Annotated in this window: 101 protein-coding genes, 1 other RNA gene and 2 pseudogenes (2 of these 104 running past the window's edge); 69 read left to right on the top strand and 35 right to left on the bottom strand. The window is 43.0% G+C overall.

From position 1 onward, the window contains the following. The 9 genes from ablA to NSQ36_RS09650 form a co-directional block, all read left to right on the top strand. Positions 1-90, top strand: partial view of a lysine 2,3-aminomutase gene (gene ablA / locus NSQ36_RS09690; RefSeq protein ID WP_003215473.1) — the 3' portion only. 1,311 nt of this gene lie to the left of the window's left edge; the window shows 90 of its 1,401 coding nt (coding positions 1,312-1,401); its start codon lies off the left edge, out of view; its stop codon occupies positions 88-90. Positions 91-92: 2 nt separating this feature from the next. Then, positions 93-374 carry a YokU family protein gene (locus tag NSQ36_RS09685; RefSeq protein ID WP_339205600.1) on the top strand — a complete coding sequence of 94 codons (282 nt, stop codon included), beginning with the start codon at positions 93-95 and terminating at the stop codon, positions 372-374. A gap of 79 nt (positions 375-453) precedes the next feature. Further along, positions 454-678 carry a YozE family protein gene (locus NSQ36_RS09680; protein ID WP_003215834.1) on the top strand — a complete coding sequence of 75 codons (225 nt, stop codon included), beginning with the start codon at positions 454-456 and terminating at the stop codon, positions 676-678. Between the two features lie 144 nt (positions 679-822). Further along, positions 823-1,503: a hypothetical protein gene (locus NSQ36_RS09675; protein ID WP_012010279.1), complete on the top strand. Its 681-nt coding sequence runs from the start codon at positions 823-825 to the stop codon at positions 1,501-1,503. A 250-nt stretch (positions 1,504-1,753) separates the two neighbouring features. Next, positions 1,754-1,924: a YozD family protein gene (locus tag NSQ36_RS09670; RefSeq protein WP_003216084.1), complete on the top strand. Its 171-nt coding sequence runs from the start codon at positions 1,754-1,756 to the stop codon at positions 1,922-1,924. Positions 1,925-1,972: 48 nt separating this feature from the next. Next, entirely contained in the window at positions 1,973-2,581 is a 609-nt protein-coding gene (locus NSQ36_RS09665; protein ID WP_251190408.1) for a phosphatase PAP2 family protein, read from the top strand. A 54-nt stretch (positions 2,582-2,635) separates the two neighbouring features. After that, positions 2,636-2,953, top strand: a complete 318-nt coding sequence (locus tag NSQ36_RS09660; protein WP_003215750.1) for a hypothetical protein — start codon at positions 2,636-2,638, stop codon at positions 2,951-2,953. A gap of 112 nt (positions 2,954-3,065) precedes the next feature. Beyond that, positions 3,066-3,761, top strand: coding sequence for a purine-nucleoside phosphorylase (deoD, locus tag NSQ36_RS09655; RefSeq protein ID WP_012010274.1), 696 nt, complete (start codon positions 3,066-3,068; stop codon positions 3,759-3,761). Positions 3,762-3,829: 68 nt separating this feature from the next. Next, entirely contained in the window at positions 3,830-4,660 is an 831-nt protein-coding gene (locus tag NSQ36_RS09650; RefSeq protein ID WP_335365633.1) for a M15 family metallopeptidase, read from the top strand. Positions 4,661-4,710: 50 nt separating this feature from the next. Here NSQ36_RS09650 and NSQ36_RS09645 read toward each other — a convergent pair whose 3' ends face one another. Both NSQ36_RS09645 and NSQ36_RS09640 read right to left on the bottom strand, forming a co-directional pair. Beyond that, positions 4,711-4,962: a hypothetical protein gene (locus tag NSQ36_RS09645; protein WP_003216113.1), complete on the bottom strand. Its 252-nt coding sequence runs from the start codon at positions 4,960-4,962 to the stop codon at positions 4,711-4,713. 92 nt (positions 4,963-5,054) lie between these two features. Continuing rightward, positions 5,055-5,753, bottom strand: a complete 699-nt coding sequence (locus NSQ36_RS09640) for a methyltransferase domain-containing protein (protein WP_322000509.1) — start codon at positions 5,751-5,753, stop codon at positions 5,055-5,057. 151 nt (positions 5,754-5,904) lie between these two features. On the opposite strand from NSQ36_RS09640, the gene NSQ36_RS09635 reads away from it, so the two are divergent. Then, positions 5,905-7,290, top strand: coding sequence for a S41 family peptidase (locus NSQ36_RS09635; RefSeq protein ID WP_322000508.1), 1,386 nt, complete (start codon positions 5,905-5,907; stop codon positions 7,288-7,290). A gap of 40 nt (positions 7,291-7,330) precedes the next feature. On the opposite strand, the gene NSQ36_RS09630 is transcribed toward NSQ36_RS09635, so the two are convergent. The 3 genes from NSQ36_RS09630 to NSQ36_RS09620 form a co-directional block, all read right to left on the bottom strand. Next, positions 7,331-8,824 (bottom strand): sodium:solute symporter, encoded by a 1,494-nt coding sequence (locus tag NSQ36_RS09630; RefSeq protein ID WP_106035426.1) that lies wholly within the window; start codon positions 8,822-8,824, stop codon positions 7,331-7,333. Next, positions 8,824-9,027: a DUF3311 domain-containing protein gene (locus NSQ36_RS09625; protein WP_003215965.1), complete on the bottom strand. Its 204-nt coding sequence runs from the start codon at positions 9,025-9,027 to the stop codon at positions 8,824-8,826. The genes NSQ36_RS09630 and NSQ36_RS09625 overlap by 1 nt, the downstream gene beginning before the upstream one ends. Before the next feature lie 235 nt (positions 9,028-9,262). Then, on the bottom strand, positions 9,263-9,880 hold the full coding sequence (locus NSQ36_RS09620; RefSeq protein ID WP_003215532.1) for a nitroreductase family protein: 618 nt from the start codon (positions 9,878-9,880) through the stop codon (positions 9,263-9,265). Positions 9,881-10,019: 139 nt separating this feature from the next. Here NSQ36_RS09620 and NSQ36_RS09615 point away from each other — a divergent pair, with 139 nt between their 5' ends. Further along, entirely contained in the window at positions 10,020-10,352 is a 333-nt protein-coding gene (locus NSQ36_RS09615; protein WP_003215692.1) for a winged helix-turn-helix transcriptional regulator, read from the top strand. Between the two features lie 75 nt (positions 10,353-10,427). Next, a complete protein-coding gene (locus tag NSQ36_RS09610; RefSeq protein ID WP_044141204.1) occupies positions 10,428-10,643 on the top strand; it encodes a hypothetical protein in 216 nt (71 codons plus the stop codon). 40 nt (positions 10,644-10,683) lie between these two features. Here the strand turns inward: NSQ36_RS09610 and NSQ36_RS09605 are convergent, their stop codons facing one another. Then, positions 10,684-11,157: a hypothetical protein gene (locus NSQ36_RS09605; protein ID WP_003216069.1), complete on the bottom strand. Its 474-nt coding sequence runs from the start codon at positions 11,155-11,157 to the stop codon at positions 10,684-10,686. 86 nt (positions 11,158-11,243) lie between these two features. Here NSQ36_RS09605 and rarD point away from each other — a divergent pair, with 86 nt between their 5' ends. From rarD to bshB2, 4 genes are all read left to right on the top strand, one after another. Then, positions 11,244-12,158 carry an EamA family transporter RarD gene (gene rarD / locus NSQ36_RS09600; protein ID WP_049754910.1) on the top strand — a complete coding sequence of 305 codons (915 nt, stop codon included), beginning with the start codon at positions 11,244-11,246 and terminating at the stop codon, positions 12,156-12,158. 78 nt (positions 12,159-12,236) lie between these two features. Then, positions 12,237-12,518 (top strand): hypothetical protein, encoded by a 282-nt coding sequence (locus tag NSQ36_RS09595; protein WP_003215525.1) that lies wholly within the window; start codon positions 12,237-12,239, stop codon positions 12,516-12,518. Further along, on the top strand, positions 12,515-12,865 hold the full coding sequence (locus NSQ36_RS09590) for a YojF family protein (RefSeq protein ID WP_050943916.1): 351 nt from the start codon (positions 12,515-12,517) through the stop codon (positions 12,863-12,865). Before NSQ36_RS09595 ends, NSQ36_RS09590 begins: the two co-directional genes overlap by 4 nt. 18 nt (positions 12,866-12,883) lie before the next feature. Continuing rightward, positions 12,884-13,549 (top strand): bacillithiol biosynthesis deacetylase BshB2, encoded by a 666-nt coding sequence (gene bshB2 / locus NSQ36_RS09585; RefSeq protein ID WP_012010261.1) that lies wholly within the window; start codon positions 12,884-12,886, stop codon positions 13,547-13,549. A 245-nt stretch (positions 13,550-13,794) separates the two neighbouring features. Here the strand turns inward: bshB2 and NSQ36_RS09580 are convergent, their stop codons facing one another. After that, positions 13,795-15,153 (bottom strand): MATE family efflux transporter, encoded by a 1,359-nt coding sequence (locus NSQ36_RS09580; RefSeq protein ID WP_339205595.1) that lies wholly within the window; start codon positions 15,151-15,153, stop codon positions 13,795-13,797. 58 nt (positions 15,154-15,211) lie between these two features. Continuing rightward, positions 15,212-15,337 carry a hypothetical protein gene (locus NSQ36_RS09575; RefSeq protein WP_003215647.1) on the bottom strand — a complete coding sequence of 42 codons (126 nt, stop codon included), beginning with the start codon at positions 15,335-15,337 and terminating at the stop codon, positions 15,212-15,214. A 78-nt stretch (positions 15,338-15,415) separates the two neighbouring features. Here NSQ36_RS09575 and cdaS point away from each other — a divergent pair, with 78 nt between their 5' ends. From cdaS to odhB, 7 genes are all read left to right on the top strand, one after another. Further along, positions 15,416-16,042 (top strand): sporulation-specific diadenylate cyclase CdaS, encoded by a 627-nt coding sequence (cdaS, locus tag NSQ36_RS09570; protein WP_034620466.1) that lies wholly within the window; start codon positions 15,416-15,418, stop codon positions 16,040-16,042. A gap of 405 nt (positions 16,043-16,447) precedes the next feature. After that, on the top strand, positions 16,448-17,764 hold the full coding sequence (locus NSQ36_RS09565; RefSeq protein WP_339205593.1) for a LysM peptidoglycan-binding domain-containing protein: 1,317 nt from the start codon (positions 16,448-16,450) through the stop codon (positions 17,762-17,764). Between the two features lie 75 nt (positions 17,765-17,839). Beyond that, positions 17,840-18,418, top strand: coding sequence for a superoxide dismutase family protein (locus NSQ36_RS09560; RefSeq protein WP_106032559.1), 579 nt, complete (start codon positions 17,840-17,842; stop codon positions 18,416-18,418). Positions 18,419-18,507: 89 nt separating this feature from the next. Further along, positions 18,508-19,386 (top strand): MoxR family ATPase, encoded by an 879-nt coding sequence (locus NSQ36_RS09555; RefSeq protein ID WP_310024936.1) that lies wholly within the window; start codon positions 18,508-18,510, stop codon positions 19,384-19,386. Between the two features lie 11 nt (positions 19,387-19,397). Beyond that, positions 19,398-21,314, top strand: coding sequence for a VWA domain-containing protein (locus tag NSQ36_RS09550; protein WP_106065438.1), 1,917 nt, complete (start codon positions 19,398-19,400; stop codon positions 21,312-21,314). Positions 21,315-21,538: 224 nt separating this feature from the next. After that, entirely contained in the window at positions 21,539-24,373 is a 2,835-nt protein-coding gene (gene sucA / locus NSQ36_RS09545; protein WP_003215743.1) for a 2-oxoglutarate dehydrogenase E1 component, read from the top strand. 14 nt (positions 24,374-24,387) lie between these two features. After that, entirely contained in the window at positions 24,388-25,644 is a 1,257-nt protein-coding gene (gene odhB, locus NSQ36_RS09540; protein WP_137055092.1) for a 2-oxoglutarate dehydrogenase complex dihydrolipoyllysine-residue succinyltransferase, read from the top strand. Between the two features lie 35 nt (positions 25,645-25,679). On the opposite strand, the gene NSQ36_RS09535 is transcribed toward odhB, so the two are convergent. From NSQ36_RS09535 to NSQ36_RS09520, 4 genes are all read right to left on the bottom strand, one after another. After that, positions 25,680-26,630 carry a bile acid:sodium symporter family protein gene (locus tag NSQ36_RS09535; RefSeq protein WP_050943923.1) on the bottom strand — a complete coding sequence of 317 codons (951 nt, stop codon included), beginning with the start codon at positions 26,628-26,630 and terminating at the stop codon, positions 25,680-25,682. Between the two features lie 146 nt (positions 26,631-26,776). Continuing rightward, a complete protein-coding gene (locus tag NSQ36_RS09530) occupies positions 26,777-27,598 on the bottom strand; it encodes a superoxide dismutase (protein ID WP_251190415.1) in 822 nt (273 codons plus the stop codon). Then, positions 27,591-29,453, bottom strand: a complete 1,863-nt coding sequence (locus NSQ36_RS09525; RefSeq protein WP_339205589.1) for a prenyltransferase/squalene oxidase repeat-containing protein — start codon at positions 29,451-29,453, stop codon at positions 27,591-27,593. Before NSQ36_RS09525 ends, NSQ36_RS09530 begins: the two co-directional genes overlap by 8 nt. 102 nt (positions 29,454-29,555) lie before the next feature. Further along, positions 29,556-31,040 (bottom strand): aldehyde dehydrogenase family protein, encoded by a 1,485-nt coding sequence (locus NSQ36_RS09520; protein ID WP_003215950.1) that lies wholly within the window; start codon positions 31,038-31,040, stop codon positions 29,556-29,558. Positions 31,041-31,253: 213 nt separating this feature from the next. On the opposite strand from NSQ36_RS09520, the gene NSQ36_RS09515 reads away from it, so the two are divergent. From NSQ36_RS09515 to NSQ36_RS09480, 8 genes are all read left to right on the top strand, one after another. After that, positions 31,254-31,466: a DUF6501 family protein gene (locus tag NSQ36_RS09515; RefSeq protein WP_003215772.1), complete on the top strand. Its 213-nt coding sequence runs from the start codon at positions 31,254-31,256 to the stop codon at positions 31,464-31,466. A 49-nt stretch (positions 31,467-31,515) separates the two neighbouring features. Continuing rightward, positions 31,516-31,653, top strand: a complete 138-nt coding sequence (locus tag NSQ36_RS09510) for a DUF4025 domain-containing protein (protein WP_223250615.1) — start codon at positions 31,516-31,518, stop codon at positions 31,651-31,653. Positions 31,654-32,055: 402 nt separating this feature from the next. Continuing rightward, positions 32,056-32,394: a PH domain-containing protein gene (locus NSQ36_RS09505; protein WP_003215537.1), complete on the top strand. Its 339-nt coding sequence runs from the start codon at positions 32,056-32,058 to the stop codon at positions 32,392-32,394. Positions 32,395-32,571: 177 nt separating this feature from the next. Then, complete coding sequence (locus NSQ36_RS09500; RefSeq protein ID WP_339205587.1) at positions 32,572-33,219, top strand: SDR family oxidoreductase; 648 nt, start codon at positions 32,572-32,574, stop codon at positions 33,217-33,219. Between the two features lie 91 nt (positions 33,220-33,310). Next, the gene (locus NSQ36_RS09495; RefSeq protein ID WP_003215876.1) at positions 33,311-33,811 is read left to right on the top strand and encodes a TraR/DksA C4-type zinc finger protein; all 501 of its coding nucleotides are present in this window, start codon (positions 33,311-33,313) and stop codon (positions 33,809-33,811) included. Positions 33,812-33,943: 132 nt separating this feature from the next. Continuing rightward, positions 33,944-34,129: non-coding RNA, 6S RNA (ssrS, locus tag NSQ36_RS09490), on the top strand. Between the two features lie 133 nt (positions 34,130-34,262). After that, entirely contained in the window at positions 34,263-36,044 is a 1,782-nt protein-coding gene (recQ, locus tag NSQ36_RS09485) for a DNA helicase RecQ (protein ID WP_106028810.1), read from the top strand. Positions 36,045-36,300: 256 nt separating this feature from the next. Next, entirely contained in the window at positions 36,301-37,092 is a 792-nt protein-coding gene (locus tag NSQ36_RS09480) for a 3D domain-containing protein (RefSeq protein ID WP_003216022.1), read from the top strand. A gap of 152 nt (positions 37,093-37,244) precedes the next feature. Here NSQ36_RS09480 and NSQ36_RS09475 read toward each other — a convergent pair whose 3' ends face one another. Continuing rightward, on the bottom strand, positions 37,245-37,757 hold the full coding sequence (locus tag NSQ36_RS09475) for a hypothetical protein (RefSeq protein WP_050782689.1): 513 nt from the start codon (positions 37,755-37,757) through the stop codon (positions 37,245-37,247). 198 nt (positions 37,758-37,955) lie between these two features. Here NSQ36_RS09475 and NSQ36_RS09470 point away from each other — a divergent pair, with 198 nt between their 5' ends. The 4 genes from NSQ36_RS09470 (at position 37,956) to prpB (ending at position 42,177) form a co-directional block, all read left to right on the top strand. After that, positions 37,956-38,495: a DUF420 domain-containing protein gene (locus NSQ36_RS09470; protein WP_003215636.1), complete on the top strand. Its 540-nt coding sequence runs from the start codon at positions 37,956-37,958 to the stop codon at positions 38,493-38,495. 168 nt (positions 38,496-38,663) lie between these two features. Beyond that, positions 38,664-39,806 (top strand): citrate synthase, encoded by a 1,143-nt coding sequence (gene mmgD, locus NSQ36_RS09465; RefSeq protein WP_050943929.1) that lies wholly within the window; start codon positions 38,664-38,666, stop codon positions 39,804-39,806. Positions 39,807-39,808: 2 nt separating this feature from the next. Then, a complete protein-coding gene (locus NSQ36_RS09460; RefSeq protein ID WP_326849201.1) occupies positions 39,809-41,245 on the top strand; it encodes a bifunctional 2-methylcitrate dehydratase/aconitate hydratase in 1,437 nt (478 codons plus the stop codon). Between the two features lie 14 nt (positions 41,246-41,259). Further along, positions 41,260-42,177, top strand: coding sequence for a methylisocitrate lyase (prpB, locus tag NSQ36_RS09455; protein ID WP_050943931.1), 918 nt, complete (start codon positions 41,260-41,262; stop codon positions 42,175-42,177). Positions 42,178-42,211: 34 nt separating this feature from the next. Here prpB and NSQ36_RS09450 read toward each other — a convergent pair whose 3' ends face one another. Then, on the bottom strand, positions 42,212-42,874 hold the full coding sequence (locus NSQ36_RS09450) for a lysozyme family protein (protein WP_003215897.1): 663 nt from the start codon (positions 42,872-42,874) through the stop codon (positions 42,212-42,214). A gap of 97 nt (positions 42,875-42,971) precedes the next feature. After that, entirely contained in the window at positions 42,972-44,297 is a 1,326-nt protein-coding gene (locus tag NSQ36_RS09445; RefSeq protein WP_050943932.1) for an APC family permease, read from the bottom strand. Between the two features lie 186 nt (positions 44,298-44,483). On the opposite strand from NSQ36_RS09445, the gene czrA reads away from it, so the two are divergent. Continuing rightward, positions 44,484-44,813: a Zn(II)-responsive metalloregulatory transcriptional repressor CzrA gene (gene czrA, locus NSQ36_RS09440; protein ID WP_007500691.1), complete on the top strand. Its 330-nt coding sequence runs from the start codon at positions 44,484-44,486 to the stop codon at positions 44,811-44,813. 34 nt (positions 44,814-44,847) lie between these two features. Here the strand turns inward: czrA and NSQ36_RS09435 are convergent, their stop codons facing one another. Next, positions 44,848-45,372 carry a mother cell-specific membrane sporulation protein gene (locus NSQ36_RS09435; RefSeq protein ID WP_339205583.1) on the bottom strand — a complete coding sequence of 175 codons (525 nt, stop codon included), beginning with the start codon at positions 45,370-45,372 and terminating at the stop codon, positions 44,848-44,850. Positions 45,373-45,490: 118 nt separating this feature from the next. Here NSQ36_RS09435 and NSQ36_RS09430 point away from each other — a divergent pair, with 118 nt between their 5' ends. The 7 genes from NSQ36_RS09430 to NSQ36_RS09400 all read left to right on the top strand — a co-directional run bounded on the left by NSQ36_RS09430 (position 45,491) and on the right by NSQ36_RS09400 (position 51,506). Next, positions 45,491-46,423, top strand: coding sequence for a YafY family protein (locus NSQ36_RS09430; protein WP_309217856.1), 933 nt, complete (start codon positions 45,491-45,493; stop codon positions 46,421-46,423). 54 nt (positions 46,424-46,477) lie between these two features. Beyond that, positions 46,478-46,951 carry a GyrI-like domain-containing protein gene (locus NSQ36_RS09425; RefSeq protein WP_106032551.1) on the top strand — a complete coding sequence of 158 codons (474 nt, stop codon included), beginning with the start codon at positions 46,478-46,480 and terminating at the stop codon, positions 46,949-46,951. A gap of 37 nt (positions 46,952-46,988) precedes the next feature. Further along, on the top strand, positions 46,989-47,708 hold the full coding sequence (locus NSQ36_RS09420; RefSeq protein ID WP_137055102.1) for an MBL fold metallo-hydrolase: 720 nt from the start codon (positions 46,989-46,991) through the stop codon (positions 47,706-47,708). Between the two features lie 3 nt (positions 47,709-47,711). Further along, a complete protein-coding gene (locus NSQ36_RS09415) occupies positions 47,712-48,284 on the top strand; it encodes a TetR/AcrR family transcriptional regulator (RefSeq protein WP_003216130.1) in 573 nt (190 codons plus the stop codon). Between the two features lie 148 nt (positions 48,285-48,432). After that, complete coding sequence (locus tag NSQ36_RS09410; RefSeq protein WP_226803596.1) at positions 48,433-49,314, top strand: hypothetical protein; 882 nt, start codon at positions 48,433-48,435, stop codon at positions 49,312-49,314. Further along, the gene (locus NSQ36_RS09405; protein WP_339205580.1) at positions 49,277-49,882 is read left to right on the top strand and encodes a DUF4166 domain-containing protein; all 606 of its coding nucleotides are present in this window, start codon (positions 49,277-49,279) and stop codon (positions 49,880-49,882) included. Before NSQ36_RS09410 ends, NSQ36_RS09405 begins: the two co-directional genes overlap by 38 nt. Continuing rightward, on the top strand, positions 49,875-51,506 hold the full coding sequence (locus NSQ36_RS09400) for a YndJ family protein (protein WP_339205578.1): 1,632 nt from the start codon (positions 49,875-49,877) through the stop codon (positions 51,504-51,506). Before NSQ36_RS09405 ends, NSQ36_RS09400 begins: the two co-directional genes overlap by 8 nt. Here NSQ36_RS09400 and NSQ36_RS09395 read toward each other — a convergent pair. Next, on the bottom strand, positions 51,496-51,975 hold the full coding sequence (locus NSQ36_RS09395; RefSeq protein ID WP_339205576.1) for a site-2 protease family protein: 480 nt from the start codon (positions 51,973-51,975) through the stop codon (positions 51,496-51,498). The genes NSQ36_RS09400 and NSQ36_RS09395 overlap by 11 nt on opposite strands. Positions 51,976-52,206: 231 nt before the next feature. Between NSQ36_RS09395 and csaA the strand changes: the two genes are divergently transcribed. The 3 genes from csaA to NSQ36_RS09380 all read left to right on the top strand — a co-directional run bounded on the left by csaA (position 52,207) and on the right by NSQ36_RS09380 (position 56,075). Further along, positions 52,207-52,539 carry a chaperone CsaA gene (gene csaA / locus NSQ36_RS09390; RefSeq protein ID WP_003215734.1) on the top strand — a complete coding sequence of 111 codons (333 nt, stop codon included), beginning with the start codon at positions 52,207-52,209 and terminating at the stop codon, positions 52,537-52,539. 513 nt (positions 52,540-53,052) lie between these two features. Further along, positions 53,053-54,444 (top strand): MFS transporter, encoded by a 1,392-nt coding sequence (locus NSQ36_RS09385; protein ID WP_058014922.1) that lies wholly within the window; start codon positions 53,053-53,055, stop codon positions 54,442-54,444. 23 nt (positions 54,445-54,467) lie between these two features. After that, positions 54,468-56,075: a glycoside hydrolase family 43 protein gene (locus tag NSQ36_RS09380; protein ID WP_050943941.1), complete on the top strand. Its 1,608-nt coding sequence runs from the start codon at positions 54,468-54,470 to the stop codon at positions 56,073-56,075. A gap of 45 nt (positions 56,076-56,120) precedes the next feature. Here NSQ36_RS09380 and NSQ36_RS09375 read toward each other — a convergent pair whose 3' ends face one another. Next, positions 56,121-57,281 (bottom strand): ROK family transcriptional regulator, encoded by a 1,161-nt coding sequence (locus tag NSQ36_RS09375; RefSeq protein WP_339205573.1) that lies wholly within the window; start codon positions 57,279-57,281, stop codon positions 56,121-56,123. 214 nt (positions 57,282-57,495) lie between these two features. Between NSQ36_RS09375 and xylA the strand changes: the two genes are divergently transcribed. The 3 genes from xylA (at position 57,496) to NSQ36_RS09360 (ending at position 61,141) form a co-directional block, all read left to right on the top strand. Further along, a complete protein-coding gene (gene xylA / locus NSQ36_RS09370) occupies positions 57,496-58,833 on the top strand; it encodes a xylose isomerase (RefSeq protein ID WP_284907239.1) in 1,338 nt (445 codons plus the stop codon). Between the two features lie 35 nt (positions 58,834-58,868). After that, positions 58,869-60,368, top strand: a complete 1,500-nt coding sequence (xylB, locus tag NSQ36_RS09365; RefSeq protein ID WP_339205571.1) for a xylulokinase — start codon at positions 58,869-58,871, stop codon at positions 60,366-60,368. Between the two features lie 89 nt (positions 60,369-60,457). Further along, positions 60,458-61,141 (top strand): glycoside hydrolase family 11 protein, encoded by a 684-nt coding sequence (locus NSQ36_RS09360; RefSeq protein WP_050943981.1) that lies wholly within the window; start codon positions 60,458-60,460, stop codon positions 61,139-61,141. Positions 61,142-61,193: 52 nt separating this feature from the next. On the opposite strand, the gene NSQ36_RS09355 is transcribed toward NSQ36_RS09360, so the two are convergent. Then, positions 61,194-63,230: a molybdopterin oxidoreductase family protein gene (locus NSQ36_RS09355; RefSeq protein WP_322000486.1), complete on the bottom strand. Its 2,037-nt coding sequence runs from the start codon at positions 63,228-63,230 to the stop codon at positions 61,194-61,196. Positions 63,231-63,360: 130 nt separating this feature from the next. Beyond that, positions 63,361-64,557: a cytochrome P450 gene (locus NSQ36_RS09350; protein ID WP_339205569.1), complete on the bottom strand. Its 1,197-nt coding sequence runs from the start codon at positions 64,555-64,557 to the stop codon at positions 63,361-63,363. 423 nt (positions 64,558-64,980) lie between these two features. On the opposite strand from NSQ36_RS09350, the gene proC reads away from it, so the two are divergent. Genes proC through NSQ36_RS09335 form a run of 3 tightly spaced genes read left to right on the top strand, consistent with a single transcriptional unit; the run spans position 64,981 to position 68,262 of the window. Beyond that, on the top strand, positions 64,981-65,826 hold the full coding sequence (gene proC, locus NSQ36_RS09345; protein ID WP_137055111.1) for a pyrroline-5-carboxylate reductase: 846 nt from the start codon (positions 64,981-64,983) through the stop codon (positions 65,824-65,826). A gap of 30 nt (positions 65,827-65,856) precedes the next feature. Then, positions 65,857-66,975, top strand: coding sequence for a glutamate 5-kinase (proB, locus tag NSQ36_RS09340; protein ID WP_050943948.1), 1,119 nt, complete (start codon positions 65,857-65,859; stop codon positions 66,973-66,975). 18 nt (positions 66,976-66,993) lie between these two features. Further along, positions 66,994-68,262 (top strand): glutamate-5-semialdehyde dehydrogenase, encoded by a 1,269-nt coding sequence (locus tag NSQ36_RS09335; protein WP_335356119.1) that lies wholly within the window; start codon positions 66,994-66,996, stop codon positions 68,260-68,262. A gap of 60 nt (positions 68,263-68,322) precedes the next feature. Here NSQ36_RS09335 and NSQ36_RS09330 read toward each other — a convergent pair whose 3' ends face one another. Then, entirely contained in the window at positions 68,323-68,889 is a 567-nt protein-coding gene (locus NSQ36_RS09330) for a GNAT family N-acetyltransferase (protein ID WP_050943982.1), read from the bottom strand. Between the two features lie 86 nt (positions 68,890-68,975). Between NSQ36_RS09330 and NSQ36_RS09325 the strand changes: the two genes are divergently transcribed. After that, the gene (locus tag NSQ36_RS09325) at positions 68,976-69,797 is read left to right on the top strand and encodes a MerR family transcriptional regulator (RefSeq protein ID WP_212046014.1); all 822 of its coding nucleotides are present in this window, start codon (positions 68,976-68,978) and stop codon (positions 69,795-69,797) included. A gap of 47 nt (positions 69,798-69,844) precedes the next feature. Here the strand turns inward: NSQ36_RS09325 and NSQ36_RS09320 are convergent, their stop codons facing one another. The 3 genes from NSQ36_RS09320 to NSQ36_RS09310 form a co-directional block, all read right to left on the bottom strand. Next, positions 69,845-71,674 carry an ABC transporter ATP-binding protein gene (locus NSQ36_RS09320; protein ID WP_212046015.1) on the bottom strand — a complete coding sequence of 610 codons (1,830 nt, stop codon included), beginning with the start codon at positions 71,672-71,674 and terminating at the stop codon, positions 69,845-69,847. Beyond that, positions 71,671-73,404 carry an ABC transporter ATP-binding protein gene (locus NSQ36_RS09315; RefSeq protein ID WP_339205564.1) on the bottom strand — a complete coding sequence of 578 codons (1,734 nt, stop codon included), beginning with the start codon at positions 73,402-73,404 and terminating at the stop codon, positions 71,671-71,673. Before NSQ36_RS09315 ends, NSQ36_RS09320 begins: the two co-directional genes overlap by 4 nt. A gap of 94 nt (positions 73,405-73,498) precedes the next feature. After that, a complete protein-coding gene (locus NSQ36_RS09310) occupies positions 73,499-74,401 on the bottom strand; it encodes a LysR family transcriptional regulator (RefSeq protein WP_050943953.1) in 903 nt (300 codons plus the stop codon). A 153-nt stretch (positions 74,402-74,554) separates the two neighbouring features. Here NSQ36_RS09310 and gltB point away from each other — a divergent pair, with 153 nt between their 5' ends. The 8 genes and pseudogenes from gltB to NSQ36_RS09270 form a co-directional block, all read left to right on the top strand. Next, positions 74,555-79,126: a glutamate synthase large subunit gene (gltB, locus tag NSQ36_RS09305; protein WP_339205562.1), complete on the top strand. Its 4,572-nt coding sequence runs from the start codon at positions 74,555-74,557 to the stop codon at positions 79,124-79,126. A gap of 16 nt (positions 79,127-79,142) precedes the next feature. Beyond that, positions 79,143-80,627 (top strand): glutamate synthase small subunit, encoded by a 1,485-nt coding sequence (gltD, locus tag NSQ36_RS09300; RefSeq protein ID WP_106032542.1) that lies wholly within the window; start codon positions 79,143-79,145, stop codon positions 80,625-80,627. Between the two features lie 282 nt (positions 80,628-80,909). Next, positions 80,910-81,611 carry a DUF421 domain-containing protein gene (locus tag NSQ36_RS09295; protein WP_170966009.1) on the top strand — a complete coding sequence of 234 codons (702 nt, stop codon included), beginning with the start codon at positions 80,910-80,912 and terminating at the stop codon, positions 81,609-81,611. Positions 81,612-81,703: 92 nt separating this feature from the next. Continuing rightward, positions 81,704-82,684 carry a pectinesterase family protein gene (locus NSQ36_RS09290; protein ID WP_339205560.1) on the top strand — a complete coding sequence of 327 codons (981 nt, stop codon included), beginning with the start codon at positions 81,704-81,706 and terminating at the stop codon, positions 82,682-82,684. A gap of 127 nt (positions 82,685-82,811) precedes the next feature. Continuing rightward, complete coding sequence (gene dacB, locus NSQ36_RS09285; RefSeq protein WP_339205558.1) at positions 82,812-84,296, top strand: D-alanyl-D-alanine carboxypeptidase/D-alanyl-D-alanine-endopeptidase; 1,485 nt, start codon at positions 82,812-82,814, stop codon at positions 84,294-84,296. Positions 84,297-84,315: 19 nt separating this feature from the next. Beyond that, the gene (locus NSQ36_RS09280; RefSeq protein WP_003215779.1) at positions 84,316-85,683 is read left to right on the top strand and encodes an MATE family efflux transporter; all 1,368 of its coding nucleotides are present in this window, start codon (positions 84,316-84,318) and stop codon (positions 85,681-85,683) included. A 64-nt stretch (positions 85,684-85,747) separates the two neighbouring features. Next, positions 85,748-86,308 carry a CatB-related O-acetyltransferase gene (locus tag NSQ36_RS09275; protein WP_339205556.1) on the top strand — a complete coding sequence of 187 codons (561 nt, stop codon included), beginning with the start codon at positions 85,748-85,750 and terminating at the stop codon, positions 86,306-86,308. An 81-nt stretch (positions 86,309-86,389) separates the two neighbouring features. Further along, positions 86,390-86,578 (top strand): annotated as a pseudogene (locus tag NSQ36_RS09270) (transposase); the annotation flags it as partial. 103 nt (positions 86,579-86,681) lie between these two features. Here NSQ36_RS09270 and NSQ36_RS09265 read toward each other — a convergent pair. Continuing rightward, positions 86,682-90,428 (bottom strand): collagen-like protein, encoded by a 3,747-nt coding sequence (locus tag NSQ36_RS09265; protein ID WP_339205554.1) that lies wholly within the window; start codon positions 90,426-90,428, stop codon positions 86,682-86,684. 80 nt (positions 90,429-90,508) lie between these two features. Between NSQ36_RS09265 and NSQ36_RS09260 the strand changes: the two are divergent. Next, positions 90,509-90,688: pseudogene (locus tag NSQ36_RS09260) on the top strand (LLM class flavin-dependent oxidoreductase); the annotation flags it as partial. Between the two features lie 101 nt (positions 90,689-90,789). Here the strand turns inward: NSQ36_RS09260 and NSQ36_RS09255 are convergent. Continuing rightward, complete coding sequence (locus NSQ36_RS09255) at positions 90,790-99,219, bottom strand: hypothetical protein (protein ID WP_339207302.1); 8,430 nt, start codon at positions 99,217-99,219, stop codon at positions 90,790-90,792. Positions 99,220-99,393: 174 nt separating this feature from the next. Between NSQ36_RS09255 and NSQ36_RS09250 the strand changes: the two genes are divergently transcribed. After that, positions 99,394-100,413, top strand: a complete 1,020-nt coding sequence (locus NSQ36_RS09250; RefSeq protein ID WP_106028836.1) for an LLM class flavin-dependent oxidoreductase — start codon at positions 99,394-99,396, stop codon at positions 100,411-100,413. Between the two features lie 38 nt (positions 100,414-100,451). Here NSQ36_RS09250 and NSQ36_RS09245 read toward each other — a convergent pair whose 3' ends face one another. Then, positions 100,452-101,072: an acetate uptake transporter gene (locus tag NSQ36_RS09245; protein ID WP_339207299.1), complete on the bottom strand. Its 621-nt coding sequence runs from the start codon at positions 101,070-101,072 to the stop codon at positions 100,452-100,454. Between the two features lie 143 nt (positions 101,073-101,215). On the opposite strand from NSQ36_RS09245, the gene NSQ36_RS09240 reads away from it, so the two are divergent. Further along, positions 101,216-102,037 (top strand): uroporphyrinogen-III synthase, encoded by an 822-nt coding sequence (locus tag NSQ36_RS09240; RefSeq protein WP_335350055.1) that lies wholly within the window; start codon positions 101,216-101,218, stop codon positions 102,035-102,037. Between the two features lie 40 nt (positions 102,038-102,077). On the opposite strand, the gene NSQ36_RS09235 is transcribed toward NSQ36_RS09240, so the two are convergent. Continuing rightward, positions 102,078-102,680 carry a DedA family protein gene (locus NSQ36_RS09235; RefSeq protein ID WP_003211157.1) on the bottom strand — a complete coding sequence of 201 codons (603 nt, stop codon included), beginning with the start codon at positions 102,678-102,680 and terminating at the stop codon, positions 102,078-102,080. Positions 102,681-102,970: 290 nt separating this feature from the next. Between NSQ36_RS09235 and NSQ36_RS09230 the strand changes: the two genes are divergently transcribed. Next, the gene (locus NSQ36_RS09230; RefSeq protein ID WP_050944821.1) at positions 102,971-103,201 is read left to right on the top strand and encodes an excisionase family DNA-binding protein; all 231 of its coding nucleotides are present in this window, start codon (positions 102,971-102,973) and stop codon (positions 103,199-103,201) included. Between the two features lie 20 nt (positions 103,202-103,221). Further along, positions 103,222-104,202, top strand: a complete 981-nt coding sequence (locus NSQ36_RS09225) for a hypothetical protein (RefSeq protein ID WP_339207295.1) — start codon at positions 103,222-103,224, stop codon at positions 104,200-104,202. A gap of 12 nt (positions 104,203-104,214) precedes the next feature. Here the strand turns inward: NSQ36_RS09225 and NSQ36_RS09220 are convergent, their stop codons facing one another. From NSQ36_RS09220 to NSQ36_RS09195, 6 genes are all read right to left on the bottom strand, one after another. Then, complete coding sequence (locus NSQ36_RS09220) at positions 104,215-105,315, bottom strand: Ger(x)C family spore germination protein (protein WP_253622523.1); 1,101 nt, start codon at positions 105,313-105,315, stop codon at positions 104,215-104,217. Further along, the gene (locus tag NSQ36_RS09215; protein ID WP_339207292.1) at positions 105,312-106,412 is read right to left on the bottom strand and encodes a GerAB/ArcD/ProY family transporter; all 1,101 of its coding nucleotides are present in this window, start codon (positions 106,410-106,412) and stop codon (positions 105,312-105,314) included. The genes NSQ36_RS09220 and NSQ36_RS09215 overlap by 4 nt, the downstream gene beginning before the upstream one ends. 12 nt (positions 106,413-106,424) lie before the next feature. Next, positions 106,425-107,912 (bottom strand): spore germination protein, encoded by a 1,488-nt coding sequence (locus tag NSQ36_RS09210; RefSeq protein WP_095117940.1) that lies wholly within the window; start codon positions 107,910-107,912, stop codon positions 106,425-106,427. Between the two features lie 73 nt (positions 107,913-107,985). After that, positions 107,986-109,329 carry a (Fe-S)-binding protein gene (locus tag NSQ36_RS09205; RefSeq protein WP_339207289.1) on the bottom strand — a complete coding sequence of 448 codons (1,344 nt, stop codon included), beginning with the start codon at positions 109,327-109,329 and terminating at the stop codon, positions 107,986-107,988. Beyond that, positions 109,326-110,735, bottom strand: coding sequence for a glycolate oxidase subunit GlcD (glcD, locus tag NSQ36_RS09200; protein WP_339207287.1), 1,410 nt, complete (start codon positions 110,733-110,735; stop codon positions 109,326-109,328). The genes NSQ36_RS09205 and glcD overlap by 4 nt, the downstream gene beginning before the upstream one ends. Before the next feature lie 77 nt (positions 110,736-110,812). Further along, entirely contained in the window at positions 110,813-111,946 is a 1,134-nt protein-coding gene (locus NSQ36_RS09195) for a sugar diacid recognition domain-containing protein (RefSeq protein ID WP_339207285.1), read from the bottom strand. 125 nt (positions 111,947-112,071) lie between these two features. Here NSQ36_RS09195 and NSQ36_RS09190 point away from each other — a divergent pair, with 125 nt between their 5' ends. Next, entirely contained in the window at positions 112,072-112,650 is a 579-nt protein-coding gene (locus tag NSQ36_RS09190; RefSeq protein WP_106035446.1) for a branched-chain amino acid aminotransferase, read from the top strand. Between the two features lie 20 nt (positions 112,651-112,670). Here the strand turns inward: NSQ36_RS09190 and NSQ36_RS09185 are convergent, their stop codons facing one another. Continuing rightward, positions 112,671-113,432, bottom strand: coding sequence for a DeoR/GlpR family DNA-binding transcription regulator (locus NSQ36_RS09185; protein WP_137055659.1), 762 nt, complete (start codon positions 113,430-113,432; stop codon positions 112,671-112,673). A gap of 122 nt (positions 113,433-113,554) precedes the next feature. On the opposite strand from NSQ36_RS09185, the gene NSQ36_RS09180 reads away from it, so the two are divergent. Together NSQ36_RS09180 and NSQ36_RS09175 are read left to right on the top strand one after the other, a co-directional pair. Beyond that, positions 113,555-114,361: a tyrosine-protein phosphatase gene (locus tag NSQ36_RS09180; RefSeq protein WP_050944829.1), complete on the top strand. Its 807-nt coding sequence runs from the start codon at positions 113,555-113,557 to the stop codon at positions 114,359-114,361. A 24-nt stretch (positions 114,362-114,385) separates the two neighbouring features. Further along, positions 114,386-115,343: the 5' portion of a family 10 glycosylhydrolase gene (locus NSQ36_RS09175; RefSeq protein WP_339207283.1), read on the top strand. Its footprint extends 584 nt past the window's final position; the window shows 958 of its 1,542 coding nt (coding positions 1-958); it begins with the start codon at positions 114,386-114,388; its stop codon lies beyond the right edge, outside the window.

The raw sequence follows: 115,343 nt of genomic DNA, 5'->3' as shown, positions 1-115,343 counted from the left end.
AAAAACAAACGTGAAAAACGAGATGAATTAAAAGAGAAAAAATATCAAGCGCAGCTCAAAAAAGATCAAACTGTAAAGGAGGAGAAATAACCTTGCTGACATGTGATTGGTGTGAGGAAAACAAAGCAAACGCAGAGCAGACAACAGTCTATTGGGAACTGATCACTGGCACACAATCCATTGAAATCATCGAAACACCGTCCATTTCCTGCACACACTGCGGTATGACATATCAAAAGGATGAGACGGTTAAAGGGATAGAAGATCAATTAATTTTAGTGGATCAGACAACACTTCCAGAAAAAATTTCATACGAAGAATTAATGAGCATGGAGCGGTTATTAAAGCGAAATTACTTTGACTTTTCATCATAAGTTGTACCTCCGCCTATACAAGTCATCAAATTGCTGTATAATATAACAACAAAATAGAGTGTCGCGGAGGGAAAAACAGGTGAAGTCGTTTTACCATTATTTAATGAAGTACAGACATCCAAAACCGAAAGATGAAATCAGCCATTTTGCAAATGCTGCTTATGAGGATCACAGCTTTCCGAAAGCGTCCACTGATTATCATGAGCTTTGTGCCTATTTAGAATTAAATGGCGATTATTTAAGCTCAATGACAACATTTGACGAAGCGTTTGAGCAATATGAAGTAGAAGTCAAAAAAAAATAACACACAACCGCTTTTTCCAGATGGGAGAAGCGGTTTTTTGATGAGAAATAAAATGGCGTTTTGCATGGTGTGGTTGCCCATGCAGAATTCCTTGCGCCGGCATACGATACGTTAAGACCAAAAGTCGGGCAAGGGGGAGACAGAATGAAGGCGAAAGCACCAAAATATCAAGTAGGGGATATTGTCGTCGTTGTCATGTACGGCACAGTCGGAACGATTACAAAAGTCCATCAAATTGACCAGCACTATTTGTATGAGGTCAATCATAATGAGGTGCTTTATTTTGAAACATCACTTCAGCTTTACGATGAGTACGACGGGGTGATTGTGGATACAGAAAAGCTGGACATTGAATATGAGTTCCTCATTGGCGATGTTGTATATGTAAAAGATTACGGAAAAGAGCTATTTAAAATTATTGGACATCGGACTGAAATATGGCGATATCTTGATGATGGCTGGGAAGATGTCATTTATGAACTCACGAGGCTAAAGGACGGAGAGTGGCTGGAAACAGAAGAGGAAGACTTAACGCTTGTCCTAAGGAAATATGAGATGGACCAGTTCGTTCATCAGCTTCTTTTTGTGCATTACGTCGGTGAAACCTCAAAAGAAATGGAAGAAGATATGGTGCAAACAGCTCTATTACAATTAGAAGAGAAACAAGAAAGCGAAGCATCACTAGAATTTCTCGCTGTATCTATAGTGGATGAGCTTCTTGATATTTATAATGACTATAAAATTCTCTACGAATTTTTCGAAGATCCAGAATACAAAGATATGATGGATTTTATATTGGAAAGTTTACACGAGCATTTTGGTTAAAGAAAGACTTGTCCTAACACGAATAAAAAATAAGGCACACAGAAAAAAACAATCACATAAAACCATCCCCTCAAGATACGGCCCATCACCTGATCAAACATTTCTCCATCTAATATGCTGAACCATTTCATTGCCTCAAACCCCTTTTCTTTTTGTTTACTGCATTTATATGTATGGAATGAGCCATTATGACAAACTGTAATAAAAAACAGGCGTCGTTCATACATCATAAAAAAGGAGGCGGAATGTCATGAAAGAAGCAGATTTGGTGATCGATACAGAGGAAATTGCGGAATTCTTCTACATGGAGCTGGTCAAAAGAGGGTACATACCTGCTGAGCTGGAAACGTTTGAGCTGGCTGACATTACGTTTGAATATATGCTGAAAAAAACAATGATAGTTGAAGAAGAGGCGTGGTAGGCACTATACTTTGAAGTGATTCTGAAGAGAGGGAGGAGAATCTTTCGCGTGTATATCCTATTTCTTTTAATTTTATTTGGTGCCATTGCTGCGCTCATGGTATCTGGAGCGGGTCAAGCATTGGACAACCAGATCATCTTATGGTTTGAGAGCATCAGACTCCCTTTTTTAAATGATGTCATGCTGACTTTGACGGACTTTGGCATTAGTGCGCTGCTCGTGCCCATCATGCTCATTTTTAGTGTCGCTTTATTCATGTATAAGCGCTATTACTCTATCATGATGCTTTTTCTATTATATCTCACAGAAAAGACCATCAACCATGAACTAAAGGGGCTGTTTGCTAGAGAGCGTCCGGCCTTTGATCATCTTGTCAATGAAACGTATTACAGCTTTCCGAGCGGACATTCGATGAATGCAGCCACAATCTATCCTTTTATAGCTTATCTATTAGTTGAAATGATTCCATGGCTGAAAGAAAGACAAAAAATCGTCTACTTGATCACAGGGGTCTGTGTTGTTTTGATTGGGATCAGCCGAATGTATATCGGCGTTCATTTTTTGACAGATGTCGCAGGCGGTTTTGCGATAGGACTTGCTTTATTTCTCATTTGTAAAAAGATTGACGAAAAATTGTCTGCCATTCGACAAAAATAGAAGAAGGAAATTGACAGACCCCAGCCAATTTTATATAAAAGGGGAGGGATTTGAATGCAATTGACGTTGAGATTTTTTCAAAAGAAACCTTCAGCATTTCACTTAACCATTTATCAGACACCTGAATATGGCGCTGCAAGTGGGCATCAGCCTGTGTACCGGACAAAGATTGGCGGCAGAACACACCTGGATGTTCTGGAAAAAGCATTCTCGACATTTAATGTACATGATACAGTCCCTAGTGATTACAATGCACGGTTTATCACAACAGGTGATATTGTTGTGATTGATGATAAGAAAAAGGGAAAATGCTATTATCAGCTTTTTCCGGCAGGATGGAAACGCAGTGAGCGACTGTTGACGATGAGTTAAATAGAGATTTTCGATGCCAGCTCGAGCTTTAGCTGGTATTTTCTTTTTTGGGCTCAATCGTTTATACTAAATAGGACAAAACACATAGTAAACGTAAGTGGAGGCTAAAAAAATGAGTGTACATATTGGAGCAGAAAAAGGACAAATTGCAGAAACGGTATTGCTGCCAGGCGATCCGCTTCGTGCGAAATATATTGCAGATACATATTTAGAAGATGTCGAATGCTATAACGAAGTGCGTGGAATGTATGGTTATACTGGAACCTACAAAGGAAAGCGCGTTTCTGTACAAGGAACCGGAATGGGCGTACCTTCTATTTCGATTTATGTGAATGAACTCATTCAAAGCTATGATGTTCAGAACTTAATCCGCGTTGGATCTTGCGGGGCTATCAAAAGGGATGTCAACGTACGAGATGTCATTTTAGCTCAAACATCTTCAACAGATTCACAAATGAATCGTGTGGCATTTGGACCGATTGATTACGCACCTTGCGCTGATTTTGGACTGCTTAAGAAAGCATACGACACAGCAGAAGCAAAGAATGTCGCTGTACGTGTCGGTAATGTATTTACAGCAGATCAATTTTACAATGAAAAACCACTTGAGCTCATGGCTCAATACGGAATTCTAGCAATTGAAATGGAGACAACCGCTCTATATTCGCTTGCAGCAAAATTTGATCGTAAAGCGTTATCCATTCTGACAGTGAGTGATCATGTTCTCACAGGAGAAGAAACAACGGCTGAAGAGCGTCAAACGACATTTGACGAAATGATCTTAATTGCGCTAGACTCCGTTTTATAATAGTATAAAGGGTGTGCTACGATGTAGCGCATCTTTATTTTTTTAGAAGAGCAAAAGGAAGGTATGTCATGAAGAAAAGCTATAAAATACTCTCAATCGCATCGATTCTTGGTTTGACAGCCGCACTATCGGGCTGCCAGTTGCTGGATCAAAAAAGCGGTACATCTGAATCGAACAAAACAAACGAACAAAAAAGCGCAGAAAATTCATCTCCCCAGCAAAACTCAAACAATACAGCAGATTCATCGGATCAAGAGCTGACGTTAAAGAGTGAATATTTCAATGACATCAAAGTGGTAAGCGGGCTGAAAACCATTCAAAATCCTGCAAACGTGCTAGCACTTGTCAACAAAGAATACGCATTACCAGGAACCTATAAACCTTCTGATCTCGTTGTTCCAAAAGTAGAATTCTCTTTTTCAGAGGATATTGAAAAACGATATATTCGTAAAGAAGCAGCAGAAGCACTTGAGACATTATTCAAAGATGCGAAAAAGAAAAACTTTGAGCTGGCTGCCGTATCTGGCTATCGCTCCTATGAACGTCAAAAGGTCATTTTTGATAGTGAAGTCAAGTTAAAAGGCAAAGAAAAAGCGCAAGAAGCAGTAGCTTTACCAGGCGAAAGTGAACACCAAACAGGCCTTGCAATGGACATTTCCTCAAAAAGTGCCGGCTTTGACATCTCTGAAAAGTTTGGTGAAACACCTGATGGCAAATGGGTGGCTAAAAACGCCTATAAATATGGTTTTATCATTCGTTATCCAAAAGGAAAAGAAGACATGACAAAATATGAATATGAGCCGTGGCATCTGCGCTATGTTGGAAAAGAAGCAGCAAAAGCGATGCATGATCACGATTTAACATTTGAAGAGTACATGAATAAAGTGAAGAAAATTTAATCAAATAAAAAGGCCTCCCAGCTATTCGGGGGGCCTTCTTTATTCTTCTTTTAAAAAAAGAACAATCCTGCTAATGCGAAACCTGTAATGAAACCAAGCCCGATGCCATAAGCGGCACCCCAGCCGTAATACCCTCCGTAATAACCAAAGCCAAAGCCGCCGCGAGAACCGCCGACTGGACGAATATACACTTTGCGGTTTGTCACCCGCTCAATGCGTCCGACATGTACTCTGCCATTACGATCTGTGATTCTAGCGACTTTCCCCATATGCTGCTGACAAAGCTTTTGATAGCGCTCCATATTTTTCCTCCTTATGACAAACTCTTTTCCCTCTTATCCTATGCGAGAGACCTCATAGAGTTTGGACAAAACATATAGGAGATTCGCTCATTTTATACGGTACATTCAAATAGAATGTGGCTTAGCTGCTTTCGGTGCGCTTGAATCAGATCGTAGTGTGTTTGCATCGTTTCGTAAAGAGAAGGCGGGATATATTCAGATAATTCCATTTCTGTCGGCTCCTCTTGTACCATGTGATCATCGAATGAGAGAATGCGAACGTCATGAAATCCTGCTGCTTTTAGCTGCTCCTTCCATTCTTCAAGTGAAAAGAGTGCGTGAAACCCGTAAAAATCTCGAACGGCGGCAAGCTCCTTCGGTGTAAGGGGTGCTTTTAATACTGCTTCATTCGCAATCAGTTGACTTCCAGGGGCAAGCACGCGTTTAATCTCAGCAAGTGCCGCTGGAAGGTTGGTAAAGCTCAAAACAGATTCACTGATCAGAAGAGTGAACGCTTCATCTGGAAATGGCAGCTGTTCAATCGATGCTTGCAGTGCGCGGATCGGCAGTTCTTCTCGCTCAAATCGCAGATTAGCCTTTTCAATCATCAAAGGGTGTGTATCAATCGCCTCCACCTGATAACCGATATTGCCTAAATATGCCGCCGTTTGTCCAGTCCCGCATCCCGCATCCAGTATGCGCGCATCAGGCATCAATTTTATATGCTCAAGCATCGTTTTTGTTAACTCAATTCCGCCAGGATGGGCACTAGATACGCCAAAATAGGCAAGCATTTCTACATAATCACTCATAAAATCCCTTCTTTCCTTATCAAGTTCCTCTTTAAAGATTATGCAATGCAAGGTCAAATGGCTTATCTTTTCAAAGAGAACTTCGATCCTTTGGTTGACGGATGAAGCATCGTCCTTGATAATAATGAAAGGAGATAAAGGTGGTGTTTTTTTGAAAAAACAATTTAAGATCGTCATCGCTATTTTGGTGACAGCGGCACTGTCCTCAGCGATTACATTTGTGATCACAAAACAAGGGACTGTCAATGTCTCAGGAGATGAGAAGTTTAGTAAACTCATGGCTGCGTATACGAAAGTAAAAGATGAGTATTACGAAAAAACGGATGATCAAAAACTAGTAGATGGTGCGATTCAAGGAATGATCGCATCACTTGATGATCCATACTCTACATATATGGATCAGGAGGAAGCTGAAGGATTTAACAACACCATTTCTTCATCATTTGAAGGAATTGGTGCACAAGTAGAAGAGAAGGATGGACAAATTTTAATTGTCGCACCGATTAAAGGCTCTCCTGCTGAAAAAGCCGGGTTGAAACCTCATGATCGTATTTTAAAGGTGGATGGAAAAAGCACAAAAGGCATGTCGGTCAATCAAGCAGTCTCTCTAATCAGAGGGAAAAAAGGAACGGATGTCAAGCTTCACCTTAACCGCCAAGGAGTGGGAAATGTTGATGTGACCATCACAAGAGACACCATTCCAGTTGAAACAGTGTATGCAAAACTCACAAAAGACAAAATAGGAGAAATCCAAATTACGACCTTTGCTGAAACAACGTCAAAAGAGTTAGATAAAGCCATTGATGACCTCGAGAAAAAAGGGGCAAAAGGGTTTGTCATTGACTTGAGAGATAATCCAGGCGGCATTATGACAGAAGCTATTGAAATGAGTAATGACTTTATCGATAAAGGGAAAGTCATCATGCAAGTTGAAGAAAAAGGGAAGAAAGAAGAGTACAAGGCTGAAAAAGAACGCAAAGTTCATCAGCCGGCAGTTGTCCTTGTAAATGGCGGCTCAGCCAGCGCTGCAGAAATCATGGCGGCGGCTCTGCACCAATCTTCAGGTATCAAAATTATTGGTGAAAAGACATTTGGTAAAGGAACTGTTCAAAATGCGCAAAGCTATAATGATGGTTCTAGTGTCAAGTTAACCATTGCCAAGTGGCTAACGCCGGATGGTTCGTGGATTCATAAAAAAGGAATTGAACCACAGGTCAAAGCATCGCTCCCAAGTTATGCAAAGCTGCCATACTTAAGCCCGAAAAAAACGTATCAGCTGAATGACAATGGAGATGAAGTCAAAGCGGCTCAAAAAATGTTCCAAGCGCTTGACTACAAAGCAAAAGCAAATGGTGAGTACGATCAAGCCTTCCAGACGATCGTCAAAAGCTTCCAAACAGACAACGATCTGAAAGCAGACGGAATTCTGACGGGAGATACAACGACAGTACTGATGACAAAGATCCAAGATAAGCTAAAGAAAAATGATACTCAAATGAAAAAAGCCATTGAAGTCTTGAAAAAAGAAATGAAATAAAGAAAGAGCAGTCCTCTTAGGGGGACTGCTCTTTTTATATTTACGCGTTGTTTCCAATCGCTTCTGTTTTGTCTTGATCTTTTTCAAATAGTTCATTCATGACAGAATTGGATGTGACCTTCTTTTGGAAGAATGGATTCAAAATCAGGATGACCACAACGTTTGCTAGTAAACCAAGAAACCCTTCATAAAGACCGAACGTGACTTGTGAGATATTGGCTGTAAAGGTGACGATGATGCCAACAACTAACCCCGCAATCGTTGCTTCTCTCGATTGTTTTTTCCAGAACAAGCTGATCGCAATGGCTGGGAAGATTTGAACCATTCCTGAAACACCAATGAGCTGAAGCGTCACAAGTGCTGTTGGGAAGAGCATTCCGAATAATAGAGCCAGTCCGATCACGATAAACACCATTGAACGAGTGATGATGGTCAACCTTTTAGGTGATACATTCGGATGAATTAAGTCACGATATAAATTATTGGCAAATAAATTCGATGCACCAATGGCCATGATCGAGCATGGAATGAGGGAAGCCAGTGCAATCGTTGAATAAGCAAGACCCTGCATCACGCCGCCATATGACGTTTGAATTAAATGAAGAAGTGCAAATCTTGGATTCGTATCTTCTGGTAAGACCAAAAAGGCAATAAATCCAAGGAAGATGACCAAAATCAATACGATGTTATAAAGAGGCAAAAACATGCTGTTTTTACGGATAGCATCTGCACTTTTTGCTGTAAATACCCCTGTTGCCGCATGTGCCCACATAAACAAAGCAAGGGCAGAAACACCTGAAGCGGTAATGAACCATAAAATGCCTTTAGGACCGCCGTCAGGAATTGTCAGAAGCTGTGGAGCTTCCTTAGCTAACGTATTCATCATCGGAGTCCAGCCGTTAAAATGAATGATTGGCAGTGAAACCACCATAAACAGCATGATGACCCAAACGAGAATATCCTTAATAATGGCTGTATATGTAGGACCTTTAATCCCGCTGAAAAATGTATAAAGTGCGACTAAAATAAATGAAATAATAACAACTGCATTCACATTAATATAACTAGTTCCAGCGACAGTTAACGTATCTTGAATCCCGCTCAGTTGAAGACAAATATAAGGAATGAGCATAAGTACTCCAATAATTGCAATTAGACTGGATAACAGCTTGCTGTCAAAGCGCTCACGTGCATAATCAGCGAGCGTTGTGAGGTTGTGATTCTTCGCAACCGTCCATAGCTTTGGTAAGAAGAAATAAGCAATAAAATACGCTAGAACTGAATAGGGAATAGCGAAAAAAGCGACACTTCCAGCTGTATAGGCTGTACTAGTGAGCCCTAAAAAGGTATAAGCTGTGTATAAATCTGCGCCAACGAGGAACCAGACGAGCAGCCCGCCAAATTTTCTCCCGCCAACAGACCATTCCTCTACTGACTGTCTGGATGATTTATCACGGCCAGCGGCAAATCCAATGACCACGACGATGAAAATGATACTTGCTGTAATCAATAAAGCTGTTAAATTTCCTTGCATTAGTCAGTTCCTCCATTTGAATGTTGCATGCGGTAAATGATGAATGTACAGACTGGTGTGAGAACAATCCATAGTAAGAGCCAGAAGTGGAAAAAAGGCAGGCCTATCACAAATGGATGGATACGATTCGCAAAGGGCAGCAGTGCGAGCTGTCCGATGAATGGAATCGCTATAAGTAGTGCCAGTATCAATTTTTTATTCATGATTTCCTCCTGAATTTTTTGTAATTTCATAATAATAGCAGTTGTCAGATTAGATCACAAGACCATTTTCAGAAAAAACAATCATTTCGCTGAATATCATACTAATATAACGCTTTCATTCTTAAAAAGGAGAAAAAGTGGAGGTGAAAAGGGGTAAAGTGAAAAGAAAATATGGAGAAATAATATTGAAACCAAATAAAAAAACCTCAGCATGAAAGCTGAGGCCTTGCCAATTTTAAAGGAAATCAGATACTTCTTCGATGTCGAAACGATTGCTTTTATGAGCTTCTTTCGCTGCTTTACCAACTGAAATCAGCATGACTGGCTCATATCGGCCGCTTACATTGAATTCTTTGATGTAGGCGTCTTTACTGAAACCACCCATTGCGCATGTATCATAGCCCATTGCTTTTGCAGCAATCATTAATTGCATAGCAGCTAATGAAGCATTTGAATACGCAGCTTCACGTGCATACTGCTCGCTTTGGTATGCGCCATTGATTTGAGTCATCAATGTTTCTTTGATGTCTTCAGTAATGAAGCCTTGTTCTGCCAGCTCACTGTAGATTTTTTCACCATTTTGATTGGCTTCAAGATCACCTAGTACAGCAATAACAGCTGATGCTTGTGAGATTTGCTTTTGGTTGTAAGCGATTGGAAGTAACTTCGCTTTAGATTCAGCACTATGGAAGACAGTGAAATGCCAATGCTGAAGGTTCCACGCGGATGGTGCTTTTGTTGTGATATCAAGAAGCTCTGTTAACTCTTCTTTTGTCATTTCATGAGTTGTATCGTACTCTTTTACTGAAGCTCTTTGTTTTAAAATGTCAATCGTTTTTTGATCAGTCGCCATGTGGATATTTCCTCCCGTTTTTGCAAATAATATGGTACAATAACTAAAAAGTGAGAAACTTACTTATTGTAACTGAGATATATTTTAAATTGTATACCGTTAGTTTGTCAAACAATCATGAAAAGAAAGGCTGAAATTTATGGAATTTCAATTATGTCCACACATTCAGCAAGCTTTTTTACTGCTAGGCAAAAGGTGGAACGGTCTCATTATTCATGTATTGCTTGATGGTCCAAAGCGTTTTAAAGACATGACGGACATTATCCCATCCATCAGTCAAAAAATGCTCGCAGAGCGTTTAAAGGAACTTGAGCAAGAAGGGATTATAGAGCGAACTGTATTGCCTGAGACGCCTGTGAAAGTCATTTACTGTTTAACTGAAAAAGGAAATGCGCTAAATGATGTGTTTCATGAGGTATCTAGGTGGGCAGGGGAATATACAGAATCTCATGAAAAAAAGGAACAAGCCTAGTTTCAGGTTTGCCCAAACGTTTTGACTCCTGATGAATATGCTGATCTTAGGCACATGACAAAGGAGGAGAAATGCATGTACCCTCATACTCCGTATTTCCGAGGCGGCGCCCCTGGCATTCCGCCATATGAATCCAGAGTCCCTTTGTTTTTTGGTTTTGGCGCTCCTTTAGTCGGCGGACTGCTTGGCGGGTTTTTAGGAAGTGCGATTTTTAATTATCCCCGTCCATATTACCCACCACCACCGCCTGTTCCACCACCTTATGGCGGAGGATATCCACCATACTATTAAGAAAAAAGAGTAAGCCTGCTTCTATATCAAAGCAGGCTTTTTATAATGGAATATCGATTTCAGAAATCCCCGGATCATCATGCTTTAAAAACATAATCTCCAAAATACCGTCCTGATACGAAGCCTTCGTTCCTTTTCTTTTGACAGCAGCAGGGAGGACGACTTTCTTCTGCGTGCCTTCCTCAGGAAAATGATCAATAAACAGCAGGTTGGCTGTATGTTTAATTTTTACTTTTTCTGTGCTCGGCCGAGCAAGCTCAATCTTAACGAACACGTGATCAGTGGTTTCGAATACTTCCACTTCGGGTTCTTTTTCTTTTTTGACGTCTGTTTCCCTCGTTTTTTGATGTTGAGAGAGTGGGTCCTGAAAAGGGAACTGAGCAGGATAATTGGAGCCGAATACACTTTCCATCACTTGATTGACGTACTGCTCGACGTCTTTAGGGTCTGAATTCTTTAAGGCTTCTTTTGAAAATTGCTTTTGAAAAGGGAATAATCGGTTCCAGTCAAACATGCAAATCATCCTTTCTAAATGCCCTGAATTAGTATATGCCCATTCACTTGAGTGCGTGCTATAATATACGATAGGTTTAGAAAGGAATGGTTAGATTGAACGAACAACAGCAATCAAAAGGTGTTCTCTATACGGCAGCATCTTTTACATTATGGGGATTATTCCCGTTATATTGGAAACTGATGGAACATATTTCGTCAGGCGAAATTTTAGCGCACAGAATTTTATGGTCATTTGTTTTTATGTGCGGTATTCTTCTGTATTTAAAACAAGTCCGGCCGGCGATGCAGACAGTGAAGGGTCTCATGCTCGATGGCAAGGCACTTTTTTCATTACTATTATCTGCTATTTTAATATCGGTTAACTGGTATGTGTACATTTGGGCAGTCAACCATCATCTTATGCTAGAAGCTAGTTTAGGGTATTATATTAATCCGCTTGTCTCTGTTTTACTAGGCATCATTTTCTTGAAAGAGCGGCTCAATAAATTACAAACCATTGCGATTTTAATTGCCGCAGCTGGGGTGATTCTTTCTACGATTCAGTACGGTTCATTTCCTGTCGTGGCAATATTACTTGCCTTTAGCTTCGGTTTTTATGGATTGATTAAAAAAAGAATGAGCTTCACGAGTGCCATTGGTTTGACAATTGAAACGCTGCTTCTAGCCCCGGCAGCTCTTGTGTACTTATTGTTCTTCTTAAAAGAACCTGTGGTGACAATGAATCCTAACAGCTTCGGATCGCTTGGTCTCTTATTCTTTGCAGGGGTCTTTACTGCGGTACCGCTTCTTTTATTCTCTGAAGGGGCAAAAAGAATTCCTCTTTATCAAGTGGGTATTTTGCAATACATTGCACCAACGATTACGCTGTTTTTAGGGTTATTTGTGTATCACGAGCATTTATCTTCAGCTAAAATTGTGACGTTTCTTTGTATCTGGGTGGCGATTTTATTGTTTACGACCTCTCAATTACGCATGAAAAAAACAGCGAATTCTCATTAAGTCCTACGAGCAGTTTGCTTTTTTTTGAAGGCGGATCATGTCATAATAAGTTGTTACCAAAACTGTAGAGGTGATTACATGTCATCAGCCAATGAGCTTACAGCTGCTTATCAATCTTTATGGAAAAATCGTCAGCTTGATGTCGATGATATGTCTTCTTTACACGAGGCAATATGTGATGATTTAAGCGATGCGCGCACTCATCCGAGGGCGAGAAAATCATTTCATCAAAAATATGTACTCGCTGTAGAGAGAATATTAGAAAGTGGGCTTCGGCATGATCATCAGCTGCAGCTGATCAGCTTACATACAAAAAAGCTGCGCGAATTAATTCAAAATGAAGGAAGGAACCACTCATGAAACCAATTCAAACGGAAGATGTCACAGCACATCTTGAATCGTTTTTAAATCGTCCAGTCTTCGTTCATCTTGAAACGACCACTGGTTCTTATTCAGCTCATGTAAATGAACAAAATATGACGGTCGTTGCCTATATCCGCAATGCGAAAGTCGTCTATTCACAGGCGAAAATAAAAGGACAAGGTCCGTACCGTGTTGGAATGAAAACAGAAGATGGCTGGATTTACGCAGAAGGATTAACGGATTATGTGTTTGATGACCATGGCCGCCTGCTGTTAGCTGGGCACTTGCCAGACGGGAAACTAGCGATCTCATTACAAATTAGTGAAACACCATTTCAGGTGTAGAAGAAAGGGTGACGAGTCATGAATGAACATGTACTAGTGATGCTGCCTCACCCAGATGATGAATCGTTTGGGGTTGCAGGTCTCATTGCACAAAGTAGAAAACGCGGCATCCCAGTCACGTATGCATGCGGGACACTTGGGGAAATGGGCAGAAATATGGGCAGCCCAACATATGCTAACCGTGAAACACTTCCTGAATTAAGAAAACAGGAATTAATCAACGCCTGCAAAGAAATGGATATCACAGACTTACGTATGCTTGGACTTCGTGATAAAACATTGGAATTTGAAGACGACGAGTATTTAGCTGATGTGATGGAAACCATTATTGATGAAGTCAAACCTACACTGATTGTGACGTTTTATCCTGGACACGGTGTACACCCTGATCATGATGCGACAGGGGAAGCGGTGATTCGCGCTCTTTATCGTAAGAAAAAAGAAGACCGTCCTGTCACATACTGCATGGCCATTACGAAAAATAGAGAAGAAGTGCTTGGAAATGCAGATATTACGATCGACATTACAGATGTAGCAGATATCAAATTAAATGCACTGAGAGCGCATAGAACGCAAACAGAAGGCATGCTGAGAGAGCTTGAACAGAAGCTGAAAAACAAAGAACCTGTCGTCCAAAAATGGTTCGATGAAGAAATTTTCTGGACGTACCAATGGAATGACTAAATAAAAAAAGCAGCTGACATTGATCAGCTGCTCAAATTGTTTACAAAGGGCTAAAATGATCTTGATTTTAGCCCTTTGTCTTCTTTTCAGCTTGATAGAAAACCTTTGAAGTCTAGGAAGGGCGAGCACCGGAACGGAGCGAATTTGACATTCGTGAGTACCGGCGCGCAGAGCTGACAACGAATGCGAGGGTTTGTCTACACGCTGGGCAGCTGACATCGATCAGCTGTTTTTTTGTGTCGTATCTAGTGATTGGGCGCTTGTTGAAGTCGTTTTTCAATCAATCTGAGACGGATAAAGAGGACAATGGCACCAGCGGCAAGTCCGGCAATGAGACCAATCCAATACCCAAATGCCCCATACGAGGTATAGGTGCCAATCAGATAGCCGGAAGGAAGGCCGATCACCCAGTATGAAACAAATGCGGCAATGAGCGTATAGTTGACATCTTTATAGCCGCGCAGCGCCCCTTGAATGGGTGCAGCAATGGCATCTGACAGCTGGAAAAAGATCGCATAAATCAAAAATTGCTGTGTCAACTGTAAAACAGCCGATTCAGCTGTGTATAAACCAGCAATCTCTGGTCTAAATAATAAAATGAGTGCTGCCGTACACAAGGAGAATAATACCGCCGTTCCAATTCCGATATAGCTATAGCTTTGCGCGTCTTTATAACGCTTGGCACCAGCTTCAAACCCAACGACAATCGTTAAAGCCATCGAGATACTGAGCGGTAAAATATATAAGATGGAAGCAAAGTTCATCGCAGCCTGGTGACTTGCAATCGTCACAGTATCAAAGTGACCCATTAATAACGTAACTGCTGCAAAGATACTCGTTTCAAAAAAGATCGCAAACCCAATAGGAAGACCGATTTTCAGTATTTGCCCCATACGGGAGATATTGATTTGAGGCAGTTTCTGAAACAAACGAAATGAGGCAAATGGTTCTGCTTTCATGACAATACAAATACTCATGATGAAAATCGCCCAATACGTCAACGCAGAAGCAAGACCAGCTCCCGCACCGCCAAGCTTTGGAAAGCCAAAATTCCCAAAAATAAATACATAGTTTAACACAAAGTTAATCGGAAGTGCTGTTAACGTGATAAACATCGTTACACGTGTTTTCCCTAATGCATCAATAAATGACCTGAGCACCGAATAACCAAACAGCGGGATGATACCAAAAGCAAGAAAACTTAAGAAATGCCGCGCAATATCCTCTACGGATTGCTCAAGTCCAAGTCCCCCTAATACGTAAGGGATGCTAATTGTTCCAATTGCAATCACACAGATACTTAAAAGAAAGGATAAATAAATCGCCTGAAAGACAGCCTTAGGAACATCTTTTTTATGCCCTGCGCCCATCAGCTGAGCGACAATTGGCGTAACGGCCATTAATATACCAGCAAGTCCTGTATAAACGGGTGTCCAAATACTAGAACCGATCGCAACACCCGCAAGGTCTTCTGCACTCACTTTTCCAGACATCACGGTGTCTAAAAACGTAATAAGCGAAAGACCCGCTTGAGTGATTAAAATCGGAATCAAAATGGTTAAAAATAGTGTCACCTTAGCTCGAATGCTATTTGTTTCTCTCATCATAAGTTCCTCTCTGAACAGAAATAACGAGAGGATTATATCATGCTATGTAAAAAAATCAATTCTCTGTCGGATTATTTTTCTTAGATGGCTTCGTTTTTTTAAACATTTGGGCATAAATAAAGGAAAGACTGACAACACCTAAAATGCTGCAAGCATATTGAATCACTTTCTGAATGGTCATATTAAGTCACCTCCATAACAATAGAATGCACATAATTTGTTATTTTATGACAACGAAAAGGAGGAGGGAAAAGGTCAAATGATCAATCGTACGAATGAAGAAGTGCAATTTAAAGTGGGCATGAGAACACACTTGATGAAAATTATGAAGGATGCAAGTGACATTATCGATTCCCTTGATGAGATTGAGCAATGTCTACTTTGTGATCTCGAGTCATTACATGATGAGTTTAATGAAATGCATGCAGAGGCTTCCTCGTTTTATTTACAATCGTATATGGAAGAATTCACACCTGGATTTGCTCAATTTTCGTTAGCCATTGAGAGCTTATCAAAACAAAAGCACGGGGCACTGATTGTGATACAAAGGCGGGATGAGGTCGAGGATTTTATTCAAAGAGGGACAAATCTTCATGCGAAAATTAGTGCTTCATTAATTGAAAGCATTTTCTACCCAGGAAATCCACTTCATGATGGTGCGCTTTTAGTCAAAGAAAATACGCTCGTATCTGCGGCAAATGTGCTCCCGCTTACTTCAAAAAAAGTCAGTCCTTCTCTCGGGACAAGACACAGGGCTGCGATTGGACTCTCTGGTATGACCGATGCACTTGTTCTCGTCGTTTCAGAGGAAACGGGTAAAATGTCATTTGCGAAAGAAGGAGTCCTTTATCCGCTCACTGTAAAAGAACCTGAAATCAGAAAATAAAAAACCAATCGCTGCATTCTTCATTCGGAAGGATGCTTTTTTCATTTGAGGAGAAAAAACAGGCAATTAAGTAAAAAGTCATTTGATACAGAAAAATTTGTCATGTAGAATAGAACTATGAAACTAGCAGCGTGCTTGTTTTGACAAATTTCTAAACGTCAACTTAAAAATTCCTTAAAAAATGTTTATAAATACAGCAAACGGCCGATACAAACGATATGGCTTTGTTTTAGCATTTTGAGTTGACTGCTTTAGCCTATTTGTTATTGCCCAACGTCTACATGTCGAGTAATATAATAGAAATAAAGATAAAATAGTGCAAGAGAAGCAGAGTCGTTAAATGCTAAACTTAAAACTAGTACATAAGTCTTGTTGAATGAAATCATGAAAGGCGGAGATTTATCTATGAAGAAAAAAGTAGTAACCGGCCTCACAGTTTCAGCGATCGCTGGCTCAGCTGTGTTTGCTGCACCGGCAGAAGCACAGACGATCAAGGTGAAAAGCGGTGACTCACTTTGGAAGATTGCCGAACAGTACAATACAAGTATTTCGGAGCTTCAATCTCTTAATCAACTAAAAACGACGATGATTTTTGCAGGACAAAGCTTGAAAATTCCTGGCGCAAAAAGCAAAAAATCCAGTTCGTCAACTGGTTCAAAAGCAACGAAATCAAATGCTTCAACGACATCAAGCTACACAGTAAAGCTTGGAGATTCTTTATGGCTTATTGCGAAAAATCATAAAATGTCAGTGGCAAGCTTAAAAAGTCTAAACAGCTTAAACAGTGACTTAATTCGTCCTGGACAAAAGCTAAAGGTATCTGGAAGCACGAAGACAAGCGGGAGCCAGTCATCAAACTCCTCTTCAAATTCCAGCTCAAACAATAAGACAACGAACTCAAATAGTTCATCTTCATCAAGTACATACAAGGTCAAATTAGGGGATTCTATTTGGAAAATTGCGAATTCGCTCAATATGTCGATTGGTGAAATCAAAACATTGAACGGATTAAAATCTGATATGATTTATCCGAATCAAGTATTGAAAGTAAAAGGGACGGCTGCATCAAAACCAAGTCAGCCGAAACCTACTAAACCAAGCAATTCAAACAGTAACCAGTCTTCAAGCGGGAAAGCAACATCTTATACTGTAAAATCAGGCGATTCTTTATGGAAAATTGCGAATCAATTTAAAGTACAAGTCCAGTCCATCCGTACAGCCAACAGCTTAAAAAGCGATGTGCTTAGAATTGGACAAGTTCTCAAAATTAATGGTGCAGCTTCAGGCTCAACTGGGTCGAATGGTTCTACGTCTAACGGCTCGACAAAGCCGGTCAACAATAACAAACCCGATGTGCCAATGAATGCAAAAATCACGACGATGATTCAAGAAGGTAAAAAGCTGACAGGCATTCCTTACAGATGGGGCGGCAATACACCATCTGGATTTGACTGCAGCGGCTTTGTTTATTATCTCATTAACAAGGTTTCGTCTGTATCCAGATTAAGCACAGCAGGCTACTGGAGTATGATGACACCTGTGAGCACACCTCAAGTTGGCGATTTTGTTTATTTCACAACGTACAAAGCGGGTCCATCTCATATGGGACTATACCTTGGCGGAGGAGATTTCCTTCACGCAAGTGACAACGGAGTGGGGATCTCAAACTTAAGCAATCCATATTGGAAAAAAGCCTATTTAGGTGCAAAACGTTTCTTCTAAAAAAGCCGATTTTCGGCTTTTTTTGTTTGCCCATTGATCAGGTTGTCCATACTGATATTAAAAGGGGGCAATCATATGAAAAAGTCAGTGTGGTTGATCATGATGTGTCTGGTCTTTGTTGCAACAGCTTGTCATGCACCGCCGAAAAAAGAAACGACAGAAGAAACCATTGAAGTTGCAGCACCTAAGCAAGCACCAGTTACCACGTCACTCATCAATGAAAACGGGCAAAAAATAGGGAGCATCGAAGTAAGAGACTCCTCAGAAAACGGGCTGGATTTACATGTGAAAGCGAAAAATCTGCCGCCAGGTCCTCATGGCTTCCATATTCACGAAACAGGAAGATGTGAAGCGCCAGATTTTGAAACGGCAGGGGCTCACTTTAATCCAACACACCGGGAGCATGGCTTTGATAACCCAAAGGGTCATCATGCTGGAGATATGCCTAATTTAGAAGTTGGGGCAGATGGACAAATTGATGTTGTCGTGAATGTACCAGATGTGACGTTAAAGGGAGGATCGAACCAATTAATCGATCAAAATGGGCGTAGCTTTATCATTCATGCAGAAGCAGATGATTACTTAAGCAACCCTTCTGGAAACTCAGGGAAACGCATCGCATGCGGAGCGATCACAAAAGAAATGGTAAAATAACAGATGTCTAGCCTTTATGTATTGAGTGCATAAAGGTTTTTTTAGTATACTTGGTGAAGAAAATGATCGAAGAGAGGAATTAATCATACATGTTTAACGAACAATTACTCCCAGAAGAAATTCAAGCAATGATTGAAGCAAAAGCAAAAGGACTAGAAGAAGAATTCCGCCCGCTTATTGGAACAGGCGGCTATGAATCACAGGACACGTCTATCATACAAGATGCGATGATTGCACTAGCACTCGGCAAAAACGTTCTTTTAAAAGGGCCGACTGGTTCAGGTAAAACAAAATTAGCAGAAACTTTATCTGCTTTCTTTCAGCAGCCGATGCACAGTGTGAACTGCTCGGTTGATCTTGATGCAGAAAGCTTGATTGGCTATAAAACCATTCACAATGATGGTCAAATTGCTTCTATTGAATTTATTGAAGGACCTGTAACGAAAGCAATGAAAAAAGGCCATCTTTTATATATTGATGAAATCAACATGGCAAAGCCAGAAACTCTGCCTATTTTAAACGGTGTACTCGACTACAGAAAAATGATGACAAATCCATTTACAGGAGAGGTCGTTCGAGCAGATGAAGGCTTTGGCGTGATAGCGGCAATCAACGAAGGTTATGTCGGCACAGTGCCTCTAAATGAAGCATTAAAAAACCGATTTGTTGTCATTGACGTTCCATATATCGGCGGCGGCATCTTAAAGGATGTACTGCAATCTCAATCTGTATTAAAGGATGAACGTTTAATCGATCAATTCGTGCAGCTCTCATCAGACCTCATTACACAGGCACACAACGGGCAGGTGAGTGAAGAAGCAGCATCCATTCGCGCCCTTCTAGACACATGTGATCTTGCGCAATACATCCCGCCGCTTCGTGCAGTTGAACGAGGGATTGTTGAAAAGCTAGAAGATGACCGGGAAAAAGCAGCGGTAAGAAATATTGCCCAAACATTATTCGAGTGAGGTTCTGAGTTTTGAAATTCATCAAATTTAATGACAGCAGAATCGATTCATTTTTATTTATGGAATTAACGGATTTAGCCAAAACGTTAGCAAAAAGTGATGATGTCGAGCTTGAATACGGAGTGCAGTCCTACTATGATCCTTTTGAAAAGAAAATTTTCATCAGCCATTTTTGGGATGACCGTAAACAAGAAGACATGACAGCCGGACTGAAAAGTGATGTATTCCTCCGTGCAGTAGGAACCGTTTATAGTGATCTGACTGTCTTTCAGGAAATCATTCGCTATGCTCATACAATGTCCATTCCTGACCTGTGTAAACAATTGTTTATGCTCTTTGAAGATATCCGGATTGAAGAGCAGATTAAACGAGACCGCCCAGGAACAAAAAAGGTATTTAAACGAAGAAGAGAACTGTACCGGCGTCATTTTAAGACGCAATTAACGATTAACCAAGAGCGGAGCATTTTAACGGATGCACTCTATTGTGCAATGTATGTGAAGCTGACAGCGGATTCACCGCTAGAAGAAATTCCGCCTCTTCACGAGCGGATCAACCCAATGATTCCATTTATTGAATCAAGTCTTGAGCGTGTATATGAAGCGCGTTCAACCGGAGATATCGCAGTCATCGTCAAAGAATTAATGGAAGGCTTTGATGAGCTTCTTGATAAAGATATGCTGAATACGTACTTTTTCTTCCCGGAATTGGACTATGAAAAAGCGGCAAAAGAACCGCTGTTTCATGACTTAAAAAGAAAACCTAAATTAAGCGAGGACATCAAAGTCGACCGGGAAAAAGAGGGCGATGAAGACATCCACCAAGAGTATATGGAAGTGTGGCATCGAGAAACAGAAGCGCCGTCAAAAAGCTTCCTTCAATTTGATTTAGAGCACGGCGGGAAAAGTGATCTCGGGAAGGATGCAGCAAGAGAAGGCGATGACGGAGATCAAGCACTTGGCACTGTCCAAGGCTCTGCCAAGCAGACTCACCGAAAAGATTATTCAAAGCTTGAGGCGCTGGAAGAGGCTGAAGGCGAGGAAAGCGGAGCGGATGCTCATGAGAATGGAAAAGAGAACAAATATGCGTTTCCAGTCATGATTTCACCAGATCCTCCCGCGCCAGAACAAATCGATGTATACAAGCAGCACGCCAAGGAGATTGAGCCTTATCAGAAACGGTTAAAACAGATGATTCAAAAAACGCTCGAACATAAAAAAACATGGCCAAAAACGGATCTTCATGCAGGACGTCTGAGTAAAAAGCTCATTCGTTATTTTACAGAGTCGAATCCGCGTCTTTTCTATAAAAAACAGGCACCTTCTTCGGAGATTGATGCTGTTTTCACTTTATTAGTGGATTGTTCTGCTAGCATGTTTGACAAGATGGACGAGACGAAAAAAGGCATTGTTCTATTCCATGAAGCCTTAAAGTCCGTTCAAGTCCCGCATCAAATTGTGGGGTTTTGGGAAGATACAAACGACGCATCAGAAACAAGTCAGCCGAACTATTTCAACACAGTCGTGTCGTTCAAAGATTCTTTATTTGATGCAGGTCCTTCCATTATGTCTCTTGAGCCAGAAGAGGATAACCGGGATGGCTATGCGATTCGCCAAATGACAAAAATGATATTAAAACGAAGAGAAGAGCAAAAGTTTCTCATTGTTTTTTCCGACGGAGAGCCAGCTGCATTCAGCTACGAACAAAATGGGATCGTCGATACACATGAAGCAGTTCTTGAGGCGAGGAAAAAAGGCATTGAAGTAATCAATGTGTTTTTATCCAATTCACCGATCGAAGAAGCACAGATGAAAACCATTCAAGATATGTATGGCAAGTTCAGCATTTTTGTACCAGATGTCGATACATTGCCAGATGTTTTATATCCGTTACTGAAGAAATTACTGCATAAAAGCATTGGGGCATAAGGTTTTGCCCCTTTCTTCAAAATATTTTTCGGAATGATTTAAATTTTTTGTTTTTCTGTGAATTTTTTATCTTTAATTGAACAAAGAATGTAGAAAGTAATCCGAAACAGTGGTAGAATATTATTGGAAGCGTTTTATTACATAAATTTGGTCATTGTGTTCTGGAAGTTATATCGAGATAGTGTTCAATCACTTGATGATCAAAGTTGGGGGTAGTGTTCAAAATGTTTCAAAATGATGTGAAACAACCGTTGAGTTGGGAAGAATTTCATGGTCCGAACCTCGGCTATGTGCTCGAGCTCTACGATCAGTATGTCCAGGATCCTACTAGTGTTGATGAAGATCTAAGAGGCATATTTGATGAACTTGGTGCACCACCGAGTGAAATGAAGGAGGAAATTGGGAAAAAAGAAAATAGCGTAGTTACTTCTGAACAAATCCAAAAGATAGCATCAGTCGTTAAACTGGCAGAAGACATCAGAACGTATGGCCATTTAAATGCTTCCGTCAATCCTCTTCGCAAAGAAAAGGAATTACAAGAGCTGTTTCCTTTAAAGGAATACGGTTTAACAGAAGAAGACGTCAAGAATATTCCAATATCTATTATTAGTCCTGACGCACCAAAACACATTTCAAACGGCATAGAAGCCATTAACCATTTGAGAAATACGTATAAGCGTACCATTTCATTTGAGTTTGATCACGTACATGATTTCGAAGAACGGAACTGGCTCTCAAAATCAATCGAGTCTGGTGAACTATTTAAGAAAAAACCAGCCGATAAACTAGTTTCTGTATTCAAGAGATTAACAGAAGTTGAGCAGTTCGAACAGTTTCTTCATAAAACATTTGTTGGGCAAAAGCGCTTCTCAATAGAAGGATTAGACGCACTTGTCCCAGTACTTGATGAAATTATTTCAGAGTCTGTTACACAAGGGACTTCAAATATTAACATTGGAATGGCACACAGAGGCCGTTTAAATGTATTAGCACATGTGTTAGGAAAACCATATGAGATTATTTTCTCAGAATTCCAGCATGCGCCAAATAAAGAGCTTGTTCCATCAGAAGGCTCTATTGGCATCAGCTACGGGTGGACAGGTGATGTAAAGTACCATCTTGGAGCAGATCGTCAAATTAAAGACGAAGATACAAAGAGTGCGAGAGTCACGCTTGCTAATAACCCAAGTCACTTGGAATTCATTGATCCAATCATTGAAGGAAGCACACGTGCTGCTCAGGAATTACGTACTCAAAAGGGCTATCCAGTACAAGACGTTGAAAAGGCATTAGCCATCTTAATTCATGGTGATGCGGCATTTCCTGGGGAAGGAATTGTGGCAGAAACATTAAATTTAAGTCAACTTGTAGGCTATCAAGTGGGCGGAACAATCCATATCATTGCAAACAATATGATCGGATTTACGACGGAAAGCAATGAATCTCGTTCAACGAAATATGCAAGTGACCTTGCAAAAGGGTTTGAGATTCCAATTGTTCACGTCAATGCAGATGATCCAGAAGCATGTTTAGCGGCTGTTCAATTAGCTGTAGAATACCGCAAACGCTTTAAGAAGGATTTCTTAATTGACTTGATCGGTTACCGCAGATACGGTCATAACGAAATGGATGAGCCTTCTACGACTCAGCCGATGCTGTACGATGCAGTCAGAAAGCATAAAACGGTCAAGAATATCTTTGCAGATAAACTTGTCACAGAAGGTCTTCTAACGAAAGAGCAGCGTGAAGAAATCGAGCAGGCTGTAGCGACGAGAATAGAAGAGGCCTATCAAAAGGTGCCTTCAAAGAAAGAGCATACGATTCAAGAAATTGAACTGCCAGAACCAGTATCAAATGGCTTCCCAGCAGTGGATACATCCGTAGAGTTTGATGTATTACGAAAGCTGAATGAAGAATTGATCAGCTGGCCGGACGATTTCCAAGTATTTGGTAAGCTTAAACGGATCCTTGAAAAACGTGCAAAAGTGTTTACAGATGACCGTAAAGTAGAATGGTCACTTGGGGAAGCACTTGCATTTGCATCTATATTAAAAGACGGTACGCCAATTCGAATGACCGGACAGGATTCAGAGCGCGGTACTTTTGCTCAAAGAAACCTTGTTCTTCACGACAGTCAAACTGGAGATGAATTTATTGCTCTTCATGAGCTGAGTGATGCAAACGCATCATTTACTGTTCATAATAGTCCACTGTCAGAGGGCTCAGTCATCGGGTTTGAATATGGTTATAATGTCTATTCTCCTGAAACGTTAGTCATTTGGGAGGCTCAATTTGGAGACTTCGCAAATGCGGCTCAAGTGTATTTCGATCAATTTATTTCAGCTGGACGCGCAAAATGGGGACAAAAATCAGGTCTAGTGATGCTCTTGCCTCATGGATATGAAGGACAAGGTCCTGAGCATTCAAGTGGAAGAACAGAGCGATTCCTGCAATCAGCTGCTGAGAATAACTGGACAGTGGCGAACCTCACAAGTGCAGCGCAATACTTCCACATTCTTAGAAGACAGGCGAAAATGCTGCTTCGTGAAGAGATTCGTCCGCTTGTCATCATGACACCGAAGAGTCTGCTTCGTAACCCGAACACATTGTCTGAAGTCCAGGAATTAACGGATGGACAGTTCCAACCAGTTCTTGAACAACCAGGCCTTGTGCATGATCACGAAAAAGTATCGCGACTCGTGCTATCTAGCGGGAAGGTATCAATCGATATTAGTGATCGTTTTACTCAAATGGAAGAGCCGAAAGATTGGCTTCACATTGCGAGAGTCGAACAACTATATCCATTCCCAGCCAAAGATATTAAAGCGATTTTATCAAAACTAACAAACTTAGAAGAAATCGTATGGGCGCAAGAAGAACCACAAAATATGGGGGCTTGGGGATACATTGAGCCATATTTACGTGAAATTGCGTCTGAAAAAGTAAAAGTACGTTACATCGGCCGAAGAAGACGTTCAAGTACGGCTGAGGGTGATCCAACTGTGCATAAAAAAGAACAAGAACGAATTGTATCTGATAGCTTGACTCGCAAAAACTAAGGGGGAAATGAAAAATGGCGGAAATTAAAGTACCTGAATTAGCGGAATCGATCTCGGAAGGAACGATAGCTCAATGGCTAAAGCAGCCGGGCGATTATGTGGAGCAGGGAGAATACCTGTTAGAACTTGAAACAGATAAAGTCAATGTCGAACTGACAGCAGAAGAATCTGGTGTACTGAAAGAAGTGCTGAAGGATTCTGGTGACACTGTACAAGTTGGAGAAGTCATCGGAACAATTGCAGCGGGTGAAGCTGGCGGAAGCGAGTCCGCAGCTCCAGCACCTGAGCAAGAGTCTGCACCAGCTTCGAAAGAAGAACCGGCAGCTGCTCAAAAAGAAGAAGCAGTGAAAGAAGAGCCGAAAACTGGTAATGGCAGAACCATCGCTTCTCCTGCAGCTAGAAAACTAGCGAGAGAGAAGGGACTAGACTTATCTGAAATTCCAACCGTAGATCCGCTGGGCAGGGTACGAAAGCAGGATGTCGCTTCTTATCAAAAAAATGAAGCACCTGCAAGTGCACCAAAAGCCGCGCCAAAAGCAAATGCTGCGGTGCAAAATGAACAACCAGGAAAGCCAATTGAACGTGAGAGAATGTCGCGCCGCAGACAAACGATTGCAAAACGTTTAGTTGAGGTTCAGCAAACGGCTGCAATGCTGACGACATTTAATGAAGTAGATATGACGGCTGTGATGGACTTAAGAAAACGCCGTAAAGATGCCTTCCTTGAACAAAATGATGTAAAACTTGGCTTCATGTCTTTCTTCACAAAAGCAGTTGTAGCAGCACTGAAGAAATATCCGCTGCTTAACGCAGAAATTCAAGGTGATGAGCTCGTCTTGAAGAAATTTTATGACATCGGCATCGCTGTTGCTGCTAACGAAGGACTTGTCGTACCGGTTGTCCGTGATGCAGACAGATTGTCGTTTGCAGGGATTGAAAAGGAAATTGGTCATCTTGCGAAAAAAGCACGAGATAACAAATTGTCTCTAAATGAGCTGCAAGGTGGATCATTCACGATCACAAACGGCGGAACATTCGGTTCACTGCTTTCAACACCAATTTTAAACAGCCCTCAAGTTGGAATTTTAGGGATGCACAAAATTCAGCTTCGACCTGTGGCAATTGATGAAGAACGTTTTGAGAACCGTCCGATGATGTATTTAGCTCTTTCTTACGACCACCGGATTGTCGATGGTAAAGAAGCAGTTGGATTCCTTGTCACGATTAAAAACTTACTTGAAGATCCAGAGCAGCTATTACTTGAAGGATAATCTTCAATTTGAAAAGCTAGCACCCATTAAAGGTGCTAGCTTTTTTTCTTTTCATTTTCAGTATTTCCTCTCTTTGACCAATACGTCGCAAGCCAGGAACCAGATAAATTATGCCACACACTAAAAATGGCACTTGGTACGGCTGCAAGTGGCGAGAAGTGTGCTGTCGCTAGAGCTGCACCAAGTCCAGAGTTTTGCATGCCTACTTCAATCGAGATGGCTCTTCGAGAAGGGATATCCATTTTGCACCACTTTGCGATAAGGTAACCAAATAAAAGACCAAGTCCATTATGTAAGATCACAACGGCCAATATTAGCAGCCCAGATTGAAGAATCTGCTCTTTATTTGCACTGACAACCGCTGCAATGATCACTACAATTCCGGTGACAGATACAAGCGGCAATGCTTGAACTGCATAGGTCACTTGTTTTTTGAAAAACAATTTAACGATGACACCTAAGATAATTGGGATCAACACAACTTGTACAATTGACAAAAATAGCGCTTCTGGCGATACAGGTAACCATGATCTTGCAAAGAGTAAAATAAAGACAGGTGTTAAAAATGGAGCAAGAAGGGTCGATATGGTGGTGACGGCTACAGATAATGCCGTATTTCCTTTCGCCAAAAAGGTCATCACATTGGATGCTGTACCGCCTGGGCAGCAGCCCACAAGAATAACGCCTACTGCAATTTCAGAAGGAAGCTGTAATCCGTAAGCTAATAGAAAGGCGATAAGCGGCATGAGTGTGTACTGCGCCAGAACCCCAATCAGCACATAGAGAGGTTTTCGAAACAGCTCTTTAAAATCTTCAGCAGACAGGGTAAGCCCCATCCCAAACATAATAATACCGAGTAAAAAAGGAATATAAGGTCCAATCTTAGAAAATTCGGCAGGAAAGGCAAATCCAAGACACGCAAATAAAATGACCCAAATTGCAAAGGTTCTTCCTGCAAAGTGACTAATGGTTAATAAAATCTTCATTCATTGCTTCAGCTCTCTTTCTATACATATCTTTTCTATTTTAAATGAATTTTCTGAAAAAACAACCCATTCTTTTAGTGGTGATAATAATATTATGTAAACTATAAATACTCCATATAAGCACATGCCTACATGGAGTAGCGTTTTTAAAAAGGGGTCCATTTCACTTGCTGAGCTTGCTTAAGGCGTGCTTCTGGCTCACGCCAGTCAACGACATTCCACCAGCGATCTACATATGTCGCTTTTTCATTCAGATATTGCAGATAGTAGGCGTGCTCCCATACGTCAAGAGCTAGAAGAGGGATCACATCCCATTGTGATAAAAATTGATGGCGTTCTGCTTGTAAAATCTCTAATCGCTGAGATCTTGGTGCCCATACGAGAATGGCCCATCCAACACCTTCAACTTGTTTGGCTGCAGCTGAAAATTGGGATTTGAATGCATCATAGCTTTCAAACGATTGTTCAATAAGACGAAGCATTTGACCAGTGGGCTTTCGTTTGCCTGAAGGACTCATAGAAAACCAAAAAATGCAATGTAAATAGTGTCCCGCACCATTGAAGGCTAGCTCCCGTTCCCAATGCTTGATCATTTTAAAATCATTGGTTCTTCTTGCTCTTTTTAAGGCAAGCTCAGCTTGGTTCAGACCATCAACATATGATTGATGATGCTTCTGGTGATGCAAATACATCACCTCTTTTGAAATAAACGGTTCTAGTGCATCATACCGGTAAGGGAGAGGGGGTAATTGATGGCCGCCAACTGCCACATCTCGCATTGCATCTTGTGGAATTATATCCTCTGCAATACTTTCAGCCAATTCGTACCACTCTTCTTCACTGGAATGTTCATCATTCATGATGAACGATAAATGTTCTGCTTTCTGACGGGTGTTGTCATCTTGAACTGCACCTTGAATGAAGCTAAGCCAATCTTTAAGCTGCATGCGATATTCTTCCTTATTCATTTTTACGCCTCATTTCTTCTAAAAATGTGGAACAAGCCATCATTGGAAAGACAAATGGATAGCTATGATAGGTGATGTAAAATTGCTTTGGAAGACCAATACCTACTGGATAGTGCAAGGCTTCACTCGAGTGCTGATGTTGAATCAAAAATGAGATGGCTTTTAAAATCACTTTGTCATCTGGCTGCACATATTGTAAAAGTGCCTCAGCAGCCCAAGCCGTTTGAACCACTGTCCCAAATGGAAGCGGGACGTACCTTTTAACCTCTGCACTTTTACACGATTCTCCGAAGCTGCCATCTTCTAATTGAATTGTTTTTAAAAATCGACATGCTTTTTGAACAGCAGAATGCGATGAGGAGATGCCAGCAGCCTTTAGTCCTGTTAACGCAGCCCAAGTACCATAAATATAGCAAACGCCCCATCTTCCGAACCATGATCCGTTTTTCTCTTGATGATCAAGCAGCCATTTCACACAATGATCTTTTTGCCTTTGCATGAGTGGTGACATGCTATTAATAAGATGGAGCACACGACCTGTAATATCAGGCGTAGAAGGATCAATGGCCGCATCCTCAGCAGATTCGAGCGGGAGATGACGAAGCAAGAAGTGATTTTGATTTTTTTCAAAAGCTGAAAAGCCGCCATCCCGGTTTTGCATGGAAAGAAGCCAATCAAATCCTCGTTTCCACTGAACGGGAGCGTAAGTTTGAGGAATGGCTTTTAACACAATTTGCGTATCATCACAATCTGGGTTATTTGTGTTTAAATCTGAAAAACCAAAGCCTCCCGGAGCCGCATGCCGGTTATGGATCGCCCAATCTGCTTTCTTCATTTGCTGCCGGTTCAGTAAGTACGTAAAAGACTTTTTGATCACTGGATCATCTTGTGTTCTGCCTGCTCGCTGAGAAGCATAACTGACAAGCGCTGTATCCCAAACAGTGGATGTAGAATTCTCAGCATATTTCCTGCCCCGACAGTCAGTGACTAGCTGTTTCATCCCTTTGACTGCTTTTAAAATGAGATGATGTCCCGGAGAGTATCCAAGACTCATGAGTGCATAGACCATAAAAATACTGGCACTTAAATAGCTATAAAGCGTGCCATCTTTTTCAAGGCGTTCAAACATATACCGCTTCGCTGCCTCATACCCGAAAAAGTCGAGCCGGCTGTCGAGTGCAGTATACGACCGCATGTATGCTAGAAAGTGGTGAGTGGAACGTTCTTCTCTTGCCATAAACCAGTCAAAAGGATTTTTAGACATGTTTGCATCGAGATGTGCTAAGCTTGGAAACTGTTCATGAGAGGTATATCGTTTGTTGAGTGCAATCATCATTGGGACAAAATGAATTCTTGCATATGCACTAAGATGATAGAAGTGAAGCGGGAAATATGTAGGGATGAGTAAAAATGAAAGTGGTGCATAGAAGTATGGCCAAGGGTGCATGCCATTGACGGCAAGCATCCACTTTGTCATAAAATGAACGTCCTTCAAACCGCCATTTGATCGAATAAAATGTGCTGCTTTTTCCATATGCGGCTCATCTTGTTGATACCTGCCTGACACGAGCATCCCGCAGTAGCCTTGCACAGTCGCGGTTACATGTCCCGCCTGATCATGATACAAAGAAAAAGAACCATCCTCATTTTGCTTTTCACGTATAGCTTCTGCCAATTGATGAACCAAAGCCTGATCCGAATCACCGACCGCCTTTAACAGCATAATCAAAAAAGCATTTGTCATCAATGGCCCTTCAAAGCAGAAGACAAAAGCGCCATCTTCTCGTTGTCTGCGCTGCAGTTGCATGTGCAATTCATCAATATATTCGTTTACTTTTGTTTTAAAATCTTGCATATTCGGCCATGCTCCTTTCCTTTATTACTATATTCAGGAGCCTGCCTGTCACATGCAATCACAAAAAAGCCGATGACATGGTCACCGGCTTTATAGGCGTCATTAGTCTTGGAGATTAATCCACACACTTTTGACTTCTGTATAGTTGTTAAGGGCGTATGATCCCATTTCTCTGCCAAGACCTGATTGCTTGTATCCTCCAAACGGGGAGGCAGCATCAAAGACGTTATAGCAGTTGACCCAAATCGTGCCTGCTTCAAGACGTGCAGCAATGTCATGGGCATGCTTTAAGTTTTCTGTCCAAAGTCCTGCGGCTAAACCATAGTCAGACTGGTTGGCTCTTTCGACCACTTCATCAATGGAATCGTAAGGAATCGCAGATAGGACAGGTCCAAAGATTTCTTCTTTTGCGATGGTCATGTCATCTTCTACATCTTTAAAAACAGTAGGGGAGACAAAATAACCAGCCTCATAAGGGCAATCGCCACCGACAACGGCTGTTGCACCTTCTGATTTACCTTTTTCAATATAGCCTAACACGCGCTCGTGCTGTTCTTTACTTACGAGAGGTCCGATTTGCGTATCTTGATGAAGACCGGCTCCTTGTTTGAGGGATGTCGCATATTCAGCCATTTGATCGACAACCTCATCATATTGGCTTCGGTGAACAAAGACCCTAGAACCTGCACAGCATACCTGACCTTGGTTAAACATGACCCCATTTAAAGCACCTGGAATGGCTTTCTTTAAATCGGCATCTGGCAAAATAATATTTGGTGATTTTCCACCAAGTTCTAATGTGACCCTCTTAATGGATTTGGCTGCTTTCTCCATGATGAGTTTCCCAACACTTGTTGACCCCGTGAAGGCAAGCTTATTCACATCAGGGTGATCGGTTAACGCATTCCCAGCTGTTTCGCCAAATCCAGGTACGATGTTAATCACACCTTCTGGGAAGCCGGCTTTATCCACTAATTCAGCTAAATAAAGAGCAGAGAGGGGTGTTTGTTCTGCTGGTTTTAAAACGATGGTGCAGCCTGTCGCAAGTGCAGCACCCATTTTCCACATGGCCATGAGCAGCGGGAAGTTCCAAGGAATGATTTGTCCAACAACGCCAACAGGCTCATGACGGGTATAATTAAAGTATCCTTGGCTCACAGGAATGGTTTGTCCACTTATTTTGGTTGTCCAGCCCGCATAATAGCGCATATGCTCGATTGCGAGAGGGATATCTGCATTGGTTGTTTCATTAATTGGCTTTCCGTTATCTAAAGTTTCAAGCTGAGCGAGCTCTTCTTGGTTTTCTTCCATTAAATCAGCAAGCTTGAACATGAGCCGGGCGCGTTCGGCGGCAGACATGGAGCGCCAAGGACCATGAAAGGCTTTTTTGGCTGCTTTTACTGCCTCATCAATGTCTTTTGCACCTGCTTCATATACATCAATAAGGGTTTCACCTGTGGCTGGGTTAGGAGTTGAAAAGGTTTTGTTATCGTGACTTGTGACAAACTGACCATTAATGTAGAGTTTTTTCGTCCCTTGGAGAAAAGATTCGAGTTTTGAACTAATTTGAAGTGTTGTAGAGCTCATAAATAAACAAACCTCCTTAAAGATATGGATTGTTCTGCGAGTTCTAGGTGAAAAAGCGGATTGGAAGCAAATGATCTAGTATACGCACATGGATGTAAACGTATACATTCATCATATTACACCACATGTTTGAAAGCAATCCATAACACTCATTGCATTTCATGAAAAATTGGCTACAATAAATGTATAGATGAAAAAAGGAGTTTTTAAATCATGATCCATCAAAACTGGCAAACGGCTCAAACGTTAAAACAAGTAAAATGTATACATACGAATGCGAAAAAATATATGGTCGACCGTGCACTAACGGTTGGAAGCACATATGAAGTGAAAAATGAAACAGAAGAATTCCTGTTTGTCGTTGATAATACAGGTAAAGTAGGCGGGTATTATAAAGAGTATTTCGAAGACTTTTCTGCTGAATGATTTTGATCATCATCACTCATACTAAGAAAAACAGTAAAGGGTGATGATGATGAAAAAGAAGCAAACAGATGAGCAGAATCAACAAAATGCTTGGCATGATAACGAAGATGCTGATATGGCAATTACGCTTGAGCAGATTTCCGATGTATATGCCGAGGGAACCATTGAAACACCAAAAGACGAATAGTCCACTTTGTCTTCTTTTTCAGTGTGACATGAAAACCTTTGCAGCCCTAGGAAGGACGAGTACCGGCGCGGAGCGAATTTGACATTCGTGATCACCGGACTGACAAAGAATGCGAGGGTTTGTCTACACGCTGACAGTGATTTGAAAAAATCACTGTTTTTTTATTGGTCACAATTCAACCATTTTTCTCAAAAAGAACTGAAACTTTTTTCCTGCTTTAACTGTCTAAATAAGTAGAGGAAAGAGCATCGAATCAAAAAGAAAAAGTTAAATGAAATTTAATCTATTCGTAATGGAATAACGATCATTTATAGCGTATTCTATAAGTGAGAACAAAACGTACCCACAGAGCGTGTGGCCGTTTTTTCATAAAGGAATTTGATGGAGGAAGAGGGGGTTTACGTGGGTATTTTTTCTGTCAGTAAACAAAATGATAAGAAATTCGAATCCTTACTAATTGAAGGGGAAAGAATTGAAGCTGTTTACAGACTGCGTCACGACCAAATTTGTTTCACCAATAAACGACTGATCTTTGGCGATAACCGCGTATTTTCTAAGAAGAAAGTTAGGGTCTCCTTGCCATATCGATCAATTGAAAGTTTTGCCATTCAAGAAGCTGGCGTGTTTGATCAAGACACAGGTATGCTGCTTGTCACAAGCTCAAAAGTATTTGAACTCGATTTTTCAAAAGAGACGGATTTGAGTGATGTTCAAGCCATTTTGACAAAACATATTTGCTGATCAACCTTGCGATTACATAGATCACATGCACTTTTCTCATTCTACGTATTTATTTTAATAGATCGCACATTGCCTGAGCCCTTCCCCATATTTTCTTGGAAGGGCTTTTTTGTTTAGGTGTTTGAATGATAGCAAAAAAGGATAAAGATGAAACAGATACAGAAAGGAGAATGAACAATGAAAGTATTAGTTGCTGGAGCAAATGGACATACAGGTAGACTCGTCATTCGTTATTTAAAAGAAAAAGGACATGAGCCGCTTGCTCTCATTCGAGATGAAAAACAAGCGGATGCGCTAAAAGAACTAGGTGCAGCGCCTGTCATCGGTGATCTTGAAAAGGATGTGACAGATGCTGTGAAACAAGCAGATGCTGTCATCTTTGCAGCTGGTTCAGGCTCCAAAACAGGTGCAGATAAGACGATTGCAGTGGATCAAGAAGGTGCAAAACGTCTTGTCGACACAGCGAAAAAAGAAAACATTCAGCATTTTGTGATGCTGAGTTCCTTTAATGCCGATGATCCAAACCAGGGAAAAGGGCAAGGAAGTATGGAAATTTATTATGAGGCGAAAAGAAAAGCAGATGAACATCTAAAACAGTCTGGACTTTCCTATACCATTGTCCGTCCAGGTGTCTTGCTGCATGAGGAAAAGACAGGAAAGATTGAAGCTGCGGAGCATATTTCAGATAACCAAAACATTGAGATTTCAAGAGAGGACGTAGCCACTGTACTAGTGGAAAGCTTAACAGAATCCAATGTGAAAAATAAATCCTTTGACTTAATTAAAGGGGATAAACCAGTAGAAGAAGCACTTCGCACCCTGTAAGAGAAGCAAGCTGCTGCCAATAAGGCGGCGGCTTTTTTGATGTTTTCAATTCCCTTGCAGCGGGAAGGTAATAAGAAAGGAGTGATTGACCGTGGGCTTAACGAAAGAACAAAAAGCTGATTTATACGAAAGATTGAATCAATTAAAGGAAGATGTAAAAGGGTCAAAAAAGAAAGAAGAATCTATGCTAAGTGAATCGAGCGAGATTTCAAATGGTGTTGGGAACCATATCGCTGATCATGGTAGCATCTATTTAGACCGCATGACCGAACAAACGCTGGACCAAGTTGATGGCCAGCTTGAAGCTGAAATTGATGCAGCCCTGAAACGAATGGAAGACGGAACATATGGGGTCTGTGAGAAAACAGGGAAAGACATTCCATATGAACGTTTAAAAGCAGTTCCCTATACACGTTATTCAATCGATGCGAAGAAAAATGAAGAAACCACTCAAGACCCAAACGAGTTTGACCGTAATTTCTCAGATCAAATGCGTGATTTAACAAATAGACAAACAATGGATCAGATGCATTCAGATACGTATGAACGATTAGAGGAAGAGCAGGATGTTGACATAGACGAAGAAAAATAGGATAATAAATCGAAGTTACATTTTTTCAGAATAATTTTTTCTTATGTATGCAATGACAAATATCTTGTATACATGAGTATTTCATAGAAAAAAGATCTCTTGAAATTTAATAAACTTTCGTGTAATATAGTTTAAAGGCTGCGATGCGCGTAATGTTAATTAAGTTTTAACCTTTAAGCTGTAATAGGGAGTTTTATATTGAAGCCGGAATGTCATGCCTCCTTAGAGAGGAAGACAGGAACGTTTCTGCAAACACCCACTTTGAGGAGTGGTGGTTTAAAACTTTCTTACTTAGATTACGGCATCCGCAGCTTTTCCTAGGATGATTCAAGCCATTTTCCATTTCGGAAAATGGCTTTTTATTTTGTAAAAAGACGAAATTCGACTGATCGCCTGTAGAGGCAAGAATCTATGTTAAAATGGACAAAACAAATGACGGAGAGGGAATTGAATGTTAGAACAAGCAGAAGCACTCCTGAAACAATATTATGGCTTTGATGCCTTTAGAAAAGGACAGAAACAAGCCATTGAAGCGATTGTAAATAAACAAAAGGATACCGTCTGCATTATGCCGACAGGCGGAGGGAAGTCAGTTTGCTATCAGATCCCTGCGCTAATGATGGAAGGTACAACGATCGTAGTATCTCCGCTTATTTCTTTAATGAAGGATCAGGTTGATGCGTTAAATGAGATGGGCATACGTTCTTCCTTTTTAAACAGCACTCTGTCCGCAGCTGAAATGAATGAAAGGCTGAAAAAATGCGAAAATGGGGAATACGAACTGCTTTATATCACACCTGAACGCTTACAAAATGAACGTTTTTTTCAGCTGTTAGATCGGTTAACGATTCCTTTAATCGCGATTGATGAAGCGCACTGTATATCCGAGTGGGGACATGATTTTAGGCCAAGTTATCGCTTCATTCAAGAATGCTTGAACAAGCTGTCAAAAAGACCGGTGATTGTCGCATTAACAGCTACAGCGACGAAAAAGGTACACCAAGATATATGTGAACAGCTTGGCATAAACGGAGAAGAAACCGTCTTTACTGGGTTTGCTAGAGAAAATTTGTCCTTTCAAGTGATCAAAGGAGAAAACAGTGAACGTTTTATCACACAATATATGAAGAAAAACAGTCTTGAGTCTGGCATTATTTATACAGCCACTCGTAAAGAAGCGGATAATATTTATCATCGACTAAAAAAACAAAAGATCAAAGCTGGCGTTTATCATGGTGGATTGGATGATCATACGAGAGAAGAGCAGCAAAACCTCTTTTTAAATGATGATATCCAGGTGATGGTCGCCACATCAGCATTTGGCATGGGAATCAATAAGTCGAATGTCCGTTTTGTGATCCATCATCAAATTCCAAGGGATATTGAAAGCTACTATCAAGAAGCTGGGCGTGCCGGCAGAGATGGGCTTGAAAGTGAATGCATCTTACTGTTTTCACCTCAAGGTGTAAGAGTGCAGCGCTTTCTCATTGAACAGTCAATAGAAGATGAGACGCGCTACCAGCATGAGCTGCTTAAATTAAGGCAAATGGTGGATTACTGTCATACTGAGCAATGTCTGCAGCAATTTGTGATGGATTATTTTGATCAAACAGCTAGTTCGCCTTGTGGTAAATGCAGCAACTGCCTTGATGAAAGAGAGCGTGAAGAGGTCACAAGAGAAGCACAGATGGTGTTATCTTGTACAGTGAGAATGAATGAGCGCTTCGGTAAAATGATGATCGCCCAAGTATTGGCAGGCTCTAGAAACAAAAAAGTGCTAGAGCTAGGTTTCGATCGTCTCCCTACATATGCTTTAATGAAACAACATTCGGCTCAGCAAATCAGTGACTTCATTGAATTTTTAATTACAGAAGAGTATTTGCACATGTCTGAAGGAGCTTACCCAACACTGAAGGTGACCCATAAAGGGAAGAAAGTGTTAGTTGGACAAGAGGCTGTGTATAAAAAGCAGGCGATCAAAGCAGAAGCCATTCAAGAAAACGATGCATTATTTGAGCGATTGAGATCGCTAAGAATGAAGCTAGCTAGAGAGCAAGGTGTTCCGCCGTTTGTTGTCTTTTCTGATCAAACATTGAAGGAAATGTCAGCGGTAGAGCCTCAAACAGATGATGAATTACTCCAAATTAAGGGGATTGGCGCTCAAAAAAGAGAGAAATACGGAGATGTTTTTTTAGAAGAAATTCGTTTATTTATAGAAAAAGAGAAAAAATAAAGAGTTTGAAGAAGAAAAATAAATATTTTTCGCTGCACTTGGACACGTTTTCAGCAGGCCGTTTTTGATCCTTTTAAAACCTTGATATGGCGGGGAATCAAGCCGTTTTGTGGACTGATTTACCAATGGAGAGAGATGTTTCATGTAAAGGAACTGTAATCTAAAACATATCGTTTTGTTATTGAATTGACATTTACATATGTTACGATAGCACTCGTTAGCCGCCATAAAAAGCTAACAAGGGAGGATTTACTTTATGAAGAAGACTATTATGTCCTTGGTTGCTGTTGCAGCAATCTCAACAACAGCATTTGGAGCGCAGCAAGCTTCTGCAAAGGAAATCACTGTACAGAAAGGTGATACACTTTGGGGAATCTCACAAAAAAATGATGTGTCTCTAAAGGACCTAAAGGGTTGGAACAATTTATCTACTGATATGATCTATGTAGGTGATAAATTGACAATCTCTTCAAAAGAGAAAACTCAGGAGCAGTATAAAGTCCAGAAGGGGGACAGCCTCTGGAAAATCGCTCAAAAATTCAATGTGTCAATTAGCGATATTAAGTCTTGGAATAACTTAAACTCAGATATAATTATGGTTGGTTCAACACTAAGTGTTGCTGGCCAAAGCTCGGCTCCGGTAAGCTCAGAACCTGTTCAAAAACAGGAACCTGTCCAAAAAGAGCAAACAACGAAAAAAGCTGCTCCTAAAAAGGAAACAGCTAAAGCAGAATCATCTTCTGCTAGTCAGAGTGTACAAAAAGAAATGACTGTTACAGCTACGGCTTATACAGCAAATGATGGTGGCATCTCAGGTATTACTGCAACAGGGGTAAACTTAAACAAAAACCCAAATGCAAAAGTCATTGCAGTAGATCCTAATGTCATTCCATTAGGAAGTAAGGTTTATGTTGAAGGCTATGGTGAAGCCATCGCAGCAGATACTGGCGGCGCAATTAAAGGTAACAAAATTGATGTACATGTACCAAGCAAATCCCAAGCGAAAAATTGGGGCGTAAAATCAGTCAAAGTAAAAGTACTTAACTAGTAAACAATTGTTTTTTGGAAGAAAGCATCAGGTGGCGGCCTGATGCTTTTATTGTACCCTTTTTTTGGTCAAAAATACACATATTTTTCAGAAAAATTTGCATTTTCGACAAAAAGCAGCGCATATCTTATGATACACGCTGGTTTTTGTCGTTAGCTGTCCACCCAATAAATTTCTCCGCTTTGTTCTTTCCAATTGATCTGGACATCAAATTGATGCTTTTCATAAAAATGAATTAAGCGATCTACGTGATCCCAGTCTCTTTTGACGAGGTCGCCAGTAATCACGGGTATGTTCTGCTCTCTTGCGATTTCTTTTAAATGCTTCATGCAGATGGAGCCGTATCCATTATCTGGCGGGCCTTTAATATCGGCAATATGAATCTTTCCTTCTTCAGGATATTCCGCAATTAAGGAAAAATCAGATTGTCCGCGAAAAGCTTTTTCACAATCGCTGAGCATAATTTTACATGTATCTGCACTTTCAATGGCAGAGACGATCAGCCACTCATCTTCTTTCGCTTGATCGATGCCAATGATCTTTGCTTTTTTCGAAATATCTTTCATATTTTCTTGCATTCGATACATTTGGAACTGCAATTGCTGTAATTCTTGCTCTAACGTCTTCACATCGTTGGCAGTTTCCTGTAAGATTGACAAGTCCATTACTCCTTTCCTATCAGAAATGATCAAAATCACATAAATTCCAATTTTAAAGGAAGTGGATGGATCTTTCAAGCCGTTAGAACGCCTGCAACCTGCAAGTTTGTCTAAAATTCGACGAAGACAGCGAATTCATTGACTTTATAGAGAAATTTAAATAACATACTCTTAGTCGGAACTAATAAAGAGAGGTTTTCAAACATGAACGAACAGAATCAAAAACCGAAAAATTTTACTGGTATTGTGATCATTTTAACAATTGCCATCAACGGATTAATCGCTTTATTATTTTTAATGCCAAAATCAGATAAATTTAGCCATCTGGATATTACATTTTTGCCGTTACTTAATGCCGTGATGAACAGCTTTACGTTTATCTTTTTACTTTCAGCACTCATCATGATTAAACAAAAGAACATTAAAGCGCACAGACGATTTATCTTTGCTGCATTTTCAACGACACTTGTCTTTTTAATTTCGTATGTGACCTATCACTCAATGGCAGCTGATACCCATTTCGGAGGAGAAGGGATTATCCGTCCAATTTATTTCTTTATTTTAATCACACATATCGTCTTATCAGCAGTCATTGTACCGCTTGCCCTGATTACGCTGTTTAGAGGCGCACAGATGCAAGTCGAGCGTCACCGTAAAATTGCTCGCTGGACCATGCCGCTGTGGCTTTATGTTAGTCTCACTGGCGTCATTGTGTATATGATGATTTCTCCATACTACAGCTAACGTATGTCCAACTGGACATACGTTCTTTTATTTACAAGATGCAGTGCTTTGGATAAAATGGGAATTGGGTATCCGACTTGCACGGTATCTTCCCATCTATAGACTCACATCATTTTTGGCCGTTTGCTCGTTTGGAGAACAACAATTGAACGAAACGGGGGTTATATGATGACTGAACAACTGCAGTATAAACCGGGGCTTGAAGACATTGTGGCAAGCGAAACGTCTATCTCATACTTAGATGTGCAGCAAGAAGAGATTGTAATTCGCGGGTATGACCTCATCGAGTTGGCACAAAAAAAGACCTATTTAGAAACAGCCTATCTGCTTATTTATGGAAGATTACCAGATGCGATGGAATATCACCAGTTTCAGCAAGACATTTCCTCACAAACCAACTTACATCCAACCATTCAAACCATTTTAACAAAACTGCCAAAAACCACACATCCGATGGATGCCATGAGAACGTGCATATCTGCTCTTAGTGGGTACGATGATGCGTTACAAGATCGATCAGAAGCATGCCAGCAAAAGCGTGCTGTTCGATTACTCGGCCAGCTACCGGCCATTGTCGCTGGAAGCTATCATATTCTCACAAAAGACGCCGCTATTTCTCCAGATCAGACCAAATCCTACACTGAAACCTTTTTAACCATGCTAACCGGACGCACGCCAACTCAAGACGAAATCACCGCTTTTGACCAAACACTCACATTATATAGTGAACATGAGCTGCCTAATTCAACGTTTGCCGCTAGAGTCATCGCATCCACACATTCTGATATGTATGGTGCTTTTACTGGAGCAATTTCTTCATTAAAAGGTGACTTGCACGGAGGAGCGAATGAAGCTGTCATGCATATGCTTCTCGAAGGGAAAACAACGGAAGGCTTCCTTGCGCTGATTGAGCGAAAATTAGCCGCAAAGGAAAAAATGATGGGCTTTGGCCATAGGGTATACATGAGAAAAATGGACCCAAGAGCCGCTCTTTTAAAACGATCATTGAAAACGCTTACGGAATCAAAGGGAGATACAACGCTTTATGACATGTGTGTAGCAGGAGAGGCATACATGAAAGAGAAGAAAAACCTCTATCCGAACCTTGATTATTACGCCGCACCTATTTATTACGTGCTCGGGATTCCAATTTCACTTTATACACCGATTTTCTTTGCTGCAAGGGCAAGTGGATTAGCTGCTCATGTCATTGAACAGCATTTGCATAATCGCATTTTCAGACCGAGAGTCCGTTATTTAGGGCCAAGAGGATTAAAAGTTTCAGATGATGATGGAAAAATGGGGGAATGAACATGAATAAAACAGCAGTCGCCAATCAAACGGATCAGCTATTAGAAGAAATCGCAGCCTATGCAGTAGACGGGGAAATTACGAGTAAAGAAGCCATTGAAACGGCACGCTATGTGCTTATAGACACACTTGGCTGCGGAATGCTGGCGCTCAATTTTCCTGAATGTACGAAGCATCTTGGACCGATCGTCCCTGGAACCGTTGTACCTAATGGAGCAAGAGTTCCAGGTACTTCCTTTGTGCTAGATCCTGTTCAAGCGGCTTTTGATATAGGCTGTATGATTCGCTGGTTAGATTATAATGACACGTGGCTTGCAGAGGAGTGGGGACATCCGTCAGATAACTTAGGCGGGATATTAGCTGTGAGTGATTACATCAGCAGAACACGGCTTGCAAACGGGGAAGAGCCGCTTTCGATGAATGACGTACTACATGCGATTGTCAAAGCACATGAAATTCAAGGCGTACTGGCTTTAGAAAATTGTCTGAATCGCAATGGCTTGGATCATGTCCTATTTGTCAAAGTAGCAACAAGTGCTGTTGTATGTGCATTGCTTGGCGGAACAAAGGAAGACGTGCAGCATGTTTTATCGCAAGCGTTTGTTGATAATTCTCCGCTTAGGACGTATCGCCACGCCCCAAACACAGGGTCGAGGAAATCATGGGCAGCTGGGGATGCAACAAGCCGCGGGGTGAGACTTGCAATGATGACACTCAAAGGGGAAATGGGCTATCAAACGCCGCTTAGTGCAGAGAAGTGGGGCTTTGAAGATGTTCTGATGAAAGGGAAATCTCTCACACTCGCTCAGCCGCTAGGATCATACGTCATCGAAAATGTGCTTTTCAAAATTGCTTATCCTGCTGAGTTCCATGCCCAAACGGCTGCAGAGGCTGCTATGATCCTGTATGACGCTGTAAAAGGTCGATTAGATGACATTGACCGAGTAGAGATTACAACACATGAATCAGCGATTCGGATTATCGATAAGAAGGGACCGCTGTATAATCCAGCAGACCGCGATCATTGCTTGCAATATATTACTGCGATTGGATTAATCTATGGTGAGCTCACAGCTGACCATTATGAAGAAGAAACGGCGCAAAATCCGGTCATTGATCGTCTCCGGGATCAAATGGTCGTCAAAGAAGATAAACAATATACAGCGGATTATTTAGATCCGAAAAAGAGATCCATTGCAAACAGTGTGCAGATCTTCTTTAAAGACGGGACGATGACAGACCGAATCGAAATTGAATATCCACTTGGTCATCGCAGAAGAAGGCAGGAAGGCATTCCTCTGCTTGAAAAGAAATGGCTCTATCATTTGAAGACGAGATTTCCACAAAAACAAGTGGATCAAATTGTGTCACTCTGTCAAAATCCAAATCAATTAAAAACAACAACCGTACCAGCATTTATGGACTTATTCGTCATATAAGGGAGGGAATTAGTGTGTGGATCGTGAATGATGAATCAAGTCAAGTAGATTTAGCCGCAGCCTTTCAAGAACAAATGCACAAATCAGCTTTATTTCAAATTCCAGGCGTTCACGATGGAATGTCTGCGCTCTATGCAAAAAAAATGGGCTTCCAAGGGCTCTATTTATCCGGAGCCGCCTTTTGTGCCAGCAAAGGATTGCCTGATCTCGGCATGATCCATTCAACGGAAATGGCTGAAAAAGCAAAGGAAATCATTCGAGCTTCTCAGCTGCCGCTTTTGGTCGATATGGATACTGGCTATGGCGGTGTATTGAATGCTGCAAGGGCGGCAAAGGAAATGGTAGAAAGTAAGGTGGCAGCTGTTCAAATTGAAGATCAGCAAATGCCAAAAAAATGCGGACATTTAAACGGAAAATCGCTCGTTCCAGTAGAAGAGATGATCGCAAAAATCAAAGCCATCAAACAAGCGGCACCAACGCTTTTGGTGATTGCGAGAACCGATGCAAGGTCCGTAAATGGGATGGAGGATGTCATCCGCCGGGCCAATCTTTACGTAGAAGCAGGAGCTGACGCTATTTTTCCTGAGGCACTCATCACAGCAGAGGACTTCACGCATGCGTCAAACAATATTAAAGGACCGCTCCTTGCAAATATGACGGAGTTTGGCAAGACGCCTTATTATCATGCAGACGAATTTTCTGTATTTGGCTTTCAAATGGTCATTTACCCTGTGTCATCACTCAGAGTCGCTGCAAAAGCGTATGAGCGTTTATTTACAGAAATCATGGAGAAGGGGACGCAGCAAGGAATGCTAAAGGACATGCAAACGAGACAAGAGCTGTATGAAACGATTCATTATGATGAATATGAGGAAATGGATCAGCATTTAGCGAAAACGATCCTGCCGGAAATCGGGAAAGAACATCGATAAAATGAAAAGCACTTCCATTTAGGAAGTGCTTTTTTTACGATGATGGTGAGGATGACGAAGCCAATTTCATCTTTTCTTCAACTGTTTTCGTTTTTTCTTTTACTTTTTCAGCATAAGTGAAGTCACCGAAGCAATATGGGTAGCGGAAGTTATCTTTGTTGCCTCCGCACGTATAGACTTCTGGGTTTCGTTTCACTTGCTTTTTAGAGTATTGTTTTGCCAATTTCTCGGAATGTTTTCCCCCGTTTTTTGCAACAAAATCAATATAGCCAATTCCCATATTATAGCTTTGAATAATGGTTTCCAAATCAACGCCTTTTTTCTTCCCATGCTTGTACATAGTAGAAAAATGATGGACTCCTTGTCTAATGCTTTTCTGAGGGTCATTGATTTCATTTCGTTTCAAACCAAGAGATTCAGAGGACTGCATTGGATCTCCGCCTCTGCCTTTTGATTCTTGATACATCATACCGAGGATTAACGCGGTATATTGATCTAAATCTTGATCTCTTAACTCTGTTTCTACAAGCGGTTTGAAATCATCCAATCTCGACAAAACAATTGATTCCGTATCAATCGGCAGCTTTTTTAACTCCTTTTGATTAAAGGACATGACAATGGCTGCTAATACGAAAACAAACAGAAAAATCGTGAAGCAGCCTGAAATGGCAAAACATCCTGTTTTTTTCTTTTTCAAGGTCAGTTCACCCCTGTTTTGCCCCGCTTTTAAAAGGGAAGTACAGCCTTTTTATTATGCCATATCCTGCACAAGATACCAAGTGAAAACCTTATAATCAATCGTACCCAAATGTAAATTCGGGTCTTGTTTTCAGTCTGTAGCAGAAATAAACAAAACCGATAATCAGCCAAAGCAAACCAATGATTAATGCATTTGTACTGATGTTCGTTAACAGCCATATACAAAAGGCCGTCCCGCACAGAGGAATCACTGCGTATCTCAATGTATTGAGTACACCTCTTTGTTTTTGTCTAATGAAATAGTACGCAAAAACAGATAAGTTCACTAATGTGAATCCAATCAACGCGCCGAAGCTGATAAAGGAATAAATGACTTCAAGTTCGCCAACGACTGCGGTTAAGGAGAAAGCACCAATTAATAAAATATTAAAAACAGGCGTTTTTAATCTCGGATGTATATATCCGAAGAAACGCTTCGGTAACGACTCATCTCTACCCATTGCATATAATAGCCTTGCTGCACTTGCATGTGACGATAAGGAAGAAGAGATAACAGCGACCATTGTGCCAGCTAAAAAAAACGAGTGGAGAAAGGCGCCGCCCACAAAATCCGCAATTTCAAGTGAGGCAGCATCGGGATGCTTGAACTGCTGAAAATTTGGAAATACTTGCTGCAAAAAATAAGACGTCAAGGTAAACAGTACGCCTCCAATGGCGACGGTTAAGAAGATGGCAAGTGGGATCGTCTTTTTAGGCTTAATGGTTTCCTCAGACAGGGTCGAAATCGCATCAAATCCTAGAAACGAAAAACATAAAATGGTTGCTCCTGAAAAAATAAGCGCTGGATCTAAGCTCGCCGAATAAAAAGGCCGGGCGGACAATAATTCCCCGCTGCCTGCGTTTTGCGTGAGCCCATACATAATAAACCCAACAAAAGTGACGGCGACAATGACCTGAAAGGTCACAAATAGTGCCGTGATGTTGGCTGTAAGCCGTATACCGATTACATTGACAGTCGTTATGGCGATAGCAAGTATGGAGATCCAAATGTAATGAGGTACATCAGGAAAGGCTGCGGTTAAATAAGCACTTCCAATCGCAAAATTCACCATAGGCAAAAATAAATAATCCAGTAAAAGTGTCCAGCCTACAAGAAAGCCAACATGAGGATGAATACTTTTTTGCGCGTATGTATAAGCAGATCCTGCTTTTGGAAAAGCCTTCACCATATTCCCATAGCTAAGCGCTGTCAATAGTAATGCAAGTAACGTAAATATATAAGCTGTAGCGACGTGTCCTTTCGTCAGCTGAGCCACAATGCCGTATGAATCAAATACGACAAGTGGATCCATATAAGCAAGCCCGATCACAACAAGTGGAAAGACAGTCAGGCTGCGTTTTAGTCTTGGCTCTTCAGTCAATTTGCCTATCAGCTCCTCTAAAAAAATGAATAAATAATGCTCATTTTAAAAAGAATGCTACCAAGTGTCAATGCTATTTGAGTAAATCTTTTTTCTAAAGTGTGCTCTCTTTGCATGCCGGACGTTTTGGTATATGATGATACATAGAATAAGTCGTGATTTGACGGACAAGAAAGGTGAAGCAAAATGAAGGAAGAACTGAATACAAATCAAGAACAGGAACGGATGGAGCTGGATGAAGAAAGTCTATTTCTTGTCTCCCAAACCTTTAAAGCTTTATCTGATCCGACACGTATTCGAATTCTGCACCTGCTGTCTCAAGGTGAACACTCGGTAAATGATATAGCAGAAACACTGAATCTCATGCAATCAACCGTTTCTCATCAGCTGCGCTTTTTAAAAAACCTTCGTCTCGTGAAATCTAGACGAGCAGGGACCTCGATTTTTTACAGCCCTGAAGATCAGCATGTGATGGAAGTGCTTGAACAGATGATTCACCATGCACAGCACGATTGATAAAAAACCTTCCTACTTTCATATAGGAAGGTTTTTATGCATGATGCACATGTGTCGATCGTTTATTTGCTTTCATCATGTGAAAAGAAAAAACAACATAGTAAGCAGCTAAAAGAAAAAAGCTGAGCATGGTCATCGCATCATCGCTCACGATGTGCTGATACAGTTCAACGACACTGATTTTGGTCATCGAATGGTTTGTGAGCTCAACCAGCTTAAAACTAAGCCTGGATAAAAACAAACATAAAATGAAGCTTTCAATCCATTTACTCGTTTTCATATACAGCCGGCCATTTTCTTCTTTCATACGAATCGTCTGATAGGCATGAACAGCTAGGCAGCTTCCAAAAAGCATACCAATAGCGGCATAGATAAGGATATTATGATTTTGCCATCCTTCTGATAGGAGAATAAGGGCTGAAAGACCAAAGAGATACATTCTCATCAAAAGCCTGATGGGGCGTACAAGCTGAAAGCGTCTCATTCGATTCATTCGAATCATGATGCAGATCAACATAATGCTCCCAATCATGAACAATTGCCACACGTTATGTGTCATGATGCAACCTCCTCCTGCACGTGCAGGGATGTAAACGAATGCTGGCTGTTACTTATCTTTACCATTCTTTCTTTTTTTATCAAAACAAAACCTACATTTATGAAAAAGAGGAAAAGTCATGAAAATCGACCGCATTTTATCTACTGTGATGCTGCTCATTAGCAAGAAGCAAGTACAGGCGAAAGATCTTGCTGAACTTCACGAAGTGAGCACGAGGACCATTTATCGTGACATTGATACCATCAATCAAGCGGGAATCCCTGTTGTCACAACCCAAGGAGCAGGTGGAGGCATTTCACTTGTTGAGGATTATCGTTTAGAGAAAAAATTATTTACCGATGATGACATCGAGGTCATTTTAACAGCCCTCGAAAGCATGACGAGTGCCTATTCCTTTAAAGAAAGCGAACATGTACTGAAAAAAATCAAATCGCTTATTCCCACGCATACGTGTGAAAACGAAAAACAGCATCATGTCTTCATTGATTTAAGCTCCTGGGGAAAAGACAGCCAGGCAGAAAAGAAGCTCCAGCTCATTCATACAGCTGCGTCAGCGCACCAATACATTCAGTTTACTTACCGCAATGCGAAAGGTGAAACACTTCCACGCAAAGTGGAGCCTTATACGCTCGTTTTAAAAGGGAGGCATTGGTATTTGTATGCGTTCTGTTGTGTAAAAAAAGCTTTTCGTCTGTTCAAGCTGACTAGAATGACGGGTCTTGTCACCATTTCAGGGTATTTTCAACCGAAAAGAATCAAAAACGAAGAAAAGCCTTGGAATGATTCTTGGCAAGAACAACCGTCGATCAGCTCTGTCACGCTCAGGTTAACGGAAGCATCAGTGGGGAAAGTGAAGGAATGGGTAGATGAGAACGAATTGAATGTTTGTTCAGACGGCACTTACCTTGCCACCATTACCGTACCTCTTGATGATTGGTTAAATAGTTTCCTATTCCATTTAGGTCCAGATGTTGACATTCTTTCCCCGAAGCATGTCAAAGAAGCGTTTGACATTCAGTTGAAACAATTTCTCAAACGAATAGAAACTTGACACAATGTTGTCAGGTTTCTTTTTATATGATAGAAAAAAAGGAGATGAGAATGTATGTACGATATCGTGACATTAGAGAAACAATGGATGAAAGGGTTGTCTGTTCGAACAACAAACGAAATGGAGCAAACAAAAGAGCGGAAGATTGCTCCACTCTGGCAACAATTTTTTGCGCAGCAGCTTTACGGAGGGCAAGCGCCCGTCATAGGATTATATTCAGATTATGAAAAAGATGAGCATGGCTCTTATTTATTTACTGCTGGGCAATTCGTGGATCAGCAGGTAGAACATGTCATAGAGATTCCTGCATCGACCTACGCAAAATTCCGAACGAGAAAGGGACCTATTGAAGAGGTTGTGTTGGAGACATGGCAGCAGATTTGGGCGTGGGATGAGCGCCATTACCGCACATATACAGGCGACTTTGAATGGTATGATGAAAGATCTATAGATCCAAAAGAAGCGCAAATTGATATTTATATTGCGGTTGATGAAGAAATGCTTGCTAAAACTAATATCATTAGTTAATATAAAACTAACGACATTAGTTTTAGGAGGACATATGATGAGATTGACAACTTTTGATCGCCTGCACCAGCTCACATTGATGCCGCGTCTATTTCCGGTAAATTGCTATGTATTTGAGGAAGAAAATGGACTGATATTAATTGATGCTGCTTTAAAAATGGCAGCAAGCTCGATCATTGAATTTGCGCACAAAAAAGACAAGCCAATCGACAAGATTATTCTTACTCATAGTCATATGGATCATATCGGTGCACTAGATGAAGTGAAAAAGGCTTTTCCAGAGGCAGTCGTTTATTTATCAAAACGCGATGCCCTCCTTTTTGAAGGTGATTTTTCCTTGCTTCCTGGTGAACCTCAGCAAAAAATTAAAGGCAGTTTTTCAAAAGACATTCACACAAAACCAGATGTGCTTGTCGAAGAAGGGGACGAGATTGGGTCACTTAAAGTCATCTCAACACCAGGACATACACCTGGAAGCATTTCTTTATACGATGAAAGGTCAGGGATTGTCATTGCAGGAGATGCACTTGTGACAAAAGGCGGTTTATTCGTAACGGGTGAGTTTCGCTTGACCTTCCCGTTCCCGGCTTTTGCCACTTGGGATGCAGAAACAGCACTCAAAAGTGCCGAAAAATTGCTGGCACTTCCCTTATCTTGTCTTGCAGTAGGACATGGTGATCTTATCATGGAACCTCATGCCAAGCTTCAAGCTGCCATAACAAAAAGGCAGCATCAGTTAAAGAAAGGGGAGCAGTAAACCGTGTCTCCAAGAATGGGTATCACGCAAGAAAAAATCATCGATACAGCGGCCGCATTTGTTGATGAAGAGGGCTTTTCTGCATTGACCATTGCTACATTGTCTAAAAAGCTGAACATCAGACCACCTTCTCTTTATAATCATGTATCTGGTCTTCTTGAAATTCAGGCGGCACTCGCAGAAAAAGGGCTGTCCATGCTACGTGAAGAAGGTATACACGTAACAGAGGGATTGGATAAAGAAGAAGCTGTGTTAGCCTTTGCCAAACAGTATGTTCAATTTGTCCGCGAACATCCAGGCCTTTATGAAGCGGCCTTTTCACATATGGAGGAGAAAAAAGTAAGAAGTGAGGCAGAGCGCCTTGTTGAATTTGTCCAATCCATCATGGCCCGTTTTGGTGTCAAAGAAGAAGAGATGACACATGTGGTCAGAGGACTAAGAAGCTTATTGCACGGCTTCGGTGATATTTCAAATAAAAATGGATTTCAACGAAAAGAACAGCTTGAAGACAGTGTGAGCTATGCGGTCAAGCTTTATATCTCAGGTGTGTTGCAAAAAGAAGATCTGTCTCATTGACAGGTCTTTTTTTGGTAGTGAACCGATATGTTAAAGAGGCGACCATCTTGAACCAATTTTTTGACAAAAAAAGAATAAACATTTGACAGTTTTGTGAAACATGGTATGCTTGTTATGTGAAACAATTCACATAGAGGAGTAGAGGCAGATGAAAAGAAAGCCTGTTTATGTGGAAACAACCATTCATGCACCGATAGAGAAAGTATGGGAATATACGCAAAATCCAAAGCTTCATGAACAATGGGATTTGCGCTTTTCAACCATTTCATTAAATGAACCTCAAAATGAACAGCCCCAATCCTTTTTGTATGAAAAGCATCTTGGGTTTGGTTTAAGTGTCACAGGGACAGGAGCTTATCGAACAAGAATGATGGATGAACGGAATGAGCGGGCATCCTCACTTCATTTCAAATCGTCACACCCATTGTCTTTTATCAAAGAAGGCAGCGGCTACTGGAAGTATATGAAAACAAGCGACCACATTGTGTTTCAAACTCAATTTGATTACAAAACGAAAGAAGGAAAAGGATGGACATGGGCAGACCGGATTCTTTTTCGCCCAATGATCGGGTTTATGACAGCCTTTAGTTTTGGGGCATTAAAGACGTGGCTTGAAAAGGGAACACATCCCCGTTTGTTGCTAGAGAGAACACTTGCTCATTACGGGATTTGTTTGCTGTTTGCCATCGTCTGGCTATGCCAAGCGGTCATTCCTTTTTCACATTCGGCTTTTGATCATAGCACGAGTTTCCGATTGTTTTATGCGCTTTTAGGCGTATCATGGCTAATTCCCAAGCTAACAAAGAAATATCTATTCATTTTTCAAAGTATGTTTCTTCTCATCATGCTTTGTATAGGGGTCCTATCCCCGCAAACGACGCTTCATGAGCCGCTTGTGATAAGTGCATTTTTCATTTTGTCGATTGCAGGTATGATCAATCTAAAAGATTGTGTAGATGTATTTTCCATCAAACGAAAAAGGGGAGGTAGACATGGTCGTTCATCGTCATCAAGTAAAGGATTACGATAAACTGCATCCAAAGCTAAAAGAGAGATACAATCGCGCGTTTTCTGCTGAAGGCACCATGGAGGAAATAGGCGGCGGGTCAAGACTCATTCGATTTATTTTCAGAATTGGTTCTTTGTTTCGGTGCTTTTTCCCTGAAAGAGGAAAAGACATTCCTTTCCAAATTGTCAATGATCCCTTTGTGACACGTAAGGGAGAGGAAGGGATGCACTGGTATCGAACGTTTTATTTCCCAAAGAAGGAGCGGCACTTTGATGCAGATATGATCATTGATCAGAAGAGTCATACAGTACTAGACTACTTTGGAAAGCCTAGACTTCTTGTGTCAGAGCTTCATTTTACAGTAACAAAGCATGGTTTCTTGCACATCCAATCCGGCCGGCAGAAGTTTTTGATGTTCGGCAGGGAATGGCCGCTGCCTTCATGGCTTTATGGTGTGTCAGATGTAACGGAAGGCTACGATGAACATGCAGGTGAATATACCATTGATGTCCACGTGAAAAATCGCCTGTTTGGTACTCTTTTTACATATAAAGGCCGTTTTACAGAAAGGGTGTCTCATGATGAATAAGTGGCATTTGACATCCAGTCTGATCTTCATGTCTTGTTTTATCGCCACCCGTTTCATGACAGGCCGGGTAGCAGAATTTTTTGTTCTCATGGCAATTCTATTTTTTGTTCCCTCTGCCTTACACTTTTTTGAGAAAGAAGGGAAGAAACACAAGCCAGAGAGGCTGATCGGCTTTTTAATGAAAGCCTTTCCACTAGCGGCTCTTTGTGCAACCACTGCTTTTATCTATCATTCCGCTTGGTTTGCATCGGGATGGCTTTTATATACAATCTTATTGGCGTTATTTGGCTTTTCTCGTTTGCTGAAAAGAGGAATCTTTCCGCTTCATGAGCTGATGATTGATGGCGCATGGATGTATCTCGCTTTAGGCGGTCTGTGGTTTTGGCTGTACACAGCAGATATACAGGTGATGACATTTTCGCCGATCATTGTTCTTTTGACCGCTATTCATTTTCATTACTCGGCTTTTTTTATCCCGCTTTTTTATGGATTTTTAGGAAGGCAGCGAATAAAAGAGACAGCTTTATACAAAGCGGCAGGCTGGGTGATTTTGCTGTCGCCTGTGATGATTGCTGTGGGGATTAGCTTTTCCCGTCTATTTGATACGTTCAGCGTCATTCTTTATGTGATGGCCCTCTACATATATGGCATCCTTTGTATGAAAACAAGATTTCGGTCGACTTTGGCAAAAGGACTTGTTGTGTTTTCTAGCTTAGTTTTAATGGGGACGATCGTGTTATCACTTCTTTATTCCGCTGGTATGCTGATGCGTGTGACCTACATCAGCATTGATCAGATGATTTGGTTTCATGGCAGTATCAATGCTTTTTTTGTGATTTTGCCGGGGTTGATTGGCTGGCTGATTGAAGGGCCGAAGGATCAATTAAAGCAGAAGAACTTTCCGATTTCCAAAGTGTATGGCCGGTTTCAACTGATCTCTTTTCAAGAGGAAAGCGTGCATAACCATGAGAAGCTGGGTTTAGTCGATTCGCTTGATGAATTAAATGGAACGACATTTTCAGCTGACAGGGTGTCACCTGTGATTCGCAGATTTTATGAAGACCCTATGGCTTTTACATTAAAAGCAGCCGTCAGCTTTCATTGGTGGGTAAGGCCGTTTGTTTTTTTACTTCAGCCAGTGTTTAAGAAAATAGGTCAGCTTTATTTGGGGTTATCTCGTCATCCATATGAGATGAAGGGACGTCTGACTAGATTTCAACATCCGAAGGAAGAAAGGGAAAATGTTCGGGCTTGGATACGTCACAATGTAAAAGGAGAGCAAGTCTTTTTTGCTCTTTATGCTCTTCATTACGATGCAGCTGCGGGTTATATGAATATTGCGCTGCCACTTCCGTATTCTCAGCTGACAGCTATTTTAAAGCCTTTTAATGAGAAAGAAGATTTTCTATTAAAAAGCGCATGTCCAAAAGGCAGTACCGGTGACGAAGGATTGTATTTGCATACGCCTTTTATCACCATGAAACTGCCAATGGAAGAAAGCTTTCATATGAAGCCGGAGACAGATCAAAGTCTCACAGCGGTACATCAAATGAAGCTGTTCGGTATTCCTTTTTTAACGATTCATTATCATATTGACAGTGAAAGTCATCATGTTAGTCAATGATGTCGCATGGTTCACCGTGCCGAATGATGTTCACAATCGCTTGCCCATCACTCGGATGATGATCTGTATACTGGACTGGCAGCAGTGCAAAAAATACATAGTAGACTGAGAAGTAAGCAAATTGATAGAAAAATTGGTGCTCTGGCAGGAAATCATTGGCGATCATTGTGTTCAGTATGAGAACACTGAGCAGGTTGCATAATGAACCGCCTAAGTAGACAAGAATGTGCGACAATCGGTTGTTTTTCCTCATTTCTTCATAGTGGCAAAATGCATCTAGAAAATAGATTCGTCTAATTTCAACGACGCCTACTTTCAACACTTTTTTCCCTCTGCCAAGCGCAAAGGAAACCTTTGCTCCAAACATCCACGCGACCACAATATGGCCAAGCTGATGCAGGATGGCAACGATAGGAAGAATGACAAAAAACGACCAGCAAAACGTCCACATATCCGATAATGTAAACAAGTGTGAACCCTCCCCAATATATTCGGGAGGAAGCAGTAGGATTATTTGCCATTTTACTGAATTCATTTTCAGGATGCAAACATTTAATACACGACAATAAATTTATTATGTAAACTATAAAGGTGATTTTAGCGCTGTATAGGCTTTTTGAACCTCCTCTATGACAAAATGAATGTGCTACAATGGATAATCAATAGATTACGTTACCTTTTATGAAGAGGAGAGAGTCAGATGGCAGATATTGAACAGTTTTTGGCGTTAGATATTCGCGTTGGGACGATCATAGAAGCAGAATTTTTTGCAGAGGCAAGAGTGCCTGCATTGAAGCTCAAGATTGATTTTGGTGAAGAAATTGGTGTAAAGCAATCTAGTGCTCAGCTGACAAAGCGTTATACAGCGGAAAATCTTACCGGCAAACAAATCGTAGCGGTCGTTAATTTCCCGCCAAGAAGAATTGCAGGGTTCAAATCAGAAGTGCTTGTCTTAGGAGGCATGCCGTCAAAAGAAGACGTGGTGTTGTTAGCGACAGATGAACCGGTTGAGAATGGAACAAAAATAGGGTAAGAAAAAAGACATCTTCCTAAGAAGATGTCTTTTGCGTATTGAGGCGGAATAACCACACGCCACATTCGTGTGTGTCTCAAAGAGACATGTTACCCGACTTACACAATTCAGCTCATCGCTTGATTAATATAGCATGGGATGAGCTTGAATGCAACCTTTAAATGAATTCTTTCAGATTTTCTTGTCATTTCACAAGATGAATGACAAGAAATCGATTATTTGGATTATTTTTTCAAAATATATTGAAAAGTCAGATCAGATTTTATAAAATGAATTCATCTTAGTTTGTTTGGTCAATAAACTAAGATGAATTTCAAGTATTGATCCCTATATTGAAGGAGATGATTCTGTCATTCGACTGTTTTGCTGCGCATTTGGGCTAAGCTGAAAGGAAGAGATGTTCAGCTACATTTTTATAACAAATTGAAAGCGCTTTATATTCCCTGTATTGATTGCTGCTGCCCTCCGTCATCTGTTCGTTAGAAGAGGCTAAGTGAAGAAGGGAGAAAGCTCATGGTTAGTGAGAATTTAAAGAAGATTCGTATGTCTGAAAAAGTGGGATATGCTTCAGGGGATTTCGCATGTAATTTGATTTACGCAACTGTTTCTACGTATCTATTATTTTTCTATACAGATGTGTACGGTTTATCAGCGGCAGCAGCAGGGACGATGTTTTTGGTTGTTCGCGCCATCGATGCGCTTGCAGATCCATTTATTGGTGCATTGGTAGACCGGACGAACAGCCGTTTTGGTAGATTCAGACCTTATTTGTTATTCGGTGCGTTTCCTTTTGTCGTACTTGCCATTCTTTGCTTTACAACACCTGATTTTTCCGAAATGGGTAAACTCATTTATGCCTACATCACGTATGTTGGTTTATCGCTTACATACACATTCATCAACGTTCCTTATGGTGCTTTAACTTCCGCAATGACAAGAAATAACCAAGAGGTTGTCAGTATTACGTCCGTTCGTATGGTGTTTGCCAATCTAGGTGGTCTAGTTGTTGCTTTTTTTGTTCCTTTTCTTGCGACCTTTTTAAGTGATACGACAGGAAATACAGCACTTGGCTGGCAGATGACGATGGCTTTTCTCGGCGTTCTTGGCGGCGCATTACTGATTTTCTGTTTTAAAAGCACGAATGAACGTGTCACGCTTCAAAAGCCAGAGGAAAAGATTAAATTCAGTGATATCTTTGTCCAATTACGAGTGAATCGCCCGCTTGTTGTATTAAGCATTTTCTTTATTATTATTTTTGGTGTGAACTCGATCAGCAACTCTGTTGGGATCTATTATGTGACGTATAACCTTGGCAGAGAAGATTTAGTGAAATGGTACGGACTCATTGGCAGTCTGCCAGCTTTAATGGTGCTTCCGTTTATTCCGAAGCTGCACAAGCTGTTAGGAAAGAAAAAGCTGCTGAATTATTCTTTATCGCTGAATATAGTAGGTCTTCTTGCTTTACTTGTGATACCGCCGAGTCAAATCACTTTAATACTGATTTTCAGGCTTGTTGCTGCTGCGGGGAGTATTACAGCGGGTGCTTACATGTGGGCGCTCATTCCTGAGACTGTTGAATACGGCGAATATAAAACTGGAAAAAGGATGGGCGGACTGATCTACGCAGTCATTGGATTTTTCTTTAAATTTGGGATGGCATTAGGCGGGATTGTTCCGGGGCTTGTACTCGATCGATTTGGCTATGTTGCAAACCAAATACAGACGCCAGAAGCATTGCTTGGCATTTTAATCACGGTAACAGTGATTCCTGTATGCTTACTGATTTTAGCGATGATTGATATTAATTTTTATAATCTAGATGAAGAAGAACACCAAAAAGTCGTGAGGGAGCTTGAGAATAGGGATCAAGTATATATCGATCATATGGATGATTTTAAAATGTAGGTCGTGAAAGAGGAGGAAGTTGAATGAAAATCACCAATCCAGTACTCAAAGGATTTAACCCGGATCCAAGTATTTGCCGTGTAGGAGAAGATTATTACATGGCGGTCTCTACATTTGAATGGTTTCCAGGGGTACAAATTTATCATTCGAAGGATCTTGTGCATTGGCGGCTTGCCGCGCGTCCTTTGCAAAAAACGTCGCAGCTGGACATGAAAGGAAATCCTGATTCTGGCGGAGTATGGGCACCGTGCCTAAGCTATGCAGATGGTCAGTTTTGGCTCATTTATTCAGATATCAAAGTAGTGGATGGTCCATTTAAAGATGGTCATAATTATTTGGTTACGGCAAGTGAGGTTGATGGTGATTGGAGTGAGCCGGTTAAGCTTAATAGCTCTGGCTTTGATCCCTCTTTATTTCATGACCAAAGCGGGAAGAAATACGTCTTAAATATGCTGTGGGATCATAGAGAAAAGCACCATTCCTTTGCGGGTATTGCCTTGCAGGAATATAGCGTGACGGAAAAGAAACTCATTGGTCAGCGGAAGGTCATTTTTAAAGGCACACCGATTAAATTGACAGAAGCACCGCATCTTTATCACATCGGTGATTACTATTATTTATTAACAGCAGAAGGAGGCACCAGGTACGAGCATGCGGCAACAATTGCCCGTTCCCGGCAGATTGAAGGGCCTTATGAGGTTCATCCTGATAACCCAATTTTAAGTGCTTTTCACTCACCTGAACATCCGCTTCAAAAATGCGGTCATGCTTCCATTGTTCAAACGCACACAAATGAGTGGTATCTCGCTCATCTGACTGGCCGCCCTATTCAATCAAGCAAGGAATCTATTTTTCAGCAAAGAGGGTGGTGTCCTTTAGGAAGAGAAACAGCGATTCAAAAGCTTGAATGGAAGGATGGCTGGCCGTATGTTGTGGGCGGAAAAGAAGGAACGCTGGAGGTTGAAGCGCCAGCGATCAACGAAAAGGTTTTTGCTCCTACCTACCATACAGTCGATGAGTTTAAAGAATCAACGTTAAATAGACACTTTCAAACATTAAGAATTCCTTTTACTGAACAGATCGGTTCATTAACGGAAAAACCTCAGCATTTAAGGTTATATGGTCACGAATCTCTAACATCTAAGTTTACTCAAGCCTTTGTTGCAAGGCGCTGGCAAAGCTTTTATTTTGAAGCAGAGACAGCTGTGTTGTTCTATCCAGAGAATTTTCAGCAAGCCGCTGGTCTTGTGAATTATTACAATACGGAAAATTGGACAGCGCTTCAGGTGACATATGACGAGGAACTTGGCCGAATTCTTGAATTATCTGCCTGTCAAAACCTTTCCTTTTCTCAGCCATTGGCACAAAAAATCGTCATTCCAGAGGAGGTCACCTATGTGTATTTAAAAGTGACCGTTCAGAAAGAAACATATACCTATTCTTATTCATTTGATCAAAAAGACTGGAAGGAAATTGATGTGATATTTGAATCTAGCCACCTATCTGATGACTTCATTCGAGGAGGAGGATTTTTTACAGGGGCATTTGTCGGCATGCAGTGCCAGGATACAAGCGGCGAGCGTCTGCCTGCTGATTTCAACTATTTCCGTTATGAGGAAACAGATAAATAAAAAAAGACAACACGGTAAGAGCTGTCTTTTTTATCTATGAATCTGTCATGGTGAGAGGGTGGCATCTTGCAGGAAAGCTTCAATGACGAGAGATGTCATCCCTAATACTGGTGCGTTGTGTCCTAATGACGATGGAAGCAGCTCGACATGTGAACTGAATTGAGTATCCATCCTGGAGGAGACCTCCTCTTGAATCACACGTAGAACCGTTGGCTGCGCTTCAATCACCTTGTTTCGTAAAATAATCGCTTGCGGATTAAAGGTATGGAGGACGTTTGTGAGACCAACCCCAAGGTAAAAGCCAAAGTTGCGCAGGGCATTGAGGGTTTTCATGTCATTTAACGTCGCCAGCTTTTCCAATTCTTGATGAGAGATGGGCTGATCATTTGTTTGAAGGGACTGAAACAAGGCTTTCTCAGATGCATACAGCTCCCAGCAACCACGGTTTCCGCAGCTGCATGTTGGTCCATTAAAGTCGATGGTCATATGTCCCATTTCACCAGAAAAGCCATATGCACCTCTGTATAAATGATGATTGATAATGATCCCGATTCCAATGCCGGTGCCGATGCTTGCATAGATCAAATGATCATAATGTTTAGCGGAACCAAAGATTTTTTCACCATATGCACCGGCATTTGCTTCATTTTCAATGAAGACGGGTACTTGGAATGCGTCTTGGAGCGTTGTTTTCATGTCAACATTTTTCCATTTAGAATGCGGCGTAAACACGATTTGTTGATCGGCATCCACTAGCCCGGGTATACATAGGCCAATACCTATGAGCCCATATGGGGAAGAAGGGATTTGGGCCTTCAACTGCTGTATTAATTCAGTTAATATGCGTATGGTCACATCAGGAGCGCTTGATGGGAGCTTGATCTGTTCTTCTTGAAGGATGGACCCTTCAAGGTCGGTTAAAATGCCATTGACATAATCAACGCCGACATCAATCCCGATGGAGCAGCCAGCACGTTTATTAAACATGAGTAAAACCGGTCTTCTCCCGCCGCTAGACTCACCTTGACCGATCTCATAGACGAGTTGCTCTTTCATTAATGTACTCACTTGAGAGGAAACAGTCGATTTATTTAACCCAGTGCGTTCAGATAATTTAGCTCTAGAAATTGGCGCATGCTGGAGAATTTCTTTTAATAATAGCTTTTGATTTATTTTTTTCACAAAGTTCTGATCAGCGATATCCATGTTATCCACTCCATTTGTTTCGTCTTTAGATTAAGTGAAGAAAAAAGCTGCTTTTCTATGCATGTAATCTGTAAGAAGGATGATTTTAACTTTATTATAACGAAAATATTTCTAAAAAACTAAAAAATATGGAAAATTCAAAGTGAATTGATCATCAATTGAACATTAGTTTGTTGAATCAACTTACAAAGTATATTCATAGGAGGAATAAAAGATGGCCAACTCAAATATGAAAACGTTACACAGTTTAGAAGGAATCGGAAAAATACAATTTGAAGGAAAACAATCAAAAAATCCACTCGCTTTTAAACACTATGATCCAAGTGAAATGATTGGCGGAAAAACAATGAAAGATCACCTGCGCTTCTCAGTCGCTTATTGGCATACATTGACTGCTGATGGAACAGACATGTTTGGAACTGGTACGATGCAGAGAGCCTGGGACTCCTATAGCGGAATGGATTTAGCAAAAGCTAGATTGGAAGTAGCCTTTCAACTGTTTGATCTATTGGATGTTCCGTATTTTTCCTTCCATGACCGTGACATTGCACCGGAGGGAGATACGCTTCAAGAGACGAATCAGCAATTAGACATCATTTTAGAAAGAATGAAAGAATACATGCGGGATAGCGGAGTCAAGCTGCTGTGGAATACAGCCAATATGTTCAAGCATCCTAGATTTGTACACGGCGCAGCAACATCTTGTCATGCAGATGTCTTTGCCTATGCAGCCGCACAGGTGAAAAAAGGCATCGAAACAGCTAAAGAACTTGGCGCAGAAAATTACGTTTTCTGGGGAGGACGAGAAGGATACGATACTCTGCTGAATACAGATATGAAAAGAGAGCTTGATCACATGGCGTCATTTTTGCATATGGCTGTTGATTATGCAAAGGAAATTGGGTACACTGGCCAATTTTTAATTGAGCCTAAGCCAAAGGAGCCAACCACTCATCAATACGATGCAGATGCAGCAACATCTATTGCCTTTTTAAAGCAATACGGACTAGATTCACATTTTAAATTGAACATCGAGGCCAATCATGCGACGCTTGCTGGTCATACGTTTGAGCATGAATTACGCGTCTCAAGAATACATGGATTGCTCGGTTCTGTGGATGCGAACCAAGGGAATACGCTGCTTGGCTGGGACACGGATGAATTTCCAACCGATTTATATGCCACAACTCTTGCCATGTATGAAATTCTGCAAAATGGCGGACTAGGAACTGGCGGTCTCAATTTTGATGCAAAAGTGAGAAGAGCTTCTTTTGAGCTTGAAGATATTTTGTATGCCCATATTGCGGGCATGGATGCATTCGCAAAAGGACTGCGGGTGGCTCATAGACTCATAGAAGATCGTGTGTTTGAAGATGTGATCAAGCACCGATATCGCAGTTTTTCTGAAGGGATTGGCCGTGACATTTCAGAAGGAAAGGCAAACTTTCATACATTAGAAGAGTATGCGCTCAAGCACCCTTTAATCAAAAACGAATCGGGAAGAGAGGAACAGTTGAAAGCCCGGTTAAATCAATACTTGTTAGAAGATTGATTGAAGAAGCGGACCTGTTTTGAAGGAGTGAAGACATGAAGTATGTGATGGGAATTGATCTTGGAACGAGCGGAGTCAAAGCCATATTAGTAGATGAGAATGGAAAGGTGTGCGGCGAGGCCACTAAGCCTTACCGCCTCATTCAAGATAAACCTGGATATTGTGAACAGAACCCAGAGGAATGGGTTGAGCAAACAGTGGCTGCGATGAAAGAACTGATGGCAAGGCAGCCTGTCCTTTCAAAGAAAGTAGAGGGCATCAGCTTCTCTGGACAGATGCATGGTCTGGTTCTTTTAAATGAATCCCGCGAGGTGCTCCGCCCTGCGATTTTATGGAATGATACACGAACGACAGCGCAATGTACACATATTACAAAAAAACTGGGGGAACGGCTCCAACAGATTACGAAAAATCAAGCGCTAGAAGGATTCACACTGCCAAAATTATTATGGGTAAAGGAGCATGAACCAGAAATTGATCAACAAATCGACATGTTTTTACTCCCAAAAGATTATGTCAGATTTCGATTAACAGGTTCTGTTCATATCGATTATTCTGATGCGGCTGGCACCTTGTTATTAAATATTGGAGAGCAAGCGTGGAGTGAAGAAATTTGTCAGGCATTTGATATTCCTCCTCATATTTGTCCGCCACTGATCTCATCAGAGGAAGAGGTTGGTATACTATTTCCGCACATTGCACGTGAGACGGGGATCGAAGAGGGTGCAAAAGTCTTTGCTGGCGGGGCAGACAATGCTTGCGGAGCAATTGGTGCTGGTATTTTATCCTCTGGCCGCACGTTATGCAGTATTGGCACATCTGGGGTCATTCTCTCTTACGAAGAGGATCATGAAAGAGAGCTTCAAGGAAACCTGCATTTGTTCCATCATGCAAAAAAAGACGCTTACTACACAATGGGTGTGACCCTTTCAGCAGGATATAGCCTTAACTGGATAAAACATTTACTGGCTCCAGAGGAATCGTTCCAATCACTTTTAGAGGGTGCGGTTGATGTCGCGCCAGGAGCAAATGGATTGCTCTTCACGCCATATTTAGTCGGGGAAAGAACACCTCATGCGGATGCTATCATTCGTGGAAGCTTGATTGGATTAGACAGCCGGCATGAAAGGGCACATGTCGTTAGGGCTGTGCTAGAAGGGATTACTTTCTCGTTAAATGAATCGATCGCTTTATTCAGGCAAGCTGGGAAACACATAGATTCAATTGTTTCCATTGGAGGCGGTGCGAGAAGCCGGACATGGCTTCAAATGCAAGCAGACATTTTTCAGGCAGAGGTCATCCAGTTAGACAATGAACAAGGGCCTGCTTTAGGAGCAGCTATACTGGCCGCCGTTGGCTGCGGTTGGTATCCGTCGCTTGAAGCATGTGCAAATCAGTTTATTCATCAAGCTGCTGTCTATGAGCCAGAGCAGCAGCTTGCAAGTATATATGATGATCTGTTTCATCTGTATCAAAAGGTCTATACACAAACAAGAGATATCCATGCTGGGTTAGAACAATACCGTTCCGTCTAGCAAAAAGGGTGACATGAAAGGAGGTGATGAGTTCGCTTCATCTTAGAGAAGGCAGAACAATTTTAATGAAAAAAGGAGAGGGATTGAAAATGAACTTGAAAAGATTGAGGCTATTGTTTGTGATGTGTATTGGATTTGTGCTGACACTGACGGCTGTACCAGCTCATGCGGAAACGATTTATGACAATAGAATAGGCAATCACAGCGGGTACGATTTTGAATTATGGAAGGATTACGGAAATACCGCAATGACACTCAATAACGGCGGGGCATTTAGCGCGCAATGGAACAATATCGGAAATGCTTTGTTTCGAAAAGGGAAGAAGTTTGATTCCACTAAAACTCATCATCAACTTGGCAACATCTCCATCAATTACAACGCAGCCTTTAACCCAGGCGGGAATTCCTACTTATGTGTCTATGGCTGGACACAATCTCCATTAGCTGAATACTACATTGTTGAGTCATGGGGCACCTATCGCCCAACAGGAACGTATAAAGGATCATTTTATGCCGATGGAGGCACATATGACATTTATGAAACGCTACGTGTCAATCAGCCTTCTATTATTGGAGACGCTACCTTTAAGCAATATTGGAGTGTACGTCAAACAAAACGTACGAGCGGTACTGTATCCGTCAGTGAGCATTTCAGAAAATGGGAAAGCCTAGGTATGCCAATGGGGAAAATGTATGAAACAGCATTAACTGTAGAAGGCTACCGAAGCAACGGAAGTGCGAATGTAATGACCAACCAGCTGATTATTCGATAAAACCAAATGAAAAAAGCCAGCAGTTTTTTGCTGGCTTTTCTTCTGTCTATGATCATTTTTCAACTTCCACTCTGCCCGAAAAGAACGTCGCACCGCCGCCCATATCTGCCAGCCGATCAGGTGTTAGCCCGTTAACTAGATGCTTTTTGCCTTTTTGATCTGCCCATAATCCTTGGCTGACCACAACACCAGGTAATACATTGTGACCGACTGACACGACAAGCTCGCATTCTCCTCGGTCATTGAGCACACGCACCATGTCACCATCTTCAATTTTTCTTGCCTTTGCATCTTGTTCATTCATGTGAAGCTTCGGGAACTTCTCAAGCTTTTGATGCTTTTCATGAAGTGAGAAGGTCGAGTTAAGAAAATTATGATTCGGTCCCGGTATAAAGGTAAGCGGATATTCGCTTTCCTGATAAAGGGGCACGTAGGTAGGAAGCGCCGGATATCCGTCTTTTTTCATTTGTTCAGAATAAAGCTCAATTTTGCCGCTCGGGGTAGAGAGCTTTAAGTCTTGGAAAGGTCCTCGTTTTGCTTTGATCCATTTCTTTTCTTTTAATGCCTCGTATGAAATGTCCTCATAATGCGGATTTTCTGGATGATGAAGGGCTTGTTCCATGAGTTCCGCATCTGTCTCGCGGAAGGCTTCATCTTCAAAGCCCATCGCATGGGCTAACAAGCGAAACACTTCTGTATTGGATTTGCTTTCTCCATAGCGTTCAATCACTGGCTCTTGAATTTGAATATAATGGTGCCAGTATGATGTATAGAAATCCTCATTTTCAAAGGCGGATGTGGCCGGCAGGACAATATCTGCATACTTAGCTGTCTCTGTTAGAAATAGGTCGTGAACGACTGTAAATAAGTCATCTCTCAGCAAACCTTCTCTTACTTTATTCGCTTCAGGCGTCACAACAGCTGGGTTGCACGAGTAGACAAAGAGTGAATCAATGGAAGGCGCTGCATTCGTCAGCACACTGCCTAGCTGATTCATATTAAATGATCTTGGCGTGCGTTCCTTTAATAAATCCGGCCGCTGAAGAGCTGTTTCATTATAGCTGAGAAAAGAAGAGTTTGATTTCATCGCACCGCCGCCCTTGTGGAGCCACTGACCAGTCAGGGCAGGGAGGCAGGAAATGGTTCGAATACTCATTCCGCCATTATCATGGTGCTGCAAACCATTACCAATGCGAATGAGAGACGGCGATGTTTCTGCGTACATTCTTGCAAGTGTAAGGATGTCCTCTTTAGAAACCCCCGTGATGCCCTCAACAGTGTCTGGATCATACTGCTTCACATGCTCACGCAGCTCCTTATGACCGGTTGTATAAGTTTCTAAAAAGGCTTCATCTGTTAGTCCTTCTTTAAAAAGAACATGCATGATGCCAAGGGCAAGGGCACTGTCAGTACCAGGTCGAAGCGGAATGAACCAATCTGCCATCCGTCCGGTTTGGTTCTTGTGTACATCAATCACGACAATCTTTGCTCCTTGCTTTCGCGCTTTTTGTGCGAGGGTGATTTGGTGCATATTGGTCGACACGGCATTGATGCCCCAAAAGATGAATAGTTTCGTATGAATGGTCTCTTCTGGATCTGTCCCAATGCTTGCACCCATTGTATATTTATAGCCAGTCGTTCCTGCTGACTGACAGATGGTCCGGTCTAATTGACTTGAACCAAGACGATAGAAAAAGCGGCGGTCCATGCCTTCTGCATTCAGATTGCCCATATTCCCATAAAAGCTGTAAGGCAGAATACTTTCTGGACCTTTTTCTTCAATCAGTTTTGTCCATTTTTGCCGAATGGTTTCAATGGCTTCTTCCCACGTAATCGGAGCAAATTGTCCATCGCCTTTGCGGCCAACACGCTTCAAAGGAGTGGTCAGTCGCTTTTCATCATATAAACGGGCTGTGACATTCCGCACTTTATTACATATGTTGCCTTGGGTGACGGGGTGGTCTGGATCTCCCTGCACTTTTACGATCTTTCCATTTTCTTTATGTATCAAAAGACCGCACTGATCCGGGCAATCTAACGAACAAACTGATTTGAATATTCCGTCTTTCATTGCTGTATAATCGGTCATGAATTTTTGGCTCCTTTTCTGAAATCCGTTATCACTTTATATGGACTTTATTTTAGCATGTTCGGAGGTGGAAGGTAAGAAAGAGATGATGAATTGAAGAAAATGAAAAAAAGCCCCTCAAAAGGGACTTTTAAAAACGGGTGACCTGTACAGGAAATTCTTTTACCCCAAAAACAAATGTGCTTTGAATAGGTTTTAGCTGATCTGCCGCACAGGTGATGTCTTGAAACGTCTGGAGTAAAATCTCAAGGGCAATGTTGCTCTCAAGGCGGGCAAGCGGTGCACCGAGACAAAAATGGATGCCAAAGCCAAAGCTCATATGCGGGTTTGATTTCCGGTCAAGACGGAACGTATCCGGATCGTCAAATTTCTGTTCATCACGATTTGCTGAAGCAACCCAGCTAATGAGATAGTCTCCTTTTTTAATTTTCGAGCCTGCAATCTCAACATCCTCGGCCGCGATTCGCCCAATGGCTTGAACAGGCGGATAATAGCGTAGCGTTTCCTCGGTCAATTGAGGAATAAGAGAGGGGTCTTGCCGTACTGCTTCGGCGATATGCGGCTGCTCTGTTAGCAGTCTTACTGCATTTGTAATCAAATTGGTCGTTGTCTCATTACCAGCAACAAGTAATAGAATGCAAAAACCAAGTAGTTCATTCTCGGTTAAACGCTCACCATCGATTTCTGCTTGAATAAGAAGTGAGATCAGGTCATCAGCAGGGGATTCTTTTCGTTTTTGGATCAAGTGAGCAAAATAAGTGGACAGCTCTTCTTCTGCGCGTTTCTGCATATCCACTACTGCTTGAATGGCTTCTTTTGATTCATCCTTTGCACCTGCTACTAGGGCATCAGAATGTTTCTTAATGAACGCTCTATCCTTTACCTCTGCGCCGAGAAGCTCAGCAATGATCATGACAGGCAGGGGAGCTGCTAGATCTTCCACGATATCAAACGTACGCTGATCCTTGACTTGTTGCAGCAGGTCATGTGTCAGGTCTTTAATGTTATCTTCTAATTGTTTAATCGCTTTTGGCGTGAATGCTTTATTGACGAGTGCTCTCATTTTTGTATGCTTTGGCGGGTCCATCGTTAAAATACTCGTTTTCGTTGTGCTTCTTCCTCGCTGTGATGAGAACACTTTTGGCTGCTTCAGAACAGACTGGATATCCGCATATCGAAAGAGATCCCAGCACTTTCTTGTTTCATCATATCTAATATCACTCTGGGCACGTAGCTCATTGTAAATAGGGAATGGGAAAAGAAGGTCATCGGTCGAACGGATTTCTTTCATTGGAATGACATTGATATAGTTTTCTTTCACTTTCATTATGAACGCTCCTTTTTCACTTAGTTTCCCTTTCACGGTATCACCCGTAAAATATCATTTCAACGGACATGTTTTCTAAAATATGTCAATAGTCTATTCGGAAGATTCAAGCACATTCATCGTATAGGAAAATAGAAAGTCATTAAAAATGATAGCGCTTTCTAAAAAATAGAATTGAAGTCACCGAAACCAAAAATAAAATGGGGAATTCAGTCGAACGAAAGGGTACTATGATGCAAATACGAATAGTACTTTTGGTCTAAAATGTTGTTTTGCAAAAGCGCAGTCAGTATACATACAGCAAGCGGTTGAACGCGTATTCGGGACTTTTGAAAAGCGCTGGCTCTTTCTTGACACGATTTCTCATCATGTTACGATAACTAACGTGCGAAAAACACGAACAAAAAGCGAACAAGGGAGAGGATCAATATCATTGATCAAAAGAAAGTTGCTTTCATTGGAGCAGGTTCTATGGCGGAAGGAATGATTGCCGGGATTGTGCGATCAGGACAAATGCCGCTAGGCCAAATTTACGCAACAAACAGACAAAATCAAATTCGATTGAATGAACTAACGACACGTTACGGAATACAAACAGCCACAATGGATTCTTTTCCTTTTGAAGAAATGGATATGTTGATCCTGGCCATGAAGCCAAAGGATGCTGAAACAGCACTTGAATCGTTAAAACCTCATATTCGGAGAGACCAGCTGATCATGTCTGTCCTTGCAGGCGTGAAGCAATCGTATATTGAAGATATGCTGCATGAAGGACAGCCCGTGATGAGGGTCATGCCGAATACGTCAAGTACGATCGGGGCTTCAGCGACCGCTTTATGTGCGGGACGTTATGTGAAAGACGACCATATCAGCATGAGTCAGGCTCTTTTATCTGAAATGGGCGAAGTGTATACCATTCAGGAAGAGCAAATGGATATTTTCACTGGAATTGCCGGAAGCGGACCAGCCTATTTTTATTTCTTAATGGAAAGAATCGAAGAAGCAGGAGAAGAAGCCGGTTTATCTAAGGAATTGTCTCGCCAAATTGGCGCGCAGACACTTCTCGGTGCTGCGAAAATGCTGCAAGAAACAGAGGAAGACCCTTCTACTCTGAGAGAGAAAATTACGTCACCAAATGGAACAACAGCTGCAGGACTGAATGCATTAGATGATTTTGGCGGAGGAGAAGCAATCAAGCAGGCCGTCAAACATGCTGCCAATCGATCAAAAGAGATCAGCAAACAGCAAAAACAAAAAGTATCTATATAATAAATAGAGCTCAGGTACAGGAGTGATAAGGTGTACGCAGATAAAGAGAGAAAACGAATTGTTGTAAAAATCGGAAGCAGCTCTCTTACTAGCTTTCAAGGGGAGATTAGTTTGAAAAAACTAGAAAACCTCGTCAATCAAATTGTGAAACTCAAAGATGAAGGACACGAAGTCATTTTGGTTTCATCTGGTGCGGTTGCAGCTGGTTACCGAAAACTAGGATTTATCGATAGACCCAAAACACTGCCGGAAAAACAGGCATCTGCCTCAATTGGGCAAGGCCTTTTAATGGAATCATATTCTACTTTATTTTTATCACACGGTTATATTGCCTCACAGCTTTTAATCACAAGAAGTGATTTTTCAGATGAAACGCGCTATCAAAATGTGCGCAACACGATGAATGTGTTATTAGATCGAGGCATCATTCCGATTATCAATGAAAATGATACAGTGACGATTAACCGCTTGAAGTTTGGAGATAACGATACATTGTCTGCAAAAGTAGCTGGCCTCATTGACGCGGATTTCCTTGCCATTTTATCTGATATTGATGGCTTGTATGAAGAGAACCCGCATACAAATCCGAATGCGAAAAGAATTCTTGAAGTCACAGACATCACAGAAGACATCGAAGCAGCAGCTGGAGATGCAGGGAGCAGTGTGGGCACAGGCGGAATGAAATCAAAGCTCGATGCGTTTAAAATTTCAATGGCAGCTGGCATTAACGGCTTTTTAGGCAAAGCGGATACGCCTCACATTTTAGACAAAGCCATTAATGGAACAGAGGACGGCACTTATTTTACCGCTGATGAAAATTTAGCACCGCTGAATTACAAGAAGCAGTGGATTGCCTTTCATTCTGGACCAAAAGGCGAGATTGTTGTTCAAAAGAAATCGCAGGAACACCTCATGCATAGGGAGAAATGCCTTGATTCGGGTGGCATTGTCAATGTAAAGGGTTCGTTTAAAAAAGGCGATGTCGTCCGCATTTTAGATCAAGATGGAAGAGAAATCGGGCTTGGTATTGTGAATTATCCATCTGACGAACTTGCACTGAGCAGTGACTCGTTGCAGGATGAAGTGGTTCATGTCGTCGATCTTGAAGCTTTTGTTTGTCATTTAGATTTATCGATACCAGTTTGCTAACCAAAAGGGAGGAATTCCATGACACTGACAGCTGAAGTTGTCACATCGGTCAAAGAAAAAGCAAAAAAAGCAAAGCACGTTTCAAAAAAACTAGGTTTACTTCATACAGAGGATAAAAACGAGGCACTGCTGAAACTAGCAGAAGCGTTAGAACAAAATAGCACGTTCATCTTGCAAGAGAATGAAAAGGATATAGATGCCGGGAAGGAAAAGGGCTTCTCAGAGGCACTCTTGGATCGTTTAATGTTAAATGAAGAAAGAATTCATGAGTTTGCCGAAAGCTTGCGGCTTGTGACGAGATTAACAGATCCTGTTGGAGAAATATTGGATGAATGGACTCTTGAAAACGGCTTGCATGTGAAAAGCCGAAGAGTACCGCTCGGCGTGATCGGGATGATCTATGAAGCGAGACCGAACGTCACTGTCGATGCAGCAGGGCTTGCCCTTAAGGCAGGCAACGCAGTGATTTTAAAAGGCGGTTCCTCCGCTATTTCTTCCAACAAAGCCATTGTAAGTGTTATTCATGAAGCATTAGATCAAACAAAGATTCCGCGTGATGCGGTGCAATTGATAGAACAAACAGACCGTTCATCGGTTCAAGCGATGCTTCATCTAAAAGAATGGATCGATGTCTTAATTCCGCGAGGCGGAGCTTCTTTAATCAAAACCGTGGTTGAACAATCTACCATTCCTGTCCTTGAAACAGGAACAGGAAACTGTCATGTCTTTATTGATCAAACAGCCAATGTGAAAAAAGCCATTGAGATTGTCATCAATGCAAAAACGAATCGTCCGGCTGTATGTAATGCACTTGAGACGCTAATCATCCATCGCGATTGGCTGAAAGAAAATGCGGCATCGTTGAATGAAGCTCTGCTAGAGCACCATGTCACCGTACATGGCGACGAGGAAGCACTGTCTCATTTTTCAAACGCCATTCCTGCTGAGGAAGTGGACTGGACAGATGAGTATTTAAGTCTTGATCTTGCAGTAAAGGTAGTCGATTCAATCGAGGAAGCGATCCACCATATTGAAGAGTACGGTACAAAACATTCAGAAGCCATCGTGACAGAGGATGAAGAGCAGGCACTTAAGTTTTTAAACGAAGTCGATGCGGCGGCGGTTTATCATAACGCATCTACCCGTTTTACAGACGGCGGTGCACTTGGATATGGGGCTGAAATTGGCATTTCTACTCAAAAACTGCATGCAAGAGGTCCGATGGGACTTCCAGCACTCACGACAACGAAGCTGCTTCTGTCGGGTGACGGTCAGATTAGAAGCTAGATGAGATTCAAAAAACACTACCTTTTTTCATGGGGTAGTGTTTTTTGATGCTGATATTTATTAGCTAGAGCAGGTTTTCTTCATCACTTTCTCAAATTTAAAAAATTCAAATTCTTCAGGTGCTGAAGGCTTAGTTTCTTGATCAGCTGCATGAGGTGCGTTCGGATCTGGATGTTTCATATGATAAAATTCCACAATTTGAAAGCCGCACTTATTGACATAGAAATGAATGTTGCGTTTTTCAAAATACGGGGTCACAACCTCCCAAACAATCGTTTCTGGATATTGCGCCTCGATGGCTTTCCATGCTGCCTGACCAATGCCTTTTCCGTGTGAGGATGAAGAGATGTATAATAAGTCAACTGAGTTGTGGTGGGTCTCTTGGTTGATTTTAATGACAACACCGCCTGCTTTTTCGCCATTTAGCATAATATGGTAAACGATGTGTTCATTCGAATGAAAAGATTCATCAATCACTTCACCTGGAGGAGTCGGTCCATCATGCGCATCGCCAAATGCGTCAATCACACCAGCTGTAAAAGCTTTCTGTAGCTCATTTTTCATAAAAGGGAAGTCCTCTTTTTTTGCAAGTTCTAATGCCACTTCATGTTGAGTGATGTTGTTCATGTTTTTATCCTTTCCAAGCGTAGTGGTGTTCTGCATGTTATCATAAAGGGTGGAGTAACTCCATAGTCAAGAGGGGAGCCTTAGTTATGATAAATGATGTGCAAAAAACATTTTTTACTGGAGAATTTGCCAAGCTATTTGATGTAAAGAAAGACACCTTGTTTTATTACGATAAAATTGATTTATTTAAGCCAGCTGGTGTTCATGAAAATGGGTACCGATACTATACACTTGAGCAATTTGATCATTTTATAGCGATTCAATCCCTTCGAGCTGTGCAATTTCCGATAAAAGAGTTAAAACAATATTTCACTGAGCCTTCCCGAGAAAGGCTCCAAAGCCTAGCAGCTGAACAAATAGAAAAGGTCAAACAAGAGATTGAAAAACTTCAAGATATCCAGTCTTTTCTTATGCGGGTCATGGAGACGACGCAGGAACTATCATCTGTCAAAATGGGGGAGGTCTTGTTTCAAGAGCTGCCAGAAGAACCAGTTGTATTAAGTGCACCGAACCCGATTGACATGAATACATCCGTAGAAGAAATATCTCGTATTGTTGGACATTTTCTAAAGGAAATTGGCATAAAAGGGGCTGCGGCAAATGGGGCTGTCTTAAAAAAGGAGCAGTTCCTTCAGCGTCACTATCATCAGTCAGATCAGCTGTTTTGCCGAATGGAAGCGCCGGAAGCAGTTAAAAAACCTGCCGGCCTTTATGCGGTGATGTATGATCAAGGATCATACGAGGAGATTGATTCTGCTTATTCGCGCTTGTTAGATGAAATTGAAAAAGAGGACATGATGCTAGATGGAGATGTATTTGAGGAGTATTTGCTTCATTCACTCATGTCTAAAGATGAAGCAGAGTATATAACGAAACTCAGTGTAAAAGTGAAAAAGCGTTTAGATTAACCAAAAAAGGATAGACCGCATGGATGCGTGTCTATCCTTTTTTATATTTAACCCACTTGATTCTCCGTAAATTGGCTCATATATAAGTCTGCATAGAAGCCATTTTGTTTTAAGAGTTCGCTGTGCGTTCCTTTTTCAATGATGGTGCCATCTTTCATGACTAGAATAACGTCGGCATCCTTGATCGTCGAAAGTCTGTGTGCAATGACGAAGCTTGTTCTGCCTTTCATCAATTCATTCATCGCTTTTTGAATGTGCATCTCTGTCCGTGTATCCACACTGCTCGTCGCTTCATCTAATATTAAGATTTTTGGATCAGATAAAATCGCACGGGCGATGGTTAACAGCTGACGCTGACCTTGAGACAGGTTGCCGGCATCTTCTGTTAAGAGTGTGTCATATCCGTCTGGAAGCGTGCGGATGAAGTCATCAGCATAAGCATGTTTGGCGGCTTTAATGACATCCTCTTTTGAGACGTTCTGCCTGCCATAGGCAATATTGTCGTGAATCGTCCCTTCAAAAAGCCACGTATCCTGAAGAACCATCGCAAATAGGTCGCGTACTTGATGACGGCTGAGGTCAGTTGTTTTGACACCGCCGATGCGGATAGAGCCTTGATCTAATTCATAGAAACGCATTAAAAGATTGATGATGGTTGTTTTTCCTGCTCCTGTTGGCCCGACAATCGCAACCGTTTGACCTTCTTTGACATCTAAAGTCAAATCTTTAATAATCGGATGGTCTTTTTCATATCCGAATTGAACTTGTTCAAAGCTCACATCGCCTGAAAGTGATTCAAGATCAATCGCTGCATCTTCCTCGGGACTTTCTTCTTTCTCATCCAGAATTTCAAACACCCTTTCAGCAGAAGCAATCGCTGATTGAACCAAGTTGGCGACACTTGATGCTTGCACTAGCGGTTGAGACATTTGCTGCGTGTATTGAATAAACGCCTGCACATCTCCGACACGAATATTCCCGTTAATCACAAGAATACCGCCGGCTACACTGACTGCCACATAGCCGAGGTTCCCGATAAACGTCATCACTGGCATCATTAAGCCAGAAATGAACTGTGCTTTCCTTGATGATTCATACAGCTGCTCGTTTAATTGATCAAATGTATCGATCGCTTTCTTTTCGTAGCCATACGCACGAACTGTCTGATGCCCTGTGAACATTTCATTAATATGTCCATTGATCATCCCGAGCTCTTTTTGCTGCGCTTTAAAATGCTTTTGAGAAAATGACGTAATGCCGCGAATCGCAAACAGGCTGAGCGGCAGTGTTAAACAAACAAGCAAGGTTAGCAGCGGACTAATCAATAGCATCATGACGACAATCCCAATGACCGTGATGACAGATGTAATCACTTGGGTGAGTGCCTGCTGAAGCGAAGTATTAATATTATCGATATCATTCATTACACGGCTCAGCGTGTCCCCGTGGGTTGTTTTATCAAAATACCGAAGGGGGAGACGTGTGAGCTTGTCATTTGCTTCTTGCCGTAATTCAGCAATGGTCTGTTGAGAGACACCGGCCATGACATATTGCTGAACGAATGAAAAGAGAGCAGCAACGACGTATAGCACGACAAGCAGCCATAAGATTCGTGAAATGACATCAAATTGTACAGCTGTTCCTTGTGTAAAGCTGTCAAACAGGGAAGAGGTGGCATCCCCGAGTAGCTTTGGACTAATGACGTTAAAGACGGTTGAACCGACTGCTGCAATGAAGACAATGATCAATTGAATCTTCCTTGGTTTTAAATAGCCAATCAAACGAAGCAGTGTTTTCTTAAATTCCTTTGGTTTTGCGACAGGTCCTCTAGGGTGGCCGCCTTTATGGCCCATGCCGGAAGACATTTTTTTACTCATCCTCGCTCCACCTCCTGACCTTCCTGTGATGCAACAATCTCTTGATAGACAAGGTTCTCCTTCAGTAATTGTTCATGTGTTCCGATACCTGCGATTTTCCCATCATCTAGTACGATGATTTTATCACTATGCTTCACTGTGCTGATTCTTTGCGCCACAATGATGAGGGCTGCATGCGCTTTTTCAGCTTCTAATGATGCCCGAAGCTTCGCATCTGTTTTGTAATCAAGTGCTGAGAAACTATCGTCAAACAGATAGAATGACGGCTTTCTCACTAGCGCTCTTGCAATAGAAAGACGCTGCTTTTGACCGCCAGATAGATTCGATCCACCCTGGTCAATTTCCGCATCGATGCCGCCATCTTTTTGCAAAACAAATTCTTCTGCCTGCGCCGTTCGCAGCGCCTGCCAGACGTCTTCATCGCTTGCATTCTGCCTGCCGAAGCGCACATTATCGGCAATGGTTCCGCTAAATAAAACCGCTTTTTGAGAAACATAGCCCATCTGGCCTCTTAGTTTCTCCTGAGGCAGCTCTCTAATGTCTACACCATCTAGTGTAATCCGGCCTTCAGTTGCTTCGTAAAAGCGCGTCATTAGCTGGAGAAGGGTGGTTTTCCCTGAACCTGTACTTCCGATAATAGCTGTCGTTTCGCCAGTTTTGGCTTCAAATGTAATATCTTGAACAGCCGGTTTTTCAGCATTTGAGTAATAAAATGACACATCCTCAAAGCGAATGGATTGTGCTGGCGCGCGCAGGTCAGGAACCGTTCTTTCATTGTCTTGAATTTTCGGTTCCATGTTTAACACTTCATTCATCCGTTTAGCTGATGCTTGTGCTCTTGGGACCATAATAAAGCTCATTGACAGCATAATCAGTGCCATCAAAATCATCATCGCATATTGGATAAAGGCAATGAGGTTCCCTACTTCCATCTCTCCGGCATCAATTCGGTTTGCACCTAGCCAGACAATGCCGATATTCGTGAAGTTCATGATAATCAGCATAAATGGAAACAAGTAAGCCATTAAACGGTTGACTCTAAGGCCGGTATCCTTGTAGGATGTGTTGGCTTCTTGAAAACGCTCCTTTTCATCATCTACTCGGTTAAAAGCACGAATGACCCGGATGCCTGAAAGAGATTCTCGCATAATTAAATTCAGCCGGTCTGTTTTTTTCTGAAGCTGGCCAAAGAGCGGAATGGCTTTTCTCGACACCAAATAGATAAATCCGCCAAGAAGGGGAAGTGCTGCTAAAAAGATGAGAGACAGGACAGCATCGCGTGATACAGCTAAAATAATTCCGCCGACAAGCATAAGCGGGGCTCTCGTCATCATTTGTAAAATCATGATCGTGACATCTTGGACTTGTTTTACATCATTTGTTGATCTTGTAATAAAGGAAGACGTTCCGATCTTTTGAAATTCTTCTAATGAAAATTGTTCGACATGCACAAATAGCTGTCTTCTCATATCACGCCCGAAGCCAAGTGCAGTCTTTGATGACAAGTAGGACTTCCAGATCGTGAGTAAGATGGCAAGTAAAGAACAGGCCACCATCCAGCCGCCAACCTTCCATATGTAAGCAATATCTCCTTGGACGATCCCGACATCGACGATATCTGCCGTAAGCGTCGGTAAATACAGCTGGAGCATACTGCTTAAAAAGGTGAGGATCACAATGGACACAACGGACAGCCGATACGGCTTTAAAAACGATAAAATTGATTTCATACGAATACCTTTCTTCCATATAGTGTGTTGTTCTGTAACTCATCATATACAAAGAGGGATTATTTCCACAAATGAAATGTCTTGTTTTAATGAATTATTTATATTGTTCAATTTTAGAAAAGAAATCCTTCACAAACACATAAAAATCATGAGCAGAAGGAGACATTTCTCGTGATTTAGAAGCAATAATTCCAACCGTTCTTCTCACTTGCGGAAAATCGATCGGAATTTTCACTGTAAAGCGCGGTGTGGTTTCATAAAAGGCGCTTTCGGGTAATAAGGTAACGCCCATACCCGCCGATACGAGACCTTTAATGGCGTCTAAATCTTCACCTTCTGATGAAATGGTTGGCTCATAACCTGCCTGCTTACAAGCATCAACCGCAATTTGTCTCAGGACATATCCTTCCGGAAATAACACGAAATGATCTTTTCTTAAATCACTTAAATGAATACTCCTTTGTCCGCTAAAGGGGTGGCTGACAGGCAGCAAGGCATAAATGCTTTCTGAAAACAAAATATGTCCTTCTATTTGAGGATCGTTTGTCGGTACGGGTCCTAAAAAGGCGAGATCAATATCTCGATTTTTTACAGCTTCAATGAGAAATTTATAGGATCCTTGACGAAGTAAAAAATCGACCTCTGGGTATTCCTGTTTAAAGGCGGAAATGACAGAAGGTAGCACTTGGCTTGCTAGGCTAGTAGGAAAGCCGATATTGACGGTTCCTTTGTGTGGATCTAAATATTCATCAATTTGTTCTTTCGCATAATCAATGGCTTTTAGAGCCGTTCTGACATGATCTAAAAATTGTCTGCCGATCTTCGTTAATTTGATATTTCGTCCTTCTCGTTCGAATAAGGCCACTCCAAGTTCTTCTTCTAAATTCGCAATCTGCCGGCTGATCGCAGATTGGGCAACATGTAAGTTTTCAGCCGCTTCTGACACGTGTTCACGGTCTGCGACTTCTACAAAATAACGTAACTGACGAAGCTCCATTTTTACACTTCACACCCATCTATCTCAAAAAGAGATTGTTTTCATCTAAATTATATATTGTTTATATTAATTTGAAAACTTAAAATAAGTTACAGAGTTTGTGAGATTTTATTACTGTGAAAAAACGGATCTTTTAAACGGGGGAGAGAAACGATGACTTATAATCAACTACCACAACCACAAGGTCTCTACCGTCCTGAATTTGAACATGATGCATGTGGGATCGGACTGTACGCTCATTTAAAAGGGGAAGCGACACACAGCATCGTCAAAAAGGGATTACAAATGCTGTGCCAGCTTGATCACCGCGGCGGGCAAGGCAGTGATCCGTATACAGGTGATGGTGCCGGCTTAATGGTACAACTACCAGACGCTTTCTTTAGAAAAAGCTGCAAAGACTTTGCACTTCCTGAAAAGGGCCGTTACGGGGTAGGAATGGTCTTCTTTTCAAAAGAGGATGACGAGAAAACGCGCCAAGCCATCGAGCAAAAAATCAACGGGTTCATTAAACAAGAAGGTCAAACATTAATTGGCTGGAGAACAGTTCCTATTGATGCCGGGAAAATTGGTACTGTCGCAGCGAAGAGCTGTCCGGTTGTGAGGCAAGTCTTTATCGGGGCAAATGACAAGATCATAGATCGTTTGTCATTTGAAAGAAAATTATATGTCATTCGTAAGCAGGCTGAGAACTGGGGGACAGCAGAGGAAAAGCAATTTTACTTTGTCAGCCTGTCGAGTCAAACCATTGTATACAAGGGGCTTTTAACATCAGATCAAGTCGATGCTTTTTATCTTGATCTTCAGGATGAAACATTTGTTTCTGCATTTTCACTTGTTCATTCACGATTTAGTACAAATACATTTCCTACATGGGAAAGAGCCCATCCAAACCGCTATTTGATTCACAACGGTGAAATCAACACATTAAGAGGAAACATCAATTGGATGAGAGCAAGAGAACAACAATTCGTATCTGAAGCTTTCGGAGATGATTTAGACAAGATTTTGCCAGTGCTGAATGCAGACGGAAGTGATTCATCCATTCTAGACAATGCCTTTGAATTCTTTGTGCTTGCAGGCCGAACACCTGCTCATACAGCGATGATGCTGATTCCAGAGCCATGGACTGAAAACACGCACATGTCGAAAGAAAAACGGGCATTTTATGAATACCATAGTTCTCTTATGGAGCCGTGGGATGGGCCAACAGCTATTTCCTTTACTGATGGTAAACAAATCGGAGCCATCTTAGACCGAAACGGATTAAGACCGGCAAGATACTATGTCACAAATGATGATCATATCATTTTCTCTTCTGAGGTCGGTGTGATCGACACAAATGAAGAGGATGTGAAGTATAAAGATCGTCTTGAGCCAGGTAAAATGCTTTTAATTGATTTAGAAGAAGGGCGAATTATTTCTGACGAAGAAGTGAAATCGACGATTGCGAATGAACTTCCTTATCAAAAATGGCTTGATGAAGAAATGGTGCACGTCAATCGCTCGGAAGAAAATTCAGAAAATTCTAGTATAATGGATGATTTATTGACGCGCCAGCGTGCCTTCCATTATACGTACGAGGACATTCAAAAGTATTTAATTCCTTTACTAGAAGAAGGCAAGGACCCAATCGGTTCAATGGGAAGCGACACTCCGCTTGCTGTGTTATCAGATCGTGCGCAGTCTCTGTTTTCTTACTTCAAGCAGCTGTTTGCACAAGTGACGAACCCGCCGATTGACGCCATTCGTGAGCAGCTTGTGACATCTACGATGACGTGGTTAGGTGCTGAAGGAGATATTTTACATCCGAATGAATATTCATGCCGACGAATTAAACTGTATACACCCGTCTTAACAAGCGGGCAGTTTAACGGTTTGAGAACAATTGTTCATAATGCCTTTAAAAGTAAAACGATTCATACTCTTTTTACCGATGATTTAAAGCGCGGGCTGGATGCGATGTTTGAAGAGGCGGAAAAAGCGATCCGCGAAGGTGTATCTTTATTAATTCTTTCCGATCGTGAAATGACGGAAGAAAAAGTGCCGATTCCACCACTTCTAGCGCTAAGTGCACTGCATCAGCATCTTGTGCGTCAAGGCTTACGGACAAAGGTGAGTCTGATCGTTGAATCTGGAGAAGTCAGAGAGGTTCATCATTTTGCCGCACTGATTGGCTACGGAGCAGATGCGATCCATCCTTATCTTGTGTATGAAACGTACAAACAGCTGATTGCAGAAGAAGCGATCTCTTTCAGCTTTGATGAAGCAGTCACTAAGTTTGGTAAAAGCGTAACCGAAGGTGTCGTCAAAGTCATGTCTAAAGTGGGTATCTCCACTGTGCAAAGCTATAGAGGAGCCCAAATCTTTGAAGCCGTTGGTATTAGTGAAGACGTCATTCAGGCGTATTTCACGGGAACAGCTTCTCAGCTTGGCGGGATTGACCTTGAGACCATTGCACATGAAGCAAAACTTCGTCATGAAGCAGGGTATCAGGCAGCGACTGATCAAACACTCGAATCAGGAAGTGACTTCCAGTGGAGAAAAAATGGTGAGCACCATGCCTTTAATCCAAAAACGATCCATACGCTTCAGTGGGCATGTCGCAATGAAGATTACGATCTATTTAAGCAATATACAAAGGCAGCGGACGAAGAAAGAATCGGCTTCCTTCGAAATTTATTTGCTTTCCAGCCAAAACAAAAACCAGTTCGTTTGGAAGACGTTGAATCTGCTGAATCCATCGTGCGCCGATTCAAGACAGGCGCCATGTCATTTGGGTCTTTAAGTAAAGAAGCGCACGAAGCACTTGCGATTGCCATGAACCGAATTGGCGGTAAAAGTAACAGCGGAGAAGGCGGAGAAGATCCTGCACGCTTTACAGTTGATGAACGCGGCGATGATCGCAGAAGTGCGATTAAACAAATTGCTTCTGGCCGCTTTGGCGTAAAGAGTCATTATTTGGTCAATGCAGATGAACTGCAAATTAAAATGGCACAAGGGGCAAAGCCTGGAGAAGGCGGACAGCTGCCAGGAAATAAAGTATACCCTTGGGTCGCCGATGTACGCGGATCTACACCAGGCGTCGGATTGATTTCACCACCGCCGCATCATGATATTTATTCCATCGAGGATTTAGCGCAGCTGATCCATGATTTGAAAAACGCGAACCGTGATGCCCGCATCAGCGTCAAGCTTGTGTCTAAAGCAGGCGTTGGTACGATTGCAGCAGGTGTTGCAAAAGGAACGGCGGATGTCATTGTGATCAGTGGATACGATGGTGGCACAGGAGCTTCGCCGAAAACGAGTATTAAACACACAGGACTTCCTTGGGAGCTCGGTTTGGCAGAGGCGCATCAAACCCTTGTGTTAAACGGCCTTCGCGAGAGAGTCGTTCTTGAAACGGACGGAAAGTTAATGACTGGTCGCGACGTTGTCATGGCTGCGATATTAGGAGCAGAAGAATATGGCTTTGCGACAGCTCCACTTGTCGTATTGGGCTGCGTGATGATGAGAGCATGTCATTTAGATACTTGCCCAGTCGGCGTCGCTACACAGAATCCAGAGCTTCGTAAAAAATTCATGGGGAACCCTGACCATATTGTGAATTTCATGATGTTTATTGCAGAGGAAGTAAGAGAAATCTTAGCGGAGCTCGGCTTTACATCAATGGATGAATTAATTGGACGCACGGATGTTCTAGGAGTTAGCGAACGAGCAAAAGCTCACTGGAAAGCAGGCCAGCTAGACCTTGAAACACTGCTTTATCAGCCAGAAGGAGCTCGTACATTCAGAACACCGCAAAATCATAAAATTGATGAATCACTGGATATGAATGAAATCCTCCCTTATGTACAGGAAGCGTTGAATCATCAAACACCGGTTGATCTATCATTGAATATTCGCAATATCAATCGTGTGGCCGGAACCATTACTGGAAGTGAAGTGTCTAAACGCTACGGGGTAGAAGGCTTGCCAGAGGATACGATCACACTAAGGTTCACTGGTTCCGCAGGACAAAGCTTCGGCGCATTTGTGCCAAAGGGCATGTCTCTCTATTTAACAGGTGATTCAAATGACTATATCGGCAAAGGACTCTCTGGAGGCAAAATTGCGGTCAAAACATCTGATCACTTTGTACAAAATGGACATGAAAACGTCATTGTTGGAAACGTCGCATTCTACGGAGCGACAAGTGGAAAAGCCTATATTAACGGGCGTGCAGGTGAGCGCTTTGCCGTTCGTAATTCAGGCGTGCAGGTGGTTGTTGAAGGAATCGGTGATCACGGCTGTGAATACATGACTGGCGGACGTGTCGTCATTTTAGGAGACGTCGGAAAGAACTTCGGCGCAGGAATGTCTGGCGGCGTAGCTTATGTCCATACATCCGATGCGAAACAGTTCAAAAGAATGTGCAACATGGAAATGATCATGTTTGAAAAACTCACAGATCACGATGAAGAGCAAGAAGTGAAACAGCTGATTCAAGAGCACCTTCACTATACAAACAGCGCAAAAGCTTCGGCACTTTTAGAAAACTGGGCGCAAGAAAAGGATCAATTCATCAAGGTCATTCCGAGAAATTACAAAATGATGCTTCAAAGCATTGAAGAACAAAAGCAAGCGGGCCTTAGTCATGAGGAAGCGGTCATGTATGCCTTTGAAGCAAACACAAAACCGAAAAATCAAGAAACGGCAAACGGGCAAAAAGCAGCCCTCGCTCATTAAGAAAGGGGAGAGGACAATGGGCAAAGCAACAGGTTTTATGGATTATAAAAGAGAAAAGCCAAATGAACGTGACCCTCTCACTCGTCAGAATGACTGGAAAGAATATTCAGCTCCTTATACAGATGACGTATTGAAGAAGCAGGGCGCTAGATGTATGGATTGCGGCACACCGTTTTGTCAAATTGGGATGGAGATCAAAGGCGGCGTGTCAGGCTGCCCGATCTACAATTTAATTCCAGAATGGAACGACCTTGTGTATCGAGGCAGATGGAAAGAAGCGCTCGAAAGACTGCAAAAAACAAATAATTTCCCTGAATTTACTGGGAGAGTGTGTCCAGCGCCTTGCGAAGGGTCATGTACAGTCGCCATCAATGATCCAGCTGTTTCGATTAAAAATATCGAACGCACCATCATTGATAAAGGCTTTGAAAATGGATGGATCACACCGAGAATTCCTTCAAGCCGTACAGGCAAGAAGATTGCCATTGTCGGCTCAGGACCAGCAGGACTTGCAAGTGCTGATCAATTAAACCAAGCAGGCCACGCCGTCACAGTGTTCGAACGGTCTGATCGCCTTGGCGGACTGCTGACATACGGCATTCCAAACATGAAGCTGGACAAAGAAGTAGTGGAACGAAGAGTCAAACTGCTAAGACAAGAAGGCATTGATTTTGTAACGAACACAGAAATTGGCGTCGATGTCACTGCCGATGAACTGAAAGAGCAGTTTGATGCGGTCATCCTTTGTACAGGTGCACAAAAGCAGCGTGACCTGTTGATTGAAGGCCGGGAAGCTAAAGGGATTCACCTAGCGATGGATTATTTGACCCTCGCAACAAAAAGCATGCTGGATTCAGGATTTAAAGACAAAAACTTCATTGATGCAAAAGGAAAAGACGTGATTGTCATTGGCGGGGGAGATACAGGTGCAGATTGCGTTGCAACTGCACTTCGCCAAAAAGCAAAAAGTGTTGTTCAGTTCGGGAAGCATCCGAAGCTTCCGGATACACGTGTAGGGGATAACATGTGGCCTGAACAGCCTTACGTCTTCTCACTCGATTATGCTTATGAAGAAGCACAAGCAAAATTCGGGGAAGATCCGCGTCAATATTCCATTCAAACCACAAAAATTGTGGCAGACAAAAATGGAAAATTAAAAGAGCTTCATACGATTCAAATGGAAAAGGTGAAAAACGAACAAGGGAAGTTTGAATTTCATGAGATTCCAGGGACAGAAAAAGTATGGCCGGCTCAGCTAGTCTTTATTGCAATTGGTTTTGAGGGAACTGAACAGCCACTCGTGAAACACTTTGGCGTGGACAGCAAAAACAATCGCATTGACGCAACGTATGGGGAGTATACAACAAATGTAGAAGGCGTATTTGCAGCGGGAGATGCAAGACGCGGGCAAAGCTTGATTGTCTGGGCAATTAATGAAGGCAGACAAGTGGCGCACGAGGTAGACCGTTATTTAATGGGGAGTTCGGTTCTGCCAAAATAGGTCAAACAAAGGGTGTTTACACATATAAAGGAAAGCCATGACCGAAGAGTGGTCATGGCTTTTTATGAATCAGATATTTTGATTTACTATCACTTTTTTCCGCTCTAGGCAGTGAGCTGATTTGAAAATCCATCTTTCATGAGGTGACATTCAAGCACCAGATCATGGATGCGTCAAAGTATATGACTCATTGCTTGAGGTAGACGACGTTTTACTTTGTAAACGGTTTAGATCCTTCCTTTCATGTGCATGCTGTAGGTAAATGCACTTTGAAAGGAAGGTATGTTTGTGCCATTTTTTAATATTTTGATTGAACTGTTTATCGGATTTTTTGCCTTATTTTCTATAATAAAATTATTAGGGAAAACACAATTTGCACAAATCACGCCGTTTGATTTTATTTCTGCACTGATTTTAGGCGAAATGGTCGGAAACGCCATTTTCGACCCAGAAGTCAAGATTCAGCACATTTTGTTTGCTGTTGCGGTATGGGGCGTTCTTCTCTATACAGTTGAATGGTTTTCACAGCGCTTTAAAGGTATTCGAGCCTTTTTAGAAGGAAGACCGACACTTGTCATTGATCAAGGGAAGATTCACTACAAACGTTTAAAGAAAAATATGCTGGATCTCAATCAGCTACAAACACTGATTCGCGCGAAGGGTCATTTTGCTTTGAATGAAATTGAATATGCCATTTTGGAAACAGACGGCTCGGTAAGCGTTCTTCCGAAAATGAAATACGCAACAGCCACCGCAGAAGATGTGAACGTGAAGGGAAAAGAAGTCAAATTACCTAGAACGTTTATTATTGACGGTGAAATTTTAAAAAAAGATTTACAAGAAGCTGGCTTCGATGAAACATGGCTGAGTGAGCAATTAAAAAAGCAGCACATTTCTTCCTATCGAGACGTTCTATTTTGTGAATGGATTGAAAATGAAGGGATTTATGCAATGAAATATGAAAAGTCCAAAAAACATCCATAACATCTATAAGTGGGTGTTTTTTTGTGCGTGTCATGAATAGGATCAAAAAGAATGTTTGATTGAAAACGTTCACAAAGAGGAGGAGATGCACGATGAAGTATGGAAAGGTATGGCTTGTAGTCATCTTGTCTTTATTATTATTGAACTCAGCTTCACTTCAAGCAGCCGGACATCAGAATCAAACAAATCGCGTTCTTGTGGTCGATCAAAAGGAAAATGGCTCGTTTCGAACCGTTCAATCTGCCATTGATGCGATTCCAGTGAACAATCAACAGCGCGTAACGATCTATATTAAAAATGGTGTGTATAAAGAAAAAATCCTGCTTCCGCAAAATAAACCTTACGTGTCCTTTATCGGGGAAGACCAATACAAGACGATTCTGACGTATCATGATACAAATGCAAGTACTGGCAGCACAACAAATAGCTCAAGCACAATGATTCGTGCGAACGACTTTTATGCAGAAAATATCACCTTTCAAAATACGGCTGGCAGACATGCTGGTCAGGCGGTTGCACTGTACGTGTCCGGTGACCGGGCTGCGTTTAAACAAATACGAGTTTTAGGGTATCAAGATACACTTTATGCAACAGGTACAGGCCGGCAATATTATGAAAACTGCTATATCGAAGGCACGGTCGATTTTATTTTTGGATCAGCCACAGCCGTGTTTAAAAGAGCTGAAATAAAAAGTCTTGGAAATGGGTATATTACTGCAGCATCCACAACAGAAGCGCAAAAGTATGGATATGTATTCATCGATTCTACGCTCAAAAAGGGGACGGCTGCTGCTCAATCGGTATATTTAGGACGTCCGTGGCGGCCTCATTCTGCTGTGACATTCCTCTATACAAATATGGATGATCATATTAAGGCAGAGGGTTGGCATAACTGGGATAACCGTGATAACGAAAGAACAGCAAGATATAAAGAATATGGATCGACAGGAGCAGGAAGCAACGCAGCAAACCGCGTAAAATGGTCCAATATTTTAACGAAAAACGAAGCAAGTCAAATCACAGTGCAAGCTGTTCTTAGCGGAACCGATGGCTGGAATCCAGAAAAAAGGTAAAGAGCTTGTCAGTTTTCGTCAAAGAAAGCTGACTTTTCTGTTTAAAAAACCTTTGAGAACAAACGTTCTTTTGTGTATAATGAACATATTCTTCTAAAATTGGCTGCGACTAAAAAGGAGGGATTGCGTGAAGCGTTTTTCACAGATCTTGTTTTTACACATATGTATCCTGTCGATTTTATTTCTCCCTTTTTCAGCAAAAGATGATCAACTTACAGCTCGTGACGACTCACTGCCGTGGGTGACAGCTTTAGATGAATTTATACGAACAGCACCTGATTTAGAGGGCGCGATCTCTGGCATCAGCGTCCGCGATACTTCTGACTCCTCTCTTCTTTATGAACATCAAGCCGATATTCGTCTTACTCCTGCTTCTAATATGAAACTGCTCACATCAGCCATCGCCCTTGATATACTAGGAGAAACACACACATTCCCGACAGACATCTGGATAGATGGTTCTATTCAAAAGAAAACGTTACATGGCAACCTGTATCTACGCGGTACCGGGGATCCGACTTTATTAGAAGAGGATTTTGCAGCACTTGCCAAACAAGTGAAAAAGGCCGGAATACATACAATTCGCGGACAGCTTGCGGCAGACGATACATGGTATGATGACACAAGATATTCGATTGATTTACCTTGGAGTGATGAGGATCAATATTACGGTGCACAAATCTCTGCTCTCACGGCTTCACCGAATCAAGATTATGATGCAGGAACCGTGATTCTCGAAGTAAAGCCAGGCAAAAAAGCTGGGCAAAAAGCAACCTATGACATGATTCCGAAGACTTCTGTCCCTCAAGTGATCAATCAAGTAAAAACCGTGCCAGAAGGAGGGAAAAAGAAGATTTCTTTTAAGCGCTCTCACGGCACCAACAAAATCACTTTAACTGGCACCATTCCGGTGAAAGCGAGTGTATCTAGACAATGGGTAGCATTATGGGAGCCATCCTCTTATGCGTTAGATTTAATGAAACGAGCGTTAAAGGCGGAAGGGATTCACGTAAAAGGACCGCTTAAAATAAAACAAGTTCCTAAAAAAGCCAAGAAAATTGCTACCCATTCATCGATGCCTTTATCAGAGCTCCTTGTTCCCATGATGAAACTCAGCAACAATACCCATGCAGAAATGTTGCTGAAGGAACTTGGAAAACAAGTGAAAAGCAAAGGGAGCTTTGAAGATGGACTGGATGTGATGAATGAACGGCTTCCTGCATTCGGCATCGATCCATCTCTTGTAGTGTTGCGAGATGGGTCAGGCATCTCACCTATTAACCTTGTTTCTGCCAACCAGTTCACGTTATTTTTAACAAACATTCAAAAGGAAAAATGGTTTAAGACCTATGAACATGCGCTTCCGTTAGCAGGGGCAAGTGAACGAATGGTGGGAGGGACGTTAAGAAACAGGTTGAAAGAACCAGCTACACTAGAAAAAGTACGTGCAAAAACAGGTTCATTAACTACGGTCAGTACACTTTCTGGATATATTGACACAAAGAGTGGAAAGACGGTCGCTTTTTCCATTTTATTAAATCATCTTGTTGATGACGAGAAAGGGAAAGAGATAGAAGACCACATTGTTAGCATTTTAGCTGAGAATCTTTAGATAGAGAAGGAGAACCACCATGACGTTAGATAACAATCAATCTTTAGTAAAAACCATGTCCATTTTTCTCGTCCCGCTTTTGCTTAGCAATATTTTGCAATCAATCGGACAGCTTGTATCCATTGTCCTTGTCGGCAGATGGATTGGAGAGGATGCAGTAGCTGCCATTTCTGCATTCTTTCCGCTTTTCTTTTTACTCGTTTCTTTTTCCATCGGAATTGGATCGGGAAGTTCAATCCTTATTGGACAAGCGTATGGAGCAAAAAATGAACAAAGATTAAAAGAAATTATTGGCACAACGCTTTCATTCACTTTTTTGATCGGACTTTCTTTAGCAATCATTGGAGGTTTTTTTGCAACAGATATCTTAAATCTCATGGGAACACCTGCGAATATCGTGGAGGAAAGTGCGGCTTATGCCAGAATTCTATTCATCTCAATGCCGATCTTATTTCTTTATTTTGTTTACACGACTTTCCTGCGAGGGACAGGGGATTCAAAAACGCCTTTTTATTTCTTAATGATTAGTACGGCAACGAATATTTTGATGCTGCCGATTTTATTATTTGGCTGGCTGGGACTGCCGGCATTTGGTTTATACGGTGCTGCGTATGCTTCTGTGATTTCAACCATTGTGACGTTTATTATTCTACATATCTACTTATATAAAACAAAACACCCGCTTCGCATCGATGCATCGGTTAGAAAGCATTTATTGATGAAAGGGGATCTACTAAAAACATTATTAAAGCTCAGCATTCCATCGAGCATTAATATGATCCTTATTTCTTTATCAGAAATTGCTGTTATTTCCTTTGTCAATGATTATGGATCACAGGCGACTGCTGCCTATGGTGTTGTCAATCAAGTTGTGAGCTATGTGCAGATGCCGGCAGTAAGTCTTGGCATCGCGGTCTCGATCTTTGCAGCACAATTCATCGGCGCAGGGAATATCAACCGATTGAAAGATGTGATAAAAATCGGGTTAGGGCTCAATTTTGCCATAGGCGGATTCATTATTATCATTGTTTATCTCTTCGCACCGCAGATTTTATCTATCTTTTTAACAGATTCTAAGACGATTGACATTGCCTATAGCTTAGTTGTCATTACATTATGGAGCTATCTTATTTTTGGAACAGCCCAAATTGTTGCAGCCACGATGAGAGCAAGCGGAACAGTGCTATGGCCAACGATCTTTAGTATTTGTTCCATTTGGCTTGTAGAAGTACCAGTCGCTTATGTGCTATCGCACTACACAACCCTTGGCATCAAGGGCATCTGGATTGGCTATCCTGCGGCTTTTTTCGTGAACTTACTCCTTCAATACGGCTACTATCAGCTCGTATGGAAGAAAAAACAGATTGTAGCGCTAGTGCAGTCATAATGTAAAAGTGTGAAGCAGCATATACATACGAAGATCTATCACTTTTCAGGAGGTCTGATCTTCTATGTATTTGAATCAAAGAAGAGAACTGAGCGCGTACAATATCGGTGATTTTTCTTATGCCGGACCAGATTTCCAAGTGCTGACGTGGGGGGAAGGAACAACATTAAACATTGGAAAGTTTTGTTCCATCGCAAACGAAGTCAAAATTTTCCTTGGCGGTGAACACCGTACAGATTGGGCCACAACGTATCCGTTTAATCAAATTTTCAAGGAAGCTTCTCACATTAAAGGACATCCAAAGTCAAAAGGAGATGTCCACATAGGACACGATGTCTGGATTGGTTATGGAGCAACAATCATGTCAGGAGTATGTATAGGGAACGGAGCAGTGATTGGTGCAAATAGTGTCATCACAAAAGATGTGCCCCCATATGCGATTGCCGCAGGAAATCCGCAGCAGCTCATGAAATACCGGTTTTCATCTGAAATCATCGAAAAACTTCAGTTATTAGAATGGTGGAATTTAGAGTTTACCGTCATCCAATCTATTTTTCACCTCTTACAATCTGATGATATTGAACAATGTATAAATGTCATAGAAGACATAAAAAAGAAAGGCTGAAAAAGCCTTTCTCATGCTGTCGAGAAAATCTCGACAGCTTTATTTTTTTCTTAGATATTTTCCATCTCTTTCCTTGAGAGCTGTACAAGATCGAAAAATCATCAAAAAGTGATCTCCAGACATGTATGGGAGAGGAACACAAGAAAAGATCAGACAAAATCGTCTGTCTGCCTCTGGAAAAGAGCTATATAAAAAAAGAAAAGAAAAATAGAGCGAAGCCTTGCAGATTCAAAACAACTGCATGGGCTTCGCTATTGCCGGTTGAGAGGAAAACAAAACGTGTGTGGGATGCCTTTTTTATTCAACCTAACGATTGTAGAAAAACATGAGTTTCTCTACAATCTGAAGGCTAAAGTAGCCCTTCTTTTTTTCGTTAACTGAGTCTTATGATTGTTAGGGATGCCCCGGTTGCACCTCCACCAATTAAAATAGCTGTTACAACTGCCCCAAACAATTGCAATGATATCGTATTTCCAGCAGTTAAATTCACAATCAATGTGTTACTGATAAATGTGGTTGAGACCACCGGTGATTGAATAGAACCTGGGATGACAGTGGCTCCATTAAGAAGTAGCCGTGCACTAACTAAAAGTGCAACTGTTGTATTAATTTGGTATGTGATATAGTATTTACCTGTTTGTTGTACAGTAAAAGTATCATTTGAACCATTCGGTGCAAATCCATTGATATTTTGATTACTTGGTAAAGCAATGTTCGTACCACCAAGAACAGTAATGATTGTAGGCCCCGTTGTATTTCCGGCATAAAGAGCCGTTTGAGTTGGACCAGTAGGCCCAGTGGCTCCAGTAGGACCGGTATCTCCGGTTGCACCAGTAGCTCCAGTAGGACCGGTATCTCCGGTTGCACCAGTAGCTCCAGTAGAGCCGGTAACTCCGGTTGCACCAGTAACTCCAGTAGGACCGGTATCTCCGGTTGCCCCAGTAGCCCCAGTAGGGCCGGTATCTCCGGTTGCCCCAGTAGCCCCAGTAGGGCCGGTACCTCCAGTTACACCAGTAACTCCAGTAGAACCGGTATCTCCGGTGGCTCCAGTAGCTCCAGTAGAACCGGTATCTCCGGTTGCCCCAGTAGCTCCAGTAGAGCCGGTATCTCCGGTTGCACCTGTTGGTCCAGTAGGACCGGTACCTCCAGTTACACCAGTAACTCCAGTAGGACCGGTACCTCCAGTTACACCAGTAACTCCAGTAGAACCGGTATCTCCGGTTGCACCTGTTGGTCCAGTAGAGCCGGTATCTCCGGTTGCACCAGTAACTCCAGTAGGGCCGGTATCTCCAGTTACACCAGTAACTCCAGTAGAACCGGTAACTCCGGTTGCACCAGTAACTCCAGTAGAACCGGTAACTCCGGTTGCACCAGTGGCTCCAGTAGAGCCGGTATCTCCGGTTGCACCTGTTGGTCCAGTAGAGCCGGTATCTCCGGTTGCACCAGTAACTCCAGTAGGGCCGGTATCTCCAGTTACACCAGTAACTCCAGTAGAACCGGTAACTCCGGTTGCACCAGTAGCTCCAGTAGAGCCGGTAACTCCGGTTACACCAGTAGGACCAGTAGGGCCGGTACCTCCGGTTGCACCTGTTGGTCCAGTAGGACCGGTACCTCCGGTTGCACCTGTTGGTCCAGTAGGACCGGTACCTCCGGTTGCACCTGTTGGTCCAGTAGGACCGGTACCTCCAGTTACACCAGTAACTCCAGTAGGACCGGTATCTCCGGTGGCCCCAGTAGCTCCAGTAGAGCCGGTATCTCCGGTTGCACCTGTTGGTCCAGTAGAGCCGGTATCTCCGGTTGCACCAGTAACTCCAGTAGGGCCGGTATCTCCAGTTACACCAGTAACTCCAGTAGAACCGGTAACTCCGGTTGCACCAGTAACTCCAGTAGAACCGGTAACTCCGGTTGCACCAGTGGCTCCAGTAGAGCCGGTATCTCCGGTTGCACCTGTTGGTCCAGTAGAGCCGGTATCTCCGGTTGCACCAGTAACTCCAGTAGGGCCGGTATCTCCAGTTACACCAGTAACTCCAGTAGAACCGGTAACTCCGGTTGCACCAGTAGCTCCAGTAGAGCCGGTAACTCCGGTTACACCAGTAGGACCAGTAGGGCCGGTACCTCCGGTTGCACCTGTTGGTCCAGTAGGACCGGTACCTCCGGTTGCACCTGTTGGTCCAGTAGGACCGGTACCTCCGGTTGCACCTGTTGGTCCAGTAGGACCGGTACCTCCAGTTACACCAGTAACTCCAGTAGGACCGGTACCTCCAGTTACACCAGTAACTCCAGTAGAACCGGTATCTCCGGTTGCCCCAGTAGCTCCAGTAGAGCCGGTAACTCCGGTTGCACCTGTTGGTCCAGTAGGACCGGTACCTCCGGTTGCCCCAGTAGGACCGGTATCTCCAGTTACACCAGTAACTCCAGTAGGACCGGTATCTCCGGTGGCCCCAGTAGCTCCAGTAGAGCCGGTATCTCCGGTTGCACCTGTTGGTCCAGTAGAGCCGGTATCTCCGGTTGCACCAGTAACTCCAGTAGGGCCGGTATCTCCAGTTACACCAGTAACTCCAGTAGAACCGGTAACTCCGGTTGCACCAGTGGCTCCAGTAGGACCGGTATCTCCGGTGGCCCCAGTAGCTCCAGTAGAGCCGGTAACTCCGGTTACACCAGTAGGACCAGTAGGGCCGGTACCTCCAGTTACACCAGTAACTCCAGTAGAACCGGTATCTCCGGTGGCTCCAGTAGCTCCAGTAGAACCGGTATCTCCGGTGGCCCCAGTAGCTCCAGTAGAGCCGGTATCTCCGGTTGCACCTGTTGGTCCAGTAGGACCGGTAACTCCGATTGCACCTGTTGGTCCAGTAGGACCGGTATCTCCGGTTGCACCTGTTGGTCCAGTAGGACCGGTAACTCCGGTTGCACCTGTTGGTCCAGTAGGACCGGTAACTCCAGTTACACCAGTAACTCCAGTAGGACCGGTAACTCCAGTAGAACCGGTATCTCCGGTGGCCCCAGTAGCTCCAGTAGAGCCGGTATCTCCGGTTGCACCTGTTGGTCCAGTAGGACCGGTAACTCCGGTTGCACCTGTTGGTCCAGTAGGACCGGTAACTCCAGTTACACCAGTAACTCCAGTAGGACCGGTAACTCCAGTTACACCAGTAACTCCAGTAGAACCGGTATCTCCGGTGGCCCCAGTAGCTCCAGTAGAGCCGGTATCTCCGGTGGCCCCAGTAGCTCCAGTAGAGCCGGTATCTCCGGTGGCCCCAGTGGCTCCAGTAGGACCGGTAACTCCGGTTGCACCTGTTGGTCCAGTAGAGCCGGTATCTCCGGTCGCACCAGTAACTCCAGTAGGGCCGGTATCTCCGGTGGCCCCAGTGGCTCCAGTAGGACCGGTATCTCCGGTTGCACCTGTTGGTCCAGTAGAGCCGGTATCTCCGGTCGCACCAGTAACTCCAGTAGGGCCGGTATCTCCGGTGGCCCCAGTGGCTCCAGTAGGACCGGTATCTCCGGTTGCACCTGTTGGTCCAGTAGAGCCGGTATCTCCGGTCGCACCAGTAACTCCAGTAGGGCCGGTATCTCCAGTTACACCAGTAACTCCAGTAGAACCGGTAACTCCGGTTGCACCAGTGTCTCCAGTAGGACCGGTATCTCCGGTGGCTCCCGTTGAGCCAGTTGATCCTGCTGCAGCCAGTAATGTGTAGTCTGGGGAAGTATCTGGTGTACCTGTCGGTGGTGCAGTATTTACTACATACGTACTGCCATTAAAGGTCACTACTTGCCCTACTTGGTAAGTAGGGCTGATTACCGGATCAAACGCTTCAATACCTGTTAACCCTGCACCAGTAGCTCCGGTTGCACCAGTTGCACCAGTAACTCCAGTAGGACCGGTAACTCCGGTTGCACCAGTAGGACCTCTTTTTACAATTTTATTATTTGTTTTTTTCCGTCCTTTTGCTTTAGCACAAGTGCTGTGATGTTTAACAACTTTGTTCTTTTTACATTCTCGTTTAAGAAGAGGGCAGTCATCAAATAGAGGTCTATCGTGACGAGATTTTCTGTAATGAGGTTGCCAATCATGCTTTTTTCCGCAAAAGGGACATTTGTTGTCGTACTGATTATACAAATTCCCCATCTCCTACAAGTTAATATTTTATTCTATGTGGAAATTTAAAAAGCGAAATTAAGTTAAATGATATTTTTATTTCGAAGTTCATCGAATCAAATTATTTAAAAGTTAAATTGTTTTATGTAAATTTATCCTCTGTGACAGAAGGAGGCACTATTAAGGAATCTTTTGAACATAGTATGGATTTAGCAAAAAAGGCGGAGAAGTGGGGTTATCTTAGATACTGGCTGGCGGAACACCATAATATGGAAGGTGCTGCTTTCTCTATTATAAAATGGGGGAATGGAAACTTTAAGGAAAAAATAAAGCTGTCGAGATTTTCTCGACAGCCTGAACGCATAAAGGCCAAAGCCTTTATGCGTTTTGTTTATACATATATTACAGCATTTGCAGCTCGAGTATCTGTGTTAACAGTTGTTATATTTGACTGTGCTGTAATAATGATATTAACAGTATATACATTATTACCCGTACTAGTTACAGTATCAACGTAAGTGGTGGAAACTACAAAGCTTTGTGCCCCTGCGCCTGATCCCGATCTAAAGAAAGGAACTTCTGTTAACAATGTTCCGTTTCTCCTTAATCGAGTATTTCCACTTATACTATAATTCGCTGTAGTGTTAGCTGTAACATTTGCTGATAGGTCAATCTTTACTCTTTGACCACTTGTTACAGGAACTGTAAAAGTGAGTAATGTTATTTCTGAATTCAACGGAGGAAATACTTGCTGCTGTGTTGCTGTTTGGTCAAAGAAAATTTGTGAGGTTGGTCCAGTGGCTCCGGTAGATCCGGTTGAACCAGTGATACCAGTGGCGCCAGTAGGACCAGTTGCACCCGTGATGCCTGTCGCCCCAGTAGGACCAGTTGCACCCGTGATGCCTGTCGCCCCAGTAGGACCAGTTGCACCCGTGATGCCTGTTGCCCCAGTAGGACCAGTTGCACCCGTGATGCCTGTTGCCCCAGTAGGACCAGTTGCACCCGTGATACCAGTGGCGCCAGTAGGTCCAGTAGCACCCGTGATGCCTGTCGCCCCAGTAGGACCAGTAGCACCCGTGATACCTGTCGCCCCAGTAGGACCAGTATCACCAGTGGCACCAGTAACTCCAGTAGGACCGGTAGCTCCGGTTACACCTGTTGGTCCAGTAGGACCAGTATCTCCGGTTGCACCAGTGGCTCCAGTAGGGCCGGTATCTCCAGTAGGACCGGTAACTCCGGTTGCACCAGTAACTCCAGTAGCACCAGTAACTCCAGTAGGACCGGTAGCTCCGGTTGCACCAGTAACTCCAGTAGCACCAGTAACTCCAGTAGCACCAGTAACTCCCGTTGGACCGGTATCTCCGGTTGCACCAGTGGCTCCAGTTGGACCAGTATCTCCGGTTGCACCAGTGGCTCCAGTTGGACCAGTATCTCCGGTCGCACCAGTGGCTCCAGTAGGGCCGGTAGCTCCGGTTGCACCTGTTGGTCCAGTTGGACCAGTATCACCAGTCGCACCAGTGGCTCCAGTTGGACCAGTATCACCAGTAACTCCAGTAGGACCGGTAACTCCGGTTGCACCAGTGGCTCCAGTTGGACCGGTATCTCCGGTTACACCTGTTGGTCCAGTAGGACCAGTATCACCAGTGGCACCAGTAACTCCAGTAGGACCGGTATCTCCAGTGGCTCCAGTAGGACCAGTATCTCCGGTTGCACCAGTGGCTCCAGTAGGGCCGGTATCTCCAGTAGGACCGGTAACTCCGGTTGCACCAGTAACTCCCGTTGGACCGGTAGCTCCAGTTGATCCTGCTGCAGCCAGTAATGTGTAGTCTAGGGAAGTATCTGGTGTACCTGTCGGTGGTGCAGTATTTACTACATACGTACTGCCATTAAAGGTCACTACTTGCCCTACTTGGTAAGTAGGGCTGATTACCGGATCAAACGCTTCAATACCTGTTAACCCTGCACCAGTAGCTCCCGTTGGACCGGTATCTCCAGTTACACCTGTAGGTCCAGTAGGACCAGTATCTCCGGTCGCACCAGTAGGACCAGTATCACCAGTCGCACCAGTAACTCCAGTATCACCAGTAACTCCAGTAGGACCGGTAACTCCGGTTGCACCAGTGGCTCCAGTTGGACCGGTATCTCCGGTTACACCTGTTGGTCCAGTAGGACCAGTATCACCAGTGGCACCAGTAACTCCAGTAGGACCGGTATCTCCAGTGGCTCCAGTAGGACCAGTATCTCCGGTTGCACCAGTGGCTCCAGTAGGGCCGGTATCTCCAGTAGGACCGGTAACTCCGGTTGCACCAGTAACTCCCGTTGGACCGGTAGCTCCAGTTGATCCTGCTGCAGCCAGTAATGTGTAGTCTAGGGAAGTATCTGGTGTACCTGTCGGTGGTGCAGTATTTACTACATACGTACTGCCATTAAAGGTCACTACTTGCCCTACTTGGTAAGTAGGGCTGATTACCGGATCAAACGCTTCAATACCTGTTAACCCTGCACCAGTAGCTCCCGTTGGACCGGTATCTCCAGTTACACCTGTAGGTCCAGTAGGACCAGTATCTCCGGTCGCACCAGTAGGACCAGTATCACCAGTCGCACCAGTAACTCCAGTATCACCAGTAGGGCCGGTAGCTCCGGTTACACCTGTTGGTCCAGTAGGACCGGTATCTCCAGTGGCACCAGTGGCTCCAGTAGGACCAGTATCTCCGGTCGCACCAGTAACTCCAGTAGGGCCGGTAGCTCCGGTTACACCTGTTGGTCCAGTAGGACCAGTATCTCCGGTTGCACCAGTGGCTCCGGTAGATCCGGTTGAACCAGTGATACCAGTCGCCCCAGTAGGACCAGTAGCACCCGTGATACCAGTGGCGCCAGTAGGTCCAGTAGCACCCGTGATACCTGTCGCCCCAGTAGGACCAGTAGCACCCGTGATACCAGTCGCCCCAGTAGGACCAGTAGCACCCGTGATACCTGTCGCCCCAGTAGGACCAGTATCACCAGTGGCACCAGTAACTCCAGTAGGACCGGTAGCTCCGGTTACACCTGTTGGTCCAGTAGGACCAGTATCTCCGGTTGCACCAGTGGCTCCAGTAGGGCCGGTATCTCCAGTAGGACCGGTAACTCCGGTTGCACCAGTAACTCCCGTTGGACCGGTAGCTCCAGTTGATCCTGCTGCAGCCAGTAATGTGTAGTCTAGGGAAGTATCTGGTGTACCTGTCGGTGGTGCAGTATTTACTACATACGTACTGCCATTAAAGGTCACTACTTGCCCTACTTGGTAAGTAGGGCTGATTACCGGATCAAACGCTTCAATACCTGTTAACCCTGCACCAGTAGCTCCCGTTGGACCGGTATCTCCAGTTACACCTGTTGGTCCAGTAGGACCAGTATCTCCGGTCGCACCAGTAGGACCAGTATCACCAGTCGCACCAGTAACTCCAGTAGGGCCGGTAGCTCCGGTTACACCTGTTGGTCCAGTAGGACCAGTATCACCAGTCGCACCAGTAACTCCAGTAGGGCCGGTAGCTCCGGTTACACCTGTTGGTCCAGTAGGACCAGTAGCACCAGTCGCACCAGTAACTCCCGTTGGACCGGTATCTCCAGTTGCACCAGTGGCTCCAGTTGGACCAGTATCTCCGGTTGCACCAGTGGCTCCAGTAGGACCAGTATCTCCGGTCGCACCAGTTGGACCAGTATCACCAGTCGCACCAGTAACTCCAGTAGGGCCGGTAGCTCCGGTTACACCTGTTGGTCCAGTAGGACCAGTATCACCAGTATCACCAGTATCACCAGTATCACCAGTAACTCCAGTATCACCAGTAACTCCAGTAGGCCCGGTAGCTCCGGTTACACCTGTTGGTCCAGTAGGACCAGTATCTCCGGTCGCACCAGTGGCTCCAGTTGGACCGGTATCTCCAGTTGGACCAGTATCTCCGGTTGCACCAGTGGCTCCAGTAGGCCCGGTATCACCAGTCGCACCAGTAACTCCAGTAGGCCCGGTATCTCCGGTTGCACCAGTGGCTCCAGTAGGCCCGGTATCACCAGTCGCACCAGTAACTCCAGTAGGACCGGTATCTCCGGTTGCACCAGTGGCTCCAGTAGGCCCGGTAGCTCCGGTTGCACCAGTGGCTCCAGTAGGACCAGTATCACCAGTCGCACCAGTAACTCCAGTAGGGCCGGTAGCTCCGGTTACACCTGTTGGTCCAGTAGGACCAGTAGCACCAGTCGCACCAGTAACTCCCGTTGGACCGGTATCTCCGGTTGCACCAGTGGCTCCGGTAGATCCGGTTGAACCAGTGATACCAGTCGCCCCAGTAGGACCAGTAGCACCCGTGATACCAGTGGCGCCAGTAGGTCCAGTAGCACCCGTGATACCTGTCGCCCCAGTAGGACCAGTAGCACCCGTGATACCAGTCGCCCCAGTAGGACCAGTAGCACCCGTGATACCTGTCGCCCCAGTAGGACCAGTATCACCAGTGGCACCAGTAACTCCAGTAGGACCGGTAGCTCCGGTTACACCTGTTGGTCCAGTAGGACCAGTATCTCCGGTTGCACCAGTGGCTCCAGTAGGGCCGGTATCTCCAGTAGGACCGGTAACTCCGGTTGCACCAGTAACTCCCGTTGGACCGGTAGCTCCAGTTGATCCTGCTGCAGCCAGTAATGTGTAGTCTAGGGAAGTATCTGGTGTACCTGTCGGTGGTGCAGTATTTACTACATACGTACTGCCATTAAAGGTCACTACTTGCCCTACTTGGTAAGTAGGGCTGATTACCGGATCAAACGCTTCAATACCTGTTAACCCTGCACCAGTAGCTCCCGTTGGACCGGTATCTCCAGTTACACCTGTTGGTCCAGTAGGACCAGTATCTCCGGTCGCACCAGTAGGACCAGTATCACCAGTCGCACCAGTAACTCCAGTAGGGCCGGTAGCTCCGGTTACACCTGTTGGTCCAGTAGGACCAGTATCACCAGTCGCACCAGTAACTCCCGTTGGACCGGTATCTCCAGTGGCACCAGTGGCTCCAGTTGGACCAGTATCTCCGGTTGCACCAGTGGCTCCAGTAGGACCAGTATCTCCGGTCGCACCAGTGGCTCCAGTAGGCCCGGTATCACCAGTCGCACCAGTGGCTCCAGTTGGACCAGTATCTCCGGTTGCACCAGTGGCTCCAGTAGGCCCGGTATCACCAGTCGCACCAGTAACTCCCGTTGGACCGGTATCTCCGGTTGCACCAGTGGCTCCAGTAGGCCCGGTATCACCAGTCGCACCAGTAACTCCCGTTGGACCAGTATCACCAGTATCACCAGTAGGACCGGTATCTCCGGTTGCACCAGTGGCTCCAGTAGGACCGGTATCTCCGGTTGCACCAGTGGCTCCAGTAGGACCGGTATCTCCGGTTGCACCAGTAACTCCAGTAGGACCGGTATCTCCAGTTGATCCTGCTGCAGCTAGTAATGTGTAGTCTAGGGAAGTATCTGGTGTACCTGTCGGTGGTGCAGTATTTACTACATACGTACTGCCATTAAAGGTCACTACTTGCCCTACTTGGTAAGTAGGGCTGATTACCGGATCAAACGCTTCAATACCTGTTAACCCTGCACCAGTAGGACCGGTATCTCCGGTTGCACCAGTTGGACCAGTATCACCAGTCGCACCAGTAACTCCAGTAGGGCCGGTAGCTCCGGTTACACCTGTTGGTCCAGTAGGACCAGTATCACCAGTCGCACCAGTAACTCCAGTAGGGCCGGTAGCTCCGGTTACACCTGTTGGTCCAGTAGGACCAGTATCACCAGTCGCACCAGTAACTCCCGTTGGACCGGTATCTCCGGTTGCACCAGTGGCTCCAGTAGGACCGGTATCACCAGTGGCTCCAGTAGGGCCGGTATCTCCAGTAGGACCGGTAACTCCGGTTGCACCAGTAACTCCCGTTGGACCGGTAGCTCCAGTTGATCCTGCTGCAGCTAGTAATGTGTAGTCTAGGGAAGTATCTGGTGTACCTGTCGGTGGTGCAGTATTTACTACATACGTACTGCCATTAAAGGTCACTACTTGCCCTACTTGGTAAGTAGGGCTGATTACCGGATCAAACGCTTCAATACCTGTTAACCCTGCACCAGTAGGACCGGTATCTCCGGTCGCACCAGTTGGACCAGTATCACCAGTCGCACCAGTAACTCCAGTAGGGCCGGTAGCTCCGGTTACACCTGTTGGTCCAGTAGGACCAGTATCACCAGTATCACCAGTAACTCCAGTATCACCAGTAACTCCAGTATCACCAGTAACTCCAGTAGGCCCGGTAGCTCCGGTTACACCTGTTGGTCCAGTAGGACCAGTATCTCCGGTCGCACCAGTGGCTCCAGTTGGACCGGTATCTCCAGTTGGACCAGTATCTCCGGTTGCACCAGTGGCTCCAGTAGGCCCGGTATCACCAGTCGCACCAGTAACTCCAGTAGGCCCGGTATCTCCGGTTGCACCAGTGGCTCCAGTAGGCCCGGTATCACCAGTCGCACCAGTAACTCCAGTAGGACCGGTATCTCCGGTTGCACCAGTGGCTCCAGTAGGCCCGGTAGCTCCGGTTGCACCAGTGGCTCCAGTTGGACCGGTATCTCCGGTTGCACCAGTAACTCCAGTAGGGCCGGTATCTCCGGTTGCACCTGTTGGTCCAGTAGGACCAGTATCACCAGTCGCACCAGTGGCTCCAGTTGGACCAGTATCACCAGTAACTCCAGTAGGACCGGTAACTCCGGTTGCACCAGTGGCTCCAGTAGGCCCGGTATCTCCGGTTGCACCAGTAACTCCAGTAGGGCCGGTATCTCCAGTGGCACCAGTGGCTCCAGTAGGACCAGTATCTCCGGTCGCACCAGTGGCTCCAGTTGGACCAGTATCACCAGTCGCACCAGTAACTCCAGTAGGGCCGGTATCTCCGGTTACACCTGTTGGTCCAGTTGGACCAGTATCACCAGTAACTCCAGTAGGACCGGTATCTCCAGTGGCACCAGTGGCTCCAGTTGGACCAGTATCTCCGGTTGCACCAGTGGCTCCAGTAGGCCCGGTATCACCAGTCGCACCAGTAACTCCAGTAGGACCGGTATCTCCGGTTGCACCAGTGGCTCCAGTAGGCCCGGTAGCTCCGGTTGCACCAGTGGCTCCAGTAGGCCCGGTATCTCCGGTTGCACCAGTAACTCCAGTAGGGCCGGTATCTCCGGTTGCACCTGTTGGTCCAGTAGGACCAGTATCACCAGTCGCACCAGTGGCTCCAGTTGGACCAGTATCACCAGTAACTCCAGTAGGACCGGTAACTCCGGTTGCACCAGTGGCTCCAGTAGGCCCGGTATCTCCGGTTGCACCAGTAACTCCAGTAGGGCCGGTATCTCCAGTGGCACCAGTGGCTCCAGTAGGACCAGTATCTCCGGTCGCACCAGTGGCTCCAGTTGGACCAGTATCACCAGTCGCACCAGTAACTCCAGTAGGGCCGGTATCTCCGGTTACACCTGTTGGTCCAGTAGGACCAGTATCACCAGTAACTCCCGTTGGACCGGTATCACCAGTGGCACCAGTAACTCCAGTAGGGCCGGTAACTCCGGTTGCACCAGTGGCTCCAGTAGGCCCGGTATCTCCGGTTACACCTGTTGGTCCAGTAGGACCGGTATCTCCAGTGGCTCCAGTATCACCAGTATCACCAGTAACTCCAGTAGGACCGGTATCTCCAGTGGCACCAGTGGCTCCAGTAGGACCAGTATCTCCGGTCGCACCAGTAACTCCAGTAGGGCCGGTAGCTCCGGTTACACCTGTTGGTCCAGTTGGACCAGTATCACCAGTCGCACCAGTAACTCCCGTTGGACCGGTATCTCCGGTTGCACCAGTGGCTCCAGTAGGACCAGTATCTCCGGTTGCACCAGTGGCTCCAGTAGGACCGGTATCACCAGTAGCACCAGTATCTCCAGTAGGACCAGTATCTCCGGTTGCACCAGTGGCTCCAGTAGGACCAGTATCTCCGGTCGCACCAGTGGCTCCAGTTGGACCAGTATCACCAGTCGCACCAGTAACTCCAGTAGGGCCGGTATCTCCGGTTACACCTGTTGGTCCAGTAGGACCAGTATCACCAGTCGCACCAGTAACTCCAGTAGGGCCGGTATCTCCGGTTGCACCAGTGGCTCCGGTTGCACCAGTGGCTCCAGTAGGACCAGTATCACCAGTCGCACCAGTAACTCCCGTTGGACCGGTTGCACCAGTGGCTCCAGTAGGGCCGGTATCACCAGTCGCACCAGTAACTCCAGTAGGGCCGGTATCTCCGGTTGATCCTGCTGCAGCCAGTAATGTGTAGTCTAGGGAAGTATCTGGTGTACCTGTCGGTGGTGCAGTATTTACTACATACGTACTGCCATTAAAGGTCACTACTTGCCCTACTTGGTAAGTAGGGCTGATTACCGGATCAAACGCTTCAATACCTGTTAACCCTGCACCAGTAGCTCCCGTTGGACCGGTATCTCCAGTTACACCTGTAGGTCCAGTAGGACCAGTATCTCCGGTTAGACCAGTGGCACCGGTTGCCCCAGTAGCGCCAGCAGGTCCGGTGGGTCCTATAGGTCCAGCGGGACCTCTTCGTCCAACCCTTTGAATTGGTTTTGATTGTTTTTCTCCTTTTGCACTGTGACAGAGAGGATTTCCTTGAGGTCTATTTTGTTTCGAAAGTTCTTGTTTGATAAATGGACAGTCTCTTCTTTGAGAACGGTCATGACGTGATCTTTTGTAATGAGGCTGTTCATGATATTTACCGCAAAAGGGACATTTGTGATCGAATTGATTGTACAAATTGCCCATCTCCTAAAATTGATATTTCATTCTATGTGCAAATTTTTAAATTGGAAGTAAAACCTAGAAAATCATCATTTCGAAAATCATCGAATCAAATCATTTAAATGTTTGATGATTTTATGTTATGGTGTTGAAAGTATGAAACTAGTATGATTTTTGACAGAAATGGGGACATCATTTATGAGTCAATCAGTTTTACAGCGTACAGCTTATTCCGTTTTAAATTTATCCTCTGTGACAGAAGGAGGCTCCATTAAGGAATCTTTTGAACATAGTATGGATTTAGCAAAAAAGGCGGAGAAGTGGGGTTATCATAGATACTGGCTGGCAGAACACCATAATATGGAAGGTGTTGCAAGTTCAGCAACGTCCGTTTTAATTGGGTATATTGCTGGCGGAACCGAAAAAATTCGAGTAGGATCTGGTGGAATTATGCTGCCAAACCACTCTTCACTTGTCATTGCTGAACAATTCGGCACACTTGAGACATTATATCCGGGGAGAATTGATTTAGGTCTTGGCAGAGCACCAGGGACAGATCAGTTAACGGCAAGGGCGCTTAGACGTAATCTTCATAATGGAGAAGATTTCCCTGAGCAGCTAGAAGAACTTCGGCAATATTTTAAACCAACTGGACAGGTCAAAAAACATGTAAGAGCCGTTCCGGGAGAGGGTCTAAACATTCCGATTTGGCTGCTTGGTTCAAGCGGTTTTAGCGCAAGACTTGCAGGAGAGCTTGGATTGCCATTTGCCTTTGCGGCACATTTTTCACCTAAAAATACAATTCCTGCTTTAGAGTTGTATAGACAGTCATTTAGACCTTCTGATGTGTTGAAAGAGCCTTATGCCATGGTGGGGGTGACAGCTTTTGCTGCAGATCAAACAGAGCGGGCTGAATATTTGGCAACCTCTCATTATCAGCGGTTTTTGAGTCTCATTCGAAATACTCCAGGAAAACTCAAAGCGCCTGTCGACAGTATGGACGGCCTTTGGAGTCCATATGAAAAAGCGATGGTGGATGAACAATTAAGTTCGACAATGATCGGGGATAAAGAAAAGGTGAAAAAAGAATTGGAAGCCTTTGTTGAAGCTACTCAAGCAGACGAAGTGATGATTAATTCGGATATGTTTGACCATCAAGAAAGAATGCGTTCATATGAAATCATCAGCGAGATCTTCCAAGAGGCACAAGAAAAATAAACATAAAAAAGAACTGCACAAAGCAGTTCTTTTTTTACTTATGCTTTTGTAAAAATACGAAATGGTTGTCCAATTGGCAGTACAGTACGGCCAAAATGAGTATTGAGAACAACTGCTGCTGAACCATAAAAAGAAAGCAGGGAAATGATCAATTCTGCAATACCGGCAATGGTATGAGTCACATCGTATATCACACCAAATGAGCTTAGGGAAAGACCAAGGAATAAGAAATCAATAAAGACGAAAATCAAAAATAATACTTTATGTGTTTCCATTGCACCAATCGTCATAAACAAGCTGAAAATTAAATATCCGATAAACGCAAAACCTAGTTGTTTTGGATCTGCTGCTTCCGCAAGCGTTTTCCCAAAAACGCCCGCTTGAATGAGCCAAGTCGTACCAACGCCCATCCAAAAAAGACCGAATGCGCCAAAGGCAGTGGCTCCAAAAATATTTTGATGCTTTGAATCTTGTATGGACGCGATCAGCTGCGCGATGCCTCCAAGGAAGATAGCCCAAGGTAAAATAAGGGAAGTGCCATCTGTAATTCCTAGTTTTTGTGAGGACGCAACGAGCGTCACCATTGCTAAACCAAACAAACCAAGTGGTGTTGGGTCTGCAATTGATAATCGATAAGCTTGAACATTCTGTTTTTCCATAATGACCTCCTACAATTTGCACTTACAAAAGATACTCGAATTAGATCGAAACGTCAAGCTCTTTTTTAGTAGACACTTGCAACGTCTTCCAAATAAATCTATATTTAATACATATCAAATGTGATAGAAAAAGAGGGATAAAATTGAGTAAAGGCTTAGCTGGAAAAACGATTGCCATTTGTGGAACGAGAAAAACAGAAGAAATGCGTACACTTGTCGAAAAGCAAGGGGGACAAGCCGTTATTCGTTCTCTTCAAGGAACCGTATTTTTAGCCAAAGAGGAGTTAAAGCCAGGCATTGAAACCTTTGTGAAAAAAGGCGCCGATTGGGTGATTTTAACAACGGGTGTCGGGACTGATACATTAATTGAGAGTGCAGAAGAGCTTCATTTAGGGGAAGAATTTATGCACATTCTATCAAATGCACAGATTGCTTCAAGAGGATACAAAACCTATGCTGCACTCAAAAAACGCGGAATTCAGCCAGACGTATCTGATGAAGATGGAACGGTGCGTGACCTAATCTCAAAGCTTGAAGGCAAAGAGTTTCAAGGCAAACGTGTCATGGTGCAGCTGCACGGAGAAAACGCTCCGGCTCTCATGAAGTTTTTACATGACAAAGGGGCAGATGTATTGCCGCTTTTACCTTATCAGCACACACCACCTGAACCAGAAGCCGCAGAAACATTGCTTCAAGAAATGAAAGATGGAAAAGTCCAAGCCGTCTGTTTTACAACCGCTGTTCAGGTGCACGCCTTTTTCACACTAGCGGCAAAATGGGGAAGAAAAGAAGAACTCCAAGCGCTATTCGAGCAGCAAGTACTGGCAGTAGCTGTTGGAAAAGTCACAGCTGAAGCTTTAAAAGAAGAGGGAATTGACCGGATTCTCGCCCCGTCACTTGAGAGAATGGGTGCAATGATTATGGAATTATCCCAATATATGAAAAAACAATCCTTACACTCATAGAAAAAACGCCTTTCACTAGATCAGTGGAAGGCGTTTTTCATTAGATTGTCCTTTTTCGGTTCGTACGAATTTTTTTAAAGACGAAATAGAGAACGATCAGGCCGATCGCAATGGCCATAATTGGGGTTGTATAAGCGTGAGCAACACTTTGAATGTGATCCCATTTTGTCCCGAGCTGCATGCCAAGATAAATAAACAAGATAGACCAAGGGATGGCAGCTAGTCCTGTCAAGAGGACAAATTTTAAAAAAGGCATTTTGGCAATACCGGCTGGAATGGAGATGGCATGGCGGACAACAGGAATAAAGCGCGCTGTAAACACCACACCGGTTCCATATCGATCAAACCAGCGCTCTGCAGTGGCGATATGATGTTCATGGATGAATAAGTATTTTCCGTACTTTGTTAAAAAAGGTCTTCCGCCATAAAGACCGATCCAGTATATAAAACACTGTGCGAGCGTACCTCCGATGACGCCGGCGATAACAGCTCCAACAAAACCGATTGTTCCTGTTGACACCATATATCCGCCATAAGCAAGAACAATTTCGCTCGGAATGATTTCAATCATCAGACCTAGTGCTACACCTACATAACCAAGGCTTGTCAGCCAAGTTAAAATTTCATTAAACAAGGTTCCCATTCATTTCACTCTGCCTTTAAATACGAATTTTCTTCAAGCATCCATATAAAAGCCTATGCTTGTTTTGTTTCTCTCATGAGTCTGCTTTCCGCTTACCTCTCTGAAGGTCAAACCGAAAAACGCCCATCTAGCAAACTTTATCATACCATATTTGCTCGCACCTAGACGATCTACTTGCTGAACACTTGTTATCATGATATCAGGAAAGAAAATATGAACAGGCGGCTTCCGTTTTTTTCAACAGATCATGATATAATTTGTTAGATGAAACGAACGGGTGGTGCATAAACATGTATTTAACAATCGAAGAAACAGCTGAATACTTAGAAGTATCAGAGGCGTATATTGAGAAATTAATTCAGCAAAAAAAGATCCGTTTTGTATTTGACGGAGAATCATATCTCATTTATCAAGGACAGTTTCAAACGCATATGAAGCAGCTTGAACAATACAAAGAGCTCGTCCAAGAGATTTTAAATGAACCGATTCCTGAAGATCCAGATGTAAAGGATGAAGATTAGATTCAAAGGAAGTGAATGGAGTGGAAAAAGTCGTCTTATGTGAAGCCTGTCAAAAAAACGCAATGAATGTGGTAGAAGATACTGATGAACCGAAACAACCTTATCAATTATGTCAGCCGTGTCACAAGAGACTACTCAACAATTCTTTACGACCGATTGAATGGTATAACTTAGCCGTTCTCCATTCTCCTAAACAATTTTTACTGCATGATGACTTTTATGGAGAGGATGGACAGGCTTTGGATGGTGTCATCGTCACCAAAGAAGATAAAGCCCCCACATTACAAGACGTGCGGCAAGATTTGGCGTCTTTAATAGACTTCTCAATTACTAGGTGGTTTCTTGAGGATGATGTCATTGATGCGCTGAAACAGCATGATCAGCAAAGGACCTTAGACTCTGTTCAAAGCCGGTTTGAGGAAACTCAGCATATCGAAGTGAAATCACGCATGTTAGAAATCGTGGCTGATGTTTTAGGTACATCTGCCGTTGGGTGGGTAAGGGAACTGGTGAATCAGGCTGACGAAGAATTTCTTTATCCACTTTCTTGGGCAGCGGCCAGCAGTTTGCCCGAAGATGAAGGTTTACAACATGTGATAGAGAAATTGAAATCGATCAGTGAAAAAGAATTACCGACAGCTGCTTTTATCTGTCTGTACCGTTTCCACTCTAACAAAGTATTAAATTGGATGGAGGTCACTTGCACTCATTTTCACGTTCATTGGGGAAGGCTGGCAGCTTTAAGCTGTCCAACCTGGGATAGAATGAAAACATGGCTAGACAAAGGAAGACCTTTCAGTTTAATTGCCCTTGAAACAATGACACACTGTGCTAAAGGGAATAGACCGGTCCTTGTGGAACAATGTTCACCTAAGATCCTTCACACAGATAAAAGTGAAGTAGAGAACACGTTAAATGACTATCTTCAAAAAGACTGCGTTCCAAGAGTCAAAACGAACGTGTCTACCATATTGAACAACAAAGAAGATATTTTCAAATAATTTCCAATTCCTTTATTGACTGACACCAGTTTGCACAATTTTCATATGGCATTTAACTTGTACATCCGCATCAGGATAGATTTCCTTCCATTTTTCTGGTGTCATAGCTTTGTCTTTTGATCGATACCTTAAGCCTAGCCCAAGCGGATCAATATGTTGCTTTTTAAAGGACTGAACAAGGTCTTGTCCTTGCTGGGCGACACGTTTTTCAACTTCTTTTTCGACATGGTCCAATATATTCGGTTTATCAATTTTCTTGGATTTCATGAATTCTTTTAATTCGCCCTTCAGCTTGATATCAATCGTGATATGAGGCTTTTTTGTTAGGTTATTCGTTGGTTTGATCTGGTAGGACACATGTGATTTGATATTTTCAATGACGACATGGGTCTTTCCTTGATCAGCCAATTGAAACTCGTAGATACCATTTTTATGATTTTCAATCATCGCTTTAAATGTAAACGTGTCTTCTCCAGGGATATGACCGACCATTTTTTCCTGATCAAACAGAGCAACTCCTGTGACTTTAATGGCGTTGCTAGTTTTCTTGATGTAAGGCAGGTAAGCATCGACTCCTTTTGCCAGCATCTGATTCATGAAAATATGCTGATTAGTGACAGGTTGATTGCCATTTCGCATATTTTGGGACAACAGATCAGAGAGATACACACCTATATTTAAGTTCGTTTGATTCATTTTTGTATATAATAAATCTTCAACTTCTCCGCCTACAATCGCAAACACTTGGCGTGAACCAATGATAGGATCACGATAAATGTAATTCATTAAATCGATCATGCCGACTTCCTTTGCTAATTTTTCACTGACTAAAATAACGAGCACCTGACCCATGACGACTGGAAAAGGTGATTTTTCTGATACGAGAAACTGAATATTACTAATGGTATTTGACCTTGCGCTTAATATTTGATAACTTCCTTGCTCCTCACTTTTAAAGACAGGGAAGACAAAGAAGCCCTTCATTTCTCCATCTTCGATTAAATCAAATCCTGCCGCCTGAGAGATATTTAATTCATCTAAAAGGCGAGGCTGTGCACAGCTAGTTAAGAAGAGACTAAACAACATGAGACCCGTGAGTATATAACGTTTCATGCTCGTTTTTTCACCCACCTTTTTTTCAACATCAGTCCAATAACCATACAGACAATCAAGCCATATACAAGAAAGTATCCGCTATATTCCACCCATTGGTTAAAGGTTTCAAAAGAAGTCGCCCCCGTAAAAAATGAAAACATGACCAGAATGAGGATGCTGAGCGCGATGAACGTGACGCGCTGGCTTGTATGAAGCACTTGTTTTGCCATTCGGCTCGCGGCCCACAGTGGAATCGCGATATTCGGAATGATTAAAAGCAGCCAAAGAGACACTTCGATAAATTCAAAGCGCTGGATAAACGGGAGCTTCACAATGCTTGTTAACGTTAACGTCGGCCATTTTGTTAATTTAAGCTGAGCACTTGAGTAATACGCAATGGAGACGAGAAAGACGAGTAAATTTAAGCATGTCGTAAATAATGACCCCATGTGAGCAAATTTTTGAGACGTCTGCGCATGTTTAATAAAGGGATAATAGACAAGCAGTGTGCCAAAACCAAACATGGATAATGAAGCATCTTTGACTCCCATCAACAGCTGCGAAAATGTATGATCAAACATCGGGAACATGAAACGAATGTGACTATATTTCATGGCATAAAAACAAATAAACGTCATCCAATACGTCAGTACAATACTAAAAAATGCCCATCCAGCAATCGTTCTAAACCCGCCGGTATGAATGTAATACACGAGCAGCAGAAGTACAGACGCAAACAATAGACCAGGAATTTCTTTAAACAGCCATACATGGATCACATCCATATAATGGACGAGAACGGTCAACGACAAAGAAGCAAAATATAAGATATAGAGAATGTTGAATAATTGCCCAACCCACTTGCCAAATACATATTGCGTGATATCACCAAATTCATCCGAAGGGGCCTTTTTAAACATCATGTACATAAGAAAGATCATGACATTGACACTGAAGCCAGAAATCAGAATGGCGATCCATCCATCATTATTCATAGAACGAACAAGGTTTGTTTGAAAGTTTAAAATGCCAACACCAACTTGATTAGCATTAACGAGAAAAAACACAAAAAAAGGGGAAACTTGAAATTTCTCTTTTACAGAAGAAGAACTCATGCTTTCACTTCCTTATTCATAAAAATCATTTTTCCCCTTACGGCCTTGCTTAGGCTTTTGCCGATGGATGGTTTCATTTTGCGGGCGTAAATTTTCCGGTCTTTTATTCAAAAAACGAAGCTGAGGGCGAATCAAACTGCCCTTTAGATCTGTCAGGCGCAGCGGAAAAATAGGCTCTAGATACGGACGTCCAATAGACGTTAATTTCATTAAATGGGTGAGAAGGAATGATCCCATTACTGCAATACCTAATGCACCCCACACCTGTGCCGCAAGTAGAAAGGGAAATCTCAGCAGCCGAATGGCACTGCCCATTTTGTAAATAGGGGTGACAAATGAGGCAAGAGCAGAAAGGGCAACAATAATGAGTAAAATATTACTTGTTAATCCTGCTGCCACAGCAGCCTGTCCAATGACAATCCCTCCAACAATCCCGAGCGTCTGACCGACTTTAGCCGGAAGCCTCGAACCCGCTTCTCTTAGTAATTCAATCGAAATCTCTAAAAATAGCGCCTCAATGATTGGAGGAAATGGAACCAGATAGCGGGAGGCCACAATGGTTTCTAATAAGTCTTTTGGAATTAGCTCATAATGAAACGTTAAAACGGCTACATATAAAGGTGTCGCAAAAATGGAAAATATCACAGCAAATATGCGTAACAGCCTAAAGCAAGAAGCCGCAATCCACGACATATTGTAGTCTTCCATAGTGGAAAAATACTCAAGTAAAATCGTCGGGGCAAGCAAGACATGAGGCGAGCCATCCACTAATATGGCAATTTTCCCTTCTGATAAACCTGAAGAGACGCGGTCGGGTCTTTCTGTATTTAAAAACAACGGAAAGATCGTATTGGACACATCATAAAGCATCTGTGCAAGGTAATTTGCATCTAAAATTTGATCAAAATCAATGTCTTCAATACGCTGGAGAACGGTTTCAATGTTTGTCGGATTAGCAATCTCTTCAATATATAACACCGCTACTTTTGTTTGCGAAAGCGTGCCAACCGTCTTTTCTGACACTTTTAGGTTCGGTGTCGGCAGCCGCCGTCTGACCAAATTTAAATTGGTATCCAAAACCTCCACAAATGCTTCCTGTGCACTAATAATGCCAAATTCTATCTCGGGCGGACCTACTTGTCTGCCTTTCTTTTCTTCAATCGGGATCAGAAGCGCTTTGCCCCAATCCGTTTCGAGCCGAATGGCCAAGTTACCTAAATGAAGCGCTTTTTCCACTTCCTGAAGATCGGTCGTGATGACGGACTGTTCAATGGGAATTCGTTCTTTCAGCTCCTCAAGAGTAGGGGTGAGATGTAATTCTTTCATGCAGGGCAAAATTTGTTCATGGAGTAGATGCCCATTAATTAAAGAACGAAAAAAAGAAATTCGATAAAGAAACCCTTCACTTCGTGACAACTCGTTTGTAAAATCAGAGGAACGTGACAATGCCTCAAATACTGAATTTGGGTCCTTTTGATGTTGTTTGTTTTTCTTCAGCACTTGAACCATCTCCTTCCGCAATTTGCCTCTATTATCCAACCAATTGCCGGAAGATATGCATGAAAAAAAGCGTTCAGCTTGATGTGCTGGACGCTTCTTTTCCATATTGAACCGCTTCTAATAAAAAATCTACGAGATGAACAGCACGCATGCTGTTCGATTGTCCTGAACGTTTGATACCTGCTGCCATTTGCAGCTGGCAGCCTGGATTGGACGTGACAATAGCAGTCGCAGCTGTTTGACTAGCTTCTGTCATTTTATGATCTAAAATTTGCATCGACATTTGTGGCTGCAAGATATTATAAATTCCGGCGGATCCGCAGCAGCGGTCGGCATCCTTCATTTCTTTAAATGATACCCCTTGAATTGCCTTCATGAGCACCCTTGGCGCTTGCTGTACACCCATTCCGTTCCGCAAATGACAGGAATCTTGATAGGTGATGACTTGCTCTGGCAAAGCAAGCGGCGTACGGCCGTGAAATTCCAGCTCCACGAGAATGTCTGATATATCCGTGATTTTCTGTGAGAAGGCTTCACCTCGCTTTTGAAAAGACGGATCATCCTTTAGTAAATGATCATAATCACTTAAAAAGGCACCACATCCGCCCGCATTCATGACAATGGCATCTGCCTCAACCTCCTCAAATGCTTCAATATTCCGCCTTGCTAGCTCTTTCGCTTGCTCTTTTTCTCCACTATGACCATGAAGTGCACCGCAGCACGTCTGAACAGGAGGGACGACAACGTCACAGCCGGCCAGCTGCAAAAGCTGGATGGTTGCTTCGTTTGTGCTGGAAAAAACGGTGTCCATTAAACAGCCAGTAAAAAAGGCGACACGCTTTCTTGCTGTGCCAATGGCCTTGTATTCTAACGCACGGTTTTTTTGTTGACGCGGCACCTTTGGAAGGGCCTCTTCCATCAGCTGTAAATGCGGCGGAAGTACCTTTAGCATGCCTGACTTGCGGGCGGCCGTTTGCAGACCAGAGGTTTGATAAAATCGCAGTAGTCCAGCCGCTTGACGCATTCGGCTTTGGGAAGGAAAGAGTCCTTTAAACACAACACGTCTCACAAATTTGACAGGAAGAGATTGTTTTTTGTGCTGCTGAATGATGTCTCTTGCATCCTCAAGTAAACGTCCATATTTGACGCCTGAGGGGCAAACCGGTTCACATGCACGGCAGCCAAGACAAAGGTTCAATGAATGTTCGACGTCTTCATCAGGCTCAATCACGCCGTCTCTTACCGCCTTCATTAAAGCAATTCGGCCGCGGGGTGAGTGCGTTTCTTGTTGACCGGATTCAATATAAGTAGGGCAGGAAGGGAGGCAGAAGCCGCAGCGCATGCAATTGAGCAGCTCCTTTTCGTCCATTTGCTGTTGAAATGTTTGCTGAATCTTTGTTTGTTTAGAGGAATTCATGAGACCACCACTCGCTTCCTTGCCGCTTTTCCAAACACCTTATCAGGATTCATGATATTTGCTGGATCTAGCGCTTGTTTGATCGCTTTCATTGCAGCGATTCCTTCTTTTTTGACCTTTAGCTCCAAATAGGGGGCTTTCATTAGACCCACACCATGCTCACCCGTAATGGTGCCACCAAGGGAGACTGCTTTTTCAAAAATGGCCTGAAATGCTTCTTCAACCCGCTTCATTTCTTCTTCATTTCTTGCATCAGTTGCACAAGTAGGATGCAGATTTCCGTCACCTGCATGACCAAATGTACAGATTTTCACGTCGTACTCTCTCGCAATGTCTTCGATCGCGCGCACCATGTTCGCAATTTCAGAACGGGGCACTGTGGCATCTTCTAAAATGGTCGTAGGGCTTAAACGGGCGAGGGCAGATAAAGCGGCTCGCCTCGCTGTTAAAAGGGCACTTGCTTCTTCTTCAGAGTGTGCGATATTCACTTCTTTTGCACCGTGCTGCTGACAAACCTTTGCAATGCTTTGCATATCACGGGAAACAGCCTCAGGATTGCCGTCCTGTTCGATTAATAGCACCGCTTGAACGTCAGTCGGCAGGCCGATTTTGGCAAAGTCTTCGACGACTTCTAGTGTCGGCTGATCCATAAATTCTAACGTGGCGGGGATGATACGCTCTGCAATAATCGCCGAAACTGATGCAGCTGCTTCCTCAAGGCTTTCATATAAACAAAGCATCGTTTGTTTAGTTTCTGGAAGCGGCAAAAGCTTCAGCGTGGCTTCAGTGACAATTCCGAGCGTTCCTTCTGATCCAACAAATAAACGGGTCATATCATACCCGGCCACGTCCTTTGCGAGCTTGCCGCCCGTTTTGATGATGTCACCGTTTGGCAGAACCACTTCAAGTCCAAGTACATAATCTCTCGTCACACCATATTTTAACCCCCGGAGCCCACCTGAATTTTCATTAATATTGCCGCCTAACGTCGAAATTTTCATCGAGCTTGGGTCTGGTGGATAGAAAAGGCCTCTTGCCTCTACTTGGTGAATGAGTTCCTGTGTGATCAAACCAGGCTGGACCGTTGCAGTCAGGTTTTCTTCGTCAATTTCGATGAATTGGTTCATTCTTGTAAACAACATCACAAGTCCGCCTTGTGTAGGACAGGTGCCTGCACAAAGGTTCGTACCGGATCCTCTTGGCACAATCGGCACCTTATATGAGGCGCAGAGCCGAACAATTTGCTGGATCTCCTCAGCCGCGTGCGGGCTTACGATGACATCTGGCATATGCTGAAAATTAGGCGTTGCATCATAAGAATAAGCAAGCCGGTCTGCCTTGCTGCCCTGTACATAAGACGCCCCGACAATCTCTTTTAATTGACTTGAAAATTCAGAATTCAACATGTATATTCACTCCTACTGATTAGACATACCGTTTCTTTCAGTATAAAAAAAGAATCGCCTCATGCCTATGGACGATTCTACAAAATATCGGGCTTCTCGCCTCGTTTATTTGGATGATGATCTAATAGCATCAAGGCTAAATAAAAGAGCATCGCATCCTGCATGCGTTTCGGATCAAGTGTCGTTAAATCTTGGATACGTTTTAGCCTGTAATGCAGTGTATTGATATGTACGTGCATCGCTTCCGCAGTATATTTCAATGAGCAATCTGACGTCATGAGTACACGCAATGTTTTCACTAGTTCAGGGTAGGGGAGAAGCGGGACAATCGTTCGATCAAGGAACACTTCTTTTGTTTCCTGACTCACTTCTTCTATAAAAAGTTCAAGTGTTAAATCCTCATCAAACACAATCGGTGTATCTGCATTCGCCATTTTTAAAGCACGAAAGGCTTGATGAAATGATTGCTTCATCATCTGTCCAGCTGCAGGTTTTCCCGCACCTATCAAAACCTTTGACTTAGGATGTGCGGTGAGCGCAGCATGGATGTGAAAAAGACGCTGCCGCAAAGTATCACGGTCATTTGCCGAGGTTTGTAGCATGAGCAAAAAGCGGGCATGTCCCCAGCGGACGATCATTTCCTGATTGGTGAGATGCAGCATTTCCTTCACTTTTTTGTATTGATCCTGCTTCATAAACGATTCATCGTGACAATCAATGAGGACGACCGCACGCTGCTTATTGATATCAAGCTGAAGCCGCGCTGCTTTTTCAGTGAGATCGATGGCTGTCTCTGGCAGATGAAGCCAGTCGAACACAAACGCTTCAAGCTGCCGTTCATCGGTTTCCGTTTCTAGAAAAAATTCATGTTCTTGAATAAGCAATTCGGTCATTTTTCTTAATATTTCGCCAAATGGAGAGACATGGACGGGATCTCCTGTCATCCCAATCACACCAATGACCTCTTGCTTAAAATAAATAGGCAGATTGATGCCAGCTTTGACCCCTTTCATTCGTTGCTCATCATCCTTTGTAAGGATTCGTTTTTGTCCTTCAAAGGATGTCAAATATGCCCCTTCATGAAATTGACCAATGCGCGCTGGATCTGTTGCCGCTATGATGGTGCCGTTTGTTTGTGTAATGATGATTTCCTCAGTCAGCACCTTTTTGACCTCGTCTACGATTTTTTCTGCCAATGTCATTGTGAGCAAAACGTACCCCTCCGAGATGTATCTTTTGACACTATCATACCATCATATGCTGAGTCATATCTTTCTTTTCATGAGTTATGCTAAAATAATACACGCACGTGAAGGAGAAGAAAGGAGACATAGCCATGTCGCTACAAAATCGCTTACAAGATTTATTGAAAGAAGGACAAGCGCTGACAGACTTTGAATATGACGAAGCGGCGCGCTACAATTGGCCTTTAGAGGGTGCAAGAATAAAGGAAGAGGCACGCTTTAGCGATGTATATATAGAGCGTGTAGACAAAGAATCCGAGGACATGATTCAATCAGAGGGCGCCTCATTTCTAAACACACCGCTTACATATGTAAAACAACATCAAAAAGAATTCATTTATATCGAATCAAAGTGGTTTGATGTGGTGAGAGTCGATGGATTAGCCATTGAATGGGACGAAGTATTTCAAACGTATACCGTGTTATTCGGCTTCAAACGTCCTAAAAAAGACACAGGCATTCTAAAGGACATGCTGGCTTCATTAAATGGTGCGCAGCTTCAATTTAATGGGCAAGACGGCTTGTTTGATGTGAATTTACAGCTTCTTGAGCTTGAGGACATCCATGAAGATATGCCCTTTATTGAAGTCATCTCAGCCGTGTACCGCTTTTTATTCCGCTTGATCATGCAGCTTGAAATGAATGAATCAAACAACGGCTCAAATTCCTGAGCCGTTGTTTTGTGATCCATCTATTTTGATGAAGGCGTGACAAACCGTACATCATGCTCTTTTCCATATTGAAGATAATCTTCACTTGGCTGTTTATTCGTCACGACGACATCAAGATCTTGCAAATGACAAAATGTGGTCAAAGCGTAATGATTAAATTTACTATCATCCACTAATAAAAACGTTTTGGCACTTTTTTCAACAACCGTCTTTTTAATATCCGTTTCAAGCGGGGACGAATTCGTGACGCCGTGATCAATGGATAAACCAGTTGATGCGATAAAGGCTTTATTGACATTGTAAGCTTTCAAACGCTCTACACTTTGATAGCCAACGAATGAATTCGTTTTTCTCTCAAGCATCCCGCCGGTGGAAAAGATAGTGAGATTCTCATAAGGCATCGCCTGTGTGATGAAATCTACATTATTGGTCACAACAGTCACCTGTTTCTCAGTCAAATAGGGAAGCATCTCAAGTGTTGTCGTACCAGAATCAACAAAAATCATATCCCCATTTTCCACAAAAGCAGCTGCTGTTTGACCAATCAATTGCTTTTTACTCAGCTGATGGGTCTTTCGCTCCTGATATACTACTAATGTTGAATGATTCACAGCCACTCCGCCATATACTTTTTTGAGCACGCCGGACTCGACCAATGCTTGTACATCTCGGCGTATCGTGTTTTTTGAAACGCCAAAATGCGCCACAAGCTCATCCAGTGAGGCAGATTCCCGGTCAAACACATACTCTTTGATTTGCTGAATCCGTTTTGTTTTGATCATGCTACATTTCTCCAATCCAACCGTATGTCCTTTTTCCATTATACCAAATGGCTTCTCTTTTCCCCATCTCGATAAAAGCGTATGATAGAGAAAAGAACGTAACGGAAAGGACTTTCACTTCTATGAATCAATCAAACAACCCATTTTCAAAGCTTGCGAATTTTAGAGAAGTAGGGGGACTTCACACAACAGATGAAATGGTGATCAGGGAGGGGATGATTTATCGATCCGCAGATTTGTCCCGTCTGACGAAACAAGATATCGAGACGTTTTCGACCCTTGGGATTCAAACTGTTTGCGATCTCCGTACAGCCTCAGAACGCAAATCACATCCGCCAAAGATCAAGGAACATAACAAAATCGTCCATATTCCCATGCATCCTGACAGTAAGATGCCAAGTAAATGGACCATGTTTCGTATGCTGGTAGCAGAAGGGAAATCTTTCACTTTCACACCGATTATGAAGGATTTATATCAAAGCATGCTCACAGAGCGTAAAGAAGAAATTCAGCAACTGTTCACACTTCTTTCAGATAAAAGCAATTACCCGCTGATGCTTCACTGCACAAGCGGTAAGGACCGGACAGGCTTTTTATCTGCCCTCATTCAATTAGCAGCAGGTGTACCGATGTCTGCCGTTTTAAGTGAATACATGCGCTCTAACGAAGGGGTGAAAATGCTTGTCAGAAGGCAGCAGCGATTTGTCCGGATGATGAGTTTATATCGGGTATCAAAAGAGCAAATTCAGCCGCTTCTCGGTGTGCAGCAAGATTATCTGGAAGATGTGCTAAACGAAATGATGGAGACATACGGGAGTGCAGAGCGGTATTTAATCGAGGCTTGCGACATACCTGAAGCCCAGCTCAAGGAAATGAAAAACATCCTGCTGACACCATCTGCTGGCATTCGATCTCAAAAAGCGGAATAAACTGATGATGAGGTGATGCAAAAAATGGTGAAAAAGATCTGTATGACGTGTCTAACACTAATTTTAATGTTTGTATTCTTATTGATTCCTTCTAGCAGTCTAGCTCGTCCAATCCCAAAAGGGAAGCTTGAAAGCACAAGAGAGATGCGCGCAGTATGGATCGCATCGGTTTATAATTTAGATTGGCCTTCAAAGAAAGGGCTGCCTGTCAAAGAGCAAAAAGAAGAGTTTATTCATTTGTTAGATGAGATCAAAGCGATGAATATGAATGCCGTGATCATGCAAATTAAACCGACAGCAGATGCCTTTTACCCTTCGGCATACGGGCCGTGGTCCGAATATTTAACCGGCACGCAAGGGAAAGATCCCGGGTATGACCCGCTTGAATTCATGATCGAAGAAGCTCATAAACGCGGGCTCGAATTTCACGCTTGGTTTAACCCGTATCGCATCACAATGAATCATACCGATCTCAGCCGTTTATCAGCCGATCACCCGGCAAAAAAACATCCTGATTGGACCATTGCATACGGAAATCAGCTTTATTTCAATCCAGGCATTCCAAAAGCTCAGAAGTTCATTGTCGGCGGTATAGAAGAAGTCGTGAAAAACTACGATATTGATGCAGTGCATATGGATGATTATTTTTACCCGAATAAAATAGCCGATGTGCCGTTCCCAGATCAAGAAACGTATGAAACATATGGAAAAAAGGCATTTACGCATATAGAAGATTGGCGAAGAGATAATGTGAACCAATTGGTCAAGCAAATCAACGACACCGTGAAGAAAGTAAAGCCGTATGTGAAATTTGGTATTAGCCCATTTGGAGTATGGCGCAACATAAAGGATGACCCGACTGGTTCAAATACCACAGCAGGGATGACCAATTACGATGATTTGTATGCTGATACAAGAGAGTGGATTCAGCAGCATGATATCGATTATGTTACCCCGCAAATTTACTGGAGCATCGGTTTTC

This window comes from Bacillus sp. FSL W8-1143, assembly GCF_037965155.1.
Lineage (GTDB): Bacteria > Bacillota > Bacilli > Bacillales > Bacillaceae > Bacillus > Bacillus pumilus.
Note: the sequence above shows the minus strand (reverse complement) of the source record. Positions and strands in the feature narration are given on the sequence as shown.

What these genes read in the sequence shown, in the direction of transcription:
- NSQ36_RS09480 (WP_003216022.1), top strand. Translation starts at nt 36,301, where the DNA reads ATGAAGAAGACTATTATGTCCTTGGTTGCTGTTGCAGCAATCTCAACA.
- NSQ36_RS09425 (WP_106032551.1), top strand. Translation starts at nt 46,478, where the DNA reads ATGTACGATATCGTGACATTAGAGAAACAATGGATGAAAGGGTTGTCT.
- odhB (WP_137055092.1), top strand. Translation starts at nt 24,388, where the DNA reads ATGGCGGAAATTAAAGTACCTGAATTAGCGGAATCGATCTCGGAAGGA.
- NSQ36_RS09245 (WP_339207299.1), bottom strand. Translation starts at nt 101,072, where the DNA reads ATGGAAAAACAGAATGTTCAAGCTTATCGATTATCAATTGCAGACCCA.
- NSQ36_RS09670 (WP_003216084.1), top strand. Translation starts at nt 1,754, where the DNA reads ATGAAAGAAGCAGATTTGGTGATCGATACAGAGGAAATTGCGGAATTC.
- NSQ36_RS09250 (WP_106028836.1), top strand. Translation starts at nt 99,394, where the DNA reads ATGAGTCAATCAGTTTTACAGCGTACAGCTTATTCCGTTTTAAATTTA.
- NSQ36_RS09350 (WP_339205569.1), bottom strand. Translation starts at nt 64,557, where the DNA reads ATGAAAGTGAAAGAAAACTATATCAATGTCATTCCAATGAAAGAAATC.
- glcD (WP_339207287.1), bottom strand. Translation starts at nt 110,735, where the DNA reads ATGTTGAATTCTGAATTTTCAAGTCAATTAAAAGAGATTGTCGGGGCG.
- NSQ36_RS09315 (WP_339205564.1), bottom strand. Translation starts at nt 73,404, where the DNA reads ATGAAATCAATTTTATCGTTTTTAAAGCCGTATCGGCTGTCCGTTGTG.
- xylB (WP_339205571.1), top strand. Translation starts at nt 58,869, where the DNA reads ATGAAGTATGTGATGGGAATTGATCTTGGAACGAGCGGAGTCAAAGCC.
- NSQ36_RS09295 (WP_170966009.1), top strand. Translation starts at nt 80,910, where the DNA reads ATGTTTGTGCCATTTTTTAATATTTTGATTGAACTGTTTATCGGATTT.
- NSQ36_RS09630 (WP_106035426.1), bottom strand. Translation starts at nt 8,824, where the DNA reads ATGCAAGGAAATTTAACAGCTTTATTGATTACAGCAAGTATCATTTTC.
- NSQ36_RS09520 (WP_003215950.1), bottom strand. Translation starts at nt 31,040, where the DNA reads ATGAGCTCTACAACACTTCAAATTAGTTCAAAACTCGAATCTTTTCTC.
- NSQ36_RS09580 (WP_339205595.1), bottom strand. Translation starts at nt 15,153, where the DNA reads ATGAGAGAAACAAATAGCATTCGAGCTAAGGTGACACTATTTTTAACC.
- rarD (WP_049754910.1), top strand. Translation starts at nt 11,244, where the DNA reads ATGGTTAGATTGAACGAACAACAGCAATCAAAAGGTGTTCTCTATACG.
- NSQ36_RS09310 (WP_050943953.1), bottom strand. Translation starts at nt 74,401, where the DNA reads ATGGAGCTTCGTCAGTTACGTTATTTTGTAGAAGTCGCAGACCGTGAA.
- NSQ36_RS09535 (WP_050943923.1), bottom strand. Translation starts at nt 26,630, where the DNA reads ATGAAGATTTTATTAACCATTAGTCACTTTGCAGGAAGAACCTTTGCA.
- mmgD (WP_050943929.1), top strand. Translation starts at nt 38,664, where the DNA reads ATGACTGAACAACTGCAGTATAAACCGGGGCTTGAAGACATTGTGGCA.
- NSQ36_RS09375 (WP_339205573.1), bottom strand. Translation starts at nt 57,281, where the DNA reads ATGGATATCGCTGATCAGAACTTTGTGAAAAAAATAAATCAAAAGCTA.
- NSQ36_RS09610 (WP_044141204.1), top strand. Translation starts at nt 10,428, where the DNA reads ATGTACCCTCATACTCCGTATTTCCGAGGCGGCGCCCCTGGCATTCCG.
- NSQ36_RS09435 (WP_339205583.1), bottom strand. Translation starts at nt 45,372, where the DNA reads ATGACACATAACGTGTGGCAATTGTTCATGATTGGGAGCATTATGTTG.
- NSQ36_RS09595 (WP_003215525.1), top strand. Translation starts at nt 12,237, where the DNA reads ATGTCATCAGCCAATGAGCTTACAGCTGCTTATCAATCTTTATGGAAA.
- NSQ36_RS09560 (WP_106032559.1), top strand. Translation starts at nt 17,840, where the DNA reads ATGAAAAAGTCAGTGTGGTTGATCATGATGTGTCTGGTCTTTGTTGCA.
- NSQ36_RS09430 (WP_309217856.1), top strand. Translation starts at nt 45,491, where the DNA reads ATGAAAATCGACCGCATTTTATCTACTGTGATGCTGCTCATTAGCAAG.
- NSQ36_RS09510 (WP_223250615.1), top strand. Translation starts at nt 31,516, where the DNA reads ATGAAAAAGAAGCAAACAGATGAGCAGAATCAACAAAATGCTTGGCAT.
- NSQ36_RS09530 (WP_251190415.1), bottom strand. Translation starts at nt 27,598, where the DNA reads ATGAATAAGGAAGAATATCGCATGCAGCTTAAAGATTGGCTTAGCTTC.
- NSQ36_RS09470 (WP_003215636.1), top strand. Translation starts at nt 37,956, where the DNA reads ATGAACGAACAGAATCAAAAACCGAAAAATTTTACTGGTATTGTGATC.
- NSQ36_RS09515 (WP_003215772.1), top strand. Translation starts at nt 31,254, where the DNA reads ATGATCCATCAAAACTGGCAAACGGCTCAAACGTTAAAACAAGTAAAA.
- NSQ36_RS09275 (WP_339205556.1), top strand. Translation starts at nt 85,748, where the DNA reads ATGTATTTGAATCAAAGAAGAGAACTGAGCGCGTACAATATCGGTGAT.
- recQ (WP_106028810.1), top strand. Translation starts at nt 34,263, where the DNA reads ATGTTAGAACAAGCAGAAGCACTCCTGAAACAATATTATGGCTTTGAT.
- gltB (WP_339205562.1), top strand. Translation starts at nt 74,555, where the DNA reads ATGACTTATAATCAACTACCACAACCACAAGGTCTCTACCGTCCTGAA.
- NSQ36_RS09565 (WP_339205593.1), top strand. Translation starts at nt 16,448, where the DNA reads ATGAAGAAAAAAGTAGTAACCGGCCTCACAGTTTCAGCGATCGCTGGC.
- NSQ36_RS09420 (WP_137055102.1), top strand. Translation starts at nt 46,989, where the DNA reads ATGAGATTGACAACTTTTGATCGCCTGCACCAGCTCACATTGATGCCG.
- NSQ36_RS09460 (WP_326849201.1), top strand. Translation starts at nt 39,809, where the DNA reads ATGAATAAAACAGCAGTCGCCAATCAAACGGATCAGCTATTAGAAGAA.
- NSQ36_RS09645 (WP_003216113.1), bottom strand. Translation starts at nt 4,962, where the DNA reads ATGGAGCGCTATCAAAAGCTTTGTCAGCAGCATATGGGGAAAGTCGCT.
- NSQ36_RS09330 (WP_050943982.1), bottom strand. Translation starts at nt 68,889, where the DNA reads ATGAACAACATCACTCAACATGAAGTGGCATTAGAACTTGCAAAAAAA.
- NSQ36_RS09180 (WP_050944829.1), top strand. Translation starts at nt 113,555, where the DNA reads ATGAATCAATCAAACAACCCATTTTCAAAGCTTGCGAATTTTAGAGAA.
- NSQ36_RS09235 (WP_003211157.1), bottom strand. Translation starts at nt 102,680, where the DNA reads ATGGGAACCTTGTTTAATGAAATTTTAACTTGGCTGACAAGCCTTGGT.
- NSQ36_RS09675 (WP_012010279.1), top strand. Translation starts at nt 823, where the DNA reads ATGAAGGCGAAAGCACCAAAATATCAAGTAGGGGATATTGTCGTCGTT.
- NSQ36_RS09525 (WP_339205589.1), bottom strand. Translation starts at nt 29,453, where the DNA reads ATGCAAGATTTTAAAACAAAAGTAAACGAATATATTGATGAATTGCAC.
- NSQ36_RS09265 (WP_339205554.1), bottom strand. Translation starts at nt 90,428, where the DNA reads ATGGGGAATTTGTATAATCAGTACGACAACAAATGTCCCTTTTGCGGA.
- NSQ36_RS09185 (WP_137055659.1), bottom strand. Translation starts at nt 113,432, where the DNA reads ATGATCAAAACAAAACGGATTCAGCAAATCAAAGAGTATGTGTTTGAC.
- csaA (WP_003215734.1), top strand. Translation starts at nt 52,207, where the DNA reads ATGGCAGATATTGAACAGTTTTTGGCGTTAGATATTCGCGTTGGGACG.
- cdaS (WP_034620466.1), top strand. Translation starts at nt 15,416, where the DNA reads ATGATCAATCGTACGAATGAAGAAGTGCAATTTAAAGTGGGCATGAGA.
- NSQ36_RS09475 (WP_050782689.1), bottom strand. Translation starts at nt 37,757, where the DNA reads ATGGACTTGTCAATCTTACAGGAAACTGCCAACGATGTGAAGACGTTA.
- deoD (WP_012010274.1), top strand. Translation starts at nt 3,066, where the DNA reads ATGAGTGTACATATTGGAGCAGAAAAAGGACAAATTGCAGAAACGGTA.
- NSQ36_RS09590 (WP_050943916.1), top strand. Translation starts at nt 12,515, where the DNA reads ATGAAACCAATTCAAACGGAAGATGTCACAGCACATCTTGAATCGTTT.
- NSQ36_RS09220 (WP_253622523.1), bottom strand. Translation starts at nt 105,315, where the DNA reads ATGAAACGTTATATACTCACGGGTCTCATGTTGTTTAGTCTCTTCTTA.
- sucA (WP_003215743.1), top strand. Translation starts at nt 21,539, where the DNA reads ATGTTTCAAAATGATGTGAAACAACCGTTGAGTTGGGAAGAATTTCAT.
- xylA (WP_284907239.1), top strand. Translation starts at nt 57,496, where the DNA reads ATGGCCAACTCAAATATGAAAACGTTACACAGTTTAGAAGGAATCGGA.
- NSQ36_RS09355 (WP_322000486.1), bottom strand. Translation starts at nt 63,230, where the DNA reads ATGACCGATTATACAGCAATGAAAGACGGAATATTCAAATCAGTTTGT.
- NSQ36_RS09555 (WP_310024936.1), top strand. Translation starts at nt 18,508, where the DNA reads ATGTTTAACGAACAATTACTCCCAGAAGAAATTCAAGCAATGATTGAA.
- bshB2 (WP_012010261.1), top strand. Translation starts at nt 12,884, where the DNA reads ATGAATGAACATGTACTAGTGATGCTGCCTCACCCAGATGATGAATCG.
- NSQ36_RS09320 (WP_212046015.1), bottom strand. Translation starts at nt 71,674, where the DNA reads ATGAGTAAAAAAATGTCTTCCGGCATGGGCCATAAAGGCGGCCACCCT.
- NSQ36_RS09625 (WP_003215965.1), bottom strand. Translation starts at nt 9,027, where the DNA reads ATGAATAAAAAATTGATACTGGCACTACTTATAGCGATTCCATTCATC.
- NSQ36_RS09255 (WP_339207302.1), bottom strand. Translation starts at nt 99,219, where the DNA reads ATGGGCAATTTGTACAATCAATTCGATCACAAATGTCCCTTTTGCGGT.
- NSQ36_RS09405 (WP_339205580.1), top strand. Translation starts at nt 49,277, where the DNA reads ATGGTCGTTCATCGTCATCAAGTAAAGGATTACGATAAACTGCATCCA.
- NSQ36_RS09205 (WP_339207289.1), bottom strand. Translation starts at nt 109,329, where the DNA reads ATGAATTCCTCTAAACAAACAAAGATTCAGCAAACATTTCAACAGCAA.
- czrA (WP_007500691.1), top strand. Translation starts at nt 44,484, where the DNA reads ATGAAGGAAGAACTGAATACAAATCAAGAACAGGAACGGATGGAGCTG.
- NSQ36_RS09380 (WP_050943941.1), top strand. Translation starts at nt 54,468, where the DNA reads ATGAAAATCACCAATCCAGTACTCAAAGGATTTAACCCGGATCCAAGT.
- NSQ36_RS09230 (WP_050944821.1), top strand. Translation starts at nt 102,971, where the DNA reads ATGTATTTAACAATCGAAGAAACAGCTGAATACTTAGAAGTATCAGAG.
- NSQ36_RS09410 (WP_226803596.1), top strand. Translation starts at nt 48,433, where the DNA reads ATGAAAAGAAAGCCTGTTTATGTGGAAACAACCATTCATGCACCGATA.
- NSQ36_RS09280 (WP_003215779.1), top strand. Translation starts at nt 84,316, where the DNA reads ATGACGTTAGATAACAATCAATCTTTAGTAAAAACCATGTCCATTTTT.
- NSQ36_RS09605 (WP_003216069.1), bottom strand. Translation starts at nt 11,157, where the DNA reads ATGTTTGACTGGAACCGATTATTCCCTTTTCAAAAGCAATTTTCAAAA.
- NSQ36_RS09335 (WP_335356119.1), top strand. Translation starts at nt 66,994, where the DNA reads ATGACACTGACAGCTGAAGTTGTCACATCGGTCAAAGAAAAAGCAAAA.
- NSQ36_RS09190 (WP_106035446.1), top strand. Translation starts at nt 112,072, where the DNA reads ATGTCGCTACAAAATCGCTTACAAGATTTATTGAAAGAAGGACAAGCG.
- NSQ36_RS09400 (WP_339205578.1), top strand. Translation starts at nt 49,875, where the DNA reads ATGAATAAGTGGCATTTGACATCCAGTCTGATCTTCATGTCTTGTTTT.
- NSQ36_RS09640 (WP_322000509.1), bottom strand. Translation starts at nt 5,753, where the DNA reads ATGAGTGATTATGTAGAAATGCTTGCCTATTTTGGCGTATCTAGTGCC.
- NSQ36_RS09660 (WP_003215750.1), top strand. Translation starts at nt 2,636, where the DNA reads ATGCAATTGACGTTGAGATTTTTTCAAAAGAAACCTTCAGCATTTCAC.
- NSQ36_RS09325 (WP_212046014.1), top strand. Translation starts at nt 68,976, where the DNA reads ATGATAAATGATGTGCAAAAAACATTTTTTACTGGAGAATTTGCCAAG.
- NSQ36_RS09360 (WP_050943981.1), top strand. Translation starts at nt 60,458, where the DNA reads ATGAACTTGAAAAGATTGAGGCTATTGTTTGTGATGTGTATTGGATTT.
- NSQ36_RS09500 (WP_339205587.1), top strand. Translation starts at nt 32,572, where the DNA reads ATGAAAGTATTAGTTGCTGGAGCAAATGGACATACAGGTAGACTCGTC.
- NSQ36_RS09385 (WP_058014922.1), top strand. Translation starts at nt 53,053, where the DNA reads ATGGTTAGTGAGAATTTAAAGAAGATTCGTATGTCTGAAAAAGTGGGA.
- NSQ36_RS09615 (WP_003215692.1), top strand. Translation starts at nt 10,020, where the DNA reads ATGGAATTTCAATTATGTCCACACATTCAGCAAGCTTTTTTACTGCTA.
- gltD (WP_106032542.1), top strand. Translation starts at nt 79,143, where the DNA reads ATGGGCAAAGCAACAGGTTTTATGGATTATAAAAGAGAAAAGCCAAAT.
- NSQ36_RS09290 (WP_339205560.1), top strand. Translation starts at nt 81,704, where the DNA reads ATGAAGTATGGAAAGGTATGGCTTGTAGTCATCTTGTCTTTATTATTA.
- NSQ36_RS09650 (WP_335365633.1), top strand. Translation starts at nt 3,830, where the DNA reads ATGAAGAAAAGCTATAAAATACTCTCAATCGCATCGATTCTTGGTTTG.
- NSQ36_RS09620 (WP_003215532.1), bottom strand. Translation starts at nt 9,880, where the DNA reads ATGGCGACTGATCAAAAAACGATTGACATTTTAAAACAAAGAGCTTCA.
- NSQ36_RS09215 (WP_339207292.1), bottom strand. Translation starts at nt 106,412, where the DNA reads ATGAGTTCTTCTTCTGTAAAAGAGAAATTTCAAGTTTCCCCTTTTTTT.
- NSQ36_RS09575 (WP_003215647.1), bottom strand. Translation starts at nt 15,337, where the DNA reads ATGACCATTCAGAAAGTGATTCAATATGCTTGCAGCATTTTAGGTGTT.